Annotated in this window: 71 protein-coding genes and 1 pseudogene (2 of these 72 cut by a window edge); 14 read left to right on the top strand and 58 right to left on the bottom strand. The window is 41.9% G+C overall.

Annotated features, from left to right (window positions below; genetic code table 11):
* The 6 genes from DW173_RS01730 to DW173_RS01755 all read right to left on the bottom strand — a co-directional run.
* Positions 1-1,476, bottom strand: partial view of a carboxypeptidase regulatory-like domain-containing protein gene (locus DW173_RS01730; protein WP_008022313.1) — the 5' portion only. It extends 1,146 nt beyond the left edge of the window; only the first 1,476 of its 2,622 coding nucleotides appear in the window; its start codon is at positions 1,474-1,476; its stop codon lies off the left edge, out of view.
* Between the two features lie 124 nt (positions 1,477-1,600).
* The gene (locus DW173_RS01735; RefSeq protein WP_120143523.1) at positions 1,601-2,575 is read right to left on the bottom strand and encodes a FecR family protein; all 975 of its coding nucleotides are present in this window, start codon (positions 2,573-2,575) and stop codon (positions 1,601-1,603) included.
* Positions 2,576-2,673: 98 nt separating this feature from the next.
* On the bottom strand, positions 2,674-3,225 hold the full coding sequence (locus tag DW173_RS01740; RefSeq protein WP_008647509.1) for an RNA polymerase sigma-70 factor: 552 nt from the start codon (positions 3,223-3,225) through the stop codon (positions 2,674-2,676).
* Positions 3,226-3,325: 100 nt separating this feature from the next.
* Positions 3,326-3,571, bottom strand: coding sequence for a DUF3098 domain-containing protein (locus DW173_RS01745; RefSeq protein ID WP_120143525.1), 246 nt, complete (start codon positions 3,569-3,571; stop codon positions 3,326-3,328).
* Positions 3,572-3,582: 11 nt separating this feature from the next.
* Complete coding sequence (locus DW173_RS01750; protein ID WP_120143527.1) at positions 3,583-6,717, bottom strand: DUF2723 domain-containing protein; 3,135 nt, start codon at positions 6,715-6,717, stop codon at positions 3,583-3,585.
* Positions 6,718-7,596: 879 nt separating this feature from the next.
* On the bottom strand, positions 7,597-8,700 hold the full coding sequence (locus tag DW173_RS01755) for a tetratricopeptide repeat protein (protein WP_087319025.1): 1,104 nt from the start codon (positions 8,698-8,700) through the stop codon (positions 7,597-7,599).
* A 253-nt stretch (positions 8,701-8,953) separates the two neighbouring features.
* Between DW173_RS01755 and DW173_RS01760 the strand changes: the two genes are divergently transcribed.
* Entirely contained in the window at positions 8,954-9,577 is a 624-nt protein-coding gene (locus DW173_RS01760; RefSeq protein ID WP_087319026.1) for an HAD family hydrolase, read from the top strand.
* A gap of 34 nt (positions 9,578-9,611) precedes the next feature.
* Positions 9,612-10,421 carry an SDR family oxidoreductase gene (locus tag DW173_RS01765; RefSeq protein WP_087319027.1) on the top strand — a complete coding sequence of 270 codons (810 nt, stop codon included), beginning with the start codon at positions 9,612-9,614 and terminating at the stop codon, positions 10,419-10,421.
* A gap of 150 nt (positions 10,422-10,571) precedes the next feature.
* Here DW173_RS01765 and DW173_RS01770 read toward each other — a convergent pair whose 3' ends face one another.
* The 3 genes from DW173_RS01770 to DW173_RS01780 are packed head-to-tail and all read right to left on the bottom strand — an operon-like array spanning position 10,572 to position 12,566.
* Positions 10,572-11,300 carry a DUF6064 family protein gene (locus tag DW173_RS01770; protein ID WP_004296021.1) on the bottom strand — a complete coding sequence of 243 codons (729 nt, stop codon included), beginning with the start codon at positions 11,298-11,300 and terminating at the stop codon, positions 10,572-10,574.
* Positions 11,301-11,311: 11 nt separating this feature from the next.
* Complete coding sequence (locus DW173_RS01775) at positions 11,312-11,797, bottom strand: threonine/serine exporter family protein (RefSeq protein WP_004318282.1); 486 nt, start codon at positions 11,795-11,797, stop codon at positions 11,312-11,314.
* A gap of 1 nt (position 11,798) precedes the next feature.
* Entirely contained in the window at positions 11,799-12,566 is a 768-nt protein-coding gene (locus DW173_RS01780) for a threonine/serine exporter family protein (RefSeq protein ID WP_008775697.1), read from the bottom strand.
* A gap of 77 nt (positions 12,567-12,643) precedes the next feature.
* Between DW173_RS01780 and DW173_RS01785 the strand changes: the two genes are divergently transcribed.
* Positions 12,644-13,897, top strand: coding sequence for an MFS transporter (locus tag DW173_RS01785; protein ID WP_117808873.1), 1,254 nt, complete (start codon positions 12,644-12,646; stop codon positions 13,895-13,897).
* 118 nt (positions 13,898-14,015) lie between these two features.
* Here DW173_RS01785 and DW173_RS01790 read toward each other — a convergent pair whose 3' ends face one another.
* The 19 genes from DW173_RS01790 to DW173_RS01880 all read right to left on the bottom strand — a co-directional run bounded on the left by DW173_RS01790 (position 14,016) and on the right by DW173_RS01880 (position 48,137).
* A complete protein-coding gene (locus DW173_RS01790; RefSeq protein WP_004309749.1) occupies positions 14,016-14,267 on the bottom strand; it encodes a hypothetical protein in 252 nt (83 codons plus the stop codon).
* Positions 14,268-14,349: 82 nt separating this feature from the next.
* A complete protein-coding gene (locus DW173_RS01795) occupies positions 14,350-14,901 on the bottom strand; it encodes an RNA polymerase sigma factor (protein ID WP_165861914.1) in 552 nt (183 codons plus the stop codon).
* Positions 14,902-15,077: 176 nt separating this feature from the next.
* Positions 15,078-18,200 carry a DUF6298 domain-containing protein gene (locus tag DW173_RS01800; protein WP_120143528.1) on the bottom strand — a complete coding sequence of 1,041 codons (3,123 nt, stop codon included), beginning with the start codon at positions 18,198-18,200 and terminating at the stop codon, positions 15,078-15,080.
* Between the two features lie 30 nt (positions 18,201-18,230).
* Positions 18,231-19,913, bottom strand: coding sequence for a polysaccharide lyase (locus DW173_RS01805; protein WP_004314326.1), 1,683 nt, complete (start codon positions 19,911-19,913; stop codon positions 18,231-18,233).
* Between the two features lie 58 nt (positions 19,914-19,971).
* Positions 19,972-24,405 carry a two-component regulator propeller domain-containing protein gene (locus DW173_RS01810; RefSeq protein WP_080598056.1) on the bottom strand — a complete coding sequence of 1,478 codons (4,434 nt, stop codon included), beginning with the start codon at positions 24,403-24,405 and terminating at the stop codon, positions 19,972-19,974.
* A gap of 129 nt (positions 24,406-24,534) precedes the next feature.
* Positions 24,535-27,189: a glycoside hydrolase family 2 protein gene (locus tag DW173_RS01815; protein ID WP_049702852.1), complete on the bottom strand. Its 2,655-nt coding sequence runs from the start codon at positions 27,187-27,189 to the stop codon at positions 24,535-24,537.
* A 273-nt stretch (positions 27,190-27,462) separates the two neighbouring features.
* Positions 27,463-29,814: a DUF5703 domain-containing protein gene (locus tag DW173_RS01820; RefSeq protein ID WP_120143530.1), complete on the bottom strand. Its 2,352-nt coding sequence runs from the start codon at positions 29,812-29,814 to the stop codon at positions 27,463-27,465.
* A 33-nt stretch (positions 29,815-29,847) separates the two neighbouring features.
* On the bottom strand, positions 29,848-31,281 hold the full coding sequence (locus tag DW173_RS01825; protein ID WP_120143532.1) for a sialate O-acetylesterase: 1,434 nt from the start codon (positions 31,279-31,281) through the stop codon (positions 29,848-29,850).
* A 116-nt stretch (positions 31,282-31,397) separates the two neighbouring features.
* Positions 31,398-34,697 (bottom strand): glycosyl hydrolase, encoded by a 3,300-nt coding sequence (locus tag DW173_RS01830; RefSeq protein WP_120143534.1) that lies wholly within the window; start codon positions 34,695-34,697, stop codon positions 31,398-31,400.
* Between the two features lie 236 nt (positions 34,698-34,933).
* A complete protein-coding gene (locus DW173_RS01835) occupies positions 34,934-36,145 on the bottom strand; it encodes an AAA family ATPase (protein WP_120143536.1) in 1,212 nt (403 codons plus the stop codon).
* A 197-nt stretch (positions 36,146-36,342) separates the two neighbouring features.
* Entirely contained in the window at positions 36,343-37,236 is an 894-nt protein-coding gene (locus tag DW173_RS01840) for a helix-turn-helix domain-containing protein (protein ID WP_120143538.1), read from the bottom strand.
* A gap of 52 nt (positions 37,237-37,288) precedes the next feature.
* Positions 37,289-37,672, bottom strand: a complete 384-nt coding sequence (locus tag DW173_RS01845) for a DUF4469 domain-containing protein (RefSeq protein WP_120143539.1) — start codon at positions 37,670-37,672, stop codon at positions 37,289-37,291.
* Positions 37,673-37,727: 55 nt separating this feature from the next.
* Positions 37,728-38,492, bottom strand: coding sequence for a DUF1566 domain-containing protein (locus tag DW173_RS01850; protein ID WP_225449471.1), 765 nt, complete (start codon positions 38,490-38,492; stop codon positions 37,728-37,730).
* A gap of 59 nt (positions 38,493-38,551) precedes the next feature.
* Positions 38,552-40,843 (bottom strand): DUF4906 domain-containing protein, encoded by a 2,292-nt coding sequence (locus DW173_RS01855; RefSeq protein WP_120143642.1) that lies wholly within the window; start codon positions 40,841-40,843, stop codon positions 38,552-38,554.
* Between the two features lie 38 nt (positions 40,844-40,881).
* Entirely contained in the window at positions 40,882-43,359 is a 2,478-nt protein-coding gene (locus DW173_RS01860) for a fimbrial protein (protein ID WP_120143541.1), read from the bottom strand.
* A 21-nt stretch (positions 43,360-43,380) separates the two neighbouring features.
* Positions 43,381-44,352 carry a FimB/Mfa2 family fimbrial subunit gene (locus DW173_RS01865; protein ID WP_120143543.1) on the bottom strand — a complete coding sequence of 324 codons (972 nt, stop codon included), beginning with the start codon at positions 44,350-44,352 and terminating at the stop codon, positions 43,381-43,383.
* A gap of 3 nt (positions 44,353-44,355) precedes the next feature.
* A complete protein-coding gene (locus tag DW173_RS01870; protein WP_118299405.1) occupies positions 44,356-45,945 on the bottom strand; it encodes an Mfa1 family fimbria major subunit in 1,590 nt (529 codons plus the stop codon).
* Positions 45,946-46,000: 55 nt separating this feature from the next.
* The gene (locus DW173_RS01875) at positions 46,001-47,542 is read right to left on the bottom strand and encodes a DUF3868 domain-containing protein (RefSeq protein ID WP_074911213.1); all 1,542 of its coding nucleotides are present in this window, start codon (positions 47,540-47,542) and stop codon (positions 46,001-46,003) included.
* A gap of 7 nt (positions 47,543-47,549) precedes the next feature.
* On the bottom strand, positions 47,550-48,137 hold the full coding sequence (locus DW173_RS01880) for a DUF3575 domain-containing protein (RefSeq protein WP_004314797.1): 588 nt from the start codon (positions 48,135-48,137) through the stop codon (positions 47,550-47,552).
* Between the two features lie 620 nt (positions 48,138-48,757).
* On the opposite strand from DW173_RS01880, the gene DW173_RS01885 reads away from it, so the two are divergent.
* The 7 genes from DW173_RS01885 (at position 48,758) to DW173_RS01920 (ending at position 54,590) form a co-directional block, all read left to right on the top strand.
* Entirely contained in the window at positions 48,758-49,282 is a 525-nt protein-coding gene (locus tag DW173_RS01885) for a hypothetical protein (RefSeq protein ID WP_055235018.1), read from the top strand.
* A 209-nt stretch (positions 49,283-49,491) separates the two neighbouring features.
* Positions 49,492-50,712 carry an AAA family ATPase gene (locus DW173_RS01890; RefSeq protein WP_120143545.1) on the top strand — a complete coding sequence of 407 codons (1,221 nt, stop codon included), beginning with the start codon at positions 49,492-49,494 and terminating at the stop codon, positions 50,710-50,712.
* A 3-nt stretch (positions 50,713-50,715) separates the two neighbouring features.
* Complete coding sequence (locus tag DW173_RS01895; protein ID WP_049702860.1) at positions 50,716-51,351, top strand: RloB family protein; 636 nt, start codon at positions 50,716-50,718, stop codon at positions 51,349-51,351.
* Between the two features lie 230 nt (positions 51,352-51,581).
* Positions 51,582-51,863 carry a DUF3791 domain-containing protein gene (locus DW173_RS01900; protein WP_049702861.1) on the top strand — a complete coding sequence of 94 codons (282 nt, stop codon included), beginning with the start codon at positions 51,582-51,584 and terminating at the stop codon, positions 51,861-51,863.
* Positions 51,857-52,585, top strand: coding sequence for a DUF3990 domain-containing protein (locus DW173_RS01905; RefSeq protein WP_049702862.1), 729 nt, complete (start codon positions 51,857-51,859; stop codon positions 52,583-52,585). Before DW173_RS01900 ends, DW173_RS01905 begins: the two co-directional genes overlap by 7 nt.
* Before the next feature lie 285 nt (positions 52,586-52,870).
* Positions 52,871-54,082 (top strand): AAA family ATPase, encoded by a 1,212-nt coding sequence (locus DW173_RS01915; protein WP_004325967.1) that lies wholly within the window; start codon positions 52,871-52,873, stop codon positions 54,080-54,082.
* Positions 54,072-54,590 carry a hypothetical protein gene (locus DW173_RS01920; RefSeq protein WP_120143547.1) on the top strand — a complete coding sequence of 173 codons (519 nt, stop codon included), beginning with the start codon at positions 54,072-54,074 and terminating at the stop codon, positions 54,588-54,590. Before DW173_RS01915 ends, DW173_RS01920 begins: the two co-directional genes overlap by 11 nt.
* Here the strand turns inward: DW173_RS01920 and DW173_RS01925 are convergent.
* The 3 genes from DW173_RS01925 to DW173_RS01935 all read right to left on the bottom strand — a co-directional run bounded on the left by DW173_RS01925 (position 54,583) and on the right by DW173_RS01935 (position 62,472).
* A complete protein-coding gene (locus DW173_RS01925; RefSeq protein WP_120143549.1) occupies positions 54,583-56,097 on the bottom strand; it encodes a TlpA family protein disulfide reductase in 1,515 nt (504 codons plus the stop codon). The two genes, DW173_RS01920 and DW173_RS01925, sit on opposite strands and share 8 nt — an antisense overlap.
* A gap of 171 nt (positions 56,098-56,268) precedes the next feature.
* The gene (locus tag DW173_RS01930) at positions 56,269-59,118 is read right to left on the bottom strand and encodes a glycoside hydrolase family 2 TIM barrel-domain containing protein (RefSeq protein WP_008771018.1); all 2,850 of its coding nucleotides are present in this window, start codon (positions 59,116-59,118) and stop codon (positions 56,269-56,271) included.
* A gap of 36 nt (positions 59,119-59,154) precedes the next feature.
* Complete coding sequence (locus tag DW173_RS01935; protein ID WP_120143551.1) at positions 59,155-62,472, bottom strand: glycoside hydrolase family 2 TIM barrel-domain containing protein; 3,318 nt, start codon at positions 62,470-62,472, stop codon at positions 59,155-59,157.
* Between the two features lie 256 nt (positions 62,473-62,728).
* Between DW173_RS01935 and DW173_RS01940 the strand changes: the two genes are divergently transcribed.
* Positions 62,729-64,228 (top strand): sensor histidine kinase, encoded by a 1,500-nt coding sequence (locus DW173_RS01940; RefSeq protein ID WP_004314671.1) that lies wholly within the window; start codon positions 62,729-62,731, stop codon positions 64,226-64,228.
* Here the strand turns inward: DW173_RS01940 and DW173_RS01945 are convergent.
* From DW173_RS01945 to DW173_RS01955, 3 genes are all read right to left on the bottom strand, one after another.
* Positions 64,225-65,070 (bottom strand): AraC family transcriptional regulator, encoded by an 846-nt coding sequence (locus DW173_RS01945; protein WP_004314666.1) that lies wholly within the window; start codon positions 65,068-65,070, stop codon positions 64,225-64,227. The two genes, DW173_RS01940 and DW173_RS01945, sit on opposite strands and share 4 nt — an antisense overlap.
* Before the next feature lie 200 nt (positions 65,071-65,270).
* Positions 65,271-69,461 (bottom strand): malectin domain-containing carbohydrate-binding protein, encoded by a 4,191-nt coding sequence (locus DW173_RS01950; protein ID WP_120143553.1) that lies wholly within the window; start codon positions 69,459-69,461, stop codon positions 65,271-65,273.
* Between the two features lie 225 nt (positions 69,462-69,686).
* Entirely contained in the window at positions 69,687-72,386 is a 2,700-nt protein-coding gene (locus tag DW173_RS01955; protein ID WP_199722806.1) for a hypothetical protein, read from the bottom strand.
* Positions 72,387-72,605: 219 nt separating this feature from the next.
* On the opposite strand from DW173_RS01955, the gene DW173_RS01960 reads away from it, so the two are divergent.
* Entirely contained in the window at positions 72,606-75,038 is a 2,433-nt protein-coding gene (locus DW173_RS01960) for an ATP-binding protein (RefSeq protein ID WP_120143555.1), read from the top strand.
* A 146-nt stretch (positions 75,039-75,184) separates the two neighbouring features.
* On the opposite strand, the gene DW173_RS01965 is transcribed toward DW173_RS01960, so the two are convergent.
* The 6 genes from DW173_RS01965 to DW173_RS24300 all read right to left on the bottom strand — a co-directional run bounded on the left by DW173_RS01965 (position 75,185) and on the right by DW173_RS24300 (position 83,287).
* The gene (locus DW173_RS01965; protein ID WP_120143557.1) at positions 75,185-76,114 is read right to left on the bottom strand and encodes a hypothetical protein; all 930 of its coding nucleotides are present in this window, start codon (positions 76,112-76,114) and stop codon (positions 75,185-75,187) included.
* Positions 76,115-76,260: 146 nt separating this feature from the next.
* Entirely contained in the window at positions 76,261-78,534 is a 2,274-nt protein-coding gene (locus DW173_RS01970; RefSeq protein ID WP_120143559.1) for a fimbrillin family protein, read from the bottom strand.
* Positions 78,535-78,580: 46 nt separating this feature from the next.
* A complete protein-coding gene (locus tag DW173_RS01975; protein WP_120143561.1) occupies positions 78,581-80,680 on the bottom strand; it encodes a fimbrillin family protein in 2,100 nt (699 codons plus the stop codon).
* 34 nt (positions 80,681-80,714) lie between these two features.
* The gene (locus tag DW173_RS01980) at positions 80,715-81,338 is read right to left on the bottom strand and encodes a hypothetical protein (RefSeq protein WP_233562077.1); all 624 of its coding nucleotides are present in this window, start codon (positions 81,336-81,338) and stop codon (positions 80,715-80,717) included.
* A 254-nt stretch (positions 81,339-81,592) separates the two neighbouring features.
* Positions 81,593-82,705: a DUF3575 domain-containing protein gene (locus tag DW173_RS01985; RefSeq protein ID WP_199722807.1), complete on the bottom strand. Its 1,113-nt coding sequence runs from the start codon at positions 82,703-82,705 to the stop codon at positions 81,593-81,595.
* A 450-nt stretch (positions 82,706-83,155) separates the two neighbouring features.
* Positions 83,156-83,287, bottom strand: a complete 132-nt coding sequence (locus tag DW173_RS24300) for a hypothetical protein (protein ID WP_255421339.1) — start codon at positions 83,285-83,287, stop codon at positions 83,156-83,158.
* Here DW173_RS24300 and DW173_RS01990 point away from each other — a divergent pair.
* Positions 83,286-84,197, top strand: coding sequence for an AraC family transcriptional regulator (locus DW173_RS01990; RefSeq protein ID WP_233562079.1), 912 nt, complete (start codon positions 83,286-83,288; stop codon positions 84,195-84,197). The two genes, DW173_RS24300 and DW173_RS01990, sit on opposite strands and share 2 nt — an antisense overlap.
* On the top strand, positions 84,194-85,324 hold the full coding sequence (locus DW173_RS01995) for an AraC family transcriptional regulator (RefSeq protein WP_120143569.1): 1,131 nt from the start codon (positions 84,194-84,196) through the stop codon (positions 85,322-85,324). The genes DW173_RS01990 and DW173_RS01995 overlap by 4 nt, the downstream gene beginning before the upstream one ends.
* A 494-nt stretch (positions 85,325-85,818) precedes the next feature.
* Here the strand turns inward: DW173_RS01995 and DW173_RS02000 are convergent.
* The 18 genes and pseudogenes from DW173_RS02000 to DW173_RS02085 form a co-directional block, all read right to left on the bottom strand.
* Positions 85,819-86,091 (bottom strand): annotated as a pseudogene (locus DW173_RS02000) (1,4-beta-xylanase); the annotation flags it as partial.
* Positions 86,092-86,982: an endonuclease/exonuclease/phosphatase family protein gene (locus tag DW173_RS02005; protein WP_192920700.1), complete on the bottom strand. Its 891-nt coding sequence runs from the start codon at positions 86,980-86,982 to the stop codon at positions 86,092-86,094.
* An 11-nt stretch (positions 86,983-86,993) separates the two neighbouring features.
* Positions 86,994-89,156 carry a hypothetical protein gene (locus DW173_RS02010; RefSeq protein ID WP_120143647.1) on the bottom strand — a complete coding sequence of 721 codons (2,163 nt, stop codon included), beginning with the start codon at positions 89,154-89,156 and terminating at the stop codon, positions 86,994-86,996.
* Positions 89,157-89,173: 17 nt separating this feature from the next.
* Positions 89,174-90,067: an endonuclease/exonuclease/phosphatase family protein gene (locus tag DW173_RS02015; RefSeq protein WP_120143570.1), complete on the bottom strand. Its 894-nt coding sequence runs from the start codon at positions 90,065-90,067 to the stop codon at positions 89,174-89,176.
* A gap of 29 nt (positions 90,068-90,096) precedes the next feature.
* Positions 90,097-91,842: a RagB/SusD family nutrient uptake outer membrane protein gene (locus DW173_RS02020; protein ID WP_120143572.1), complete on the bottom strand. Its 1,746-nt coding sequence runs from the start codon at positions 91,840-91,842 to the stop codon at positions 90,097-90,099.
* Between the two features lie 26 nt (positions 91,843-91,868).
* A complete protein-coding gene (locus tag DW173_RS02025; RefSeq protein ID WP_120143574.1) occupies positions 91,869-95,369 on the bottom strand; it encodes a TonB-dependent receptor in 3,501 nt (1,166 codons plus the stop codon).
* 215 nt (positions 95,370-95,584) lie between these two features.
* Complete coding sequence (locus DW173_RS02030) at positions 95,585-96,577, bottom strand: FecR family protein (protein WP_120143576.1); 993 nt, start codon at positions 96,575-96,577, stop codon at positions 95,585-95,587.
* 7 nt (positions 96,578-96,584) lie between these two features.
* Positions 96,585-97,205 (bottom strand): RNA polymerase sigma factor, encoded by a 621-nt coding sequence (locus DW173_RS02035; RefSeq protein WP_004310318.1) that lies wholly within the window; start codon positions 97,203-97,205, stop codon positions 96,585-96,587.
* 195 nt (positions 97,206-97,400) lie between these two features.
* Positions 97,401-99,605, bottom strand: coding sequence for an alpha-L-rhamnosidase C-terminal domain-containing protein (locus DW173_RS02040; RefSeq protein ID WP_167509141.1), 2,205 nt, complete (start codon positions 99,603-99,605; stop codon positions 97,401-97,403).
* 162 nt (positions 99,606-99,767) lie between these two features.
* The gene (locus DW173_RS02045; protein WP_008640450.1) at positions 99,768-101,627 is read right to left on the bottom strand and encodes a right-handed parallel beta-helix repeat-containing protein; all 1,860 of its coding nucleotides are present in this window, start codon (positions 101,625-101,627) and stop codon (positions 99,768-99,770) included.
* Positions 101,628-101,662: 35 nt separating this feature from the next.
* Positions 101,663-103,759 (bottom strand): glycoside hydrolase family 127 protein, encoded by a 2,097-nt coding sequence (locus DW173_RS02050; protein ID WP_120143577.1) that lies wholly within the window; start codon positions 103,757-103,759, stop codon positions 101,663-101,665.
* A gap of 141 nt (positions 103,760-103,900) precedes the next feature.
* Entirely contained in the window at positions 103,901-104,635 is a 735-nt protein-coding gene (locus tag DW173_RS02055; RefSeq protein ID WP_008640452.1) for a DUF5131 family protein, read from the bottom strand.
* A 421-nt stretch (positions 104,636-105,056) separates the two neighbouring features.
* Complete coding sequence (locus DW173_RS02060) at positions 105,057-107,006, bottom strand: protein-disulfide reductase DsbD family protein (protein ID WP_060451193.1); 1,950 nt, start codon at positions 107,004-107,006, stop codon at positions 105,057-105,059.
* A gap of 58 nt (positions 107,007-107,064) precedes the next feature.
* Positions 107,065-107,556 carry a hypothetical protein gene (locus DW173_RS02065; RefSeq protein WP_008640454.1) on the bottom strand — a complete coding sequence of 164 codons (492 nt, stop codon included), beginning with the start codon at positions 107,554-107,556 and terminating at the stop codon, positions 107,065-107,067.
* A gap of 107 nt (positions 107,557-107,663) precedes the next feature.
* Positions 107,664-109,508: a S41 family peptidase gene (locus DW173_RS02070; RefSeq protein WP_049702884.1), complete on the bottom strand. Its 1,845-nt coding sequence runs from the start codon at positions 109,506-109,508 to the stop codon at positions 107,664-107,666.
* 35 nt (positions 109,509-109,543) lie between these two features.
* Positions 109,544-112,087: a PL29 family lyase N-terminal domain-containing protein gene (locus DW173_RS02075; RefSeq protein WP_120143579.1), complete on the bottom strand. Its 2,544-nt coding sequence runs from the start codon at positions 112,085-112,087 to the stop codon at positions 109,544-109,546.
* Positions 112,088-112,163: 76 nt separating this feature from the next.
* Positions 112,164-114,380 (bottom strand): hypothetical protein, encoded by a 2,217-nt coding sequence (locus DW173_RS02080; protein WP_008640459.1) that lies wholly within the window; start codon positions 114,378-114,380, stop codon positions 112,164-112,166.
* 21 nt (positions 114,381-114,401) lie between these two features.
* Positions 114,402-115,343, bottom strand: the 3' portion of a protein-coding gene (locus DW173_RS02085) for an Omp28-related outer membrane protein (protein WP_032841695.1). The gene runs 123 nt beyond the window's last position; only the last 942 of its 1,065 coding nucleotides appear in the window; its start codon lies off the right edge, out of view; its stop codon occupies positions 114,402-114,404.

Genomic DNA, 115,343 nt, shown 5'->3' on the forward strand with positions numbered 1-115,343 from the left:
TACATTAATAATAGCGTCGTCGGTATGTAAGTCCGCCAATGAACGGTCTTTGGAATAGGTAGCGGATAGAGAAGAACGGATATAAGTATTTTCATCCAGTACATATTTGTGCGCTAAGCCACCTGCCAGTTTTTCCAGTTTATTATATCCCGACGACCGGTCTCCCATCGTTTCCCATTCGGAACGTTCCAAAACATCTGCTTTATTTCTGTCTATCAATCCTAATCCCCAGATCGAAAAGGTTCCAGCTTTACGTGTGGGAAAATTTAGTTTGAAGGCTAAATCCTGATATTTCAGGTTGATGTCATTACCCGATGCCAGTGAAGTAGTAGAAAAGCGATAATTCACCAGATAGGAACTTCCCCGTTTTTTATTGATAGGACCTTCCGAAGCTAAATCTATGCCCATGAGTCCGACCTGAAAGGCGTGTTCGTACTTCTGATTGTTACCATTGCGCAAATGCATATCGAAAACACCTGATAGGGCATTACTGTATTCCGCCGGGAAAGCTCCGTTGTAGAAATCGGAGTTGCCGATGACTTGCGTACTCAAAGCGGACAGGAATCCTCCTCCCAAGCCTGATAAATCAGCAAAGTGAGTAGGATTAGGTATTTCAATTCCCTCCAGTCTCCATTGTGTAAATTGCGGGGCATTTCCCCGGATGGCAACCGCATTAGTACCGACATCTCCTGCTACACCTGCAAATGCAGAACTTAACCGTGCAGGATCGTCAAAACCATTGGCAAATCGGGACGCTTCTTCAATACTAATCATACGTCCTCCTGTGATAGCCATTGGGTTGACAGTCCGGTCTTTTTTTATTTCCGGCTTGATAAGTACTTCAGCCAAATCTTGTACATTCTCATCCATAGGAATCTCTACAAATACTTCTTTGGATGAAGTGACAGATACTTCGCTGATGATACTTGGGCGATACCCCATAAAAGATGCCTGAATATTATAACGACCCACCGGGACATTATTAATCCGGAAATTTCCCCGTCCGTCAGTCGAACCTCCCCGTGAGGGATCTTCTGCTATACAGACGGAGGCATATTCTATGGGCGTATTGGTTTTGGAGTCAACAACGATTCCTCTTATGGTTTGAGTCAGTTTTTGTGTATCATTGTTGGCGGGCTTTTGCTTGTTATCCTGCGAAGAAATAATAATATGATATCCTTTTATCTTATATACATATCCGGTTTCCTTCAATAGTTGAGCCATAGCTTTGTCAATGGTTACATTTTTGAATGATAAAGAGTGCTTCTTTTCGATATTCAGGTTCGATTGTTCATAAGCGATGCTATATCCGGTTTGTGTTTCAATTTGTGCAAAAGCCTCTTTTAATGAGATATTTTTATTTTGTATGGTAATCTTTTTATCTTTATTCTGTGCAATAGTTGTAAGAGATAGAAAAGTAAAAAATAAAAAAATGGCGAGCTTACCTGCCCGTTTATTTGTATTTATTCGATTCATTATTCTATATTTGTATGTTGATACTTCATTTTACGTCACTTGTTGAATGAGGGTAGACATTTCAGAACTGGGAAGAGGGTCTCAAGCTGCTTCCCGGTTCTTTTTATTCATAGGCTGTTTCTTTTTATTGTCGGGTTAATACTATTTTCTTTTCATATTGCTGATAATCAAAGCCGATGATATCTTTCAATATATTCAGTATTTCATTCAGACCTTCATCTTTCAGAAACTTAACCGTATATCGTTTGGATGCGGGGATAATTGCTGTATTATCAATAGTGGTGTTATAGTGCCTTTCCAAGGTTCGGAATATTTCTCCGGCGCTGGCATTGGTAAATACTAGTTTTCCCGCCATCCAACAATTTGTATCATTCGTATCTATCACTGATATGTGAATATCTGATGATTTTTTGTCGTATGTAAGCTGCTCATCGGGCTTTAGTATATGGGGAGGTTGAGACCGGACACTCACTTCCACCTTACCGCTAGTCAATGTAGTCGTTATTTTCTCATCATTAGGATAGGCTTTCACATTGAACCTGGTTCCAAGAACTTTCACAGAGAGTTGGGAGGTTTCTACAATAAAAGGACTTACAGTATCTTTTTTGACAGAGAAATAAGCTTCACCGTCAAGCATGACCAAGCGTTTATCTTTGGCAAAAGTTTCCGGGTATAAAATGCTACTTCCCGCGTTCAACCATACTTCCGAACTGTCTGGTAAGATCAGGCGTTTCTGTTCTCCGTAGGCAACGGATACTTCTATCATTTCGTTTTGGGGAGAAAGATAGTAGAACATTCCTCCTGCAAATAAAAACAAAGGAATAATAACGGCGGCAATACGGGCAAATTTCTGATAAGAAACTATGTTGGTCAGATGTTCCTTATTATATCCTGTTCTTAAATTTACCCGTTCCAATGAAGCATAAGTATTTGAATCGGCTTCTACGTCCAATTCATTCCAAAAATCCAGTGAAGCTTTAGCTTTCGCCTGCTGATTTTTATCTTTGATGATCCACTTCTGCACTTTTTCTTCCGTTTCGGATGGAAAACGGGCGGAGAGGAACATTTTGATGATTTTACTGATATTACTTTTCTTCATTTTTGCTGCACTTTACTATATATACAGTTTGGTGGCAAAAAGCTCAATAAGAAAATAGAAGTTTTTTTGAAAAAAACAGGATGAAGACGAAAATGATCCTATAACAATGATACCAAAAAACATGAAATCACCTTCCGTATTTCTTTCAAAGCAAGGCTTAACTGGCTTTCAACATTTCTTTTGGTAGTATTCAGGCGTTCGGCAATCTCGGCATTGGATAGTCCTTCGTTACGGCTCAATGTATAAATCATTCTCCGTTGTTCGGGCATTCCTCCGACAAGTTTGTCAATCAGCATTTCCAGTTCCTTGGCAATAAGGTCTTCTTCGGAAGTAGAGCTATATTCTGTATCTTGGTTGTTGTTCAGATAGGCATCACACACATATTTATGTTTCAGGAAGTTGATGGCTGCATTTCTGGCAATGGTGTGCAAATAAGAATTGAATGATTTGGATGTATCAATGGAATGACGATTGATCCAAAGATTAACAAATAAATCCTCTGTCAGCTCTTCTGCATCGGGCTCCGATTTTATATATCCGTCAATGAATGTTTTGGTTTTGTTGTAGTATGCTATAAAAATAGTCTCAAAGGCCTTGTGATTCCCATCCTGAAAGGCCTCCAGCGTTTTTATATCAATGTTATTACTCATACTATTTCCCAACTTTCATTTCATTAGGACAAAAGAAACAATAATTTATCTTATATGAATGCTCTTTTTTGAAATATTAATGATATTAGGAGGATTTATTTTATTTTAATGGCCGGTAAAGAATACCAAATACATTCAGCAGATAGCCTAACAAACAGACTAAAGGGGCAATACGTATGCGTGTTTCGCTAAATATATCGGGATGATAGGCGGCAAGGGTACTCCCCTCGCCGCTCATCAATATATATCCTGCGATAATCAATATCGAACCGCTTATTAAAATGATGTAATTCCTTCTGCTTAATACAGTTTTCTGTTCTTTCTCTTTTACTATTTTCGTTTTCATCTTTCTTGAGTTTAGTTTTGATAATTCATTAGTTGAGCGAGTCGCATGTATTTCTCTTCAAACTGCTGATTACTCTGTTTATACCTCTCTTTATCCATATCTTTTAGTAATTCATTACACTGATTCCACTGCCAGAACTTATACAGGCAATCCCGTTGAACCATCGCTATCCGGCTATCTCCCAACGAGAAAGCCCAGTCGATATAATCTCTCGATTCTGCTATCAGATCATTCAATAAAGTGATCGCTTTCCCGGTTTCTCCTATGGAGGCATAAGCTGTGGCTATCTCATACGAACCACTCTCGTATACTTGAGGTACATTATACGCCGGAATAGCTTGTTCGGCATACGCCAATACTTTTTGGGCACGGGCATTGTCTCCTTGTTTCACCAGTTCTTTAGCCAGTTGGGCAAAGAGTCTTCGGTGGGAGTAGCAGATGCGCATAGTCGTTTCGTCCAGATAAAGTCCGGGAGTATCTAATCCTCCATATTTATATCTGTTCATCACATTCTCGTAGAATTTCTCCGTATCTATTGCATATCCATTGTCCCCTTCCGCGTCTCCCCATTTTTTATAATTAAACGGGGTAAACCGGAATGCCAATCCTTCCTGGACAAAGTAATCATCAAACTTCAATTTAGTGGCATTTCCCACCGAGATAGCCATGTATAACGGACGTTCCCAGTTGCAGTTAGCCAATATTTCGAGTATGAGCAAATCTACTTTAGTCAGCAGACGTATATCTTTCAGAGAAATAGATAGTTTATCCGGTATCGCATTTTTCAATTCTTCTCCTTTTAAATGACGAATGGCTTTAGGTAGCATCATTCCCGAACGAAGCACTGCATCCTTATCGATGTGAATATTTATCGTATCGGTAGGTATCACATGAAATTCCTGCTTCTCTGCAAATACCCAATGTTTCAAGATGTTCTTTATCTCATACGGATCATCTCCAAAACTGTCACGGGCTTCTTCGGGATGCTTTTGATACAGTTCTTCTATTTGTTTTTTCAACTCCGGACGAACGGCTACATATTCGTTTTTTCCCTCTTGATATTGATTTTGTTTCCAGCTGATCGGTAGTCCGGGAGCATTGTATAGAGGACATTGTTGCTGATAAATATACCAGTCGGTTTGCGCATAACTTAAGTTGCAGATGCGTGCATCTCTGCGTACCTCTTCCGTGTCTTGATTATACCACAAAGGGAACGTATCATTGTCTCCATTACAGAATATGATCGGATTTCCTGTATCGGAAAGCGTCATTAGATAATTAGCCCCAAAGTCACGGCAGGTATATCGGTTGCTCCGGTCGTGATCGTCCCAAGTCTGGCTCGCCATTTGTGCGGGGATGAGCAGGCAAAGCAGCATGAGTAAGCTGACCGGGAGAACTTTAAAGTGCTTCCGACGAAGCATATCACAGCATCCGGCAGCTCCCATCCCGATCCAGATAGCGAAGGCATAGAACGAACCTGCATACGCATAATCCCGTTCGCGAGGTTGTCCGGGAGTCTGATTCAGATAGAGCACAATCGCCAATCCGGTCATAAAGAAAAGGAAAAACAAGACACTGAACTGTTGCTTGCCTTTCTTTCCACGTGCCCATTGCCAATAGATACCAAGTAGTCCTAATAATAACGGCAAACCATAGAAAACATTGTGCCCTTTATTCTGACGCAAAGATTCCGGTAAAAGCTTCTGATCCCCCAAGCGCAGGTTGTCAAGCCAGGAAATTCCTGTAATCCAGTTGCCGTGTTCCGGTTCACCGCTTCCTTGAATATCATTCTGCCGTCCGACAAAATTCCATAGGAAATAACGTACATACATGTAGTTGAGTTGGTATGTAATGAAATAAGTCAGGTTCTCTTTTTGTGTGGGTACATCATTCGTGCTTCCCGACCATCCTTTATAAGAAGCAGCCAAACGATCATTCCACATTCGCGGAAACAACATATTTTGAGTGTAGCACACATTTTCTTTATAGCCGATGATTTTATACTTGCCTTCTTTTCTATCCGGCCGATATATGGCACTGCCTTTTTCTGTTTTCACTTTGTAATAGTCTCCTTCGGGCACATACTCCGGTTCGGAAGCGTAGGTTCTTCCATAAAGTAAAGGGGCACTTTCATACTGTTCGCGATTCAGGTAGCTTTTGAGCGTGAAAATATTATCCGGTGCATTTTCATTAAGCGGTGTATTGGCATTGGCACGAATCAATATGACCGCATAAGTGGTATATCCTATGGTGAGCATGAGCAGGCACCATAAACCGGTATGTACTATGCGTTTTCTGAATCGGTAGATGGTTCCTATCAACAAAGACAGGACTAAAGTCAGAAAAATGATTAATCCTGTTTGGAAAGGAAATCCCAATACATTGACGAAGAATAGCTCGAACCATCCTCCCATATCAGCCATTCCGGGTATATAAACAAAGAGAATCAATACAATAAGAAGACCGGACAGCGCAATCGTTCCGATCACTCCCTTGAGTGATACAGCTTGGTATTTCCGGTAATAGAACACCAATACAATAGCAGGAATACAAAGCAGATTGAGCAGGTGTACTCCGATGGAAAGTCCTATAATATAGGCTATCAGGATAATCCAGCGGTCGCCGGATATTGAATCTGCTTCGTCCTGCCAGCGAAGAATCATCCAAAAAACCAAAGCTGTGAGGAAGGAAGAGAAGGCATATACTTCACCCTCTACCGCACTGAACCAGAATGTATCACTGAAGGTGTAAGCCAAAGCTCCTACAAATCCTGCTCCTAAAATGATAATTACGTCGGTTGTTGATAGCTTCCGTGCATCATCCGTAAGTATGCTTCGCACCAATCGAGTAATACTCCAAAAAAGAAACAAGATGCACCCTGCACTTAACAGTGCATTTAAAAAGTTGACCATGCGCGATACCTGCGAAGCATCGGACGCAAACTGGGTGAATAGATTCCCGACAAGCATATAGAAAGGTGCTCCCGGTGGATGACCAACTTGTAGCTTTTCGGCACATGAAATAAATTCGGGACAATCCCAAAAACTTGCGGTAGGTTCAATAGTCATTCCATACACAAAAGCTGCTATCAGAAAGACAATCCAACCTCCTAAATCGTTTCCTCTTTTAAATAATAAGTAACTCATTGTTCTGTCATTTTTTTGTTTGCAAAGTTACAGAACATGCATATATGATAAGTGTTTTTAGTCGGACAGATACGGACAGGATGATTTTGTAATTTATTGATATTCAGACTTAATAGGAGTCTAAATACAGACAAAAGCAGACAGCATATATATAGGGGAAAATTATTTATTCTGTAATTTCATTGTTTCTTCAATTTTAGCTTATTTCTGCACGGGTTTTCACCACAGAGGACACAGAGGGTACAGAGGTGAATTTTATTCATGACTTACAGTTTTGAGCATAATTGTGATGCGTAATCCTCTACTATAAAGTTGAAAAACGTAAAAACATCTGCCACCTGCAACGAAAAGCGTGTAATGCACTAGTTGATAAATAGTTGGAGCGTTGCAGATACCTGCGGCAGATAGGTTGCAGATACTTTATCTGCAACACAGTATAAACTTTACATAAGCTAATTCTCTAGGAGTGCAAAAGTTTATTTGAATACATAACTTCCTGTTTCCAGGCGGGGAATTGTCGTTTCCTGCATTAGAAACTACAGTTTCCACGGTAGGAAACGAGAGTTTCCAAGGCAGGAAACTACAGTTTCTACGTAAGGATACTGTCGTTTCTCCGTAGAGACACTACAAATTATCCATAGAGCCATCCCAATTATCCCATAGCTTTGCATAAAGGAATCAAGGCTTTTTCTTTGATTATATAACGTGTTGCAGATAAAGTATCTGCAACCTATCTGCCGCAGGTATCTGCAACGCTCCAACTATTTGTCAACTAGTATATTACACGCTTTTCGTTGCAGGTGGCAGATGTTTTATGTTTTTTCAACTTTATAGTAGACAAAACTTTCATTCATTTCTGCACTGAAATAAATTTCTCCGTTAAAGTGGTGAAGCCCCCAATGACTTAACAATATCTTCCAATGATTCTTTCGAGTTTACCAGCATCAGTTTCTCCGTTTTTATTCTGGAAATTCTTCGTGTCAGCGTTTCGGTAGTAAGTTTCATTAAATCAGCAAAATAAGCCGGTTGAACTCCTTCCCGTAGAAAAGCACATACCCTTAAATCTTCTTCTGTGAGTTTTGGACTTATCTCTTTCAATTTAGAGACAAGTCCATAGACATTCTCTTGAAGTCGCAGCAACTCTGTCCAGTCTTTCTCGGAGAAAGAAGGGATTTTAGAAGACAAAACATTCCGTTCCTTAAACTGCCGTACTTTTGAGACAACCGGAGAACTTTCATAGATATGTAACTGAAGAGACTGATACTTCTCTTCGAGATGATTACATTGCAACATCAGCTTATCCGACTCGACATCTTTCTTCAGTATTTCCTCTTTGAAAAGATCCAGTTGGGAAAGTGCGTGCCGGTTTTTCTTCCAGAGTAGTCCAAGCAACAAAGACATCACACCAAACATACCTAAAGCAGAAGACAGAATGACCGAAGAATCACTTTTGTTATCGTTTAACATCAACTGACTGGCGTATGCCTTTCTTTCCATTTCCAGTGCTTCATCAAAGTTACCGTATTTCTGATAATAAAGACTACATCGTTTGCATATTTTTGCCAGATGATCGTATTCCTCTGTTTCTTTGGCAAGTTTGATTGCCTCCTTAAAGTGGATTTCTGCATCCTCTTTCTGTTCCAAATCACTTTCTACACAGGCAAGATAATAATATACTTTAGATTTTTGATATTCATCACCGTGTTTCTCATAATAAGATGCCGCCTGCCTAATCTGCTTATCAGAGGAATGAGGAATGTTTTTATCCTCGTTGAGCTGGGTACACAATAAATTATACTCTGCCAGTTGAGCCTCATTCATTTGGCTTGACTGAATAGTCTCAAGAATAATGGATGCTGTATCAGGGTCCTGCTCCATCAGTTGCGCAGCCTTGTCCAGCCCTTGCTTCACGCTCGTCCCTTCCGGATGACAGGCAGCCAGTGAAAGGAGCATCATATACAATAAAATTCGAAGATTATTCATAACTCTATTTTTGTCTTTGCAAAGGATTGATTGGATTTGCAAATATAAAAAATAATCGGCATTTATGCTTCTATAAGTTACACAAAATATAGTGACGCTATTCTGTTCTTATAGTGACACTATCCTTGCTAAATGGCGTCACTATCCTGACAGGATAGCGTCACTATGTTTTTTTGACAAATATCAAGCCGTTGCGGGCTATTAATTAAGAAGATAAGCCGTATCTTTGTAGCAAACAAGAAAATTATATATCATGATTAAAAACATTGTATTTGATTTTGGAGGAGTGATTGTAGATATTGATCGTGACAAAGCGGTTCAGGCATTTATCAAACTGGGACTGGCAGATGCTGATACCCGGCTGGATAAATATCACCAGACCGGCATCTTTCAAGAACTGGAAGAAGGAAAGCTAAGCGCGGATGAGTTTCAGAAACAACTGGGGGATTTATGTGGTCGTCCATTGACGATGGAGGAAACCAAACAGGCATGGCTGGGCTTTTTCAATGAAGTGAATCTAAATAAACTCGATTATATATTGGAATTGAGAAAGTCTTATCATGTGTATATTCTAAGTAATACCAATCCTTTTGTTATGTCGTGGGCATGCAGCCCCGATTTCTCATCGAAGAAAAAGCCGTTGAATGATTATTGTGACAAACTATATTTGTCTTATCAGGTCGGTCACACGAAACCTGCACCCGAAATTTTCGAATTTATGGTGAATGATTGTAATATCATTCCTTCCGAAACATTATTTGTAGATGACGGCGCTTCAAATATCCATATAGGCAAGAAACTCGGATTTGAAACGTTCCAACCGAAGAATGGTGCGGATTGGCGGGAAGAAATGACTGCTATCTTGGAGAAACGATAATTGAGCAGTTAGTACCATACCGCAAATAAAAAATATGCAACCACAAGTCATACTTATCACCGGAGCATCTTCCGGATTCGGCAAGATTACCGCTCAAATGTTATCGGAACGTGGGCACATCGTTTATGGAACAAGCCGGAAACCTTCCGAAGACATGAATCAAGTAAAGATGCTTGTTGTCGATGTTACCAATTCCTTTTCCGTTTGTCAAGCCGTAGAGAGGATTCTATCGGAGCAGGGACGGATTGATGTATTGATTAATAATGCTGGAATAGGTATCGGCGGCGCATTGGAACTTGCCACTGAAGAAGAAGTGAATATACAAATGAATACAAACTTCTTCGGTGTAGTGAATATGTGTAAAGCTGTTTTGCCATCTATGCGAAAGGCGCGAAAAGGCAAGATTATCAATATCAGTTCTATCGGTGGTGTAATGGGAATCCCCTATCAGGGATTTTATTCTGCTTCGAAATTTGCAGTGGAGGGATATAGCGAAGCATTAGCTTTAGAGGTTCATCCGTTCCATATAAAGGTTTGTGTAGTAGAACCGGGAGATTTCAACACCGGATTTACTGATAACCGGAATATTTCTGAACAGACAAGACTGGATGCCGATTACGGAGAAAGTTTTCTGAAATCATTAGAGATTATAGAAAAAGAAGAACGTAATGGATGCCATCCGCAGAAGTTGGGTGCTGCCATCTGTAAGATAGTGGAACGTACCAATCCTCCTTTTCGGACGAAAGTAGGTCCCTGGATACAGGTATTGTTTGCGAAGAGCAAAAAATGGTTGCCTGATGCAGTGATGCAGTATGCCTTACGGATATTCTACGCAATTAAGTAAACGATACGATATATAAAAGAAACTGTTCCCAAAGTTCCTAAAAGAAAAATCGTCCTTACTACAACCTATCGTAGTAAGGACGATTTTATAAGATCAAGGCTTTTTTGAACGGCCTCTTTTTTTGATTTGAATATCTTCTATGTTTCCGGATTAACCTTTCGGAACCAATTCCAAAAACATAGTAGTAGTCAGCAACACGGCCAGTCCGACGCAAACGCTTATCAACAGCCAATTGATATATTTGGCTTTCGGCTTGGTATCTGCATGAAGATTATTCAGGAAATACTCCCTAAAGAAAAGATACAGGCCGGGGATTGTGGCACTTGCCAACAAGAAATCTTCCGGAATCTGAAAGAAATATGTTTTGGATAATCCGATCAGTGACCAATGGCAAAGGAACAATACCAAAAACATATTGACCTTTTGTGCAAACAGCAATAATAATCCGATAGTAAACACCACTACCGAACAAGGCATGACCGGAGAAGTCATTTCCGGGAATGAGAGACCGCGTGCCAATGAAACCAAAGGGTATATAAAAGGCATTGCCAACAGGACATAAGACAGCAAATCATATTTGTGGGTACGTTCGAAGGTAGTATATCCCGTAATCGCATCCCATATCCAAATGATAGCCATCACACCCCAAAACATAGCCATTACTCCATTATAACTACGCTCTTCACAGTAGATATAATAGTAGACCAGAGAAATCCACGTATACAGACCTATCATATAGAACTTCATCGCCATTTTCACCCACGGACGTGGTCGACCGATAAGCAATCCGGTCAATGCAATGCCAATCAGAATGATAACTATCTGTAACAGCCAGGTAGCTGAATTATAATATGCAATTGTTCTCCAAAAAATCTCCATAAAAGTTCGTTTTAGTGTCTTGTTAATGAAAAGGCTCTATGTGGGAACAGGAACATCGGGAACGTAGCTCCTACCGCCAACATGAAAATCACTGTGCTTGCTATCAGAGTATTAGAGAAGAACATCGACATAAACTTGTCCAGCTTATCCGGATCATTCACATTTTGCAGACACATGATAAGTGAAAATACCATGTTGTATGCAAACTTTCCCGGAATCATAGGAAGTAACGCCGGAATGTACAATACTGTCATCGGGCAATATACCTTTTTCCCTAACCACAAACTACCGAAGCCGATGACTAATCCGGCAAACAACGAACCTGTGGCAATATCCACGCCTAAATAGGTCATCAAACAAAAACGACAGGCGTGTCCCAATGCTGCCAGTATGGCAATCATCTTGAATGCACGCAAAGGAGGATCGGAAATCGCCCCAAATCCTATACCTGCTACTGCTGCAAAAAATCCATCCGTAAGAATGTCAAGTGCTATCATATCAAATTAAACTGTTTTTTACCATTAATAATGTGAAGGAAAGTCCGATAGCGATGCTGACAATCAACAAAGAAGCCTCTGTCAGACGGGCAAATCCTGTTAATACATATCCCTCCACTATATCAATCACGCCATTAATCAAGGGAACCCCAGGCACAAGATAAAGCACGCTGGTTGCCATGGCAATCTCCGAAGTTGTATCGAAAATCAGTGCGGTAGAAGCACACAGGGAAGCAACAAAAGCCGAAACAATAAATACAACATAATGATTGATCTTTTTCGCCTGCATTTGTTGTTTCAGGTAGAATCCTGTAATGGTAGCCGAGAACACGATTCCCATCGAAATTAAATCACCGCCGAATAATTTACAGAAAGAGGCATTGGCAAATCCTACTAATAATAATACGAAAAGAGAGTGTATCCGCGGAGCAGAAATGATCTTCTTGTATTTATCTTTCAATTCTTCCAATGACAAATGATTGTCTACTGCTTCCCAGCTCAATGCGCTTAACTCTGAATTATGTTCAAAACTGATCGGGTGTGCAGGAATGTCTATAACCTCGTTACAAGCTTCGTTTGTTTCTTTGTCTATAATGGTCAGAATGATGTTTCTATGAAATACGCTTAATTTGACATCTAGTCCGAAAGCCTCTCCAATACGCTTTGTGTTGCGTACCACCCGCGAGGTGTGTACTCCGGCCCCCATTAAATGGGCTGAATATTCTGCAATAAATTTACCTATGGATAATAAAGATTCGCCTGTCTTCATGAATATGATATTTTTAAATCGGGCGCAAAAGTACAAAAAAAATAGATACCTTTGCCGCGATTAAAAATAAAAAATGCATGAATAACCAATTTACGCATCCTAAAGAGAGAATACGTTTTGCCATATTGACTTTTTTCTTTGCCCAAGGACTTTGTATGGCAAGTTGGGCCAGCCGAATCCCTGATTTCAAAGACGTTTTTGCCGCAAATTATGCTTTCTACTGGGGACTGATTTTATTTATGATCCCTGTCGGAAAATTTGTCGCGATCCCCTTGGCTGGTTATCTTGTTTCGAAGTTAGGAAGCCGGAGCATGGTACAGGTCAGTATCCTGGGATACGCTTCATCTCTGCTTTGCATCGGGCTGGCTCATGAGGTCTATCTTTTAGGCTTTCTGCTCTTCTGCTTCGGGGTGTGCTGGAATTTGTGTGATATATCATTCAATACACAAGGCATTGAGGTGGAACGTATCTATGGTAAAACCATTATGGCCACTTTTCATGGAGGATGGAGTCTGGGGGCATGTGCAGGAGCACTTATCGGCTTCGTGATGATTTTGGCAGGAGTCTCCCCCATCTGGCATTATACACTGATATTTATTATCATCCTTATAATTGCACTTTCCGGGCGGAAATATTTGCAGGAGAGCACACCGCAGGAAGCGGAAGTTTCTGATACAAAGACGCAGGAAAGAAATACAGCCAAAGCTCCCAATGGTTTTCGCCTGTTATTTCAAAAACCGGAAATGTTGCTTTTGCAGTTAGGACTTGTCGGACTGTTTGCGCTGATTGTAGAAAGCGCAATGTTCGACTGGAGTGCCGTTTATTTCGAATCAGTGGTTCACGTACCTAAATCATTGCAAATCGGTTTTCTTGTATTTATGATTATGATGGCAACGGGCCGTTTCCTGACTAACTATGCTTATCAGCTTTGGGGAAAGAAGAAAGTCCTGCAACTGGCGGGCAGCTTTATCTGCATCGGCTTTTTTGTTTCTGCCCTGTTAGGAGGAGTTTTCGAATCTATGGCCATGAAAGTAATCATCAATTCTTTAGGTTTCATGCTGGTCGGCTTGGGAATATCCTGCATTGTGCCTACTTTGTACAGCTTCGTGGGAGCCAAATCAAAAACACCGGTCAGTATTGCACTTACCATTCTGTCAAGTATCAGTTTTATAGGTTCGTTGATTGCTCCCCTGCTTATCGGTGCCATCTCGCAGGCGTTCGATATCCGTATCGCTTATATGATCATCGGCATATTGGGCGGATGCATCGTATTAATTGTCAGTTTCAGTAGTGCTTTCGATATTCAGGAATCCGGCGATAAACCTGAATAGAACAAATAAAAAACGCAGCCTTTCACAGTGTTTAAAATTAAACCTCCTGTGAAAGGCCGCGTCAATCTTTTAATGCCTTAACTAACCTAACTACTTTATCTTAACTATACTAACCTATCTACAAAATACCCGAAAAATCTTTTATACTACTAATAATCCTATCTTTCAATTCGTTATTTTCAACTATTGAGAAGCCACAGTCTACATTTGCCGGAGCCAATAATACAGCTTTAGCTTCTTCTGCATCTGCCATCTCTTCCGGGTGCTCTCTGAAATAAGTTTCCCATTGGGAAGCTGATTGCGGAGTTACCCCCAGCACATAGTTGATAAAATCATCATCCGTCAAAAAATCCATTACCTTTGAGCACATATCGCATCCTTTTTAAGCGTTTACATAAGTAGGACGGCGTTATCCTGTCTATGTACTCAACCCATTTACCTTTTTACTAAAATTAACTTGCCAGACTACGCAACTTTGTCAATCCGCGATGCATCAAGTTGCGTACAGACTGATAATTCATATTCATAATCTCGCAGATATCTTCGTATTTCTTTTCTTCTATATAATATAATGTAAGCGCTTCACGTTGGCGGGGAGATAATTGATCCAGCAGACGTCTAACCAATGAAAATTCATTCTTGCGTTGCTCTTCTTCCATATAATCATCTTCTACATCTGTAGGAGTGGATATGCTAACTTCTTCTACTGCCGTATCAGTCATATACATACGTCTGCGAAGTTCATCACACAACTTATTCTTTAAGGAGATGAATAAATAAGATCTCAAATTATCGATTGTTCCTAATTCATCTTTCTTTGTATAGAGTTTCACGAAGATGTCATGAATACAATCTTTCAGTAACTCTTTATCAATGGTCAACTTCAATCCGTAATTAAAAAGGACGTTGATGTGCAAGTTATACAGCTGTGAAAAAGCTGCCATGTTTCCCGCTTGAAAAGAAGCGAGCAAAGTGTCGGTTGAATGATTAGTCTGTTCCATCATAGCATTAATTCGATTGATTTGATGTTGCAAAACTAAGCAGTATCGACCGCAACGTTAGGTAAAATCTGGTTTGTGGATTGAAAAAACAAGTATCATGTTTTATAACACTCTTTTACTAGAAATTACCAATAAAAAGCAAAAATCCCGCTGAATGGTCTTCAACGGGATTCTTTGCTTTATAACTTATGGAACCAATAAATGCCTTCTTTCTTATCTGGCATCTTTAGATTGTATAAGCCATTTATTTCCAGTGATTTATTTATCGTTTCAATCTTTCCGGAAGCAGGATGAATGTACTTTAATACATACTTTCCGGACGATAATTGAACAGGAATTTCTGTTCCAGACTTGGAATAAATGATACTTCCAATATCAGATTTTACCATTTTCTTGTACTCATCCGTATTTGTTTCTTCCACTTCCATGGCTGCTGCATCCTTCAGGAACGCTTTATCTGTGCACGGAATTACAGGACATGAACCTCCCGCCATGAATACAGCCCATCCCATAGCCGGATAATTCTGTGCGTAGAATGTCACTGCCTTTTGAGGAAATTTCTGACGATACTCATTGACAGCTTTATATGCTTCTGTGAAAGTCACCTTTCCTACTTTCATCTTACGCATGTGCTGACGTGGCGCCATATTCTTTCCACCTTCCGGCGCAAAGATTCCATCCGTCTTATAATGCCAGTATCGAATATCAATAATATCTACTACGGCAGCGCGTTTAGGATCTGCAAGGATTGCATCCTGTACGTCTTTCGTTGTACTCAATGCCACTTTTGCTTTCTTTCCGTTTTCAGTTTCCCATTCGGCTATCACGTCCAACCAAAATTGTACGAAGTGCAACGGGCCTGTAAATTCGGCGCTTGTCAACTGAATAACATTCGAATTGTCCGCGAAGTTATTCAGGCATTGGCGGATATATTGTCTGTGCAGTTCACGACGGACAGGATGACTGATATCATAGAACATATCCGCTACAAAGATTCGTTTGTCTCCGGCAAATGGAGCAGGTTCAGGAAATCCGGTCTGATTGATGTTATTGCTGCTTCTCCATGGAGAATCTACCCAATGCGCACCGGCTTCCAATATATTGTGCTGGAAATAGTTTTCATGGAACAACAGCAGTCCGTCCTTATTTCCTTTTTCCGCAAATTCTTTTAAGCGGCTCCAGTACCATGCATTAGGGCGTTTCAAATCATATTTGCTCAATCCTTCCCATGCTGTTCCCTGACCGCTACGACCGAATGGCTGTTCATAGAAAGGTCCCCATACATCGCCATCCCGACGGCGAACCCGTTCGTGGTCATCCCGGCGACGATCATACCAAAGACCGTAATTCTGATCGAAAACAAGAATGTTTTTCTGTTTCATAAAGTCGACTACAGAATCAATGCGGTCGGTTAATCCCAATCCTTCGCGTCCCGGCACAAAGCGGGTGATGGCCGGACTTGCCTTTTTCAGATAATTGGTTTTGAGCTTTCCGTTCCACCAAGGGGTGGTATGACTACCTCCAACCAATAGAGCTCCGTCCATCTGAATACGTCCATTGGTTACAGTTACTTCCGGTTGGGTTAATAATTTAGCAGCAGAAAAAGAAGAAGAATTTGAAAGTGCAGCGCTCTTTTTCTCTTTAATATCATCAATTGATTTTACTCCGGTTGATGCCACCGAAGGAGCAAACTTATTATCACCTATCCAATGTTCCAACGTCAACCGTGAATTATATGCTTCTTTAGCGAGTTCCATAGCTACTTCCACTGTAGGACTACTGGTTGCACTTGTATTTCTGGGCAGAATACGTGCACGTTCTGCACATTCTTTGTTTAACCGTTCTTCCAATTGAGCATAAAAAATACTGCGAGGTTGTACATGATTGTTGGATTGTGCCCATTCACCGTCACCGGAGAATTGTGCCCAACAACCGTATGCACGGTTCATCGCATCTTTTGCCGGGGCATAACATTCGATTTCCGCTGCGGTACATTGCCAAAACAAGCTGTTTGCCGTATTCCAACCGGCTCCGTTTTTATCTTGTCCCAAATTCTTGAAAGTCAGGTTATGACCGTCGATATTTACTACGTCAAACAACAGTCCGCACGCCCAGGCATCAATAGAACCACTGAATCCCAAAGATTCATACGAATCACATTGTACAAAAGCGTTGGGACCGGCTGCACAATATCCGGCAGCAAAGTCATGAATACCCTGTTCCGAATAGCAGCGTTGAAATAAAGTTTGTTGTCCCAGCGTATGGAAAGTGCAACGACGCATCCCTCCGATTTCTGAAACGGGTTCTTTCGAGATACAGTCTTCAACGGTAATTTTGGAACCTGTACGCTGAACAATTACAGCACTTCCTGCAAAATGCTTGAAATTAACCAGTCTCACCCAACAGTTTTCCGCATCTTCAATGGAGATACCTGTCCAGCAATGATCCTCGTCTTTAGGATAACGTTTGTCGTAATCAGAAATCAGTGTCATATTTTCTACGCCACAATCGTGAATACGTCCGTTCCATTGATAAGTCAACAGGGAAGAAGTTCCATAGTTAGCATCCAAAGCTACGGTCAGCGGAGCATCCAGTGTTACCTGGTTGCCGTTTACTTCGCAGACTGTTCTGTCCCAAGTCAGATCCATGTCACCTTCTTTCCATCCCAAAGCACTGATACCTCCTCCAAAGATATCACAACCCAAAGAGGCAATCCATTCTTTGCCGGAAGGACGGGTAACCATGACGCGGTCTCCTTTTTTCAGAGAAACACCCGAAGCGACTTCCAATGTTCTCGCGTTTACCGGAACATAGTGGGAAAGCACCTTCAATGTGTCTTGCACATTCAGGTCGTCCACTCCTTCCATGTAGATAAGCGCACCTCTGTCTACGCCCTTTTTCAGCAGTATTGTTTTTTCTTTATCCGTACCCCGCAATACAATTCCGGATGCGGAGATACGAATACTGCCGGACAGGGAAAACTCTCCCTGATCGAGTAATACGGCTCCCCGAAAACCGGAAGCGTCAGGGGCCAGCGAAGCTACATAATCAATGGCACGTTGAATACGCGCAGTATTATCTCCGGCTTTCCAGGGTACAAACACCACATTGCGGACAGAAGGAATATCCTGTTCGGAGGATTTATATCCGCATGTAGAGAAATCGAGAATCCGGTTTCCCCGATCATCATTCAGGTAAGTGATCTGGTCATTCTTAACCTGTAAAGCAAAGGTTTGCGCATAACTTTGCACAAACCCAATGCTCAATAATCCTAAAAGGATTGTTCTTACTTGTATATTCATTACAATAAACTTTAATCTCTTTTCATCCGGTTACAACAGACTTTTCCGTTTAGACAATGTATCGTAATTGTTCTTCAAGTCTGTCCAATCCACTTTCTTTCTGGTGTCTATACCATTGATGTATTTTTCAATATTGGTATATCCGTCACCGTTGCAGTCCATGTTTGCGTCAGCCGGGTCGTTCGGATTCAATCCGTTGGCAATTTCCCAAGCATCCGGCATACCGTCGCCGTCCGAGTCTACTACCGCTTCACCTTTATATTCGGGCAGTCCGCCTACCTGACGAATATCTGTGATGATACCTTGCTTGTAAGAATCAGCCGGTAACCGTCTCTTCACGTAAGGAGAGACAAACTCCGGTGCATCTTTCGCATAAATGGCCTTTCCTGTTTGTACGGTTTTAATGACACGTGCATCTACTGCGTCACGTTTCGGAAAATTAGCTCCTACATTATCTAATACAAAGGTATAAGCTTTTTTGGTATCCATTACAGTTACCGGTGGCATTTTAAAAGCCTCGTCCGATTTAATTAGCGGCAGAAACTTTGCGGCGTCCACCTCTTCTTTAAGTTGTACGCCTCCGTCCCAATTATCTTTTGTAACTTTGGCATTGCCATGGATAATATTTCCATTTACGTATGCTTTTCCGAATGAAAGCGGTCTGTTTTTGTCACGTCCCGCTTCCGGTTTGAGAATACGATAAGAAATCGGTTTACCTATCGGAGTGATCGGACCGGGCTTGAAGTAGTTGTTTATCATATTGTAGAAACTGTTGTGATCGCCTCCGTCTACGGAACGGTTCCACCAGTTGAAAACAACATTATTGACGAAGTTAAAGTCGCCGTCCATACCTACCGAACTATTCCGGCTGATGTTGGAAGCAAAAAGATTACGGCAGAACATACTGTTATGCCCACCGATGGTTGCACCGAAAGCATGATTGTAGGTATCCAATGCTTCAGAGAAAATAGAATTCTGGATGGTAATGTTTACCGTCGGAAGTTTCAGCCCGTGTCCATCTGCCCCTCTGTTGTATACATGACGGTAGATAGACATGTTTTCATCCAATCCCCAACTGGCGGAGCAATGGTCAATCATGATATTTCCAACCGCATTCCCTCCTACTGCATCATCACGGAAAGCTACGTCCTGCGCACCGCGACGGAAGCGCATGTGGCGAATCACGACATCGTGTGTATCGATCAGGAAAGATTGTCCGGTGACGCAGATACCATCTCCGGGAGCTGTTTGTCCGGCAATCGTTACATAAGGGGCACGTACGCTAATCGGGCTTTTCAAACGAATCACTCCCGCTACATTGAATACAATAATACGTGCACCTCCCGTTTCGCAGGCTTCGCGTAATGTTCCGGGACCGGAATCTTCCAGCGAAGTGACCACGATCACTTTACCTCCACGACCACCGGGAGTATACATACCTCCGCCTTCCGCGCCGGGGAAAGCCGGGATATTACTTTTTATCAAATCTTCGGGTTTGGAGGCCCAAGGCTTATAGGGACGACCTTTCTTTGCTTCTTCTAACACTGTCGGCAAAGCTTTTTCCCATGCCGCATCCGATTTCCGTTCAAACTCCGCTTCTTGTTTTGCTCCTCTTGCTTTTACCGAGTCCGGAATTACAGGATACTGGGCTGCCACAGGTAGTACACAGGCAACCAGCATCCACGCTGATAATACTTTCTTAATGTTGTTCATTCTTTCGAATCTTAATTAGGTTTCTAAAAGGACGATTAAGAAAGCATTTTGTAATCGGTTATCTCTCTCCTTTCCGCCATTCATTCATATATTCGCGAGGGGACTGATTATATTTTTTCCGGAAACACTTACTATAATATCCCGAATCCTTGAATCCGACAGCAAAAGCAATTTCGGAAACACTTAAATCCGTATTTTTAATCAGTTCGATAGATTTATTCAAACGAATCTCTTTTACCAGGTCGACGGGTGCCAGGCCGGTAAGACTCTTCAGTTTCTTGAAGAATGCCGAACGGCTCAATCCGATACCGGATGCTATGGTGTCAATGTTAAAGTCACTGTCGTCCATATTTTCTTCAATGACCTGATGTATCTTTTCGAGGAACTGTACGTCTTTCTTTACCAAAAATTGTTCGTAGCTGTCTTCTTCGGTCGTCGTCTGGTTTTCCATTTGCTGACGGATTCGTTCACGGAACAGTTTCCGTTCGGCAAGCAACTGGTCGATACGTGCCAACAGATATTCCTTACTGAAAGGTTTGGTGATGTAGGCGTTCGCCCCTAAAGTGATCGCTTTGGTCTTGGCGCCTTCATCATTCTTCGCAGTCAGGATAATGACAGGGATATGGCTGATTTGGAAATCTTTGCGGATGGATTGCAACATTTCAAGCCCATCCATTTCGGGCATCATCTGATCGGTCACCACAATATCCGGATGATACAGATGTACTTTCTTCAAACCTTCCACTCCGTTATTGGCAATATGGATATTAAACTTGTCTTCCAACTGAAGCTTTATCAACTGGCAAAGGTCTTTGTTATCTTCCACCAACAGAAGGGTCGGTAATGAAGCGTCGATTTCCGGTTCTTCTTCCTCCGTACCGTCTTCGGATATGGCATTTGCAACAGGATCTTGTTCTACCGCAATAGGGGCTGTCTCCGTATCTCCCACATAGAAGTCTACTTCTGACGGGCGGTAATGCTCCTTATCCATCAGGAGTTCTACAATAAACACCGCTCCTTGTCCTTCGGGACTTTCGGCACGAATCTGTCCGTGATGCAGATTGACGATCTCTTTTGAAAGTGCCAATCCGATACCCGTGCCCTGATAATAGGAGTTTTTCGCGTTCTCTCCTTGCGAGAAGCGTTCGAAAATCTCGGTCAGTTTATTTTGTGGAATACCTACTCCGTTATCTTCCACCCGTACGTAACAACGTTTACCGTCGTCTGTCAATCCGGTAGTTATATAAATACTTCCTCCGGAATGAGTGAATTTGAATGCGTTGGATATGATGTTGCGGATAACAATGCTCATTTTTTCCTTGTCCGCCCATACCATAATCGGTTCATCCGGCAACTGGAAAGTAAAACTGATCTCGTTTTCCTCGGAAAGTACCCGGAATTCTTTCTGGAAAGAAGCTATCATCTCATTAAAATCAATTAATGACACATGCAAACGCATCTTGCCGTTCTGAATCTTCCGGAAATCAAGGATCTGATTCACTAATTGCAGCATTTGATTGGTGTTCTTCTCCATCAGATCCACATATTGCAATCCTTTCGGAGAGAGCTTTTCGCGTTCTCTTAGTTCCTGTATCGGACCTTTTATCAATGTCAAAGGAGTGCGCAATTCATGGGAGATATTGGTAAAGAACTTGATTTTCATCTCCGATACCTTCTGCTCGATATAAATATCATTCTTCATTTTGAGCATGAAGAAAGCCAGGCGCAGGCTGAAATAGAGAGCTGCCAAACCTAGAATTACATATATAAGGGTTGCCCACCAGCTCAACCACCACGGTGGAAGGATAGTGATGGCCAGTGTACAGTTGGAAACCAGCTCCGGATTGGCTTCATCTACGGTTTCTACACGGAATGTATAGTCGCCGGGAGGTACGTTGGTGTAAGAAGCGATACGATTCTTTCCGTTATAATGCCATTCTTTTTCATATCCTTCAAGTATATATCGGTAAGATACCCGGTTCTGATTATAGAAATTCAATGCGGCAAATTCAATCGTGAACATGGATTGATTGTAGTTCAGTTCGATTGCTTTGGCGTATGTGATGGATTCTTTCAGGATCGGACATTCGCGAAAACTACGCAGATCGCGGTTGGAAACTTTAAAGTCAACAATACGTGTATCGTAGTTCGTATGCAATGTTTCCAGTTTGTCGGGAGAGAATGTCAGGATTCCCTGTCGGGTACCAATCCACAAATCTCCATTCAAGGTACGGAGGGCACTACCCTCTTCCAGTTCTACGTTCAGGAAACCGTCGTATTTGTCGTAGTTACGAAACTGTTCGGTAGCCTTATTGAAGCAGGACAAGCCAATTTCCGTTGTAAACCACAAGTTGCCGTTTTTATCTTCTACGATGGATTTGACTACATCGTTATTCATTCCTTCGCGTATGCCGTATGATTTGAAGATCGGTTCACGCTTTTCTTTATCATAGCGGACTAATTTATTCAAACCGCCTCCGAATACACTTACCCAGATTTGCGAATCAGTATCTTTGTAGAGTACATAAATATCATTATCCGCTACGTTTGAATTTTCGCTGACCTGGCGGTACGTTTCAAACTGGATCTGTTCGGGGGTAGTGAAATGTCCGTCGAAAGACATCAGGCCATCCATTGTTCCTACCCAAATACGTCCGTCTTCATCTTCCGTCATGGTACGCACCTCCATATAAAGACCGTATGCAGGATATTGTTTCAAGCCATTGTATTTATGGATAAAGGTAATTGCTCCGTTCTCTTCGGAAATTAGATTCAGACCTCCTCCCAGTAATCCTACCCAAATGCGTCCCTGACTGTCCTGATAAGTAAAGTACACATCGTTGTTACTGATAGAATTCGGATTCTTGGGGTCATTGATATAACGGGTAAAACGCAACCCGTGCGGTGAATTCATGTCCGGTTCGGCTTTAACAAGCCCGTTTCCCTTGGTGGAAAACCAAAGATTACCGTCTTTGTCTTCCATAATATGATATACGGCTCCTAACAGATAGTTCTTATCCGAGAAGATTTGTTTCACTTGTCCGTTACGATCCAGGCGATACAGAGCTTGCCAGCGGGTTCCTACCCAAATATCCCCATTTTGCGCCTGGAAGAGAGCACGTATTCCCTGGTTCCAGGAAGTCGATCTTTCGGGCACTACCGGAGATGGAGAAACTTCTGTCAGCAGTTGGAATTGCTTCTTGGGGAAATTAAGCCGGTATACTCCGCTGCTTGTAGATGCCAGCCAAAGGATGCCATCTTTATCCAGCAGAAGATGGAAGAAAAGCTGATTGGGAAGATCGTCGGAGAAAGGCTTCAATTGGTTGATACGGGTCATTTCCAGTTTCTCCCTGTCGAATAGAAGAATTTCTCCTCCCGGAGTCATAAAGAACATGCCCTGTTCGCCGGCATCCTGCATTTCAAAATTGCCGATTGCGTTCTGATTGGGGAATGTAAAGCGGTGATGGCTCCTGTTCAGGGGATCATAATAGGTCAATGCCTGGTTACCCTCCTGAAACCATACCTTATCATATTTATCATAGAATATAATTCCATTGTCCTTTTCGGGGATGGTAAAGGGGAGCTTGGTCAACTGCTTGTAGCCGATATTATACTCGTATGCTCCTTCGTTAGTGGTAATGTACATCAGACCGGATTCCGTTACCAGCAAATTAGAAACCGGCTGTTTAATTTCCGGTATCTCGTAACGGTTGACAACTCCGTTTTGCGGATCAATGCTATAAATATGCCCTTTCTTGTCTCCCAACCATAAGAATTTAGAATTATAGGAGGCACAAGTAAACTGATCCGGGTTAGCAGATACCTTTTTCTGTATAAAGTCGGCAGGTTTGTCTTTAAGCGCTTCCCCTTTCCGTAGGGACAGAATCTGATAATCCATACCGATCCAATTGATAAATTCGGCTGTTTCGCAGAATATGTTGTGTTTCAGACGCATGTCGTACACGTTCACGTTAGGACGCGAATCATGCAATTGTTTCATCGTTATTTTACCTTCCTTGTCGGTGTACGCACGCAAAAGGCTTTTATCTTTTGTCAGCAACAATACGTCGCCGTCTTCGGTCGTCTGAATCTTGATAATCTGAATGTTTTCGGAATATTCTTTCACATCGTCGTAGACGGCATGAAAGCTCTCATGCCGTTTATCGAACAGATAGAGTTTACGGTCGATAGTTTTAATCCACAGAAAACCATTCTTATCTTCTACGATACGCTGAATTTTACGCGGCGGAATATCTGTGGAATAAAAGCCGTCATGATTATCGTAGGAACGGAATTTACTTCCGTCAAAGCTGCATAGTCCATACCAGGTACCGAACCAGATAAATCCGTCTTGTCCTTTTAATGTACAGTTTACGATATTATTAGGCAAACCACGTTCAGCCGTGTAGTGTTCTACAATCATATTTGGATAGGCAAAAGCATACATGCCTATCATGGATAGTAATAGTATTAGAATATTCCGTTTTCTCATTGATGGCTATAATTGGAATTAAACGTACTCAAAGATAGTCTTTTTTTTTGAATAGTGCTTTAGTAACATATAAAAAACAAGTTGGCAGGTCACCCCGCTAATCACTAACCTGCTAATCACTTTATCGTACTATTTTTCAGTTCCAAATTCAGTCTGTTGACGTTCTACTTCATCCAACACCCGTTGGCGTTCTTCTTCTGTCAGTTGCACTTTTCCTTCAGATGATTCTTTGCCCGGGTTTGCATTGAGAGTGGACGGTGTTGTCCTTTGTATTTCATAAGTCTGTTCCTCATAGCAGAAAGGAAGTTCTGCAGGAACGCTTTCCAGTTCAATTTCAGTAGCTGTCGGAGCTTGAGTGCCCTCAAACTGTACGCGGGCTTTCACCTTTATTTTTCCGGCTTTCCGGGTAGAACGAATCAACACCGGAGCGGAGCCGAACTCCACCGTACGGGGATTAGCGCCAATAGTAGCATCTCCGATGATTTCTCCTTCACCTTCTACCGTGAAAACGATATTCTCTTTCGCCAGACGGCGCACATTTCCACTATCATCGGTTACTTCAGCAACTACGACGATAAAGTCGGAGCCATCAGCTATCAGGTTCACTTTTTGAGTATCTATATAAAGACGTAGTTTGGTGGAACGTCGGGAAGGCATTTTCTTTTGAGTGCATACCACTTTTCCGCCGATGATTCCTTCGGCAACCATGTTCACTTTTTGCCAGTTCTTTTGAGTATAGCTATATCCGCGTGCTTCCCAAAAGTCCCAGACATTCTCGAATATAACGGGAGCATTCGGCATGTGCCCTTTGGCATGAACCACCGGTTTCGTCCAGGTTTTCGTTCCATCATAAATAGAAAGGCGGACTGAATCACAGTTTGTGAATACAACTACGTCCTTATCGGAGAACTGTGACATTTCATGAGCAATGAATATCATCGGGCCACATTCTGCCAATGGGTGTTGGAGACTGGCCGGCGACTGGCTGCGAAATACTTCATACGCATATTTTTTCTGACGGAAAGCATCATAAATACCGCCCCAATAAGGGTCCGGATGGTAGCCACGCTGATGGTCGAACGGATGCCATTGGGCACCACCGATAAACAAACCGGTTGTGCGGTACATCTCGTCATAGCTCTTTGCCAAGGACATAGCCTGTACCAGTAACGGGCGTTCTCCCCAACTGCGGCTGGCACGGTTATTATTGTTGTGAGCATACCAGTCGTCTACATTCTCCCCGAATTCACGGGTAAAGATACATTGCTCCGGCTTGTCTTCCTTTTCATCATCACCCGGCCAGCCATAAACAACGTCATAATGCTCTTTCACTCCGGCAGAATGGACATCGGCAGCAGCTACCGGACGTCCCGGATAGGGATATTCTTCTTTGGTAATCTCAAGAGCCTTCAAGGCAAAATCGAGCGGATAGCGGGTTTCATTCAAGATGGGTTCCCACATCAGTACGGAAGGGTGATTACGGTCACGACGAATCATTTCGCGGGTATTCTGATGAACCAACTCCCCGAATTTCGGATCTTTGTTCCAGTACTGCCATCCCGGAGTAGCGACAATCACGAACAGGCCGAGCTCGTCACAGGCATCCATAAAGGCAGGATCTTGCGGATAATGGGCTACCCTAATAATGGTACATCCGGCATCACGCAGACGTTTGGCGTCACGCCATTGCTGTGAGTTCGGCAAAGCATTGCCTACGTATGCAAAATCCTGATGGCGATTGGCTCCTACCAGTTGTCCGAAAGGTTTGCCATTCAGCCAGAATCCGTCTTTACCACGGAATTCTGCCAGACGAATACCGACACGGGTAATGCCTCCGTCAATGGATTTATTTCCTTTTTTAATACGTGATTGTACCCTATATAAATAAGGTGTGTCCGGTGACCAAAGAGTAGGATTCTTTACTTCCATCTGTTGACGGATGGATTTTTTCTCTCCCGGCTTTAAAGAAAGTTTTCCTGAACTGCGTTTGATTACTTTTCCATCCGCATCTGTCAAAGTCGTTTCTACAGTGACTGACTCGGAACGGGCGTCGTCATTCTGAACTTCGGTGTTTACATATACCTGCGCACTCTTTTCACTGATCTTATCAAAATGAACGAAGACACCTCCACCGCCAACGATTTGTGAATCAATAGCGTCAGTAATAGCTACCGGAGATTTGGCAATCATCCATACATCACGGTAAATGCCACCATGATAAGCAAAGTCTAATGTATATTGACGTTTTCCGGGAGGATAGGATTTGTCATCACTGTTGTCCGTGAAAACAGCGAGCAGACAGGAGTCTCCGGCTTGTACGCCATTGGCGGTCAAGTCTAAAGTAAAAGGCAGATAACCTCCCAGATGTTCCTGGATGCGTTTACCATTCAGATAAAGAATCTGTTTGCCCATAGCTGCTTCAAAATGAAGCACTACCCGTTTCCCTTTTGTTTCGGCGGGGAGGACAAAGTGCTTACGGTACCAAGCCGGTCCTTGATAATTGCGGCATCCACTTCCTTCGGCCGGCATCAACTCTACGGTATGAGGGGTGGAAACGACATTCCAGGAACGGTCATCGAAGTTTACCGCTTCTGCTCCCCGGACATCGCCTCTGAAAAAGCGCCATCCCGGATTGAAATTATAGACTTGTCGCCCGCTACCGGGAAGCTGGATGAATCCGGCAACCGATGTCTCGGGACGGTAAGTTTCTGTAGCCTGCCCTTTTTCTATCAAGGAAAATAGCAACAGAAAAGCTGATAAGATGATAAATGGTCTTTTATTCATAATTCTTTATTTATATATTTCATTCGTTAAATGGGAATTTAGCAGTTAGGCTGAAAGCCTTACAATTATATATTTATTGGGGTGCCCTGAAAGGGCTTAATTATATAGCGTAGGGCAACGCCCTACGAAAAAGACACACCAGCCACAAGCCCTGAAAGGGCGGAACTGTATACAATTATGCCCTTTCAGGGCGCAAATTCAGATTGTCGTTTTTACGTAGGGCGTTGCCCTACGCTATATAATTAAGCCCTTTCAGGGCACTCCGCAAAATTATCATTTTTCCTTTTCAATCATTATAACAATATCCTTTTTTCTACTTTCCGGTAAAACTTTCAAGTCCGTCACTTTTCCGTTTTTGAGAGTGGCTTCTACTGTTGTTTCGCCCGGAGCATGAAGTTTGAAATGTACGTTCCATTCTTTCGGCCATGCCGGGAAAAGGAGTATTTGTTCTCCATTGGTTTGCAATAGCATTTCCTGAAGTCCTATCATGCCGCTACCTCCCCAGTTGTGATCGGGTGTCCAATCATATCCCGGTCCCCAAAATGCGGGGAAACGATGCGGTCCATTCGATAATTTGGCTAAAGATAGTTTCTTTGCTTCTTCGGTCAGGCCTAAACAGGCAGCCCATATATTATCTTGTTTCCATCCGGTATGCGAACGGAACTTGATGGCATCCGGGTCATAAAAGTAGGTATTACGGGCTATATCCAGATCCTCCTTTCCTACTCCATAAATACGCCATGGAAACACTGGATAAAGTTGTGGCATTTCAACATTATTAATTCGTTCCCAACTTACGGCGGGCGAAATTGTTTGCTTCAAGACCGGAGCAATAGTCGGATTCAACGTATCTTTTATTTCTATGTATCGCAATGGAATCGGAGGTATTGCTTTTAGCATCTCCTCTTTCTCTCCGTATGTTTCTAATACCACTTTCAGGGCGGCGATGGTGCTGCTTGCGTTATTGGTCATTTTATATGTTTCACAAGCAGAACCCGGGAAAAGAATCAGATGTCCGTTGCCATCCAACGCTTTCCGTCCTCGGCGGGAAGCTAGTTGCTGGTAATGTTCGTCGAAGAATGTCAGCGAACTTTCGATCAGAGGTAAATAAGGGGTAATATCAGCATTTGCATAGTTCTTTGTTTCCAATATCATTTGGCAGAATTCAAGAACCGTATCCCATTCATATTCCAGCCAGGCATTATATTCCAATCCTTTGTCGAACCAGTCCGGTCGTTTGAAACCATATTCTGCGGGGTTCGGCAAACCGAAATTTTCGATCTGCTCGCTAAAGCAAGCTCCATCATGTTGCCAATATATACGGCTTCGCAGTTCTGCATTTTTCAACATGCGGTTATAAAAATCAAACTGGGAAGGCATCATATCAAAGTCTCCGCTTTTCAGCATCGGCCAGTATACTAAACGTTGATTCTGTGCAGTCATTGTGCCACCTCCCCATTTCCGGTAGTCGGGAGTGAAAGATTGTTTTTCATCGACATGGCAAGGATCAAAGGTAAATAGTCCGCCATTGAATTTAGTCGGTACGCTGCCATAAGCATTACATCCTAGCATATAGCGGAAAAGGGTGTAGTTTCTAGTTATTTCTTTTGCTTCCCCTTCTGCTTCGATAAAACTGCGTTGCCAAAAGGAATTCCACCACGAACGGGTCTGTTTTTTATCCTGTATGATAATCTTCGATGAAACTTTACCTTTGGGGGCTATTCTTTGCAAAGCAGTTTGTAGTCCCTGCTCCCATTCTTCTATTGTTTCTGTCTGGTCTGTATGTAACACAATACAGATATGTTCTTTCCGGGCTGCTTTGGAAGAACGAAACTTCCAGGCACGATAGTCTGTGCCGGCATATACATCATCCGCAGTGCCTGCAAATTCTAAGTTTTTGCCAAAAAGAGTTCCTCCGAAAGTCAAGTTTTTCAAAGGATTCATCATTTGAGATTTGACTTCGTTCATTCCTTGTTGAGCTACAACTACATCAAAAACGGTCTGTTCGGGATTGCGATGATAAAACAGAAGTTGGTTCCTCTTTATTGAAGTCCTATTTGTTTCAGCCTTTCCTGTTGAATCAGTAATTTTGTCTAAAGAAATAAAGTCGGCCTCCGTCACAGTACCTTTCGGGGGAGCCCATTTGTAGGAACACTGTTGCCCCTCTCCTTTTCTGACAGGTCGTTCCTGATAGCGCCAATTTTCATAAAAGACTTCAGTCTGCAACGGTTGTGCATTTGTTACCTCTACATGTATAATCGGATGAAAAACATCTACCCAAAATTGTATCTGTGTGTTTCCTGCCGTGATTTCTACATATCCGTCTTTCAGCTTCAACTCCTGACGAAAATCTTTAGCGTCTTTGAAAGGATTGGGTGATAGGCGGAGACGTACACGCCCTTGCTTTAACTGGCAGTTGTTTTCGTCGAATGTACCGCTACGGCTCACATAGAACATAACATCACCGTCTTCTACCCATATATTCATCCCAATATCTCCACCACCGCAAGGCATAGATTCAGAAGAATTACGACTGGGAGTATTCCAAATGACATTGGCATGCTGACTCCAAAGAGCCGACACGCCAACAAACAGTATGGTTATAATCAGATAAAATCTCTTCATATATTTTTCATATTTTACCTTGTCTATTTGCGATTACCAATCATCCGAACGAAAAGACCCTAAAGGCAATCCGTCGCAATATACATCTCCTTCCACATAGTTTTCAAAACAATATCGTACAGCTACCGGGTGCGGCACTTTATCGCTTTTCACTAGCATCTTACTACGTTCTATCCATGCTTTGGCCGGGTAAAAAACTTTATCTTCGCCGGCTACCTGAAAGTTTTTCGATTCGAAACAGTTCTTGCCGCTAATCCACATATTGGCACGTTCGAAGCTGACAACTACGGTGTCGTTCTTTATTTCAATGCTTTTATAATAAGGACTTTCGCCATTCACGCCTTCCACTCCATACGTTTTAGTTAAAGCCAGAAGAGCCAGGCGTTCGCCTGCAACCTGTTTCTTTGCGGGATGAATACCTTTTTCCATTCCTGCATCCAGTAATACAGCCATACCGCTGTTAGCTACACGATGTTCTACTTTTGCCTGTGCCTCCCGGAGATATGCCGAATTTATCACTTCCTTTCCTTTTTCGGTAATAATCCCGTAATCATACGGAGCTATCTGGCAATAATAGAAAGGAAAATCTCCCTGTTTCCATTCGGCACGCCAACCGTTAATCAATCGGGTAAACATATCAGCATACGTATGGGCACGATTCCAGTTATCTTCACCCTGATACCAAATCACTCCTTTCATGGTCATACCGATTAACGGATGTAACATACCGTTATAAAGCACGGTCGGAGTACGGTTTTTAGATTTTATGTCGGCTTCCGTTTGAGGAATCTTCGCTTCCGGAAAGGCTTTCAGCCAGTCTGCCGTCATCCATGCTTCACAGGCGGAACCACCCCAGGCTGCTACAACTAATCCGACCGGAACATCTAATATTTCATTTACCAGTCTCCCGAAATAATAGGCTGTTGCACTGAAATCACGGACACTAACCGGATTGGCTTCTTTCCAGGAACCGATAACGTCATTCTGCGGAGTGAATGTAGAAGTACGTTTCACCGTAAACAGACGGATTTGTGGATTCTTGCTGTGAAGAATGTCCATATTGGCATTTTTTACCGGTTGGTTTTTGAATCCTTTCATCGGCATTTCCATATTACTTTGTCCGGAACAAAGCCAAAGTTCGCCTATCAGAATATTATTCAGTGTCTTTTTGGTTCCATCATCAAAGGTCACAGTATAAGGACCTCCCGCTTCGGGAGTAGCTACTGTCAGTTTCCATGCCCCATTTTTATCTGCTGTTGCTGCATATTGTTTTCCATTCCAACTAGTGGTCACTGTTACTTTTTTATAAGGAGTCGCCGTCCCCCAAAGGTTTGCATTGGTCTGTTGCTGCATCACCATGCCATCAGAAAAAATAGCCGGTAGCTTTACTTCTGCGTGTGTTGACAGGCAGGCAGCAAGCAGAAAACCTGCCAACATTGTACCTGTTTTAATAATTGAACTTTTCATACTTTAGCTATATTATAATGAATTGGGCACGGATTACATGGATTGCGCTGTTACTTTATGTAATACGATTCTCATAAACCGTGTAATCCGCGTAATCCGTGCCTTAAAAATCTATTTTATTCTGTGGTAGAAAAACTCAAAGGTCCGAGTAATCCTGCCGGAAGCAGCGTTTTCTCTGCCCTGCGATATTTTGCATTAGTCCAAATGCCATCAAACGGCGCTTTTCCTTCATCAGCTCCTGCCAGTGCATTCGCCCATGTATTTGTAACCTCTATTTCAAGCTCATTAATTCCTTTTTTCAAGGCACCTGTAATATCTGCACGATAAGGAGCTGTCCAGATTGTGCCACAATCTACGCCATTCACACGAACAGTTGCCAAATTATAAACTGTTCCCAGATTCAGATAAATCTGTTGGTCTTTATTCGGTTTATTTTTCCAGCGAAAAGTGGTTTTATAGGTCGCTGTCCCCGAATAATAACGTATCTGTTCGTCCGATTCTTGGCTCCAGTCGAAAAGTTCTTTTCGTGTGAGCGTTTTTTTGTTAGCTGCAAAAGTTATAGTATATTCCTTTGCCTCCAAAGCTATGTTTAAAGGGGCTTTGGCGGTGTCTTTTTTCTCCTTTTGCAGTTGGAGAGAGGACTCTCCATAGCCTTCATCTACTCCCTCCGCAGGATATACGATGAATACGGACTCGTTAGGAGCCAATGTGAGAGTAACTTCCGTCCGGTTTCCGTTGATACGATAGGAAGGATGAATATTCATCTCACCCGTCACCGGATTCCAACATTCCGGTTTCTTACCGTTGATACGCATACTTGCAGTAAACGTGCGTGTTTCGTCCTTTTGGTTGGCTACGAAATAGAGTTCGCCAAGTTCGCCACGACGATGCGTCCAGGCAATATCTTCCGGCACGATCATGTCACGTTCCAAGCCATACACGGAAAAATCTTCTTCTGTATAAGGTAAAGAAGGTACCAAAATGCCAGCTTCTTTTAGTTCATTGATTTTTTTCTGCACTTCCGATGACAATACAGGTTCGGGATTCATTGGACGCGAAAGAGGCAGTACTAACACTTTATAACTTGCTCCACCCGGCAACGTTATTCGTCCGTTTTCTGCTTTCGCCAAACGAAGGATTGCATCTTTATTAAAACTATCGTATGCATATCCACGAAGCGGATTCACCCATTTCTCCGGATCAGCCATGTTAGCTGAATGGGTAACACCTACCGGGCGTACACGTAAAGGCTGTCCCTCATTGGCCAGACGGATGCGTTCACTTTCCACTCGTTCTGCACCGAAGATTCCCGGCAGAGAAGGAACCAATCGTTCCGGTAATATCGAACGCCTCGGCACTTCTTCACCTGTAAAGACTGCGATGTCTGTTACCGGATGCCCATATTGCAATAACGACTGGCAACGGGTAGCATATTCGGAAAAGGCTTTTGCGCCTTTATCCCACCAGGTCTGATCCCGTTGGAAGAAAAGTCCGATGCCATCCAATGTCATGCCGGGCTTGCGGTCCAGCCAGGGATTATGTACATATACATGGTAGAAAAGGCGATTGATTCCTAATGCGTAATTACGATCCAACAAGGCTTTCAACATTCCGGGGTATTCATCCCACGTGCCACGCACTTCGGTGAATCCTTCAGCCTGAATAATATTCTTTCCGTAGATATGCGCTCCGCTAATAGCGTCGAGCATATCATTCGGTTTGTCATGTGTAGGACTGTTCAACCAAAATTCGCCCATCGGAAGATCTACTTTTTGATAATGTAGTAGACCATCGCTTACCATCGTCGGAGCTACACATTCTGCCGAGAACTGGCAATCATATTCTTTCGCACAGTCCGCCAATACCTGATAGAACACATCTACGATGAGTTCTGCTATGGTAGTACGTACGTCTCGCAGAATCTTTTCACTTTGTTCGACACTTTCCATCGGAATACCTGCCAATAGAGGTAGATAAGGCATCAAATCGTAGCCACGACGTTTCTGAAATTCAATAGCGAAACGTTTATTCCAGTTTTGGCTGCCACATTCCCAACTGTCGACATGCATATATTTCAGTACACGACGAGCTATTTCGGGATTGGTCTTTACAAATGCCTGTGCATACCAGTTATCGAATTGCTTCCGTACCGTTTTCGGGTTAAACTTATCACATTCCAATCCTTTTCCACCTCCCGCTGTCGCATTGGTATGCCCGGTAGCTGTATGTCCCATGCGAAGTAATTTCCATTTTCCTTTGGGGAGAGTGGCGGTCAATGTTTTTCCATTCGAATGACCGGTATATTGCTTTGTTAGATTGATGACTTGTGAAAGTGAATAGCAATCCTGTTTCCCGACTTCCTCTTCTTTAGTCGCTTGAGCAACACGCCATACCAGTCCGGCTTTTCCTTCCCATTGGTTCAGACGGGCTTCCCGGTGCAGGCGTAATTCTTTTATTTTCAGATTGGGCTTCCATTTGGCAGCATCCATATCTTCACTTCCCGGTTCGCTCCCTTCAGGAGTCCAGTAGAAACGGAAGAAACGGGCAGTAGTCGGAGGAATACTATGAGTTGAATTCTCATCCGTATTCTGCCATCCCTGACGGGCAGGGACCAACTGCTTAACCAAACGATAATTCACTCCGTCGTCACTAGCCATTACTTTCAAGCGATGTGCCTGATAATTATTACCATTTAAAACGATTTCGATGTTCCGGCAAGTAAAAGGTTGCCCGTATTCATACTGGATATAGCAGGGATATGATGAACGGATCACTCCTGCCGCATCCATATTTACCGTTTGAGCGGCTTTTACATTTCCTGTCGTAGCTAGGTTGACACAGGTGATTTTTGCCTGCATCTCGTCCGCTGCGTCTTCTACTGGCAAAGCGAATAATGCAATATCTTCATAATAATTTTCATAGGCTTCCGGTTGTGGCAAGCGAATAGCCATCAGCTTTCCTCCGTTTACAATCGTATCGCTCCAAACCACTTTCTGCATAGATTCTTCGGGAGTAATCCAGGGGCCTCCCGCCAATGCGAAACCATCACAAATGTGCATCCCCAATTTCAGCCCCAAACGATCTGCTTCTTCCATGCTGAAACGTACCATCTCCCACCATTCGGGAGTTAGCTGCTGCGCCTTGCCATCGTATTGGGCACCTTCATGAATACCTTTAATCGGCATCAGATAAGTACCTCCTAATCCGGCATGTTTCATTGCCTCCAAGTCGGCTGTAATCCCTTCTTTAGACACGGCACCATACATCCAATACCAAAAGGTCCAGGGTTTTGCTTCGTCAGAAGGGTTTAAGAATTGATCGCGAAGTGAGCGTGTTTGCTGTGCATCGGCAGGGCATACGGCTGTCCATGCTAATAGAGAAAGTGCAAATATTCGTTGTTTCAGTCGGCTTTTCATTCCAGTCTATATTTTTACTTATAGATAAGACGAAAAACATTCTGTTTTGTACTCACTATATTTTCCTGATTCAAATTAAATTAAGCTACTTAATTTGTCAGATAGAATTGAAACGATAGTTTATCTATCTCTTCTGTAATAGTTCTTCAAACACTTCAAATACCCTTGAATATGAAGTGTGCGGATTGTTTATATCAATGGAGATGTTTCTTTTATTCTTTTTTCGCGTGCCATACTTATCGTTTTTTAGGAATAAAAATACCGCCCAGCGTTGGTTTGGCGCCAAATTTCCCTGCATTATATGCATTGAGAAACGAAACGCCATTGCGGATATTGAAGTCATCAAGTGAAAACAGGTCTGTTGAACCATCATCCTTTTTTTCTGTAAACCAGACTACATCTTTACGTAAATCCTCGGTGTCTAATGATTGGAGATTATGCGTACTGAAAATCAGCTGCGAATAAGTCGAATTAACCAAAAATAAGTTGATGAAATGGGCAAATAAATCCGGATGCAGCGAATTCTCAAGTTCATCAACAGGTATGATAGCATTTCTTTCAAGTAATATATTCAGAATAGTTCCCAAACCATAATAGCGCATTGTTCCTGCTGATTCAAGTATATCAGGCAGGTAATGAACAGAAGATGTTCCATTGGCTACAATCGTATGTTCAAATATCAAATCCGTATCTTTTTTATTTTTCTCATTTTGTTGAACATCAAAACCGGATATATTAAAATCTGCACGGTGCAGTAAATCTAATAAAAAGGATTTATTCTCCTTCTCTGCTTCCATTTCTCCTGTTGTCCATGTTTTCAAATCCGTTTGGGGCAAGAGTATAGGCAACCACTGCTTCAGGAAATAGTTATAGACACGTTCTAATTCAGGAAACATAAAGTTAGCTGTAGCATAAGCTGAAACAACACTCATATTACTAAGTGTATTTACCTGCAACTTTTCCTGCTCGGCCACATTGAGTTTGACTTTGCTTCCTAATCGGATATGAGTGATTCCATTAATGGTCTCTCGGGAGAATATTTCGGCTGGTTGCTTACCGGGATAATATTTAAGTGTTTCTTTTAGAACAGCACTATTATCTACTTCAAGATAATAGATATGCTTCATATTGTTTACAAAAAAAGTCAATTCAAATACTCCACATTCTTTCTTTGTCGTATCATCCAAGAGAAACGGAGTAAACCCGATAGGCTGCATTTTGTTTATCTTAGGAGAAATGGCTATTTTTCGTATGAAGTCAAGTGCCAGCAATACGTTAGTCTTTCCTGAAGCATTAGCTCCATAGAGGATACCGAGTTTTAATACTTTCGTATCGTTGATAGTGGTACAGTAATATTCTTCTGAAACCTTATCTGCAGAGGCTTCAAAACTTAATATCTGCCAATCCTTAGCTGATCTGAAATTTTTAAATTTAAATTCTAAAATCATACTTCAATATATTAAAAATGCGACTATTTTGCAAATATAGCATTTTAAACTGTTTATTCCACATTTTAATCTATTCTTTTTTAGCTATAAAAAAGGTGCACCTCCTTTCCTACTCTTGGAAGAAGGTGCACCACACAAACAAAACAAACAATAGACGACCTTCACAGGCAGTATTTCATATATAACTCAACTAATTATTAATCAATTTTATTTTTAACGTAAATTCTCTCCCTGTATTCAGACGGAGTCATACCGGTATGTTCACGAAAGAATCTTGTCATAACAGAGTTCGACTGGAAGTTCGTGCGTGAGGCCACTTCTTTTATTTCAAGGTCAGAATCCCGTAAAAGTGCCTTTATTTCAAGAATGGAATATTCTATAATCCAGTCTTTTGCCGAACGGCCGCTCATATCGGTAATTACCATTGTAAGATGCTTGGCGGACACACACATCTTTTTCGCATAAAACGCAACATCCCGGCTTGCGGTATGAAATTCGATCACCAAACAAAAAAAGTCGAATAAAAGTTTTTCTTTGCGGGTATATTTTACTAATTCGGCCGCCTTCGGATTTCTTTTATAAGCTACATATATATCCCAATAGAAAACGCGCAACAGTTGCATGATAGATTCCCGTCTGAATAAGTTGCAGGGCAAATTGATACGGTAAATCAGTATATGGCAAAAATGAATGAAGCGTTGACATTCTTCATCGTATAGCGGAATACTGAAGTTCTTTCGCATATAGAAAAAGAAATCAAGGGTCGGTGTGCATACTCCGCTTATCGTATCCATAAACAGGCTTTTGGACACTTTTAGAAATGTCATTGAAAAGTCATCACTAACCTCCGTGACAGAAGCCAGCTGAAAAGGAAAAATGACTACCAAATCATTGGGAACAATCCGTTGCTTATTTCCAAAAACATTAAAAAGCGCACTTCCTCCCGTACATATCCCATTTATCCCTTCTTCAAGATATGTAGGATTTTCATCAAGAGGTAAATCGTCTATTTTAGTATAGACATTGAACTCTTCTGTTTCCAATATATTATCGAATACTTTATCCTGCTTATATGGCTGGTTCTTTTCCATGGACTGCTATTTATCAATTATGTTGTTTGTCGTTATTTTTATCATACGAACGTCAGTCGTGCCATTTCGATTGAGCAAACTGTACAACCAAAGATATGGGAAAGATGTATAAAAAACTTTCTTTATCTTTCATCAAAATCATCAGTGCCAGGAAATATTCACCTTCATTAATATCAGGAACTGTCATATAGACCTTATCGTCCGAATATTTATGGATATCTTCACATTCTATCAACATTCTGTCATTTACGGAAGAGACAAGATATAGATTGGTACTTTCCCATGTCAGCATATCCAGATTGTGACCGGTAATAACAATGGGAGCTTCCGGTGTAATGATCCCATTACATCTTTCATTTGAAGGATCATATATTTCTTTGATGACAGGAAACGGCGCTCCTTCAATCATTAATATTTCTGCTTTTATCGTTTTCATTTTGTATGATAATAAGTTTGTATATAAACTAATGATAAATTTTGTTCGTAACTCATTATTGGGGAATATCCCGGATACAGCGGAGATAATAGGACTTCTGCGTTTTATCGTTATAACCTGCATATATCCAATATCCTGTTATATGATCATCAGGATAGAATCGCATTGACCATACACCTTTAGAATATCCTCCTTGCTCGGTTGCAGACCAGTAATAAGTAGGGTCTTTTGGTAAAAAAGCGAATGGTTGAAAATCGGTTATTTCTAGAGTCTCTTCCATTTTTTTATAAAAAAGCAAAATCAATGCACATTCCCCACGCGTAGGTACCCGCCAGGTTCCAGGTTCATCCAGACCATCTTTCCCGCGATATGCGGCACATCCCTTGGTAACTGCAAAACTGGGAGTCGAATAAACGTTGGTGTTGGCACTAGTAAGATATCCGTTTGCCGTAGCCCAATCCATCGTTTGTGCTTTTGCTGCTCCTTCTTTATTTACAATATCAGGCGAAACGAGAAAATAACCTGACACCTTCCAGTCACCTCCTCCTTCTTTTTGCCTCTCTGTATGCCGTGTCGTTCGGTATACAAAGACATTATTACCGCTTTCATCTTTTTCCTCTTGGGGCTTATTATCTGAATCGTATTTATATAACTGAATATAACTGCGGAAGTTTGTATTTTTGCTCCGGTCCTCCACCTTGTATTTCACCATTCCTTTATAATTGATTGCCGCATATTTATTCCCTCTTAAATCTGTATATATTTCTGTCGATTGAGAATGTACTCTTAGTGGAATAAAAAACAAGATACAAAATTTCATGACTGTTAATCTAAATATATTCATTCTTCTTTTCAATTTATACTGTTAAATTCTTATGGTCAATATGGAGCATCAAAAGGAGAAGTCACATCCCTGACACATCTATCTGAACCGGAGTCTCTGTCTGGACTCCAAAAATTACCGCTGGAAGCTGCTATGAAATAACAATAGGGTGGTGATATAAACTCCGTCGTTGAGGTCCCACCTCCAAGTCCCGGTAAAGCAGCCACGCAAATTCCTAACAACTGGTTTGACGCGGGAAGATACCATTTGAACTCTTTCTCATCAATTATCCCGTCCCCGTTCTCATCTCTGTTTCTGTCATAACACGCCCTTGCGCTAAAAGTACTGGCAGGGTATTGATATTGATATAATAACACATGTCCGGATGCATCTTTCTGTGGAATCGGGACATACTTGTCAATCCAATTTTGATTGTAAGTATTTTCCGCTAAATGCCGGGTCGCCGTTTTACCATTATCCATATTGTCTGTTCCATAGGATAATTCTGCCGTTTTGATGCGTGCATAGCCAGTTCTGGTAGTTCCCGGCTTCACATCTGCCAATAACCAGGATGTAGATCGCAAAGACATTCTAGTGTATACTAACCCCATAGTGTAATTTCCATCCCCGTTTCTCTCTCCTCCTAAACGTCCAAGGTAAATTGCCGCCCGCTGGTCTAAACGAAATATATGTGAAGTTTGAAGTGCTTCCCCCGCATCGCCATTGGTTGTGGTAGTTATTTTAATATACAAGGATCGTTTTCCCTCCGTAGCATCTGCACCGGGATCAAGAAAGTTCCCCTCTCCGTCATCAATATATTCATCATTATATAGATAAAACTTCAATTGGGTAGGGAGTATAGTGCTAGCCTTGATATATGTACCCAAAGGTTCTTTAGCATTGTTATACGCATCTGTGTAATTGGAAGAAGAAGACAGGCGGAGCCAACTCGGTGTGGGATGTTGGGTACAGCTTTCATCTGTATATACACCCACTTCCACCATCCGTCCTTGAGTTTGGACAACTATCGGCCGGACCTCATAAGCTGCATCCAGATCATATTTCTCACTAGAAGTATTGTATTTATTATCGAATTTGCCTCCGCTGACACTCACGTTCTTACTGGCGTGAAACTCCACATACTGGCTGACAGTGTATGCCCTGATTCGTTCATCGTTTTTTGCCGAGTTTATGTCCGCATTAATGGTGGTACGCAAATTATAAAAATGGTTGGGTTTCACATCGAAGTTATTTGTATTATTATTTCCGATATACATTTGGTAAATTGCATACTCACCCGTTGCCGATGTTGAGGTAGAATATGCCCATGCCTCTATCTGCATACCCAATATGGGGGCACTGCCCGATGAAACTCCATTGACCACTTTGTAGTAGCGTTGGCTTTCACTTGCTATGCTTGCTACTGTCCCTTGACAATTCTGCGCAACATACCACGTTGCGGAATAGAAACCATTGGGATCGGGTTCATCAAATTCATCTATCTCAAACGTGACATAAGTATCCTTATCGGTATTCTTTTCGGGATTGGTGAGCCGCACTTTGCTGTTGACATTCAGTAATTTAAGACCCTGCAATTTGTAATTTTCCACTTCGAGTTTATAACGGAACGTAATGCGTGCCATCAACTTCTTTATTGCAATACCTCCCACAAAGCCGGCCGGTTTGTTATATTCTACCAAACCATGGTCACCTCCGTCGATGTCCATAACAGTGATACCCGACACTTCTCCGGCAAGCGGCACTTCATCATCTGCGGTGATAAGTGATTGGGTATGCCCTTCTACATTAATTAGATAATCAAAGCTCCATTTTTTGAGTTCATCAAGAGTTCTCACTCCACTCATGTCATAGTCAAGTTTGGGGCCTAAGACTAACAGGTATAAGGTTTGATTCTCTGCTACTACAAGGGGGACATCTATTGTCAACATATCATTTATAGCAGTCGCCGTATCACTCAACTTATGGGGATTACCATTCATGGAACCATCCTCATTAAACTGGAAAAGCCAGAGATTGTGTAATTTTGTCGTGCCATCGGAAACTCTGGTAGTTGCCGCACGTTGTTCTCGCTCCAATACGACTGTGAAGGATGAATCAGAGCTGTTTTCATTTCTCAAGAATGGCTTAACAGTAGTATATTCACTTGTCGATGTTGGTTCTTCGATAGGCGGAAGACTGACATTCAAACTAACCATAACCACTTTTCCTGTAGCATTTCCCGGACCGAACTCATTCAGGCCGTCTTTTGTACACCCTGTAAATGCCAGTGAAAACAAAACAATGCAAACTGCCCGAAAATACGTCTTATCATTGTTTTTTATTCTCATATTATATCTGCTTATCATCATATTTTTCATCCTTTTTCTTATTTGGTACCTTTCTGATCAATAGACAGACTGCTAATGGCAATACCTACTCCGGTCTCTCTCTCTAAAACGATATAAACCGTAATGCCGATAAGACTCGGATTTTTGTTTGCCGGGATTGTTATTGAGACAGGATAGCTATATGTATTCGATGCAGTCTCTACTTTATCACTGACACTTATTTGTTCGCCACTGTAAACAACTTGTACATACAAATTTCCCGCAGGTATGGGGACATCTGTAGGAGTAAGCTTGATATTTAGATTATAAGTGCCTCCCTCTTGAGGTAAAACGTCCAAAGTGCTTAATTCGGAACTGGCACGTAACTGATACCCGGCTTGTGAAATTGTGAGTAGTGTACTCTTTGTCTGTCCGTCCAATCCGATACCTTCCACCCTTACCCTAAACGAACGGGATGAAGTACTTTCTTTGCGTTTGACATATATAGGGATATTTTGGGTATTGCTGCCGTGTGTCGTATGTACGGCATCATTTCCGGATTCAAACGAGAAATCATCGGTAGTTGCCGTTCCCACATTCGTTCCTGAAGTGACAAGTGTAGCCGTCCAGTAAGGAATATTCGAATCAATACCAAAATAAGCTGTTTTACCGCTTTCCGTTCCCTGATAATCAGGGCTGATGATAATGCCTACTCGCATATAGCTTTCCGGTATTTCGTTGCGGACGCAACGAACCATATATCCGTTTCGTCTGTCCTTATCGGCTCGAAGGTTTGCAGTCACCGTCGGAGTACCTGAAAAATCAAAGAAAGAGGCGTTGTTGCTCCAGTAACATCCGGTAGTACCGTCTCCACGTGACGCACCGGATTCATCCCTGTATCGGTTGTGAGGGAATAACAGCCAATGGTACGAAAGGTATCCGTACGAACTTACTTCATTATTTGATGCCGCTATAATATGATTATATTCTTCAGGTGTAGCCATATGCCACTGCCCATTGTCTACGATTCCCATATCCCTGATTTGGGTTTCGGAAAGACCGGCGAGTTTGCATGGATCTCCCAAGCCCTGTTTGACTTGTTCAGGGGTGTTGCCTGCGGAGATTTCACCGCCAGCCAGGTAAGGGACATTACTCCATCCTGTAATAGTTAAGGGATCGTATGAACTGGGATACCAAAGTACATCGTTCAATGCTTCGGCAGTGGTAGGTGGAACGAAATTTGTACCATCTTCAGTATCAGGGTCACTGTACACGGCTATCAGGCTGCCGTATTTGAACAAGACATCCTTATATCCTGTCTCCGAATGGTATGCTTTCAGTATACCCGAATAAACACTAAAATCATTCCAAATATTCACATTTCTGGATGTATCAGCTACCGCGTCATAGTCTGCCGCCTTATCACTTACAATGACCAGCCCGTCGATAGGTTTCCAGTTGATGGTAATATCATGTTCCTCCATTGCCACTATTTCCGCATATAGCCCCATTGCACCCATACCGGTAATGGTGGCGTATATCTGATAATGGTTGTTTCGTGTCAGATTATGGTTCTTAGGGGGATTCTGACCGATATTCAGCAGATAGATACAGTTCAATACCTGCGTACTTCCGTTTTTAAGCACGCATTGCGCGTCGATTTTAAGATAAGTTGCGTGTGATGCATTTTGAGGGTCGGACAATATATGTTCGGGAATATAAGTAGCGGGAGTTGTTATAAAATCCACCCCGTCTTGTATGGTGTAGTTATCTCCATTTATTGTATATGTACCATTATTATCGAGTTCGCCTGTCCCCGGGATAGTAAGGTCATCCGACCAAATATCTTTCGTATATACCTGCCCTTCTCCTATAGGAGTGGCGACCGGCATACGACATACTTTAACATTCAGTTTGGTTACTTTAAAATCCTCATCCTCATTAGCGATATTTTTAATTGCCGTAAAGCTGATGCGGGATACCATACGGTTTACCTTAACCGGCAGTTCCGTCATTTTAATATCATTAATTGTTACTGTGGCGTTTTTTCCGTCGCTGCGGGATTCCACATAGGCACGTGCCACATTTCCATACATGGGCGGAGGAGCAACGATACCTATGGCAGAGAATGTCACTTTTTCTATTTCATTTTCCAATGTAATGGTAGCGAGCTTTTCGGTAAGCTCCGGTGTTTCATTGCAGATGATGTAAATGTTGTTATATCCCCGTGCTGCCCTTATAGAAGCGGTGTATATGCCATCGATTATGGAAGCATCAGAAACGTCGTTGTATACCAGTTCGTTCTTGTCATTAAACACAATTGCACGTACAGATTTTATGACTTCATCTTCGTCGGTGGTAGTATTGCGCGTCCCCATTTTAATACTCATCGGTATCTTTTCTCCTTCGTAAATACGTGCGCCTGTTACTTCGTTCTCTTTTGTACAAGAGTAAGCAAACAGGGTAAACATTGTCAAAAGCAGGACATTTGCCGAAAGTTTTATGTTGATAGTTATATTCATCCTTAATCGTGCCATAATTCCGTTTAAAAAAACAACTTACATATCTGTTGGTTGGAACCAGTAGGTCCAATTATTGATGGTTATACTCAATGCAATGTAGCCATTCTCTTCCTTATCTCCGATGCGAATGTTGATATCCCATTCGTATCTGCGGTCGAGGTATTCTTGTTCGCCCATCATTTCCGGTTTACTCATCAACAGGTAGTCAATAAGGTTTATGGTTGTTTTTCCTCCGATGTCTATTGTTTTTCCTGACGCTTTTTCGGTGATAGAAAAAGTCATATCAGCATCCTTAATAAATCTAAGAGTATGAAGGCGAGTTTGTAGGGCGGTCTTACTGTCTTCCTCTTCAACTGAACAAGGATGGTAAATTATATTTTTGCTACTCTCACCTACATTATTTTTATAGTCATAAAAATTGTTTGCAGTTATTAGTTGTATATCATATTTTGAAGCATCCACCGGATTATTTCCTCGCGTAATGCCTATCGTTATATCATTAGTATTGCGCACCAAGCTGACGTTTTCCGTATTGCTGATATTTTCCGAAGAAAACATTAATAGAGGACCGCTATGCCATAATGCATCAAGATGGTTGTTGCTTATGTTGTTTTCCGGCTCATATTTCAGCGTTAATTTATTTATCGGATCACCTGCGGTCATTGCCGGAAGTAGATAGAATTTATCCGTTTTTCCAGCCCATACAACAGCTGTACAGCCTTTCAAGCGATAGGGTATCAGCATACGATAGTCCGGGCTTTTTAGCGAATGACCATTATCAGTAAGTGTCTGTATATATTTTCCTTGCGTATCGAACACGAAAACCTTTACTTCTTCCACCTGTTCGGCGAACCAGTCTTTATTTGCCATGTTATAGTCATATCGGAATTTTAGAAAGAGGTCACATTGATCGAGGTCGTCATGAAAGACATCGCAACCGTTAATCCCTGCCACTATAAAAGCGGCAAGGATTATTTTGTATTTCTTTATGTGTCTTTTAATTCCCATTTATCAATGCAAATCAACACCTTGTGTCCAGTAAGTCCATGGATTGATAGTGATTTTTACAGAAAGGTAAGCATCTGCTTCGTCATCATCAGTATCCGGAGGCGTAGGATTGTCGGGATCAGGATCAGACGGATCGGGAATCCACGGTGTTCCGGGGCCGCTCACGCTCTGAAGGTCCAGGTGATACCAGTTGTTGCGCACTACTCCGTATCGGCCTAAAGCCATCTTTTCGATTACACTCTGGTCGTGACGGATCAGGACATCGTAATAGCAAACAGATTCATGATAGTAACGCACGGCACAAAAACGTCCGATGATACCAGTTTTCGCAGTAAGTCCGCTCGCTTGAAGGTTTGTAATAAAATTGTCTATAGTGCTTTGATCGGCATCTCCAGCCACGAGCTTTGCTTTCTTTAAGAATATAGGCAAGTCTGTTTTTAGTCCGCCACTACCAGTTTTTGTGTATTCTTCTTTAAGCTGGTCTAATGTATAATAGTTTCCTTTCCAAGAGAAATAACTACTATTTGGGGTCAAACCATTAGGAGTGTACGTAGCCTTTACTACCACCTTGGTAGTGAATCCTAATTGCTGTGCATTAGCGTCCATGGTGTTTTCAAGACAGTAGCAGCTCGTTCCTTTATCTCGTTTAATTTCAGGTATAGGGTCAGTATCACTGTCTATATTTTTTAGATAATTGAAAGCTGCATCCATATTAGTTTCCATAGTACTATTATCACTAATATCAGGTTGTTCGCTCTTTAAATAGTTCTTATCCCGACGATAAACCGCTCCAGTCGTGGCATTATCGTAAGTGATAAGTTCACTATACAGTTTCACACTCTTATTGGTAACGCTTAATTCCCAACCGCCGAAAGTAAATGTAGCACCATCAGGTTTGGTAGTAAAAATGTCCTTAACTGCAAGCTCTACTTTTGCACTCAATCGGTCTACAGAGATTTCTGTAGGGCTGTTCTGTGCGTCTGTTTTTGCTTGGTCGATGGCCTCACTGGTATATGCAGTCGGCTTATGTACCGTTACTTTCGTTAATGCCCCTTCTATGCCAGTGCCTTTACCTGCGCTCGCCATCATAAAATTCTCATCGGTAGCGATGTTGGCAATAACTGCCTCAATAGCAGTGTTAATTACAGACCAAGGTTTGCCTTTTACAGCATCTGCAGTTAAATTCCATCCCTTGTTCCCGTCGGCGTAAGGATTGATAACCACAAATACTTTTTTTGTTTTCTCTGGTACTAATTTTGCCTCACTAACCGCAGCTTCCGGGGTCCCTGCCCCGCCTGCATCTGCTCCTCCGCTATTCCCCACGGTCAAACCATCAAAACCAACCACATCAAGGCACACATCATCCTCGTCAAATAATAAAACTTTGACGGTCCCTGCTTTACTTTCCCCAGAACTTCCCGGTTTGGTATCTACTGCTCTTGAAGTAGCTGTGTGACTTTGCAGCGAAAGCGACAGATACGCTTTGCCATCCAGTTCACCACCCGGAATATTCCCTTCCCGGGCATCTTCACTACTACAGCCGGCAAATATAAAAACTGCCAATGTAGATAATAGAAAACTTCTTGTTTTCATCATTGTTAAATGTTTAAATGTTGTAAATAAAAAGATAATTATAATATATAAAAAATCAATAATCCAGTTTACTCATCAATTCGATATTCTCTTCTTTTTTGGTTAATTCCTCCAGATTGAGATTTGCTTGTTTCAATCCGGATTCAGCAGCTTTATTTAAATGTAGCTTTGCTTGTTCATAGTCACCTCTTAGCAGATGTAATACTCCCACGGCATTTTCGTATTCCGGTGTGGAAGTCTCTGCTCTCTTTAAGTATTTTTCTGCCAAAAGAGTGTCTTTACGTGAAAGTGCAGCCGAAGCGGCATTCAGATTGGCAATCTTATCATCAGGAAAGACGCTAACGGCTGTTTCAAATAATTCGATAAACTCTGGTGAACCATTTTTGTAAGTTAGAGCAACCAAATAAATTTCATTCAGACTCAAATTTTGTGGCCGACTATGAATCAGCACTTTTGCTTGTTCTATATTAAAATTCTGAACATCGTACTCTATTTTACAGATTGCTTTACGCAGATGTGGGTAATACTCACGCAACATAAACCGATAAGGATTGCCATGTTTATATAACATCAACGATTTCTTGCGACTGGTATTCGTTCGGTAGTTTATTTCAACTGGTATGTGATCTATAATATGGAGAATTCCATCCTTTTCTGCCATGTCAGACCTTGCAACCATTTTACGTAGTCCTTCCCAGTTTTCGCCACCATATTCCACCTTGTATAATTCTTTAGAGAAAGGGAAACGAGGGAGAAGGTAATTAACAAGTGCCTTTGCACGTCCTTCGGAAAGCTGTTTGTTAAAAAGGACAGAACCCTCCGGTGAAGCATAACCAATGACTGATATTCCACGAATGGTAATGGCTGTATCATTTTTCACTTCGGCAAGCATGGAGGATATCTTTTTTAGTTCAATCGGATTATTCATATAGTCCGGTTTAATGTCGGTTTTTGATACGACAAAGTCCAGAAATGCTTCACATGACATCTCACGACTTTTGACTGGTTCAACTTTTGGCTGTACGTAACTAATATGTGGAGTGATTTGATAAGGGACGGGAAGTTTCTCCAAAGTAACAGCACCAAAAAGAGGAATAGCTGATAGTAACCTGCCTGGCCTGCAACAGCCCATCACTTCTTTCCTTACATTCAAATATGCATCCTTCATCCATGGCTCGAATGGAATTATCAACGAGTACCGAATCTGTTCTTTTCCAGTCATTCCATACCCTTTTAATATGGAGTATGGAGCTTCTGACTGGTAAAAAGCACGTTCCTGCGTATTCATCAAAGCAAGTTTACGTTTCAGATTCTGATAGTTCTTACGACCTTTAATGGATATTTCCGGCAATTCCATCTGATGGTTTGCAGCAATCAATACTGGTATCAGTTCTATAGAATGATTGGAGCTGACTTGTATATTATCAAAGTTGTAAAGTATTTGAATATGTAATGAATCTCCCGCTTGCTGTAGTTCAAGAGCTGTTGGCTGTATAATTCCTGTATACCATTTCTTGGGATTTTCTTCTCCGTATGATAAAGAAGAAATGGTCAGGAATATGATTAACAGGTATAGGAATGATCTTAATTTTGTCATGGTTGTATTATTTTATAAGAAATATAAGTGAGATTGCAGCTTTAGTTGGTCCAAAATAATTGCGGTTTTCTGTTCCGACCTTTTCACCACAAGTCTTACACCGGAACTTGTCATAATGTAGCCGCACATATCCTGCACCTATATTTGCTTCAAGGCTCCAACGATTACTAAGAAGGAAGTGATAACCATACGAGATGCCTCCTCCTGCTCCCCATCCTTCATATCGGTAATGGCTGGAATTATCCCCGAATAAAAGTGGCAAGTGATGACCGGCTATGTTATATTGTGTTCCTATTATGTGTATCCCCCAAAAATGTCCGCTAAATCTTTCACATGTCCAATAACGATATTCCATTGTACCGAGCCAGTGCACCAGTTTTTTATTTGAAGATGCTTTATTGGGTGTAAACCAGTTAAGTCCGGCGCCAAGTTCTATTGTAGTGCGTGGAGAAAGTCCCCACTCTACTCCCAAGTTAGGAGTACCTGAATATGCACCGTAGAACAGGTTTGTTTTTACTGCTACCTTTTGGGCCGAACATTTTAAAATGCTTCCCCAACATATCAAAAGTAGAATTGCTATATATTGTATTTTCATCAGATGCGTATATTGAATATTTTGCTTTTGCTTGCGTTAATAAATGATTATCGGATGCGAAATTACAAAATAAATATATATTAAAGTAAAACGTTCTGAAATTGCACATGGATTCCGAAGTTTCGTCCAAAATAGTTCTATAAATCACTAAAATGAGGGTTAGATAACTATAAAAAGGACTTATCGGATAAACATTGTTAAATTATTATCCAACTTATTCAATTATCTTTTGTGACATACTAAACGTTTATACACGCGCAAAACAAACGATGTGTAAGGGTGGTTATTTATATTTACATATTACTTATGGTACCTCAACTATGCGTTTTGAAAGATCAGAATATTACAGCTAGTTTTGTTCCCGGATTTTAAGGAACCATCCGTTGCTTTAAAAGGAACAAGGCGTTCCTCGGTGAGAAACAGGTCGTTCCTTTAAAAGGAACGGCTCCTTGGTTTTAAACCAAAAAACAGTATCTATAATACACTGTATATCAATTTATTATAAAAAGAAGAATTCCGTCCCGATAACCATGGGAATATTCTCAATAAACCAAACGGAATTCACAGTCCAAGGGGCTGTATATACATATTTTTTTATTACAAACTTAAAAAAAAATCCCATGGTTACAGTTACAATTAATATCAAGCCATATTTGGCTGGATATATGTATGTCCGATATCGACAAAGTTTAGAACCCGATCCAGAAAACCAGTCTCATTCTTCCTCTCCTTCTTCTTCCAAACGACTTATCCCTATCCATCTCTCCCACATTACTCCAGTTTATCACTTCCTTCATCAACTATCTGTCCCTCATCCGCAAAATACTTCATGGAAAGAAATTGGAAATATTTGCTTTGTACTGCCCAAACCGCGTAATGGGAAGAATCCGGAAGTCTATAACTATATCGGAAACGATAGTGCATTGATTATAGAAAAGGAAATAGAAACGGAGATGAAAGCGGAATTATATTCCTTTCTATTGGATAATAAGTTTAATAAAGGAGTGATGTTTAAAAAGTCAATAGAACAATTCGTAGAGCACTACGAAATGGTAGGACTGGTACAGGAAGAAACGCTGATGAGGGCATTTCAAAGATGGAGGAAATTGGTGAAAGAAGAAAAAGCTATAATGAAAGTATATTGATTTTGATTTAATATTCTATAAGGAAATGCGATATACTATACCAATTACATCTCTTACTATCGTGCTGATATAGGATGGGATATTTTTTTCTTTAAAAGCGGGAATGTATGTTATTAGACATAAAATAATATAATTTGCCTAATACATATCCTTATATCATAAAATAAACAGTATATTTGTGATAAAATCTCGAATAAAGCAATTAAGATATGATTATTCAATTCACAATAGGAAATTTTCTATCTTTCAAAGAACAGTCTACATTGTCATTAGTAGCATCAGCTTTGAAAGAAATACAGGTTCCGGCTGAAGATATAATCTTTAATGTAGGGACTTCCGGATTATCATTAATGAAGAGCGCGGTAGTCTATGGTGCTAATGCATCAGGTAAATCTAATTTTATAAAGGCACTGGAGTTCTTTAAGTGGTATGTGATAAATTCATCGAAGGATATTCAAGCAGGCGAACGTGTTAATATAGAAAGTTTCCGGTTAAACTCACTTACTGCGAACGAACCAAGTTATTTTGAAGCAATATTCTGTGATGAAGATAACCAATATCGTTATGGATTTGAAGCTGATAATTCATTGGTACATTCGGAATGGCTTTATCAAAAAGCCAATAAAAAGAGAGCTAAGGAAATTGAATTATTCTATCGGGAAAAAGATAATTTTGATATTCATACTAAGTTTGTCGTTGGTAAAGAACTTGCAGGTAAACGAATGGTAAGGGCAAATGCATTATTGCTTTCTGTTGCGGCACAATTCAATGATCCGACAGCAGTAGAGATAATGAAATGGTTGAATGATACCACTATTATTTCAGGTTCTAACGATGAAAAAATATGGAATACAGTAACTATCCAACTGGATGATATCAAAATGAAACAGAGAATTGTAGAGTTTTCCCGTTATGCTGATTTAGGTATTGAAAATATTGAAAAAATTGATAATGCTATTGTGAGTACACATACGCAATATGACGAGGAAGGTCATGAAGTCAAAACTATAACTTTCCCATTCAGGAAAAATGAATCGGAAGGTACAATAAAGTATTTTTCTCTGGCATACCCTATCATTGATGCTTTGGATAATGGAAAGCGTCTTATAATAGATGAATTTGACTCTAAAATGCATCCTCTTCTTACATGTAGAATTATTGCCTTGTTTAATTCAAAAGAAACAAATCCCCAAAATGCTCAATTAATTTTCACTACTCACGATACAAATTTGTTGAGTGCTAATATATTCCGGCGGGATCAGGTTTGGTTTACACAAAAAGACCGCTATGGTGCAACCGAACTTTATTCATTGGCAGAGTATAAAGTACGTAATGATGCTTCGTTTGAAAAAGATTATTTATCAGGAAAGTATGGAGCAATCCCAATTGTTGGAGATTTAACCCGTTTGTTTAATACCCAAGAAAATTAAACCATGACGGCTACAAAAAGGAAAAATATAAATCCGCGTATCGAAAGAAAGATAACCCGTATCAGTAGTGTACGTGAGGTGAAACAAACATTTCTGATTATTTGCGAAGGAGTTAATACCGAACCTGATTATTTCAACGCTTTTCGTTTGACTTCTGCCAATGTGAAGGCACTTGGTCAAGGTATGGGAACATTGGCATTAGTACACAAGGCTATCCATATAAAAGAGCAGGAAAAGCTAAAGGGACGAACATATAATCAGAATTGGGTGGTCTTTGATAAAGATGATTTTCCTGAAAATGATTTTAACTCTGCAATCCTATTGGCGCAACAAAATGGTTTTGAAGTGGCTTATAGTAACCAAGCTTTTGAATTTTGGTTTTTACTGCATTTTAATCTATACCAAGGGGCGTTGCATCGTTCCAGATATGAAAAAATGTTGGGCGCTTTGCTCGGATTTGCTTATACAAAGAAATCGGGTGTAAGTTCTAAAATGTTTAATACTTTGTTTTCTAAACAAGAACAAGCCATTAATCACGCTAAAACTATCATGAGACAATTTAATGGGAATAATCCGGCACAACAAGAATCTTCTACTACTGTTCATTTGTTGGTAAAAGAGTTGAATAAGTTCCTATAATATAAAACTTTTCATTGTTATCGAATTAAAATCAGTATTTTACATATAAACCTTTGTGGCTCTATAAAATCTGTTAGACAGAAAAATAAAAATGTGGAATGCGACTTTAATATTCCATAAGGAAACGTGATATACTATACCAATTAATTGGAAGAAAGAAGGAACTTTTCTATCTTTGCTAATATTAATCTTTTTCGCTAATGGATTAAGATAAGAAAGGAGAAAATAATATGACCCTTAAAGAAAAACAATTAGAGTTTATTATCTATTGTATAGAGAATACAGCCGAACGGTTAGGACGTTATAGTGCGGATGTATATAATAAACTAAAAGAATTAGGTGCTATAGACGGCTATATAAATACTTTTTATGATACTTTGCATACCCAAGGCAAAGCCTACATAGTAGATTCTTTATTAGAATATATCTATCATCGTGATCCACAATGGTTACCGAAAGATTATCGTCCTTTTCAAGTTTCGACACAGCAAAAAGGAGATAAGTCATGTTAACTGTTTATCATGGTTCTACTTACCGTGTAGAACAACCATTAGCTGGAGTATGCCGACCAAATCTTGATTTCGGAGTGGGCTTTTATCTTACTGATTTAAAGGATCAGGCTATTCGTTGGGCTCTTCGCACAGCTGATATTCGCCATGAAAATAGTGTATGGCTCAATATTTATTCATTGGATATAGATGCCTGCCGTAACTCTTCTTTTCATTATTTGCACTTTACCACTTACGATGCACATTGGCTGGATTTTGTTGTAGCATGTCGACAAGGGAATGTTATATGGCAGGATTATGACATAATAGAAGGCGGTATAGCAGATGACCGTGTGATACGTACTATTGACCTTTATATGCGTGGTGATTACACTCGTGAAGAAGCATTGTCACGTTTGATTCATCAAGAGCCTAATAATCAAATTTGTATTACGAACCAAAAAGTAGTTGACGAACACTTACATTTTGTGGATGCTATACTTTTACCTATCCCATCTCTCTCAAAAGAAATCCCCAATGCAGATATTGTAATGCAAGGCAAATATTACAGCATTGTAGAACTTCTTGCTACCCGTCTGCATATTTCCAGTCTACAGGCACTTGATATATTTTATAATAGCGAAAGCTACCAGCGCATTGTCCACCGACTTGGAGATCTATATCTCATGAGCGATGCATATATTGTAGATGAATTGATGAGGGAGCTACAAAAAAGACAAGGTTGATATTAGCCTTGTCTTTTATCCCTATTACTAAGCTGTTCGAGAAGTCTTCTTCCGATGAAGTAGTCAGGCCATCCATCCGGATCGGTGACAGTACTCATATTGTGAATGGCAAAGAAGACATTAAGAAGTTAGCGAAAATTTATAATATGAGTGAACATCTACTAACTTTTTCTTGTTTTTTTCTATAAAAAAGAACTACTTTAGGTATTATACCAGTATTAATGACTACATTTGCCAATAGTTATTCTTTTATATGAGGGATATAACTTTAATTTTTTAATGAGCATGGCACATTTAATTGTAACAGATTTTGGGGCTATAAAATCCGCAAATATAGAAATAAAGAAATATAATTTCTTTATTGGACATACTTCTAGTGGAAAAAGTACTATTGCAAAACTTCTTGCAATATTTAACAATTCGATTTTTTGGACTATTAAAGAAGGAGATTTCAATAGTTTCTTAAGGTTATTGGATAAATATAATATTAATTTTGAATTTACGTCTACAACCATTATTCGTTATAGCAATGAAAAATACTATTGGGAAATAGGCTTAAATAAATTTCACAGTAACTACGAGGATGCTGATTTGATGGAAATGGCTAATACTTCAAAGTCATATGATTTTATTTTAAAATTTATAGAACGAAAAGAAAATAACTTTGCATACAAAGAATTTATCAAAAGTCTTAAAAACCTCTTAGATTTAAAAGACAGCGCAATGGTAGAGTTAATAAAACCTGCCTTAGTTGGACTCCTTTATGAAGAATGTATACCAGTATATATTCCAGCTGAAAGATTGTTGATTTCAACATTTTCTAATAGCATATTTTCTTTACTTCAAGCAGGAGCTAGTATTCCCGATTGCATAAAGGATTTTGGTAGCTTATACGAAAAAGCAAGAATTCAGTATAAAAATATTGATATAAACATTCTTGACATTAAAGTGTCATTCAATAACAATGGTGACACAGTATATCTAATGAATGAAAACAAAGAAGTAAAACTATCTCAAACTTCTAGTGGAATTCAATCAATTATTCCGTTGTGGATTGTATTTAACCAATATGTTGAAAGCAAGAAAAAACAGATATTAGTAATAGAAGAACCTGAATTAAATTTATTTCCTTCTACTCAACACTTCCTTATTGATTGGATCATGAGAAAGATGAGAAAATCAAATGGAAGTATTGTAATTACGACACATAGTCCATATGTGTTATCAGTAGTAGATAATTTAATTTTAGCACAAGAAATATTAAAGAAAAGCAATAAAAAGAAGTTGGTGCTATCTAAAATTAAAGAACTCATTCCATCAATGGCGCTAATTGATTTTGATGATGTATCATCCTACTTTTTTCATTCAGATGGAACTGTTAAAGATATAAGAGATACTGACATAAAATCTTTGGGAGCTGAATACATAGATACGGCTTCTGACAAATTAGGATATATTTTTGACGAACTATGCAATATTGAAAGAAATGAGTTGTAAATGTTTTAATAGAAGATTCGTATTCAAGAATACAGATTCTTTTGATCATAAATATGTTAATTCAAAGTGTAAATGCACTTCTCGTTTTACGATTTGTGAAAATAAAAGTAAGTTCACTATTGCATCTAAAGATATTTCCGAAGTTGATAAAATAAAAATTGACGGTTATTTTGATAGTTCATCAGAGCATAGAAAGTGTGATTACTTATTTGTATACACATCACCCCCTAGTTGTGTTTATATTTTTGTAGAACTAAAAGGAACGGATATTGCACACGCTGTAACACAAATCGGCAATACAGTGAACTTATTCTACAATCAAGGATATCTAAAAGATAAAAAAGTTATAGGAGCTATTGTTAGTTCACGACATCCATCCAATGACGGTACGTATCGTAAAGCAAAACAAACCCTAGAAAAATCACTTTCATCAAAAATAAAAAGCTTTCGTATAGAAAAGAAGAATAAAGAAATGACATACGATCCTATTAATGATAAAGTTATTTAAGGGCATCTTCAATTCGAGATACAAATTGTGGATTGCTGGGGCGTGCTGTAGTTCCGAAATCTACAATTTGCCCTTTTCTATTAATCAACAGATAATAGGGCATTCTATCTATTTTCCATTGTTTGCGAATTTTCTGTAAGTTATCTTTTCCAAAATAATCAGATGCATAAATACATTCAATTCCCCGGTTTTTCAATGAATATTCATTCAGACATTCTTCCCATTCTTCCTTGGGTTCACTTACACATATGGAATATATGACCAGGTCTTTGGTGGAATACTTACTCCGCAATTGTTTCAAAGGTTCCATTTCTGCCAGGCATGGTGGACACCACCTAGCCCAAAAATCGAAATAGATCACTTTTCCGTGATACTTCTCAAGTATATTATAGATGGGTTCCATGTAAGGCATAGATGTTTTTAGCTTTGAGTTTTCGTGAAACTCACCATATAATAAATTGTTGGAAACTGGTTGCGGATTTTCCAGGTAAGATTTAGTCTGATTATATATCTGCATCACTTGTGCACGCAAATGTGGCATTTTTACGATTGAATCAAACTGTGTATGCCTCGTTGTTAAAGCAAGTGTATCATTTGTATTCAAAGAGCCAACTGCCATTTTGGTATATATATACTGGTTCAGTTCATTCTCTCCTACTGCCGACATAATCTCTTCTACAGATGGATTTTTCCTATCTTTGTAAGTTATTCCATAAGCTATATAGCGCTCTACCTCATCGGCAATATCATATAAACGTGCCGAAAGAATCCCTTTATTATAAAGTTTATTGATTGCAGGCAGAAGTTTATGATACCGATCCATTTCTTTTCTTGTTTTAAACTGGCATTGGTTACCATAGGATAACAAAGCGTAATAATAGTCCTGTTTCAGTAACTCTTCAGTAAATAACGTAACATCTTCCATTGGTTTATACTTCGTCAGATACTCGTTTCTCCGCTCCAAACGAAAGTCATATTCCTTCTTTAATTCAGCCTCAAAATCCTTAATATTCAAATTCGGGTTTATACTATAATTCTGTATGTAATAGTAGGCGCTTTCTGTGAATGCAAGTATTTCTTGATTCAGTTTTTCTGCATCACCTGTTACTTTGGGATGAAAAAGATCTTTGAAGTCTATTTCCACATGTATGCTATCTCCCGGGTGGATATACAAATGTTCTGCATAATTGCGAATGGAAACTTCTCTTAATTTTGCATAAACCGGAAAGCGGAATGAAAATGAGCCATCTTCTTGTATGGGGGTACGATATTGATTTTCCATTTTCCAAAAAAATGGAATAATGAGAGTTAATTCCTTTTCTTGAGGATAAAAGTCCCGGTTCAACACTTTTCCTGTGATAACAGCTTCTTTAATATATTCTTTTGCTAACGGATAACTTTCTTCTGTCTGTACAGATGATTCGAATTGAGATTTTGCCCGGTCTTTTTGCCCGCATCCGGCTAATAACAAAGAGGTTATTATCAGAAAGGAATAATAGTGTTTCATCGTGCCTGAATATTAGAAAGTTCGCAAATCTAAATAAATAAGAGTTCTTGCCTCCAAATATAGAAAATTTATTTTACGGAAAAAAATTTGTAGCCATTTTCATTCTCAAACTTCAGAAGATTAAATAAAAAAAGGTACCCAACGCAATGTGGATACCTTTATATGATTCATTTACATAAACCGGAAAATGACTCGTCCGGTTTGTGGACCATTTACCCATTTCGGTTGTGAAGAGGGACCACACAAATCGGTGGAGTTTACTTTATTACGTACCGGAGGAATCACGTTCAGGACAGAGATTCCGCTTTCGGGAAGAGTATAAAGCAAACGGTCGCGGCCATCACGAGGCTGATATACTCCGATATATGCGTCGGGAGTTTCGTTTGTCAGGCTGATAGTGCCTTCTTTCGTTTGGATATTCATCCAGGAAACATCACCAAAGTATCCTTTGAATTCGGGATATGTGAAAGTCTCACCCGGAATAGGATCGTTATAGTCGTTTTCCCAAACATCGTATTGTGTTCCGTGAATACGGTTTTGCCATACACGGTAAGGTCCGGCACCCAGCCAGCGTTTGCTGATTACCTGATCTTCAGGATAGTCGAAACGAATACCCATCAAGTCTACGACACCGGAGAAATTATAGGTGTAATCCAAAGCCAGTTCCCCACTCGGGTTAATTGTCCATTGGGTCTTATCCAGGTTGCCCAGTTTATAATTGGCGGTAACAACCAGATTACCTCCGTCTTCTTTCACATCCAGTTTCGTAAATACGGCAGCATCGGGGAATTCGCTGTATGTGCGGTCTTTTTCTTTTGCTTTCTCATCATCATGGTTATAGAACTGATCCAATGAGCGGTCTGCACGACGGGCTCCGATGAAACGGGGGCCATTGGCGAAACTAATCTTACGGTTATCTACAGATACTCCTTTTAGTTGTCCGTCTTTCTTTGAGAAGATAAACGTACGCTTATTCGCTTTCACAGTAAGCTCATTTTCTGTCTCTGTATAAGCAGGACGACTGGACAAGGGAGAAAGCTGTTCTGTCTGCTGATTCAGTTGGTTGACCGGGAAAGTCCAGCGCCAAAGTTCATGGCCATATGGATCGATTGCTGTCAGGAAGAGGGCGTCTGCATTGGGGAGGATATTTGTTTTTATATCCAAAATGCCTGCCGAATGAGCAACCACGTCACTGCCTTGCACTTCACCCTCTTTCAACACTTGAATAGCAGCATTGGAAGCATCTGTTGCCAGCGGGAATTTTACTTGCTTCCAAAGGAAACGGCAAGTATTCAGATTCAGATAATCGTAACGGTTTTCTACGGAGAATTTGCCATCAAATTGCTTGTTGATAGAAGTATTCATGATTTGCACCGGACTCCATAACTGCTTGATAGTGTAGTAGCTACCTTCCTTTTCGTGATGTGGTCCTACAATACCGTCTGCTCCAAAGTTTCCTTGGTTATCAATGAATCCGTCCATATCCACACGCTTCACACCTTCGTCTGCCAATACCCAAAGGAATCCACCGATACAACGGGGATGCTTGCGCATCATTTCCCAATAATCATATAATCCGGCACCATGGCCGCCATCGTATAAACCATGCAAGAATTCCGTAGGCATAAAGATTTCCGGTAAGCGCATGTAGTTCTGGCTTTCTCCGTAAGAGCGGTAATGCATGGTTTCAAAACCGGAGAAATTGCCTTGCGGGTGAATAACCGGACGTTTCTGCGGATCGTATTTATGAAACTCTCCATCCAGTTCGGTATTCCATCCTTTTTCATTACCATTACTCCACCAAATAATAGACGGATGATTCACGTCACGTTCTATCATTCCTTCAATCAGACGTACTCCGGTGGGGGTATCATACTTGCCATGCCAGCCTCCCAATTCATCCATCACATAAAGTCCGAGAGAATCACAGGCTTCCAAAAATTCCGGGTCAGCCGGATAGTGGCTCAAACGGACAGAATTCATGTTCATGCCTTTCATCAAAAGAACGTCTTCGATATTCTTCTCTTTACTCAACGTACGACCACTTTCAGGACGGAAACTATGGCGATTGACACCACGTACATTGATACGTACTCCGTTTATATAAAGTCCGTCGCTTTCGCGTACTTCAATCGTGCGGAAACCAAAATTTTCTGTTTCACTATGCAAAACCTTACCGGCCTTATCCAATAGAGAGAATTGCGCTTTATAAAGATTCGGAGTTTCCGCTGTCCATAATGCGGGGTTAGATACATTCAGTTGCAGGGAAGTCCAGTCGCCTCCTGCTTTTACGGGTACGGTGGTTTCCGTTATCTTTTTCCCTTTTTTATCTAAAATCTGTGTACGGATGCTCATTCCGTCATTAGAGATATTTGTGTAGCAGTTGGCACGGAAAGTTCCATCCATCTTTGCGTCAATGGCAATGTGCCGCAGGTTTACGGCTGGTTTCACCTCCAGGAACACCGGACGGAAGATACCGCCAAAATTCCAATAATCAGCACGACGTTCGGCAAGGTTCACACTGGCATTTTCACTTTCTTTGGCAACAGTGACTTCCAGTAAATTCTTTTTGCCATATTTCAGGAAATCCGTGACGTTGTATGAAAAACGATAGAAGGCTCCCTGATGTTTGGAACCAACTTTGCGTCCGTTCACTTTTACTTCCGTGTCTGTCATCGAAGCTTCGAATACAAGATTGACCTGTTTGCCGCGAAACTTTTCCGGAACTTCAAATTCGTACTTATACATACCTTTTTCATCGGCAACACCTTTAGGAAATGGCTTTCCATAGAAAGTGATTCCATACTGATAAGTGCCGAAGCCTTGCAATTCCCAACAGGAAGGTACGCCGATTTTCGTCCATTTGCCGGAATTGCGTCCGTCGGTACAAAAGAAGTCCCATTCAACCATATCGTCGCATCCGTGACCGGAGAGATATTGCCTTTCCGTTTGTGGAAGGTTTTGAGCAGCCAGGGTAGTTGCCAACGCTAAGGTCGATAATAAAGTGGTTACTTTTTTCATTGTTACTTTTATTATTGTGTTAGTTATTTATTGCTATTATTGTTTACTACTGATACGGAGATGCAACGTATGTTCTTTTTTCTCTATGGCATATTTCTTCAATACACCCGGTCCGCAACTACTGTTTCCTAATCCAAGTACGGCAGCATCCATACTAAGAATAACTTCTGCACGTGGTTTTAAATCGCAATCGTGAGTTTCTTCATAGATGTCTTGTACGGTGTAATGCAGGGCAGATGCAGAAAATGCGTTTTCTACCGCGTCAACACGAATGCCTTTATTCTGTTTGTCGGTCAAGGTAAGATAATGCACTTCCTCTTTGTTTCCACTGTCCTGCGGACGTGGATAATGTACGTATTGGTCTGCAACGCTTCCTTTCCAAAGCCCTATCATAGCAGATGTTTTGCGGTCAGGATAGTTATCCTGTGGTCCTCTGCCATACCAGGTAAATGTATCATAAGCAGGCGCCAGACAGAATGCGATTCCTAAACGGGGAATTTCAGGAAGAACTCCTTGTGGCAAGAAAGTTGTTTTCAGATCAATCGTTCCATCTGAAAAGACCGTATAGACAGAAGTCGTCACCACTTTTCCTTCTTTATATAAATTACTTGTTTGAATCCGGACAATGACCGCCCCGTCTGCACGTTTTTCATGGCGGAAAGATTCCAGATTTATCTGCGGATGATCCATTCCATGCAATTTCCAGTCTTTAGCCAACCAGTTTCCGAAGCTCTTGTCATTATCTGTCGGAGCACGGAAAACTTGAGTGACAGGCTGAACCGGAAAATCATCGGAGTGAGCCAGCATTTCCTTGCCCTTATATATAAGGGAAGTCATACTTCCGTTCACTTTCTTTTCCCACTGAACAGAAAAACTGCGCCCACTAATCAATAAAGATTTATCATCCTCTTTCACCTGAAGTGCTCCTTTATTAATCAGATCGGTAGAGGCTAAATCTCCTTTCTGCAAGCAGAATTGTTCCCAGGCCACTTCATGTCCTGCCTTTGCCCAAAGAGCATCCGATTTCAAAACAATGCTTACTTTCAGCTGGTAATCGGAAAGAGTTTTCTCCGTTTTTTTATTGGTCTTACTAACTTTCTCATTTTTATTACTCAAAGAATAAATATCTTTTAATGATCGGAAAGCCGGCAAATCAATCGTTTTACTTTCGCCTGGAGTTATTTCCGGCAATGTTATTTCTCCCCGTTCTTTCTCCTTACCATCCACTGATAATGTCCACAGGCAACGATAAAGTGATAAATCAATATGATGATTCCGGTTGGTTACTCTCAACTCTCCATTCTCAACTCTCAACTCAACCGGTGCATATACCTTCTTTACCTCCCAATATTTAGGCGTAGTTTCACGGTCACTCATCAGCAATCCATTAAAGCAGAAAGCTTTTAAATTCGGCTTATCGCCAAAATCACCGCCGTAAGCCACCATGGTACGGCCATCGGGTAATGTCTTGTAGATTCCCTGATCTACCCAATCCCATATAAAACCACCTAGCATACGGGGATTGCTATATATCTCATCCCAATATTCCTTGAAATTTCCTAATGCATTCCCCATGGAATGTGCATATTCACTCGTCATCACCGGACGGTCGTCATTGGTACGTTCCGCAATTTCCAGCAACCGTTCCCAACGTGCATTTTCAGCGCGTTCCTTGTCTTCTCCCTCTGCAATGCCGGGATTTAAGTATTCCTGTTTCACCCGGGTATAAAAGCGGCTGATAACATCGACCGTCTTCGGGTCAGGATTTCCGTCCACTCCCTGCGCCCCCTCATAGTGTACAGGACGAGTGGGATCGAAATCATGCAGCCATGCCGAAATAGCAGCGAAGTTCGGTCCGTAACCGCTTTCGTTTCCCATGCTCCACATTACAATACATGGATAATTCTTATCACGTTCCGCCATACGGACCGCACGGTCCATAAATGCTGCATGCCAGTCGGGGGTACTTGCGAGTGTTCCACGCAATCCGTGTTCTTCTAGATCCGCTTCGTCCATCACGTACAATCCCAAGCTGTCGCATAGCTCGTACCAACGGCTTACATTCGGGTAATGACTGGTGCGCACAGCATTTATATTTGCCTGCTTCATTAAAAGAATATCCTGAAGCATTCGTTCTTCGCTCATGACACGTGCCGTCCGTGGATCATGTTCGTGGCGGTTCACTCCACGAAAACGAACCGGATTACCGTTCACTAACAGTTGTCCTTTTTTGATTTCTACAGAGCGGAAACCTACGGCCTGTTCTATCTGTTCTACGACTTTTCCTTCTCCATTTTGGAGAGTTAAGTGTAATTTATAAAGATAGGGTGTTTCTGCCGTCCATCTTTCCGGCGATTTTATAATGGCTGACAAACGTCCCATCTTACGCGGGCCACGCTGCGGATACCATTCATTCATCCGGCTTGCTTTATGCTCCAAATCAAGCATATCTTCCACATCACCTTTCAATGTGGCAACTTCTTTGCCTGAAGCATCCTTTAATACTCCCTGTAAGACATACCCTTTTCCGGTCATCCCTCGATATACACTGAATTGCGGATCAATCTGCAAAATAAAGTCTTCATGATCACCAGCAGACGCAGGAAGAGTGCGTACCGCATAATCACGGACATGAATATCCGGCGTATGTATCAGATGAATACTACGATGAATACCACCAAAACGCCAGAAATCCTGATCTTCCAGATAAGAACCGTCACTATATCGGTAGACTTCCAGTGAAATTTGATTTTCTCCGGATTTCAGATACTTCGTGACATTAAATTCACTCGGTTCCATACTGCCTTGGCTATACCCTACCCGTTTGCCATTGATCCAAACATAAAAGGCGCTCATTACGCCCTCAAACCGTAGAAAAGTCTGTCCATTCGCTTCCCATCCGGCCGGCAAGACAAAGGTACGACGATATTGCCCTACCGGGTTTCGTTCTTTATACGTGGTATAGTCAGTTTTCGGTTCTCCCATCACCCGTGGAGGATCTATTTTAAACGGATAGCCTGCTGAAACATAGATAGGCGTGCCATATCCGTTCACTTCCCAATTGGCGGGAACAGGAAAATCCGTCCAATCTTTATCATTAAAATTTGTCTGATAGAAATTCATGACTCTTTCATTGGGAACGGGAGTCCAACGGAATTTCCAGGTTCCGTCTAAAGAGATTGAACCGTCTCCTTTCTGTACAGAGAAAGGGGTAAAAGCGGCTCTTGCCGGTTCACGATTGATCTGGAGAACATGATGATTCTCCCAATCATGCATTGTTTGTGCCTGTGTAGGACTTACAAACAATGCGCCAAGCAGTAAAGTATATATTTTCATTCGTTCTTTTTTCTTCATATCAAGTAGACGGACGAAAGGGCATTTTGTACCCCTTTCTTTTATTGGAAAAGATGAAAGTTTCATTCTATTAATATTTGAATATCGAATATTAAAATAAGAATATTGTATTAACATTAAATATCTTGCAATTTAAAATAACCGTATAAGTCGCTCAAAAAGAGCTGTAAATATGTTATAATCTTCACAGAAATGGTTTTCTTTGTTATAAGATATGTCTCATATATCTTATATTCAGTACAAAACAATAAAAGAAATGGAAGATTACAAACAGACACTCTATAACGATGAATTATTAAACATTTTACCCGACGGAGTGATTATATTTGATACAAATGGAGAAGTTATACAACTCAATCAGCAGGCTTTTGCAGAACTGCATGTTCATCCGTCGGTCAATGATATGCTTCCCTTTCCTACCAATCGTTTATTTAAACTGCTAAATAAAAAGGAAGATATACTTTCGACTATTCTGGAAAAGATTCGTCAGGGAGAAAATACGTATTCATTACCTGAACATACCTTCATGCAAGAACAGGTTGATTACACACAATTTCCCATAAGAGGAGAATTTGCAACGATCAGGGATAGAACTAATTTAAACAAGATCTTATTCTTTTTCCGCAATATTACAGTAGAGCTTACACAGGAATATATTCTGAATACTGCTTTGCAAAGAACCAGAATCTATCCATGGTATTATGATATAAGTCGGAGTGAATTTACTCTTGACGATCGTTATTTTGAACATTTAGGTATTCCGGCAGGAGAAAATAATACTTTGACAATGGAGGAATATGTGAATATGATTCATCCGGACGATCGGCAACCTATGGCTGATGCCTTTGTTGTACAACTTAGTGGTAATACAACTTTTGACAAAACAGTTCCATTCCGTTTGCGCCGGGGGGATGGTACTTGGGAATGGTTTGAAGGGCAGTCAACTTATATTGCAAACATATCCGGCCATCCCTATCGGTTAGTGGGAATCTGCTTGAGTATTCAGGAATATAAAGACATAGAAAACACCTTAATCGAGGCACGTAAAAAAGCAGAAGAAAGCGATCGTCTTAAAATGGCGTTTTTAGCCAATATGAGTCATGAAATCCGTACGCCGCTGAATGCAATCGTCGGCTTTTCTGATGTTATAGGTTCCACTTATGATGAGTTAAGTGAAGAGGAACGTGCCGATTTCGTGCGACTAATCAGCATCAATAGCGAACATTTAGTACGATTGATTGACGACATACTTGATTTGTCCAAGATTGAATCAAATACGATTAAATTTACTTTCTCCAACTGTTCCCTTAACTCTTTAATGATGGACATAGAGAAAGAACAGGCAATGAAACCTATTTCCGAAATTGAAATAAAGTCATTATTACCGGATGAAGATGTTTATATCAACACAGATATTACACGCCTGAAACAAGTAATATGCAATTTCATTAATAATGCCCGGAAATTCACCCAAAAAGGATATATTCATTTTGGGTATACGCTTGATAACAGAAATGCGGATTCAGTACAAATATTTGTAGAAGATACCGGTTCGGGAATTCCGCAAGAATGTTTGAATGAAATCTTTGATCGTTTTTACAAAGTAGATACTTTTAAACAGGGAACCGGTTTAGGACTTTCTATCTGTAAAACGATTGTAGAACACCTGCAAGGAGATATCTCCGTTAAATCAGAGATTGGGAAAGGTAGTTGTTTTACCGTTACATTACCATTTGATAGAAAAACAGAAGATTAGCGTCCTCTATATTCTTGAGGGGTAATACCAGTATGCTGCTTAAAAAACTTATTAAAGAAGGAGATATTATTAAACCCTAAAGATAGAGCTATATTTTTTACAGGTTCATCGGTCGACTTTAAACGGGATTTAGCTTCCATCAAAATGACAGAAGCAATCACCTCTAATGGAGTATTTCCTGCCGCCTTTTTAATTGTAGAACAGAAATGGGGCAGGCTAAGTCCTAACTCATCAGCATAGAAAGATGTTCCGTGATGGATTGTATAATGTTTCATGACTAATTTTAAAAACTCCTGATAAATCTCATACTTTCTTGATTGAGAAGACAAATACCAATTATTCTGTAACTTATATATTTCTGTAGCCCCTTGGATAAACATGGTAAGAACAGCTTTTACTATCTCCTTATTTTCGCGCGTCCTAAGTGAAGCGTATGAAAGAATAGATGATTCATAAAACATTTTATAACTACAGGCCTGAAGTGGAGATAAAGCAACTATCGGATTCTCCATAATTACCGGAAGAAGGTGCTGGGTAGCTTTCATCAAATTTATACTTTCTATAAAATGAGATGAAAAGCCTGCATAATAAATCTGGATATCGGATGAGAATGTGTGCACCTCTAATATGCAATTAGGCGGCAAAGTTATTAAATCATTTTCACTAATATGATGGGTATTGGTATTGATCGTCACCTCCATAGTGCCTTTTATACAAAGAATAAATAAGCCGGATTCAATCTTACATGGAAAATTCTTATAGCTCTTCAGTAAATCTTTTGCGAATCCCTCTCCTACAATATAATCAACCGGCAAATCATACTTTGGTATATTACTTTCCATTATTGCTCTTTTTGTTTGTCCTCAAAGATAGAGATTATTTAATTCCTATCTTTTAAATAATTAAAATCGGAACATTGAATCATAAAAAAATAACATCTTTATTCTATTTCTAAGAAAATGATCCGAATATAAAGAAACGGGATGCGGAAAGTTTACCTTCTCCGTATCCCGTTTCTATTGAAATCAATTGATAGAAAGATTTATTGAATATCCAGTGCGTCAAAAGCAATTCCGTCCATATTTTCTGCCGAAAGTAATACTTTGTAATGTCCGGCATTGATAAAGGTTCCCGTAGTAGTGCTCATCATCTTCCATTTATCCGGTGTCTCCGGGAAGTTCAATACGTCCTCTTTCAATACTACTCCTTTTGAATCAATGAATTTCATCAAGACAGGTATTGGCTTTCCGGTAGTGTTCATATATTTAAAGCGAAGGGCGTACACTTGCGCCAATCCGGTAGAAACATTCCATTCAATGCTGTTGCCTTTTCCTTTACCAAAAAACACTCCCATCTGTTTGCGATGTTCTTTCTTTTGGTATTTGCCTTTCAGTACAGCGGTTTCCGCTTCGTATGATATACTGACACGAGCATTTTTGTCTTCCGGAAGTAGCTCTTTCGGAGTCTTTTCCATCACTTCTTTATCCGCCTTTTCCCAACTCCAGCCGGACGCAGGGAATACCGTCGGTTTCAGTTCCTGATCTGTGCTGGCAATAGCAATGCCCGAAATCAACGCTTGTCCTGCTTTCACTTCCGGGAAATGAATTTTCAACATTCCACCTTTCACTGTGGCATATACTATCTTCTTACAAACTCCGTCGTGACCGCTTTCAGCCCAAATATCCAAGTCGTCTAGTACAACAGAATCATTCACGGCAACATCGAATATGCGCAGTCCTTCACAGTCGGTAGAAGCGCTTCCACCTGTACCATGCCAAGGCTCTGTGAAATACAGTTCAATACGATATGTTCCGTCTGCTACAGGGAAACGATATTCCAGCTGATGACGTCCGAAGCGGAAATGTTGGAATAACGTCCAGTCACGAGTGCCACGAATCGGATCATTGGTGGTACGTTGACTGGCAAGATAAGGATTCAGATCCTTGAAATTCTCTGCCCATGAACGGGAATAATTCGTATTGTCCTGCAACCAGAGCTGTCCGAAGCTATCTGTATAATCATCCCCTCCACAGTTGAGACGATACAGATAATTATATCCTGCTTCTCCTTTCAAGATCTTTTTATCATCCTGATAAAGAAGTTCGAAGTTAGGGGCTTGCTCCAAGCCATTCAATAGGATCAGGTCTTCTGCTACCGGTTTACCTTTATAATATCCTACTGCACGAAGCACGTTATAACGAATATCCCGGTTTTCCCACATAAAATGAGTGCCTGTTCCGTTGTTCTTTTTACGTCCGAGGGAGGTTGCCTTTTCATTTGTCAGATCGTTGTATAGCAATACAGAATCACAATTGCTGTAAGCCTCGATAGTGGCACGGCGACGTCCCTTTTCAAAGCGGTTGGCCCATGTATGTGATACCAGGTAAACCATCGGGTCTTTTGCAGCCGGAACATAGTTGGCGCGATACATATAATATACGTCCAACGGTTCTTCCCACGGAGTAACCAATCCTTTATAATTGAACGGACCTACTTTATCTATCTTGCGATACGCTTCATCCGGTTGGCGGCGTCCGGGATTGTCATGACTGCTGTATATCCATTGGAATTGTCCGCAAACACTATCTTTAGCCTGTTCTGCCAAACGGATTTTAGTTTCCATCAACTGACACATACGGTCTTCACTCCACACTCCGTTCACCTGGAAATCTCCCGGCTCCGTATGTAGGTCGATGCTTCTCCACGCTCCATATTCTCCGTTCAACAATTGGTTTGCTTGAGAGAGCTCACGACCGTATTTCGTCACATCTCCTCCATACGTACCACTCCAATTTTGAATCACATTCCAGTCTGTACCCTCACCGCCATTACAGGTTGTTATGACACGCATTGTCTTTGCAGTCGGATCCATCTCCCGAATAATATCACTGCACTCCTGTGCAAACTCACGAGGCAAAGTGCTTTCATTCTGCAATCCCCACATCACCACTGACGGAGAATTACGACGTTCTTTCACCCATTGACGAAGCAACTTTTTAAAGTTCTCACGAAACTCCGGAGTGTCATACCACACGTGGGCGGAAAATTGTGTCCAAAACAAGATTCCCTCTTCATCCCAGTATTTTTGATAATCGAGATGATGGGGCTGATGAGCATCCCGGAACGCATTGAAACCGGCTGCACGTATCTGTTTTACCCTTGCGGCAACCTGTTCATTACTGAACGCATGGCTTTGTCCGAACTGATGCTCATACTCACATACTCCATTGATAAACACCGGCTTTCCATTCAGGTAAAAACGTCCGTCTCCATCGTTTCGTTTTACCGGCCAGCTAATGGTACGAATACCGAAGGGTGTCGAAATTTCATCCGTTGTCTTCGTATCGCGCTTAATCATGCTAGCCAATTTATAGAGATATGGATTTTCTGTATTCCACAAGACAGGATTCTCAACAGGAGCCTGCTGGCGAATCACTTTCATTTCTCCCGGAGCTAAAGTTACTTTTTCAACCAAACGGAAAACTTGTTTTCCATCGGCATTGCTTAGTTTATTGACTAACTCTACCGTTTCTGTTGTTTTACTATAATTCTTAACCTCTGTTTCTACAAATACGTTAGCAGCCTTTTCGTCATTCCAAATATGTACACCGAAAGGTTCTATGCGAATCTCATCCGTTACTTCCAATACCACAGGACGGAAGATACCTAACGGTTGGGAACCCTCACTGAATCCCCATTCCGATGAACATCCTCCACATACCCAAGGCATATCGGCAATCATTTCAGGATGCTCGGCTTTCACTTCCAGGCGATTTACTCCCTGTTTCAATTCATCTGTGACATCCAAAGTCAACGTAGTGCGCCCTATGGGATGACGACCGAAGTCCTTTCCGTTCACTGTAATGGTGGCGTATGTACCCACTCCTTCAAAGCGAAGGAAATATTTTTTAAGTTGAGAGTTGTTGAGGATGAAGTCTTTTTTGTAAAGAACGGTTCCGTGAAGATTGCCGTGAGTCAATTGACGATACCCATAATAATCATCCCAGTTATGAGGTATATTCACAGTCTTTTCACTCTCAACTCTCAACTTTCCATTCTCAACTCTCCAAGTTTTCCAGCCTTCATTTAATTCAATAATTTGCCGGCGGTTCTTGATTTCCGGTTTCGGGAAACGGACAGCCGAACGTCCCATCGGCTTACTGGTAGCAATGGCAATGCCACGTTGCTCTGCGTTGTTTACCGCACAATAGAAATGATAAACCACTCCGTCATGTTTCACCACATAGCTCTTATGAGCAAACAGTTCATCGTAGTTCTTGGAGGGGATAATCAGGTCGGCCCCTTTCCAGTCGGTCCAGTTCACTAAATCATAGCTGGCGGCAAATGTATTGAATGCTTTATATTTACGCGAAGGTTCAAAAGCAGAGAAATAAAACATCACATACACATCTCCCATCTTTTGGATATGCGCATCTCCTGTAATGGTTCCATCAGCTTCATGCGCAAAGACCGGATTTCCGGAGTAGCGTTTCCATGTTTTCATATCTTTGGAAAGCGCAATGCCGACACGTTCGCCCTTTAAATTCGTTTCCGGATGATGCCCGCCCGCGTTGTAATACATCACAAACGGAGCTCCCAATGTTTTATCTTTATCCCAATAAACGGTACTCTTATATTGAGTCAGTTTTTCCCACCATTGGGCATCTTTATCATGGATGCTCAAAATCGGTTTGTCCAGAGATTCCCATTCATGTGCCGTAGAAATATCTCCTTTCGTCCATGCCAGTCCGACATAAAGCGGAGCTTTTACAGCTTCGTAGCCCGTTCCTTCACCACCGATATAAGTCATCCAATGGCGACCTTTATAAGTCTGAAGCTCATAGCTTCCACCCCATTCCATATCCGGCAATGCAGGAAATCCGCCACGCTGATTGCAGTCCCATTTTCCATCCCGATAAGAAAGAACCCGTCCCAAAGTGCGCCATTCGAGCAAATTATCACTTTCTGCTATCCAGGTTTCATAACCACGACCATCGGTTCCACCTTTACCGTTGTAAACCACATAAGTCATCAGCCACTTGTCTCCCTGGCGAAAAACGGTAGGACAATCAATCTTATGATAATTGTCTGCCGGGGCAACTGCGAGCCCGTACTTGTATGGTGTCTTTACTTCCTCGTAAATCTGCTCCATTCGTTCCTGCGGAACTTCCCTTTGCGCATACAGAGAGAAAGTGGTGGCTATACTAAAAACTGCCAGCAATAACTTCTTCATGATACTTTTTCTAATCGTTTAATACTTAAATAGTGCATAACCACTAAATGATAATTTTGCGGAGTGCCCTGAAAGGGCTTAATTATATAGCGTAGGGCGTTGCCCTACGCTATATAATTAAGCCCTTTCAGGGCACCCCAATAAATATATAATTGTAAGGCTTTCAGCCTAACTGCAAAATTCTCATTTAACTGCAAAATTCCCATTTTAACCGATAAATTCCCATTAATAAAACAACCAATCCATTGTCTCTTCATCCCCGGCAAGCCCGGCATTACGAACTTTCGTTTCCGCAGCCGTGAATCCTAACACTTGCAGATAACCTTTGGGTAACATCAATGTATGCTTTCCAGCCGGAAAACTATATGCATGCACATTTGCCAAAGGCATTCCGTTGATACGGACAGCATTCGTCAACACGGGTTCCGCCTGACCGTAATCATTGGCTGATGCATCAATTTCCAGTTTCGGAGCTTTTGCATACTTTTTCTGGTCGTCTTTGAAATAAGCGACTAACAATTTCACCGGAGCATCCGTTTCGAAAGTGATGCTTGTGCCTTTCTCTCTCTGCTCATTTCCATTGAAACGGAGCGCCTTCATTCCTTTCAATTCCGGAGCTACTGCTTCTATCTTACCTGGGACATCCACAAATAAAGAAATACCCTCATCCACTTTCACTGTCGGATAATTAGAGATCAGTTTCACGTTTGCAGGAGTCCAGGCAGCAATCTCGATAGTTTCAGTCACCGCATTTCCATTCTGTTTTTCTTTCAACAAAGCGAGGTTGGCTTTGAAATTTTCCAATTCCTTCTCATAGTGTACCAGCAATTCTTTCCAAGTCTTATTCTTTCCATCATCTCCACCAATAGGAATACGACGTTGGGCAGTCTGCATACTGTTGGCATACAAGTAATGTTCGTTCGTCAGTTCCACCAATTTGCGATAGTGTTCCAAGCTTTGTTCCATCAAAGGAATAGCTTCTTCAAGATTCTTAATCTCTTTTCCCCATTGATAATCCAATACCAGTTTGGCAGCTTTCACTTTCAGGTTGAACGCATACGCAAATTCACGATAACAATGCATATCATTCTGCAAACGTGCAAATTCATCCTTATTTGAAGAGACGGAACCTGCTGCTTTATCAATAGCCGCTACTGCTTTATCTCCATGTTCTATTACTTGAGCAACAATATCCAAAGGCATTTCACCTACATGAGGTTGCTTTTTCCATTCTTTTTCTACATACTCTATCAGCTTCTCTCCTTCCGGTCCGCAACTTTCATAGAATCCCGGATAGATCGTATATTTGTACGGATTGACAAGCTGACTCATAAACATACCCAGCAATAACGTTTGGCGATTTCCTTCTGTGATACCGAAACGACGCAATAACTTCGGAGCAATCTCACCGCTTTCTTCATAAGCTACACGGATATTGCTTGCATTTTCGTCAGATGTTCCGTAGAATTTGCCTAACTGATGGTTCCAGTAACCCATTTCATCTGTACGGTCGCGATGGCAGTTCCACGCATAGCGTCCCCAGGTCTGATACCAGATCCAATCACGATCCAACTGGAATTCACGTTCATTGTTCGGTAGTTTGTCAGCCGTATAAGGCCAGTCCCAATATGAAGCCTGCGGATAAAGGTGCAACGCATTGGCACCGTGTACATTGTGCATGGCAGTGACCGCCTTTTGTACGAAATCCGGAGACCCCCAGCGGAACGGTTCCAAATTTGCCAGGATATGTACGTTACTGATATGAATGGAACCCAACGAACTCAAATCCGTATGAATTTTCGACCAGGGGCCACGAGGTTCGTAGGTAGTCAACGATTCACCATTATACTTATGCATCGTATAAAGATTCTTATAGAGCGGCAAGGCAGCGTCCATCACCAGTTTGCAGTCCGTGTCGTGTGCACGCAACAAAAGAGGCGGTTCATCCGTACGTCCCAATGCCTGTAATCCGTCTTTCACTCCCGGAATAATTGTTTTAGTAAACCATTCCACATCGTCCTCCACTGTACACATCGCTTCACCCAGACAAACAAGTAATCCTACATTGGGATATTTTTCAATGAAAGCGGCAATACTCTTGCGTGTATAATCGGCAATCAGAGGAGTAATAGGACGGTTACGATCCTGTGTTTTCAGTCCGTAATGTTCAGCAAAAGGTTTGGAAAGAATGATATTATAAAACATCTGTATGACAAAGATACCGCGTTTGTCCGCTTCTTCCGTGAGGAAAGAGAACATTTCTTCGTTCATTTTGAAAGTTTCTTCATCTACTTCCAGCGCAAACGGATAATCTTCCAGTTTCACCAATGACGCAAACGGATGGCCATTCCAAAGGTACAGTGAATTCATGCGGTTGGCAACCAGCATATCCAAGTATTTAATCCACTGTTCCTTATCATAAAACCAGGGGAAACTTTCCGGCGTATACGGATATTCGTATACACCATGCCCCGGCAGGTAGGTCATTTTCTGTAATCCTACACATGCACCACGCAATACCATTTCAGGACCGTCTTTCAGTTCCTCCGGGAAGTTCAACTTACCATCCGAATCATTCACACGGTCAATCAGTTCACGGCATCCGTAAATGACACCACTCCCATCCCTGCCGGACACTCTGGTCAGATTGCCCGTCGTCGAAATATGAAAACCTTCTTTCTTGAGCGTCGTGTCATTTACTTCCGTCAAGAGAATCGTTTTGATTTCGGGATCGGAGAATGTCGTGTCTCCCTGTTGCATCATTACCTGATAACCGGCTTTATCCAAGGTAGTCTGTAACTGCTCCGCACCAAACAAAACACGATTTGACGCATCCGGCGGAGTCATAATCTTCACGGTTTGCCTGCCACACGCTGCCAAAAAAAGTGTGCATGCCGCAAACATGAATAATCTGGTATTTTTCATTCTTCTGATATATATTATAGATTATATAATTCATTTCTTCACTAAGAGAAAGACGAAATAATCCCCTGTTTGTACTCATTCGTCTCTTTTTCCACTTTTCAGCACCAAATTTCCACTTTCATTCTGCTGTGATATGCAAATGCCTCATTATTTAAAAGTTATGCTTATCTTTGCAGGCTAGTGTCTTATAATATAAAACAGAAAACAAGAGCAAACAATATGAAAGAACAAACAAATTATGACTATGAAAAATACGTTCAGATAGCACAGATGGCCAAAATGGGATGGTGGGAGTCAGATTTGAAGAATAAAGAATATATCTGCTCTGACTTTATTGTTGACTTACTCGGCCTTGAAAGTAACCGCATCAGTTTCACCGAATTCCACCAAAGAATACGTGAAGACCACCGGCTGCGTCTTAAAAATGAATATATGTCTCTTTCTTATCTGGAGACATACGAACAAATGTTTCCAATCCGGGCAAAAGACGGGGAAATATGGGTGTACTCCAAGATTAATTTCCAAAAGCCCGATGAAGAGGGATATAGGAATATGACGGGCTTTCTGCAATATATTGACAGACCGATCGATACTACGAATGGAAACATTGATTTCTTTCAAGTAAGCAATTTGCTTTACCAACAAACTAATATTTCATATTCATTGCTTGCTTTTCTGCAATGTGATGATGTTACTCAAGTGGTTAACAAGACGTTAGGAGATCTCCTTCACCAATTTTTGGGCGATCGTATCTATATCTTCGAAATAAACAGAAAAGAACAACGCCAGGATTGCACTTATGAGGTTACCGCCGAAGGAATATCCAAGGAACAGGAGTTCTTGAGCAATATTCTCTGGGACCCTTCTACCTGGTGGAATCATCAGATAGCTGAAAGAAGGGCTATCATACTGAACACGCTGGACGACATGCCCGAAGAAGCTGCGGAATATCGTCAGACGTTGGAGATGCAGGATATCAAGTCGCTGATGGTAGTTCCGCTAATCTCTAAAGAAGAGGTATGGGGCTATATGGGAATTGATATGGTAAGAACGCAGCGTAGCTGGAGCAATGTGGATTATCAATGTTTCTCCTCTCTCGCTAATATTATCAGTATTTGCATCGAATTGCGAAAGTCGGAGTTACAAGCCAAAGAAGATCGTCTTGCTTTGGACAACAGCGAGAAGATATTGAGAAACATCTATAAGAATCTTCCGGCTGGCGTCGAACTTTACGACAAAGACGGTTATCTGGTAGATATTAATGATAAAGAGCTTGAAATATTCGGCTTGTCTGACAAGCATGAGGCACTAGGAGTTAATCTGTTCGACAATCCCAATATTCCTTTAGAGGTTAAAGAGAGATTGAGAGCGAAAGAAGATGTAAACTTCTCCATCAATTATGACTTCTCAAAAATAAATCAATATGTAGATAGCCGGAGAAATGGGATTATTAATCTTACCACTAAGGTTACTGCTCTCTATGATTCTCAAAATCGATTTATCAACTATCTGTTTATCAATATAGATACGACGGAAACGACCAATGCATACACCAAGATACAGGAGTTTGAGAATCTGTTTCTTCTAATCGGTGATTATGCCAAGGTAGGATTTGCTCATTTCAATGTATTGACAAGAGACGGATATGCCCAAGATACATGGTACAGGAATTTGGGTGAAAAAGAAGGTACTCCCATGCCGCAGGTTATCGGAGTGTATACACATGTGGTTCCTGAAGATCAGGCTGTTCTGAAAAACTTTGTACGCGAAGTGAAAGAAGGGAAAGCAACCAGTTTGCGTAAAGAAGTTCGTGTATGCAGGGAGAATGGTAAATATACATGGACCAGCATTAACGTAATGGTTAGAGATTATCGTCCGCAGGACGGTATTATTGAGATGTTGTGTATCAATTATGACATCACGCCTTTGAAAGAGACTGAACAGAAATTGATTATTGCCCGTGATAAAGCGGAAGAACTGGATCGTCTGAAGTCGGCTTTCCTGGCTAACATGAGCCATGAGATCCGTACTCCTCTCAATGCTATTGTCGGCTTTTCCAGCCTTCTGGCAGAAACGGACAGCAGAAGCGAACGGCAGGAATATATCAAGATTGTGCAAGAGAATAATGAACTTCTCTTGCAACTGATATCGGACATCCTCGATCTTTCGAAAATTGAAGCGGGTACATTCAATTTTGTATATACCAATGTGGATGTAAACGAGACTTGTTCTGAAATTATCAAATCAATGGGTATGAAAGTGGGTAAAGGCGTTGAACTGATTTTAGAGGAACCATTCCCGGAATGTTATATCTATACGGATAAAAACAGATTCACCCAAGTAATCAGTAACTTTATAAATAACGCGTTAAAGTTCACCCAACATGGCAGTATCACCCTGGGATATGAACAAGTATCCCATCAGAAAATAAAATTCTATGTGCGCGACACCGGAATGGGAATACCGGAAGAAAAGCAAAAGAGCGTATTTGAACGTTTTGTGAAGCTGAATACTTTTGTTCAGGGTACAGGACTGGGACTTTCTATCTGTAAGAGCATTGTTTCCCAAATGGGAGGAGAAATTGGCGTGGATTCGACCGAAGGAGTAGGCTCCTGCTTCTGGTTTACACATCCGTACCACGCTGCTGACTAGACTGACTATATGTGAAAGGGGGTATTCAATGAATGATGGTTAGTACTTATAATTATGAATAGCCTCCAACAAGGACCGGCTGCAGAATTCTGCAGCCGGTTCTCTCTTTATACCACTATCTTTTACCATTTTCCTTTTTCTTTTTCTTACATTCCTCCGGGCGTCACGTTGCCGTTTCCGAGGTCGGGAAGGGTGTAGGCCTGTCCGTAGTAGTCTGTGGCACTGGTGGTGGTGGCGGTACCGGGCCGGGGCGTGAAAGTCCACGTGGCGCCGCCGCTCCGGGTGAGGGTGATGGTGGCGGGGGGGCCCTGGACATCCGCAACCGGGAGGAGGAAGATGTCTCTGGGGGCGTCGGCGGCAGGGAGGTCGAGAGGGATGGCGTCGGTTTTAATATTCAGGATACCACCAGCCAGGTTACAGATCGCATAGTATCTGTAATTTTTCATCTGCACGCTGTAGTCGGCGGGGATGCGCATGCGGGAGCAACGGTAGGTGAAGTTGAGCGTGAGGGGCTGGCTCAAGTCTGCGACACCAGAACCGGCCTCCATCACCGGGACGGAGGAACCGCTATAGGGAGCCGGGATAGTGATTAACCCGTTCGCGTCCGGTTTGCTGTTGCCCGCGTAGAAGGCGCGGATGCGTGCCTCCACATATTGGGTGCTTCCGTCGGCTTGGTCGTAGATAAGGGTACGGTTGAAGGTGGCTCCGTTAAGGTTAGGATTCAACTCTAAACTGTTGGCTTCGTCCCCGGTGAGGTGGCGCCACGTGGTGCCGGCGTATTTCAGGGCGGAATAGTGGATAGTAGTCTCGTTGGTGTCATTGGTGAACTCCACATACAGCCACACCAAGTCCCCCTCTTCCCACTTCATCCCCTCATCCGTCTGCACGGCGCGGGTTTCGGGCAGAGTGGTTCCGTCGGCGCGGGTCAGGGTGCCGTCGGTGAAGGCGGGCTTCGGGCCCACGGTGATGTTGAGCGAGTGGCGGTCATCGGTAGGCGCTTCGTCGCCGGGGAGATTGTCGGTGCAGCTCCACGCGCATAGGGCGGAGAGCATTAGTAAAAAGATGTTGCGTATCATATCGATCTATCGTTTTTTCAGGTTTGTCATTTTCTTAGTCTTTAAGTTTATAGCTGGCGTCGGAGAATCCGGACCTTATTCCTTTCCGGGATCTCCCGAAAGCAGGAATTTCATCATTGCCAGGCTTTCGGGTTTCCCACGACGAGCTACTTATTCTCGCCGTTCCACTCCATATTGGGAGCGGGCCAGAGGTCTTCGCCGTTGTTCCAGACAGAGCGGTCAAACACCCTTTCAACTACGCTGATGCCGTAGGCGGGCGTGGCGGAAGCATCGTAGATGGTGGTGGAGAAATCATAGCCCCACCAACTATCAGCTACTGTCTCTTTTATCTCCCCCTTTAACGGTGCCATGTTATAGGCGATATTATGCTCCTTTGCCTCCAGCCCCGATGTCCCTTTGCCTCCGGCTCCCGCACCGAAACATTTCCTTACGGTGCTCGTTCCGCTGCTATAGCCGACAATGGCACCGGCAGACCCGGGTATGTTGCCTCCCGTCGTAGCCGTAGCAGTGCCCCGGGCGTAGCTATATTCGAGGTCTCCCAAAACGCTGTTATACCCCACCAGTCCGCCAGCATAGGCGTTCACGGCCTTCGTGCCCGTATGGGTGACCGTGACGTCGCCCGTTGCCTGGCACGCATAGATATCGATTCTGTATGATCTGTCGTTATCGTTGCTTCCGTTGTATCCGGCTATCCCTCCGGCGCAGAGGGGCACCGAGAAGGTCGTCGCCCCCGTCCCGGTTAGGCTTACGTCGCCATCTGCCCGGCAGGCAAAGAGGATGTTATTACCATAGCTGCAGATGCACCATCCTGCGATTCCTCCCACATGGACGAGGTTTGTCAGCGTCACATCCACCTTGATGTTTACCGTCGTATGGCAACGGTTGATGGAACAGCTATTAACATAGCCCACCAGCCCACCGACCAAAGCGGCACCGCCGGAATCGGTGGAGCCGGTGACTTCTATTGCCCCCTCCGCCGAGCAAAGGGTCACCGCTGCGCTTCTGACCAGGCCGGCGAGCCCGCCAGTGTATCTGCCGATCGTGCCCGTTATCTGCACATCCCGCAGGTGGATACCCGTCAGCAGGGCAGGCGAGTTGACAGAGCCGAAGAGACCGTTATTGCCTGCCCCGTGATTGGATTTGATACGCAGCCCCGAGATGGTATAGCCGTTGCCGCAATAGATGCCTGTGTAGCTGTCGTTGCCTATCGGCTCCCAATCTGCCGCCAGCGCCCGCAGCGCGGCATCTTTAGACCCGGCCAGTTCCTGCAAGTCGATGTTCGCCACCTGCAGGGCGTTGAGGTCAGTCTTTCCCGAGCCCGCCGTCACTCCGTCGCCATTCACATCGCGGGCAAAGCGTGCGAGGTCTTCCGCCGTGCGTATCAGGCGGAACTCCTTACCGTCGATCTTCGTGGTCAGGATGCCGTCCTGCCAGGGCACGTCGCTGTCGGTCACCGTCACTACCAGGCGGTTTTTCTCGACGGTCACGTTGTAGATGTATTCGTGTCCGCCTTCCAGCATGCTGCCGCTCTCCGCCGCATACCCCAGTTCAGTGCCATCGGAGAGCCGGGCACTGATGAAGAGTTTGCCGCTCACGTCCTGCGGGGGCAGCAGGGCTTCGTAGGCCACAGCGTAGCCCGCGGGGGTGGCGGCACAACGGTGAGGGGTGACGGTTTGCGGTTGCAACTGATTCCCTCCGGTAGGGACATGGGCTGTCAATGTCCCGGTCTGGGGGTCGATGTCCGCTACTAGGAAGATATTCTTGTCGCCCAGCAGCACGGAGGCACCTGCCACTTCCTCGCTGGTGAGGGAGCCACCGGGGCGGAGGCGGACGACGACGCGCGTCATGCCGTGGCGGAAAGTGAGTGCGGGGTTGCCGCGGTCGAGCGACTGTGCGGCATAGACGTAGTCACGTTCTTCATAATCTTTATCTTTACTCTGGTCTTTGGCGACAGCACATTGAAAAACATATCCTTCATTGACATCATACATGATAACTCCTGTGGGCCCGTAAGCAAGGACATCTTTTCCGGTTTCCCCGCTTTTCCACTCAGGAGGTGTGGGGTCGACGTTCAAGGCGGAGATCGTGGGGTCGTGCACGAAGCCGCCGGCTGTGCGGTAAACGAAGACTTTCCGCTCGCCGTCTATGTGGACGAGAATCCAGTCGCCTTCCTCGAAGGTTCCGTCGGGGATGGCACGTGAAGTGGGAGCATTGCCGTTGTCGTGCCCTTCGCGTGTGGCGATGGTGGCGCCGAAGGTGACGGAGGTGCCGTCGCCGCCGGTAGGGTTTTCCGGCTCGTTGTCCGCGCTGCACCCGGTGAGGGCTGCCAGCGTTGCCGTCACCGTTATCGCCGTGGCAAGCCACAGGCGGATGCTGTGCCGCCGGATGGCCTTCGGGATGATATGGTTGTGTATCTTCATATTCTCTTATTCTTTTATTTCTTATTTGGATGAATGGTGGGCGCGGCTACTTGCGGTGGAGCACGGGCAGGTTGCCGTCGGTGACTTCCCAGATGGTGGCGAAATCCCAGGGGGTGAAGGTGTCGGTGTAGCCATCGGGACGTTGGTAGCTCTCCGCCCATCTTCCCTGTCCCATCCACCATGAGGCGGCAGGCTTGGCATCGCAGTCCGCACCGTCCAGTTTATCGGATCCTTTTTCTCCGGAAGCGGTCAGCGCTGCCGAGGCATAGTTGTTGACTATGTAACCGCCGCTGCTTCCTGTTATGCGGTGGATCTTGGTATTCAACTGCCCATTCTTGCCTGATATGCTGCTGTTGAGTGCGGCAGAGTTGGCAATATAGTTGTTGTTAACTCCTGCAATGCCTCCCAAATACACGTACTGGGTAGTAGCCGTGCTTTTTATCTCTCCGGTGGCATAACAATTGTAGATATTCCCTTTATTATCTCCCGCGATGCCTCCGACTTCAAGGGCGTTCATCTTTCCCGTTGCAGTCACCGTGACATTGGAGATGCAATCGGTGATGGTGCCGCTGTAGCTGTACCCGCAGATTCCTCCCGCGTAGTAATATGTGCTTTCATCGGTGCCGTCTGCCGTTATCTGCCCGTCCACCCGCAGGCGGCGCACTTCTCCCCCATCAATATTGGCAAAGAGAGAAAAATAGTAATTGCTGGCGTTGCTGATGTTACCGAATACTGCCCGTATCCCCTTCACCCCATTGAGGGTAAGGGTATGCCCTCCGCCATCGAATGTTCCCAAGAAAGGTTCACTACTGCTGCCTCCACTATAGTAATGGATAGCCTCCCAGTTATCAAGCACCAAATCGTTACAGAGGCGGTAATGCTTCCTTATATTCTCGTAATTCGCCCCTATCTCCTTCATCCCCTGCGCATCCGTGATGAGAACAGGCTTTTCTTTCGTAGAGCCATCGCCCGACCATAGGGCATAGAGGGTGAGGTTTCCGGCAGGCATCGTCAGCTTGCTGTTTTTGGCATAAAACTCGCCGCCGCCTTCGGGCAGGGTGTTCCATCCAGCGAAGGTTTTGCCGGTTGGAGGCGTCAGGGTGGTGCCGTCGTTCAGGGTTGTCGTGGCGCCTTCAAGAACTTTGGAGTTGTTCACCATGCCCGTGCCGCCGTTGGCGTCGTAGGTCAGGGTGCGGGCTTCCTGCAGGGTGATGTCCTTGCTGCCGCCGTCCGTCCAGTCTTTAATATCGGCTTTGCTGATTTCGATGCCGGTGCGCTCCACGTTTACATTAAAGGTATAGGAGGTGGAGGGGGCAAGGGCTTCGCCCGCCGTGCCGGATGGGAAAGTGAGCGCGGCGCCGAAGGTGGTGCCGTTCAGCGTCAGTTGCAGGCGCACGGAGTTTGCGGGTTGCGGCCAGAGGATGGCGGTGCCTGTGGGCTGTCCCGCGGTGGTTATGGTGGGCAGTTTTTCGAGGGTGGACGCCGTGCCCGTGGCTTGGGCTTCACCGGTGAGGGTGTTGAAAGTTCCTTCCGTTGCCAGTCCGGTGAGGGTGTAGGTCAGCCCGTCCGTTGGGAGTACTGTTCCGGCACCCGCCTTGAAGTTCAGGATGATGCGGCTCATGCGGTGTGAGAACTGAAAATCGACCTTCGGGTTGCTGCTTTGGGCTGTTTGCTGCGCCCAGAGATAGTCGATGGCGGGCAGGTTTGCCGTGCTCTGGTCGGCAACGGTGAGGGTTCTTGTGATGACGCCGTTGCTGCCGGGCTTGGTGCCGTTCACACCCTCGTAGGGGTAATAAGCGGTGAACTCTGTCGGGGACGTATCCTGAAAGTAAATGGTGTTGTCTTCGCCCGCCGCACCGGATACGGGTTTGAAAACACTGCCGTCGGTTTTGTATTGGATATTGATATAGTTTGTTTTTCCCTTCGCGGAAGAGGTGGAAATGCCGATACAGTCGTCGGCATCCCATACCATATTTGAGGCGCGGGTGGATGTCACGTTGTCTGCCTTACCGATAGAGGCGGTGACAATGGCAGCGTTCGAGGCGTTGCCGACGGGTTCATTGTTCTCCTCGCTGCATCCTGCGGCGAGCATGGCTGCTACCACGGACGTGACAGCGAAAAGCCGGGTTGATGTGAATTGTTTCATCTGCTATTTGTTTTTAGTTTATGATTATACTTGATTATTCCATTCCGGCATTTACGTCACTGCCGCTTGTCTCCGTCCAGCCGATAATCGTACCGCCCGTTTCGGAATTTACCGGTGCATATACATCACCGGTAAGACGCATGGGATGGAGTTTGTCGGCATTGAAATCCTTCAACATTTCGCTAAGGTCGGTTTCCACCGTCTCTGTCCTGCCATCGCTGAAGGTAAGTGTCATGGCCATACGCTGTGCCGTTCCCGGAATTATTCCCGGCACCCACACGGCACCGACCAGTTTTCCTTCCAACCGGACAAAAGGAAACGGCACGATAGCCGCAACGCCCGTCACTTCGCCCGTGCGCAAGTCGATGGACGCCGCCACTCCTAACAACCGGGCTTCGATACCGGTAATACGCCTGGGATCTCCTTCGGTAACAACCACTTCGGATTCTATCTTTCGGAAGAGTTGCCGCATGGGTAACACGACGCTCGTCGTATCGTCCGCCACGACATCGGCTACCGTCGTGCCTGCTAACAATACGCCCGGTTCAGGGTGTTGCATCCCGGCGTTGTCCGGGTCATTGTCCACTGTCGCTATGCCGTCTTTTACCGTAACATGTGCCGCCGGGTTGTAGCCGAGCAGTTCCGTCGATCCCGGCACGAATAGTCCGGTAAGTGCGGCAACCGGTTCATGCAGGGTGAAGGATGTTCCCGCTGCTTCCGTGATGTATTCCGCGGGAGCGGCTATGCCTTCGCCCCGCCGGGTCCAGTCGGCGGTTATCACGATGGCCCCTTTGTCGGGGTGCGGCGTGTTGTAAATCGGGTCTTTTACATCGCAACCCGCAAGGAACAGGGTCGCCCAGATGCAAAGTAATGTCATTGTAATTTTCATATATCACGTTTTTATAGTTCTACTTATTTGCTGCCGATAGTCCACACGAGGCTGATTCCTGCCTGCGTGGGTCCCCAGAAGTGCTTATTATTGTTCCGTTCCTTATAGACACGCACGCCGTCGGTCACGCCGTAACTGTCGTATTCAGACCGGGTATATCCCAAACCGAGATTGAAGTCAATGGAGAAACTGCGGGACAGATAGAGCTGGTAGCCTAAAGTTAGTCCTACATTCCAGCACTTCCCCTGATAACCGGTATCTTTGGATAGGACACCGCCCAGCATATACTTATATACATTGTATTCGCCATAGTTGCCTGATACCCCTGCATAAAAGCGTTTGTCGCGCAGCAGGTACCATCGCACTTCGGGCGAGAGCATCCATATCTTCTGTACCTTGCCGTGCTCACCGCCCCACCACGAAAGGCTGCCGTCCAGCTTCACGCCCAGATCACGGTTCACCCGCCATTCCACGCCGAGCGTGGGAAGCAGCATGGCATCATACAACACGTTCGTGCGCACGGCAAAACGGTAGAGTTGCTCCGGTTCTGACGGCAATCGCTCCGCGACGGGTGCGGGCTGTCGTTCCACGTTGGCTTCAGGTTGCTTCTCCGCTACGGGTTCTTCCTTTTTCTTCACGGTTACCTCTTGCGGTGCGGGGTCTTTCCGCTTTACTTCTTCTTTAGCCGGTTGCGGTTCCACGACGTTTTTGGCCGGAACACGGAGCTTCACTACCACTACATCTTTATTATTATAGTGCGCACGCGCGTAATTGGCCGTGACGAAATCCGTTTCTTTCAGTCCTTTCCGGGTGATAAGTTCCGATTTTACTCTGTTGGCACGAATAAATGCCGTGTGCAGATTCTCTTTGGCGGTTAGCAGCGAAGCGCAGTAGCCATCCACCTGCACGGGTATTTTGCCTTCTGCAATCTCTGCTTTGTGACAGTCAATCAACCCATAGAGCCGTTCCAGTTCCGCTTCGTTACCCGCACGGGTAAACATGTTCTCACCCGGAAGAAAACGGAAGGTGACAACCGTATCCGCCGCAGTAGTTTCAGATGCCCGTGCAGGGGAAATTCCGGTGAGCGAAACTCCCCAAAGCAAGAGAACTGATAGAATTTTGTGTAAATGTTTCATAAGTATGTATATTAAATTTTATGTTTTCATAGAATTATTATCACATTCAAACACTCTTAGTGAACTTTGTTTCTTATCATTATTACATAAAGGTATGTAAATACCAAATAAGGCAGGTGACAATTCAACAAAATCTGCTTTTTACAATTTGTCCTAATGGCATTTCTGGTTAGGACAAATCGTAAAAGGCGTGCAAAAAGGTATATTTTTACGTTTTTTGTCTTGAAAATGAGGATTTAGAGTAAAAAGGTCATATATTTGTGGAATGGATATTTCAGCGACATATATAACTGCGATAATACCTCTTATTCCATTTTTTTCGGCTATTGCCAGCGGAATATTGGTTACTTTCTCGCTGCAAGACTGTCTGAAACGGGAAGAAAGAAGATTAAAAAGAATTGTTCTCTTTTATTTTTCCATATCGGGCATCGGGTGGTTTGTAACACTTTGTTACGCATTCAGCCCGGCGCTGTTCACTTGGTTGAATGTTGTATGTCTCTTGTCTTTTATTTTACCTGCCATCTTCTTTTTTCGGATTATCCGCTTTCTTACCCGGCTCGGAAAGCCGGAAAACTTTTCCATGCTCCATTACTTATTGCCCGGCATACTGGTAATAGTTACGTTGGTATGGTCATTCTTTGTACCTTTCAGCGTACAGCTTGAAATCGTTACGGGGAAAGCTGAAATTTATCCTGCCGGATATGAGGCCTTTACCCGCTTTTATACACTAAAGCCCTTGTTCCGGGTCATCTTCGGGCTTACATATTATCTGCTTGCCATCGGGGTGTTAGCCGGGTATTATAAAAGGGCCACAGGAAATAAGGCGATTGTACACAAACCTGCAAACTGGGTTTTGTTTCTTGTCGGAATATCTCTGGCATCGCTGTTTTCGTCTGTATTGCCCACCTTCCTTATGAAACGCGTAGAGTTTTATTCTTCTATATGGACGCTGATAGTGGCATTAAGCATTGCCATGCAGCATGTCTTGCTCGCGTACCACATCATGCGCCGGGATTATGTACCTTATATTATTACTGAAAAAGCACCCAAACAACCCAAAGTAACAAAGGAACATACGCAACAAATAGAAGAGCAGGCGGTAGAAATCAAAGAGAAGGCTCCGCGTAAGCAACATTCCGGCAAACTCAATCGCCGTATGTTTGAGAGCTTCATCCGGAATGAGAAGCCCTATTTGAACCCGGATTACAAGATAACTAATTTGGTGGAAGATATGGATATTAACCGCACCGCACTTTCGGCATTTATAAACCGGACATACGGCATGAACTTCAACCGGTATCTGAACTGCTTGCGGCTGAAAGAACTTGAAAAACTCCGTTCACAACCCGCCGGGAAGGGGAAAAGTATCAGTTCCTTGCTTGACAAGGTAGGATTTAAGGACTTCCGCAATTATTCGCGTGCTGTCGCTGCTGAAAAGAAAGCCGCCGAACAAAAGGGCGGAGCAGGCAAAAAGAAAGGAGATACGGAATGATAAACATAGACCAGATAGATGCTTTCGCTTTTTCAGCTCCTATTATATGTGCTTTGACTTGCATGATTATGATGCTGATGGATGCAGTTGCACGTAGGCGTAACGTGCAGGAGAAGAGGCTGCGCCTCTTCTTGGCATTAACCTATCTTATTACCTCTCTCGGATGGCTGGGTATGGTATTCTATTCTGTCAGTCCCTGTATTTTCGCATCCTACTATACTGTATTCCTGTTCACGCTTATGCTCGACCAGGTAATGATATACAGGTTTGTTTCCATTATAACAAGTACCGGTGAGCGTCGCAAACTCAACCGCCTGCATCTGATAGTACCGCTTCTCTTCACCCTCGTTTCGGCAATTAGCGACATGATTGTTCCGGTGGAACAGCAGAGGGCGGTGATATTTTCAGAAGTAAACGGTGGTGAATCCAATTTTTGGTTCAGGATAATGTACGTATTGACAACCGCCGTTTTTATTGTTTACAATACGCTCTATCCATTTCTGAATCTGCGGAACATACGCCGTTACAGGAAGTTCATAGTGAACTATTCTTCGGATGCCTATAACGCATCTCTCACCTGGCTGGCGGTCATACAAGTGCTTATTTTGATAACCGTTCCGGTTCCGTTGGCGGGATTGTTGTTCCATGTCCCCACTATTTCGTTCAGCTATTTTGCATGGGTAGGAACGCTACCGTATTTTATAAACTACCTGATTCTTTGCTACAACCTGCTCAACGACAATTATCTCATCATCCAACCGGAAGATGTAAAAGAGGATACGGCTGCCAAAACGACCACTATTGACCGTAAACTGTTCGAGCACTACTTGCGTGAAAAGAAGCCTTATCTCAATCCCCACCTGCGGATTACAGAACTTGCCACCGGGTTACATACCAACCGGAGCTACATTTCGGGCTTTATCAATAAAGAATATGACATGAATTTCTGCCGTTTGATTAACCGTTGCAGGCTGCATCATCTCGACCGGCTCCGCTTGTCGCCCTCAAACGCAGAGAAAGACAATATAGATTTGGTGTTGATGGCGGGATTCAGCAGTTACAGGAGCTATCTTAGGGTAAAAAATGAAGAGGATAGATTGTCGTTGCTGAAAGTATTTGAAAAGTAATTTCCTACTGTATTTATTTTTATCTAACATCCATTTTTTTAAAGCTATTGACTTTGCCCTTTTTATTTCGTATATTTGCAGTAACCAATTAGCTGACAACAGATATGATATATACAAAAATAAAGACATAAATAGATTTTTCAGACAGATAAATATATGTCTGAAAGAATAGAAATGGGGTGGAATCTTTGCAGATTCCACCCCATTTTGTTTAATATATTCGCGTTTGATTAGTGAATGACCCAGAATATCGTTTATTATAAATGTAAGACCCGTTTATAATAAACTGTTTCACTTTTTATTAAAAACGTTTCATGGGTTTATTAATATCTTGTATAAGAAAAAGAAAATAGCGTAAAGGTAGTAACGGTATCAACGAGACAAACACAAATATATCTACACATTTATAGCAATGAACTACCTTTACAACTTGATTCTTTTTTATAGTTTATTCCTTTGAACATCGGGCGTAAAAGGACCGATCTCAATGGGAATTATTTAGTTAATGAACGAATACATTCCACTTCTTCTGTCGAATAAGGAGTTCCATCAATACGGAATATATCATGGAACCACAATAGAGGTTCAGAATCATCAAGTAATGGAGTGTCCCATGCATAGATCGTATTTGTTTTTCCGGCTACAAGTCCCCAATTGATTGCACCGATATTTTCTTTCTTCAGCATTGGCATAATATCCTGGAAAGTGCTATTTTGGGTACGCGCCATATATTCCGTACAAATCATCAGACGACCGTATTGCTTCAATTATTTCAATAATCCTTCCACCATTACAGGAAAATGATCTGAAGAGTACTTATTATACTTTATATCATCATCAATGGTGTGATAAGAAAGTATTTTTATTTTTGGAGTCACAAAAATAAAATCTATGCGCTTAGCTGTTTTTCCAGTTTTGTCATAGGCATAAAAACTACCGGACGGTCCTTTAGGAGGCGTCAGAGTACATTTATATGAATCCAGTAATAAACTATCTTTCAGTAGAAGTTGTATCGGTTCTTCGTCCGGAGTGGCATTAAAATCACCGGTGCAAAAGGTCGGTTTACCTTTAGCGATTTTCCTTACCTGTTCCAACAACATGAACGAAGATTGTCGTCTTGCTTCTGTTGCTTCATGATCCGTATGCGAATTAAACACATAGAATTTTTTCCCAGTCCGGAGGTCTTTAAAATATCCCCAAGTGCAAATCCGGCGACAACGTGCTCCCCAACCATAAGAAGGTATATCCGGAGTTTCCGAATACCAGAAATCACCATGTTTCAACACCTTAAAGCGATCTTTTTTATAGTAAATGGCACAATGTTCTCCTTTATTATCCCCGTCACGATCACGACCGATATAAGAATATTCGTTCAGAATCATCATATCCTTTAATTGAGAGGTACGCCCTTCCTGTATGGCAAACATATCGAACTTATTCCGTCGCACAACATCTACCAACGCGTTCAGACGGACTTCCCAAGCCTTATCCCCCTTGTCTCCTTTGGTACGAATGTTATAAGATGCAAGGCGAATAATATCTTCCGGTTTCGTTTTGTCTAAATTGGAAGATTTTGCCGGAAGACCTCCGGCAAAAAGTAAAATCAAAAGTAGAAAATAATATTTCTTATTTATAGAACACTTCATATTACAAATCATTAAATATCAATTTATTTACTCCATTTAAATACCGGATAGCCGTTGCCTCCTTCTTTCCAAAGAGAAGAATCCCAGTTTATGACAGTGTTTTTCAGCTCGTTAGCAGATTTAGCTACTCCCTGGAAACTACTACCGGACGGTGATGTCTCATCTGAAACGGTAAATGTAGCCTCTCCTGCTTTCAAAATCATACCGTCATAAGCATAGCAGTTTTCATAAGTAGCATTGGCAGTACCTCCGACTATACGTCCCACCTTTGCTTTATCGGTACTAGCCAACATACTATTCCAAGCAATACAATTTTTTATGACTAGTTTACCGCCATCCACTTTGCCGACTATACCTCCGGCATTTCCTCCACCTATGGCATTGATATCACCACTAGTATAACAGTTTTCAATACTGCTTCCACTGGCATTGCCATTCACCCTTCCGATGATTCCACCGGCTTTACCTGTATTGTTAGCAATTTGATCAATAACAGTAGCACTGGAATAGCAATTTTTGATATATCCCGAACCACCAAGTACACCACCAATTCCACCTGCTGCTCCCGACCCCTTCAGTACTCCGGTAGTATAGCAGTTTGTTATCTTTCCAGTATAATTCTCTGCACCGGCAGCCAATCCTACATAACCGGCTATGATGCCAATACCAGTATTCGGAGATGAGATATTTGCATCCACAAATCCCACATTTCTACATTCTCCACACAATACCCCGAAGAAGCTTCTATATGTGCCTGACTCACAAGTAAGGTTTTTAATTACATGATTGCGTCCATCAAAATCAATCCATTTATGGTAACCATTAGCATCATTTAGAGGCGCCCACTTGATCCCCTGCATATCAATATCCGCACTCAAGACAAAATAAGTCGTTTGTTTTTCAATGAGGGCTTTGCTCATATTCTGAATATGGACAGCATTAGCAATCACATAAGGATTATTTTGAGTTCCGTCTCCATTGGCAAAATCTCCTTCCGGTTCGTTGTCATGTCCTCCATAACTAGCATAATCTCCTCTATCCAATTGCCACTCTAAAATAGGGAATCCCATATCTATATTCCCAATATTATGCCATGGAGTCCCCCAATTGGCAATTCTATTCTGCAAAGTCAGGACACTTTCGCCCACTCCATCATATTTTCCTGTCGAAACGGAGCCTACATTATCCTCCGGAGAAAATCCTGTACAAACCATATCCTCCCATGCATAACATTCAGATGCGACAGGATCTGCCTGATGTCCATTTTCACCTTGAGACAAAACTCCACAGATACGTCCAGATCTAGCAGCAGGTCCTGTCATTTTCCAGTTCCAAGCAACACAGGAAGTAATTTTAGCTCCTTCGGAAGGAAGGGCAGCAATACCTCCCACTGAATTGGCACCAATTAATACACCTGTAGAATAGCAATATGACACCTCGCTGTTTTCATACATAGAACCTACAATACCTCCACATTCATCTCCTGTAGATATAACCTCTGCTGTGGAATAACAGTTTTTGATATAACAAATCTGTCCTCCATACGGTCTACCCATACGGGAAGCTATTCCACCAGCATACTTTCCTTTCACTTTTCCGGAGACGTAACAGTTTTCCACCTGCCCTGTCTTCTCTACAGCGTTCGGAGCTTTCACTCCGATATAACCGCCGATAACCCCTGCCCCACTATTAGTAGCTGCTTCTACATGGGCATTATAGAAACCGACATTTTTACAAGTCCCGGCCAAAATACCGAAAAAACTGGCATACGCTTTGTCTGTACAGGTGAAATTCTTTATAATATGGTTATTTCCATCAAAATAGATATAATAGTCACCGTTTGAGTTCAATGGTTCCCAATTAGATACAGACTTCATATCAATATCAGCCCCCAACTGGAAATAAATCATCTTTCCTTTCACCAAGGCTTCACTCATATTCTGAATCTGTATCACATCCATAACGAGATAGGGTTTGCTCACTGTTCCGTAACCTTTTTCAAAAAGACCGCCTGCTCCGTCACCCTCGTCTCCGTCATCTATGTCTGTGTTCCTATCCGGCGGAATACGGCTATAGGAATCCATCGGATTAAAATCAGAGCATGAGAAAGCTAAAACAGCCATCCATAAAATGGTCCAATATCTCATTACCGAATATGTACTTATATGATAAAATTTGTTTTTCATAATCTTCATTTTTTATTTTAGATTTCTACTACAATCACCATAGGATAATGATCGGATAAAGAACTGACAATAGTGCGGGTAGAAAGCACCGTAGCATGTTTCACAAAAATAAAATCAATTCTGGTCTTTTTAGAAGGAAATGTAAAGAGAGCTCCGTGTTGAACGGCCGCTTCCCGATACGCATCTTTTAATATACCACTTTGGCAAATCGTAGTGGCTATTTCGGGAGCATCAGGAGTCGCATTAAAGTCGCCGGTACAAAATGCGGGAGTATTGTCTTTTGCTTTATCGGAAACTGCATCCACCAGCATTTGACATGCCTGTTTTCTGGCATTATCAGCCAAAGGCATGTGAGTTTCAAAAAGATAAAATTCTTTTTGAGTCTTGCTATCCTTGAATTTTCCCCATACACAGAAACGTTTGAAATTTGTTTCATCCCATCCGTTGGAAGGAATGTCCGGAGTTTCGGAAAACCAGAAACGTCCGGCATCCAGTAATGTGTAGCGGCTCTTCTTATATAAAATGCCACTCATCTCTCCTGCCTTGTTATCGTCATTTCCAGTGTCACGACCATAAGCGAGAATCTGATAATCACTCGCAAGTTGAGTTCCTAAGTAGGAACGTTGTTCCCAACTGGCTTCTTCGAATCCACAAATCTCAAAATCGTAGTCTTTGATTAATTGTGCCACACGTTCCCGGCGGTTAGTCCATCCTGTACCAGTCTCCACCTGTAAGTTATAAGTTGCTACACGCATGGACGTTTCAGTCACGGGGTCTTCGTCTTCCTCTCCATCTCCTGTATCCCACGTGAAATCAGGATAGTACAATGAATTGTCTTTATTATCTTCACAACTGCTGGCAAAAACAGAGAATATGAAGGAAATCAATGTATATATTACTATCTTTTTCATAAATCTATTGTTTATATCTTTTATACTTGTTATTCATTCCATCCCGGATTTTGGGTTACGACACCGTCAGATAGTGTTATTTCCTGTCTTGGTACCGGATACAGATAATCACGGTTCTCATTCCAGGTACGGTCGATCCAGCTATAGCACAACAAATTGCCATAATTACCTTCTGACAATGAGGTGCCGCTTCCATCGGAAGCCAATTTTACATACGTCACACTTCCAACATTGGGTTGCGAAGATGTGGTGTAGAAACAGACATCATTTGTTCCGTCTCCATCAATATCATACGCTTTATTGATAGCTGTAGCAGGAAGATAAAATCCTTTAAAAGATTGGGCCATACATTGCCCCTCTTTCCAGCGCATCAAATCATAATAACGGAAGCCTTCCATGACTAGCTCTATCGCACGTTCCCGGCGGATTTCCAGAATCACCCCTTTGTTATCTCCTGTGACATTCACATAACCGGTTTCCGGAGCACACATATAAGGGTCCGGAGCAAGGTTTGCTGCGTTCATATTCAGTTTTCCCGTAACTCCTGCACGCGTCCGTAATTTGTTTACCGTATTGTCGATATCAGTTTGCGTCAGTGTGCCTAATTCTGCCTTTGCTTCGGCATAGTTCAAATAAACTTCTGCCAATCTGAACAGAGGAAGGTCATTGCTTGAATCACCTGTATAGCTCATATTATCATTTGCATATTTCAGCAGGTGGTATCCGGTCATCGTGACATTCATATTTATATTTGAAGTACGGATTGTTTGCGCTAAACGCGGATCACGATTGACTATTTCATCCTTGAACTCCATTGTTGCATAATTGGGTTGGTCGGTGAAACGGTTGCCGTTCTTCATTAAATAATAATTGACCAATTTTTTCGAAAGTCCGGGACGGCCTAATGTCGGAGAATTCTCAAAAGCCTGTACTTTATGAACCAGACTCAAATCATTATTATAATCCCTAGCCAATATGATTTCCGCATCAATCGCATTCTCGGATTTAAAGAGATTACGATAGGACTGTGAGCCGGATTGATACAATGAATATCCTCCGGAAGCAGTCATAATTTCATTAGAGGCACTTACACAGTCATTCAAGTATTTCTCATAATCACCCAATCCATGGTATTTACGATAAGTACCTTCAAATAATCCTACACGTGATTTCAATGCCTGGGCAGTCCACCAGGTTACACGATAAAGTTCTTTTGTCCGGTTGGTTTCTTTAAAAACCTCTATGGCAAAATTAAGATCTTCCATTATCTTTCCCATCACAAATTCGCGTGAATCCCTGGCTTTGTATAAATCAGCATCATCCGAGCCGAGTACTTTATCGTACCAAGGTACATCTCCAAAACGTTTCACCTTTTCGAAATAGAAATAAGCACGGAAGAAGCGTGCCAAGGCTTCATATTTGTCGCGCACTTTCTGGTCTTTACAGTTTCCCAGATTATCCAATAAAAAATTAATTGATCGCAGTGCACTCCAACTCCATCCTCCACCTGTTTCCGGAATGACACGTTGTCCACTCACTTCATCGTCCAAAGGTGATACGATCAACACATCAGCATTATCCTTGTAAATATCGCCATCACCCGGGAAGTTATTCGAATAGAATTGATTACTGTATAATTGTAATTGCTCTTCATTCGTGAAATAATCCTTAGTCGTCAAACGATCTTTCGGATTTATATCCAATATGCTTTCACAAGAAGCAAATAACAACGACAGCCCAACAGTCGCCCACAATGTATATTTCATTATTTTCATACTATATTCCTTTATATTCGTTATTATCAGAATGTTATATCTACACCAAAAGAGTATGTCTTTGCCCAGGGATAAATATTCGCGTCACTTTTACTTGTTTTCCAGCTGTTACTTGCCGATGCTTGTTCCGGATCAATATAATCGGAATGTAGCTTAGTGAATGTCAGCAAGTTCTCACCACTAAAGTAAACACGTATTTTCTCGAAACCTATTTTAGAAAGCCATTTATCCGGCAATGTGTAACCAATAGAAAGATTCTTCAACCGACAATAAGCGAGGTTCTGCAAATACTTAGTATTAACCACTGCCAATTCACGATTACTACCGAGAGCCACATATCCTCTGGGACGTGGGAAATAAGCATCTGTATTTTCTTCACTCCATACCTGGCTCATGAAATCGGAAGGAATAAAACTAGCGTATGGTCGGGAATAAGGTCCCCAAAACATGGACGTTTCAGCACCAGGATACCAATTTTGTTTGCCAATGCCCTGAAAAAGAACTGAAAAATCAATTCCATACCAATCTGCAGAGATTCCGAAATTATAATTATAGCGCGGCAATGAGTTACCGATCACTTTCATGTCTTTCCGGTCATTAGCTGATGTTGTCTGCTCAATCTTGTTGTTACCATCCAAATCGACAAATTTGAGGTCACCGGCATGAAGTCCATTATCCAAAGCGCTTGCATTAATCATTTGGTTAACGAACGATTGGTCCACTTTATAATTCCTTGCTTCTTCATCCGTTTTAAAATAACCGTCTACTACGTATCCCCATATTTCGCCTAACTGCTGTCCTTCGTAAGGATCAGTCAGCGTCCGGTTGGGATTATCATATTTTGTCACTTTGGAGGTGTTATCTCCGATACCAGCCATTATCCGGTAGTTGAAAGGCTTGCTTGCCAAAGTAAAACTATCTCCCCAAGTAATAGATGCTTCCCACCCTTTCGTACGCAAGTCTGCCACATTCATTCTGGGAGAAGAGGCACCATATACGCCAGGCAAAGTCTTTCCTGCCATCAACATATCTTTGGTATCACGAATATATGCATCAAAAGATACATTCAAACGGTTATTAAGAAAACCCAAGTCCAAACCTATATTTTTTGTGATTACAGTTTCCCAGGTCAAATCGGTAGAGTTCGGAGCTGACTCATAGGCATAATCGCCTTTCGTAGTATCTCCGAAAGCATAGTTCATTACCGCTCCGGTATTAATCAGTTGCAGATAGTCATAATAACCTACTGTTTTCTGATTTCCCAATGATCCGTAAGACAGTCTTAGTTTCAGATTGCTTACATAGTTTTTGGCTTGTGTAAAGAAGGCTTCTTCACTGACACGCCATCCGGCAGAGAATGACGGGAAGAAACCGAAACGATGTCCTCGACGGAAACGGGAACTACCGTCATAACGTCCGCTGGCTTCAAATAGATAGCGGTCTTTATATCCGTAATTCAAACGATAGAAAAAACCAAGAATAGCATATTCCTCTTGTCCTCCGGTTATGGATATATCATCACCTTTTGCCAGGTTAAAATCATCGAGAGATTCAGAGAGTAACCCGTTACGTTTCATTCCCAGTTTCTTGAAATACTTATAATCATAGTTACCTCCCACAATGACCTTTACAGAATGTGCATTTGCGAAGGTATTGTCATACGTCCCGTATAAGTTGAAAGTTTGGCGTATCTGGTTATTTTGTGCTTCCGACAAATAATTTCCTCTGGTACGTCCGTTATCCATTGTGATTGTTTCTCCCGGATTTCTGGAGTATAACACATCTACGGAACGATTCAAATTCTGCTGGTTGTAATGCGCCCAGCTGTAATTTGCACGAACCTCAAAATGTTTGATGGGTTTCAATACGGCCTCGAACGTAGTTACAAACTCATATTCACGATCCCGGTTATGGTGGCCGCCATTCAATAATACGGCACTAACACCATCTGCCACTTCTCCTGTGTCTGTCAGACCTGTTCTGTAAACCAGGGTTCCATCCGGATGCATCGGCACAATACTTGCCAAAGCATGCCGCCCGGCTCTGCTGAAAACATCATTTACTCCCGATAGCCCCGGATAAGTATATTCAGAATGATAATAAGAGGTATTGTTACTTAATTCAAACCAGGAAGTGATATTAGCGATGATTTTTGAACGAAAAGTATATTTCTTAAAGCGGTCTGAATCTATTCTGATAATTCCTTTCTGATTGTAGTAGTTACCTGATAGCATGTACTTTACTTTTTCGGTTCCTCCCGAAACCGTCAAGTTATGTTCCCAAGTGGGGCGGGTATTATCAAACAAACAATTATACCAGTCAAAGTTGCCGTAATATTTATATTCTCCATTTTTTTCTACCACCCATGGACGGGAAGGATCTTCCACTTTATCATTACGGCGAATCCATAATTCATGGTAATCTTCTTGGGTATAATGTGTATAAGGGACGCCCTGGTATGTTTTGTAGAACATATCATTAATACCGGCCGAATAATAACCACGCGTCTCAAAATCCGTAGAAGTTGTCGTTTCACCAAAACTAAAACGACCGTTATAGCTGACATTGGTCTTGCCTACCTTTCCATTCTTGGTTGTAACCAAAATAACTCCATAAGCAGCACGGGCACCATATACGGCAGCAGCCGAAGCATCCTTTAAAACACTGATGGATTCTACGTCATTGGGGTTTACCTTATTTATATCTCCCTCGATTCCATCAATAATAGTCAGAGGTGCTGCATCCGCACTAATGGAGTTGACTCCACGGATATTGAAGCTTCCCCCTTGTCCGGGACGTCCCGAACTAAAGTTTACGTTCATATTCGGTACAGAACCTTGCAGAAGCTGTGATAAGTTAGCAGCAGAACGGGTCGTCAGTTCATCACCCGAAACGATAGCAACGGCACCAGTCAGGTTTACTTTCTTTTGCGTACCATATCCCACCACTACCACTTCTTCCAGTGTCTTACTATCTTCGCGGAGAACTACTTGGGACAGATTTCTGCTGGTAGCAGCGTAATTAACCGTAATATATCCGATGTATGAGACTGTAATCGTACTGTTTTCGGGAACATTAGCCAAAGTATAACGTCCGTCTACATTCGTTATTGTACCCAAAGAGCTGCCTTGCACCATCACACTGGCGCCAATAATCGGCTCCCCTTTTTCATCGACTACCCGACCGGATATATTTCTTTTGTTCGCATTACTGGTCTGTTGTTCAGAATCCGTAACTTTCTCCTTCAAATAAATTTTTGTTTTTCCGATCTCATAGTTTACGTTAGTACCAAGAAACAAATCATTCAGAACTTTAGATAGCTCCTGATTCTTTGCTTCTACCGTCACTATTCGATCCGGATTGACGATCGTACGGCTATAAGCCACCGTAAGACCTGTTTGCTGTGTAATAGCAGAGAATACTTTCTCCAGCTTTACTTGTTTAAGATTCATTGTCACCTTTTGGGCAGAAGCGGAAACGCTTATGATTATCCCCAGCAACAATACGAGCAGAACTTTGTGTTTCATACTACTTGCTTTGATTAAAGTTAAACTTAGATTTAAAATCTCATTTATGCTTAGTAGACACACAAGTCAAAAAAGCGGGTGAGAGAAAAAAGAGTTTTTTTGCATAAACCTAATTTATTTCATAACATTCTTATCCTAAAACAGTAAAGGCTGCGTATATACACAGCCTGTCCTCATTCTATTATCCTATCCAGTATATTTTACTTCTTTCCGTCCTATTTCATTCGGACTGTCACTTCTTTCCGGACTTCATCATATTCAAATTTTACCGGCGCAATCTTTTCCAAATCCTGAAGCACCTTCTCCAGTATCGTATTATCCGAGGTCAACGTATATACATATTTCGATGCCTGCTCATCCTCTATCTTAAAGTTTACATTATACCAGCGGTTCAGAACCTTGACCACTTCTGCCAGAGGAGTATCTTTAAAAGAAATCACATTGTCTTTCCACATTGAGACTTGCTTTGAATGATCGTTTTTGATTATCCGGCACTGGTCACTTTCTTTATTATATATCAGTTTCTCGCCCGGCAGTAACGGGTATTCTTTTGCAGAGGAGAGAGTCAGGTTTACATGTCCTTCATCCAGACAGATCACAATGTCTTTATTCTCCGGGTAGGCTTGTACATCAAAAGAAGTACCCAGTACATGAACGGAAGGTCCGTTCAGATTAACAATAAACGGACGTTTTTTATTCTTGGCTACCACGAAATAGGCTTCTCCCACCAGGAAAACTTCCCGCTTACTCAATCCGAACTTTTTAGGATACTTCAACCAGGAATCCGAATTGATATAAACTCGCGTCCCGTCTTGAAACATCATCTGTATCCGCTCTCCTTTGGCAACACGAATTTCCTCATACTCCGTAGTGCCGAATAAATCCACCCGGGAATTGATCTGTAAATAAAGACCTATCAGGAAAATAACGGGAATCAAGATTGCAGCCACACGGAAGCAGATACGTTTGATCTGTTTGCGTGATATGTTCTTTTGGATCTGATGGTACATCTTTTCTGAAGGTATAGTATGGTCCACATATATTTCTGCCGTTTCGGCTTTTAAATATTCTGCCTCCCGAGTCATCACAGCATCCAGGTAAGTGTTCCCTTCTTCTGTGGCAAACCATTCCGCCACAAATTTTGCATCCTCCGGTGTAGCAACTCCGGCAAGCACTTCTTCTATTTGTTTATCAGTGGGTCGATTCATTCTCTTTTTATCTTAAATAGTGGACACTTAAATATGTCATTAGTGTGACAAAAGTAACAATTATTAGCATTTTACTTAAATGAATACGTAGCATTTTCAATGCTTCCGTATAATGCGTTTTGACTGTATTAACAGACAGATTCATCCGTTCGGCTATTTCCTGATTCGTTAGTTCCTCTTTCACTTTCATCAAACAAATACTGCGTTTCTGCGGTGGAAGCATATCTACCGCTTTATAAAAAGAGGCCATCAATTCTTTCTTCTCCAGATTTTCTATCAGATTATCTTCGTAGACAGGCGTCGATTGGGCTATCTCATAGTTCTTGCTGATTGCACTATTCTCATTACGAATCAGATTTAAGACATGATTTTTCGTCATAGTGAACAGATAGTTCTTAAGGCTGATTCCTACATGTAGTTCCGACCTAAATTCCCATAAACGGGCAAAGACATGTTGCACTACATCTTCTGCCATGTCTGCATTCATTAAATAACGGTAAGCTAATACATATAGCAGCTTATGATATCTGTCATAAGCCTGTGTAAAAGCTCCTTTATCTCCTTTTTCTATGAAGGAAAAGAGCTTCTCGTCATCCGTATTAGTGTATTGAGCTGATTTATCTAACATTCCTTGGACTTTGTTTAATCGTTTTTCCAAAAGAACAAAAGACATATTACAATTATGTGTCTTTCACAAAACAAAAGTAGTAAAATTTAGAAAAGGCAATGCATATTCCTATAAAAAAAGTCCCTGATTAACAATCTCCACTATAAAAGAGGATCGTTAATCAAGGACTACTCCACTAACTAATTAACAAATGAATTATAAATGATAGGTAACAATTCTTTCTTCGGGTGAATCGATCCAGAGCCGCCATACTCCTTCCGACACTTTCTCCGGTGTTCCGATATTTGCTTTGGGGGAACGACGGCTTTTGATTGTCAGATAGCCTTTCCCTTCTGTTGCTTTCACTTTCATCGTTTTGCTGTTCATATAGACATGGATATTGCCATTCGGTGTGGGTACAGTGCCTTCCATCCATTTCAATCCTCCCAATACAGGAGCAATAGCAAACTCTTTATATCCTTCTTTTACAGGTTTCACTCCCAGATAATATTTGCCCAACAGGTAGATAGGACTCGCTCCCCAGGCATGGCACAAACTCTTTCCGTATGGACGGCCATACATGGCAAGATGTTGCGTTCCGGTTTCTTCCGGGTTATATTTTTCCCAGAAGGAGGTAGCTCCTTCCTTCAACATTCCTCCCCAATAGGCTTTCATTTCTTTCATTACAGCATCTTGTTCGCCAAGAGCACAAAGGGCTTCCAGTTCGTAAAAACGCATATAGGGAGTTGTTATTTTCAGAATACTGTCATTCAGAAGAACAGAGTTCTTGATGGCTTGCTGCTTGTCTGCATTCAAATATTGAAAGAATACAGAAAACATATTTGCATAGCGGGTGACTGCATCACTTTGCTGACCGTTGACGCAGTTATGTACAAATGCCTGTTTCTCGTTATTCCAGAAGGCAGGTTCTAACTTTGCTTTCAAAGCAGCAGCCAGTTTCTCGTATTTCTGTTTGCCATTGGCATCTCCAACTAATTCCGCACACAAAGCCATTGTTTCCAGACTCCTGCAAAACAAAATTTGTTCAAAAGAGAGTTCACCTTTCTTATCCAGATAACCGTCTGCCCAGTCCACAAATACCCAGTCGCCGGTCATGCCTTCTACCATGCCATTCTTATTGGTACGTCCCAACACATAATCCATCATTGTTTGCATACGTGGATACAGTTGGTTGACAAAATGGCGGTCGCCACTATACATATAATAGTCATATACGCTAAGGAACCAGTAGAAAGTATAGTCCATGATTGTATTACTGTGGCTGGTCACAGGATCCTTGCCACGAAGTAACCAAATTGTACGTTTGACGGATTCGTTATCAAAGAAAAGATAATAATTCATCAAATAACTTTGGATGGCATCGCCACTCCATACCCAACGGTCGCGTTTGATACCGTCAATGAAAAATTCGCGGGTAGTGAGATGCATGGTGTATGCACCAACTTCCCAAATACGATTCAGTTCTTCATCATTGCAACGAAAATTTCCGCGGTATTCTTCAGGAAGATATTCATATTGCATGGAGACTTCTCCAATTTGTACACCCGGCTCGTGAGTTACATAGACATAACGAAAGGCTTTGCTGTTCTCCAATGTATATTCGTTTTCAGAATTACTCAAAGGAGAAGTGCTGCGGATAGCAAGGTCGGTCACTTGTCCCGGTTCGAGCAAAAGTTTGTCCAATGTTTCGCAATATGCTTTATCTTTTGCTTCTTCCGGGCTTTCACCATAATAAATTTCTATTTTTCCTTTTCCGGAAAGATTCTTCAATGTGATAAATCCGAATGTTTCTTTTCCAAAATCATAAAGGATACCTCCTTCGGGCTGTTCTGACTTCGTAACAGGTTGCTGCGGTTCACGCATCAGACTGAATTGGGAAGGACGTTGGGTAGCTCCGTCAAAGTTCCAGCATCCGGCATCCATATAGATAGTGGCAGATGTGTCACTCGCTTTTCCGCTCTCGTCAATCCATTCTTTATCTTCGTAAGTCACACGCCAGGAAGAGTCTGAATTCACTGTTTTTCCCTTCACATAAATAGTGGGAGGAGTAGCCTGATTCCAGACTTTAATGTTCAGATTATGTTTTCCGGCCGGAAGCAACATGGTTTCCGGCATACCGAACTGGAGCTTTCCATCCAGTTTGACGTTGTACTTTCCTTCGGCAGCAATAAAAATTTCTTCCGGCTCGGAAAGATTCAGTTGCTTGCTGAATTCTACGACAACATAATGACTGTCCGTTTTCCAAAAAGGAGGGAAAAATGCACCTCGTTCCGTACGACGGTTATTCATTTGATTTCCCAGCCAGATTTCGTAGTCTCCCGGATACCATATCCAGGTCTGGGCAAACGTGCTGCTTGCCAAAGACAAGGCACTAAGTAATATCATATATTTCTTTTTCATTTTTCTTTCTATTACTAACAAACTGAATCGTAAGAAATAATTCGTTCCACAGTGGTTGACGTTTAGTTCCACATCTGTTTCCCTTTAGTTCTACAATTGTTTTCCTTTAGTTCCATATCTGTGGAACGAATCACGTATTACAGTTAAATGACTTGTCAATACCTACTGGATATTCAGCAGATCCTTATACGCTGCTTCCACTCCCGCACGTTCACGAATAACACTATCCACCTTCGGACCATTGTTTTCCCATACATTTCCCGGACCATTGGCATTTTGCAGATACTTCTCTCCTTCTGTCCAATTATCACGTACAGTAATAAAGGAAGAACCTTCATCCGTATAAAGATAGAACCAGTGATTAGGGTCGTGTACATACCCCGGCTTATAAATACTATGCACGCAATTCTCCGTTACATAACTTTTCGGCTGCGAACCGAGTGTGTAAATACCTGCCACATCATACATGTGTTTCGCATAATGATGAATCAGATTGGCATGTACTCTGTTATTACGCATACAATTCACAGTTTGCGTCCATCCCCAACCAAGACTGATGCCACTATAAGGCACTTCACTGATTTCATTATGCTCGATATTGACGTCCCCTACATATCCCGCAGCAATGGCAAGGCATCCCCAATCTTCATTGCCTATTTCCGTGAAATAGCAATTATTGATTTGTTGCTGTGTGCATACTTCCCGACGATCAGCAGGGTCGTATGGCAAATGCGTTTCATGGGCAGCCGGAGAAAAACTGCCGACTAACAGACCATTTCCGGCAATATCGCGGAAGAGACAGCCACGAACAACACCGCCTTGCACCGCTTCTTCATAATCCAATCCGGTTGAGCCTAAATGCTCGAATCGGCAACGCTCGAAATCAATCTGCCTTGCAGCAACCACACGAACAGCAGCTGCGGGACGTCCCAACCATCCTTGGTTATCCAACGGATGATTCAAGTAATCCCGTTGCATTTTCGGATCAATCCGGTAACCATCTGTCAGATACATACCTGCCTGAAGAGGTACATGTCCTTTTTCTGACGGACGCATCCACGTAGTATAGGAAAAAGTAATTTTCTCAAAACGAATATGACACACAGGACGATCCAAAGTTCCTTCCACCCGTACTAATGTCTCAACGGCAGGCACGATCACTTCCGCCTCCTGCATCTTCTCTCCTTCCCGTGGATAATAATATACTTTACGGGCATCTATATCATGATACCATTCTCCGGGTACATCCTGCAATTCGCGGGCATTTGTCAGATAGAAAGCAGAATTATGTCCGTCCGTCGTCACCATCGGACGCGGCCAGGGATGCTCAAACTGAATCCGGCTTTCCGGTTGATGAAAACGTATTGCCGCGCTGTCTCCCTGCACTTCAACTGAACGAATCCGAAGATTGGCAACACACCACATCTGATGTAATACCATCTCGGCATATTTAGCTTTCAAATTTCCTTTATTATCAATAAGTCTGCGAATGGAAACTGCAGGTACATAAAGAATTTCATTCTTCTCATCTACACTGCAAATGCGATTCATCTTTTCGAAATCCTCCACATCACGGGCACGAACTGCCTTTTTTCCATTCACCCACAACTGGCGGAAATCCAATGGACGTCCATTAAATGCCGGGACATCTGCTACCCAAACTTTCCCTTGCTTCTTCCAACCTTTTATGCTGATTCCTCCACTCAATATCACCTTTTCATCGCCTACCGAACGAATAATTGTGGGCGATTCCTTGGTTCCGCTATCTTCCGGACGGATAAAAACCGGTTCATGGAAGGCATACGTTCCACCTTCCATATAGATTGTGATTCCACCTTGGATACGGTTATCCTCTGTCCTGCGCCATTCTCGTGCTTGTCGCAAGGCAGAAGTCAGCGTGGCTTTAGGAGATTGACGAGTTCCGTCGTTGAAGTCACTGCCCTTGGGAGAAATCCATATCTCACCGGCCAATAGCCAGTGGCTGCACAAGATACATATAGCCGTTACAAATAACTTTTTCATGATTTTTTTCATTTCTGTATACTAAACAATCCGGACTATCTGGCAAGAGGCATCCATACAGTCATTTCTCCCTTTCCTCTGTTTCCCCAGGCATAATAAGGAATCAAGCGGATATTTACTGTCTTTTCAGCCTGAACAACCGGCCGGTAAAGCACTCCTTCCCACGAAGTTGCAGATGCCAGACGTGCCATTCCTTCAAGTGCAACAATCGGACTGCCTTCAATTGTGATTTTCTTCGGAGTTAGTTTTATATCAGCGGGAATCAATACGTTATCAATCTTTTCCCCGTTTGCAATATCCATACTTTCCAGACAGTAAACCAACGGCCCGCGCTTCACGACCACCTGATTACGAATCTCCTCTGCTAACGGATGGGCTTCGAGCAAACGGACAGGCATATCCATCACCAGCTCCACTACATCCCCCTTCTTCCATGTACGATTTACTTCCGCATACGAATTTGCCTTTGCATTGGTTTGCAGCGGCTGTCCATTCACCGTGAGCGTAGCCTTTTCGCACCATTCAGGAATACGCAAGAAGAGCGAGAAAGCACCCGCCTTACGAGGAACTCTATCCAACGTTACGCGTACCTTTCCTTCCCAGGGATAATCCGTCTCTTGTGTTAATGCCAGCTCTCCTTTGTCTTTCCAAGTCGTAGTCAGCGTATTTGCACCATACAAGTTACAGTAAATGCCTTCCGGACTCAATGTGTAGGCGTAATTCTGTGCCTGACACAATGTACGCAATGTATTCGGCGGGCAGCAGAAACAACTGATATATTCCGTCCGTTCCTTCGGCCAACGAAGCGTGTAAGGAAGATCCGCACTGATACGAAGCGGATTGGTATAGAAATATTTCTTTCCGTCCAGACTGATACCGCTCAATACACTATTATAAAGACAAGTCTCTACAAGGTCAGCATATTTCGCATCCCCTGTCACTTCCAGCATACGCCAGTTGAAAAGCATATTTCCGATATTGGCACATGTTTCATTGTGCGCTGTACTATTCGGCAACTGATAAGGACGTCCGTAGCTCTGATGTACCTTCTGAATACTATCCGGCTCATAGCAAGTCCCGTCCGGTGACGTTCCATCATAAAGAGCACCGCAAGCTCCGGTCACGTACATCTTCCGGGTGACAATATCATTCCAGATACTAGTCAGATTTTTCATCAATTGTTGTTCGCCTGTCTCGGCATATACATCCGCTACTCCTGCATACAGATAATTTGCACGTACGGCATGCCCCATTGCACGATATTGGTCGCGGAAAGGAATACGATCCTGATTATCATCCGTTCCGTTTTCCACCATACCGCGAATATCAATCAGGTTCTTCGAAAGTTCCAGATAACGGGGATTTCCTGTGGCACGATACATTTCGACCACTCCCATATAATGTGAAGGGCAAATGGCATTACGAGCCAGTTCGGCAGAAGCCGTTTCGTAAAAGTGGCACAGAAAATCCGTTGCTTTTACGGCAGCATCAAAAAGAGTAGTCTTTCCGGTGGCACGACGATGCACAATACCCGCCATCATCAGGTGTCCCAGGTTATATGTCTCAAAGTTCAGCCGATTGGCAAAAGCTCCTTTTTCATTCTCGTCACCTACTTTCGTTCCGATGACCGTTTGTTTATGCTGATCCCCTAATGCATGAGAGTCAATACCTTTATTCAGTTCTTCGATAACAACAGGCGTATGTATATAACCGTCTGCACGTTGGGCTTTTACGACACAAGTAATAAAGTTATCCATTAACTTATCCAGTTCCGGATCTTTGTTGACAGCATAGACAGAAGCCACTCCTTCCATCCATTTATACATATCTCCGTCATGGAACGGAGGTCCCCAATGTTCACCCTTGCACACACCGGCAGCAATCTCAAAATTACGGAAACCGTGAGAGATCTCCGGCGTGTTCCAAGTGTTCCACATACTTTGCAGGGAAGTCCGGCTAAATACCTGAAAGCGATCTCCCCAGAATCCATCTGTCCAATGTACGGCACTGATTCCGGTATTCGCCATCTTCGCAAAACGGCTCTGACTCATATCCGTCAATCCATTGCTTTGCGCAAGTGCTCCCGTAACGGAGGTGGAAGCTAAAAGAAGTAACAGTTTTATCTGCTTCATTAATATGGATAATTTAAAATTTACACAATATCTTTATAAAAAGACGTGATTATCCGTATTTTGTACTCAATAAAACGAAAGCGAAGATTGCTAAGCAACCCTCGCTTTCAGTAAAAAAAGATCTGTATTAATCTTTATTTCTTATTTATCAGGTGTATAATTCAACTCCGCCTTTCTCGCCTGCGAATGTTGAAATTGTCGTGCAACCTTATACTCATGTCCGTCTTTTAATAAATAACTCCCTGTCTGCTTAAACCAAAAACCGACATTCGCATCTATACATTGCTGCCGGATATCCAATACCCACTCGTAGTCACATACTCGGACTTCTTTGCCTGACTCTCCTCCTGCAACTACCTGTTCCACCCACTCTCCCAGCTCACCTCTGAAATCAATCCGACTAAGAAGCGGCTCGCAGATAATGATTTTATGTTTAATAGAGATTTCTTTATAAATAGGTAAACGATAATCCACTCTATCTTGGTTCTCCATCGTGCAGCAGATGGTCACATTGTCATAGCCATCTCCCCAATCGGGAGGCAGACACTGTTGCAACCGGTCTATCCTCTTAGTGATAAAGAGGAAACGAAGATCCTGCCGTATCCGCATCATCTCCCACGCTTCGGCACGCCATTCATCCGCATCTTCAATGAGAAAATCTGAAGTAAAACAGGTATATACCAAATTCCCCGAAGGTATCTTATACGTACCATTCTTTTTACGCTGCAAGGGTAAATCGAATTTTTCTGTCTTTGTCACCACCGAACTGTCTTTTCCATATTTACCATCCGTCCGATATACATAGCAATGACGGCAGCCCTCACTCAATTTGTGACAGCCGTGCCAAAGATTCCACATTGAAGCTTTTTCACCCATCTCCTTTTTTCTTCAAAAATATATTTAATATTACATATACATAATTATAAAAAGAGTGCACCTTATTCTTTATCAGAAAAAAGGTGCACCAAAACACAAACAAAACAAACAATAGAGCGACCTTCACAGGCAGCCGATCCACGAGGGATCTTTATCTTAATCTGCCCATCTTGACAAGGGCAACATTCACATTTTCAGATCATGTAATTCAGAGCATCACAGCAGAAATTTTCGCCCTCATGCTGCTTATATGTCATATACAAATATTATTATACAATTTGCTCTATTAAACCCGATGTCACTTTACAAAGATAACACTATTCTATGTATTTCTATGAAAATGCCCAAAAAGAATTATTCTTTTTCTCATTCCAAACTTTAGCTATAAGCCAAAACATACAAGCTGAATGTCTAATATCCATCATTTCACATATCGCTCCAGCCCTTCCTGCAGGAACTCCATATATTTTGGAATATCTTCATTATATGCATACGACTTATTCAACGGATTACCATCATTATCCAGCAATACATAAAAAGGTTGGGCATTTGCTCCAAACTTCACCCGTTGCAGATAGCTCCATTTATCGCCTACTGTTCGTAAAGTGCGTTCCGTTCCATTCTCCACAACATTTATAGGCTCATTCAATGGAGTTTTATCATCCACATACAAAGAGATAAGTACATACTCATCATTGATGATACCACCCACTTTACTATCTGTCCATACAGCCGTCTCCATCTTACGACAATTCACACAACCATATCCGGTAAAATCGATCATCACAGGCATTCCCTGTTGTCGTGCATACTCCATACCTATTTCATAATCCTTGAATTTGGGGTGGACCTCATTCGAATATAAATTAAAGTCCTGTGTCATCACAGGAGGAGCAAATGCACTGACAGCTTTCAAAGGTGCCCCCCAAAGTCCGGGAATCATATATACAGCAAATGCTAAAGAAACAAGCGCAAGAAAGAAGCGCCCCACGCCTACCCTGTTTTCATCACCGTCATGCGGAAACTTGATCTTTTCCAACAGATATAACCCCATTAGTCCGAAAATCACAATCCATAACGCAAGGAAGGTTTCCCTATCCAAGATTCTCCAACCATAGGCTAAGTCCGCAACCGACAAAAATTTCAAAGCAAAAGCCAGTTCCAGAAAGCCCAATGTCACTTTAATTACATTCATCCACCCTCCTGACTTAGGCATTGATTTCAGCCACGAAGGAAAAAGAGCAAACAGTGTGAATGGTAAAGCCAAAGCGATGGCAAAGCCTAACATTCCGATAGCAGGAGCAATCACGCTACCTGTCGTAGAAACCTGTACGAGCAGAAAGCCGATAATCGGCCCTGTGCAAGAGAAAGACACCAGAGATAACGTAAACGCCATCAAAAAAATACTTAATAGGCCACTCGTCGCTTCCGCTTTGCTGTCCACTGCATTGCTCCATTTAGAAGGTAAAGTAAGTTCAAATGCCCCAAAGAAAGAAGCTGCAAAAACAACCAACATCAGGAAGAAAAGGATGTTGAATACGGCATTTGTTGATAAAGCGTTCAATGCACTGGCACCAAATATTAAAGTAATTGCTAATCCCAGTGTTACATAAATCACGACAATTGAAGCACCATAAGTCCATGCATCCCGAATCCCTTTCTTCTTATCCTTGTTTCTTTTCAGGAAAAAACTCACAGTCATAGGAATAATCGGCCATACGCAGGGAGTGAACAAAGCCAATAATCCGCCAAGAAATCCAGTGACAAAGACATACAACCAAGATTTATCCTCTTGAGAATGTTCTTCACCTAACACTTGCAATTCATTGATTACCGGTTTCCAAAGATCACTTTCCGATTGCTTCTCTACCACATTTACCGGAGCCTCTTCTTTCCCTTTTGCAACTATTAAATCTGCTTCTGCTTTTTTCCCATATTTAAAAGGAATTTGAGTCGGAGGTAAACAGCTCTCATCGTTACAAGCTCCAAACTCCAGAAACCCATCCATAAAGTAATCATTTCCTGTAAATTTCACTTTTTGGATAAACTGTACCGTATCTTCAAAATAGCGCACATTCATCTCGAACATCTTATCATAGATGCTGATTTCTTTTCCAACAGGTTGCAATTTACCCATTGTTTCTACATGATTACTCGCATTGATGTTGAAAGTAGCGGAAATAGGCCCATCATCCCCTAGCCCGGTCGAATACACATGCCATCCTTTCTCTATCGAAGCAGTAAACACGATTTCCGCTTCCGTTTCAGATGTCATTTTCAACTCATTTTTGAACTTTACAGGCTCTTTGATTTGTGCTTGTATATTCCCGATTGTGTACCAACTCAATAATAAAAATAAAATAATTCTCATTTTTCTAAGTTCTAAATTATAATCTATTATACAACAAATTTATTTCACTGTTCATATTCTATTGTGGTCGTTGGTCCCTTATATCTTTCAGCATCTCTATATATTCTGGAGAAGGATTCTTATTAGAAGTATCTGCATTTGATGGCGGGGGTATCACTTTGATGAATAAGAAGATACAGAATATTACCCAAATAAGATTTATTGCTAAAAAAATCCAAACTTGTTTCATACGTTGTCGTTGTTTTTCTTTAGTTTCATTACGATATTTATCAGCAATAGACAAATATCGTCCATCGCTAACAAATAATCTATGAGCAGCAAAAGTGAATATAACAGCCAAAAGTATACCTAACTCTTCATTGTTTTGTACTTCCAATGAATGTAATACTCCAACTATTGGGCCAACAAAAACAAAAGTAAACAATGAGGTCGGTAGTAATAACCCTGCTACTTCTGGCGACCGCTTTTCTCCCCACAATCTAAGCTGCCATATATATGTTCGATAAAACAGATATTCATATATCTCATATATTTGTTTAAGTATATTCATTCTCAATACATTTATGAAGCAAAATGGGGATGCTCTCACTAACACCTTATCGAGAAGCATCCCCTTTAACTTAAGAGAAAATTTATTTCACAAGAGATTTAGTCTTACTAATATAAGTTTTCTACTTCCGGCTTGTTGTAAATGAGCGAGCCAAAAGTTCCCGCAGGGCGTTTCAAAGGTACAGATGGTACTCTGATGATTTCATCTTTTGAAGAACGTGTCAAACCAGCTCTTCCACTACGTTTCACAGGTTCTCCTGTAGTCGGATCCACCCCTTGAACATCGCATAGTGCCCAATATAATGGATAATTGAAATCAAAATTGTCCCAATCTCCGAAAGCATAAGGGAATACATTATCAATATCATCTTCATAGCTTGAGTTTTGATTATTCAACATGACATCCGGGTCAATACCGTCAGCATAATCTCCCCAGTCTTTTGCATTGAAAGAACGGAAAGTAATTGGAGCAAATTCATAATATTTATTTCCATATTTATATTCTTGCACTTCCATTCCTACGTTCTTTCCTTCCGTGCGGCTACCAAATAATTTCACAGGAAAATCTATGCCTCTTAATCCACTAATTATCAATTCACTGGCGGAAGCCGTTTCTTCCGAACAGATGATTCTTACAGATTTAAGATTTAGATCATCACCATCTCCAAAACGGATATATTCATCTGCACCGGAATTACGTTGCATTCTCATAAATACATCCGAACGATGTGATGTACCAGCGATAGAAGCGGCTAAATAACGAGCTAATTCAACAGAACCTCCATTGTTAAAACGTAAATCCAAAATCAAATCTGTGATGCCCTCTGTCTTGAACTGTTGAATTACATATTTCAAATCTTCCTCAAAATTCAAATCAAAACCTAGATAAACTAAATAACCGATATTGAATTTATTCTCTTTTTTGTCTTTGATAAACATTGAATTCAAGATAGGACTATTATTGTAACTACCAGTGGTTAATGTAGTAGTTCCATCCACCAAATCATAGCCGCCCCGGTTTTCATCAAAGATTTTACGCCTGTAGCCGATCTTAAAAGTTTCACCTCCACCTGCATAAAACAAAGTGCTCATATATTGCTGGTAATTACTCTTATTCAAAGTCGTACCATTCACAGCAACAATTACATCCCCCCGTCTCAATCCGGCTTTTTCAGCAGGAGATTCTAGATATACATATCCAATGGCTAATCCAATAGTTGTTTTATCCGGCATGTAAGAAGAGAAAAACGTTCCAAGTCCCGATCCTACAACACTTGTTGCACGAGTATTTGCACGAGTTCTACTGGAACCAGTTTCCATAATATAAGAATAGATATAACGCTTGCCTGCATTGACTGAAAATGCACGATAAGTTCCGCCATCCTCAATATTAGTTTTCATTGGTAAAAGATAAGTTGACAGAAAATTATCATAAGAAACCGATGCATAATCTACATCTAGTGTATTATATTCTTCTTTAAAGAGATAATGTTCCTTCAAATATTTATCCATATACTCATTAAGAGCTAGATCTTCTGCTGCTCCGGATCCTCCTCCTTGTGTGATAGTACATACTGTAACAGGAGTTTTATATCCCTCCACTTGCACAACCACAGTCAATACTCGCTCTTTTCCGGATTCGTTTTTATTAATTTTCACCTTTAATCCCCCTTTACCGGCAGCAGAGTTACCACTGGTATTAGTTATAGCAGCCCAATCTGCTCCTGTAGAATATTGCAAAGAAGGAGTCCATTTTCCAGAAGCCGTAAACGAAATCTCAACAGTCTCTCCATAAATAGAAGCCGTCTTTTCCGTTTCAGTACCAATCGCAGTGATTCCATTATCAGTATCACCGACATCTCCCCCGTCGTCGCTATCCGAACAATTACTGAAAGCAATCAGACACAAGGCAAGCAATACTATACTATAAAAGCTATTAAATAAGTTTTTCATCTATCATTATTATTAAATTAGAAAAATTAAAAAGATTATTGTGCCGGAGCTTCTACTACGGTTTTAGAAACCTCATAAAAACGTCCTTCTTCGTCCATCCAGGTTACATTGATATTAGTAGGTAATGTTCCATAAACACTTCCTGAATAAGTAGTTGTTTGTTTTACTCCGTTTTTCATTACATACCTGATTTGTTCATCATACATACCAGTCAGATAATCTGCCGGTCCGGCAAATACATAAAATACTTTGCAGGCAGCCTTAGGTTTCACAGTGTAAGAAACGGTATAGAACTTATCCTTTTCTATCTTGTCAATCGTCACTTCCGGCACACTGGCATTCCATAAATCCGGGTCTCTGTCTTTTCGCACGTAAGTAGGCTTCGCACTGGTGTATTCCTTCTTTGTTATGGTTGAAGAAGGGTTACCATCAGTATCAACTGCTATCATGAACAATACATATTCCGAATTAAATGCTATGTCCTCGATCACCAGTTGATGATTTTTCAGTTCAGCAGCAACAATTTCAGTAACATTATCATTCATAATTAATGCTTGTTTTACCATTTCTTCATTTCCCCAATACGGATAGCTTTTGAAATCACTCAATTTCATGTGAACATAACGGAACTTTTCCGGATTTCCAGTCGGGGTCAACGTTAAAGTCGTAGACACAGTTCCTGCCTCTATTGACACATCTACCGAAATTGATGAATTATAAGATATTTCTTTGGAATCAGCCTGTACTTTGACTAATGACCCGAGCTGCCCTTTCTCATTTAATGCTACTGCAATAAAAAAGCCTTTTGTTCCCGGTTCTAAAGAGGCTCTTTCAAAGTTTTCTACCTCTTTGGAAGAATCTCCATTTTTAATAAGATAGGAAATAACTTCCTTGTCGGTACCATAATTTGCCAGAGTTTGCTCCTTCATATAAGAATAATAGAACTTATAACAGTCAGTTCCGGGAGTAATAGTCGCACTTACACTTGAAACCGTAGTAACAACACTATTAATATTTATCGTCGCTGTCCCATCATACGTCAACGCAGGCACAGGAATCTCCACAGCTACCAGTTCTTCTGTTTTATACCCTTTTTCTTCTTTATAAGGAATAGCCCAAAGTACATACGTTGTTCCAGGTATTACCTTTGGAAGAAAATCTAACACCTTACCTTCCAACGGTCCGTTATAATCCGAATATTGTTTGGTTCCTCCCCCATAAGCCAGATCTTCAATCACTCTTTCAGGTGAATAATTCGGCTTATCTAAAATCCCTGTATAATAAACGTCGCAACCCTTTCTGATTGCAAAAACCGTTGCACCTTCAAACGTTATATCCGAAACCTTCAGTTCTACTGTTGCAGCAGTCTTAATCACGCTGGCAATCACGTCATCAGGCAAATATTCACTACCAGCTTCAGATGGAGGTACTGCCCAAATCATATATGTCTTTCCGGCTTCAGGATCCTTACCTATCAGTTCTGCCAATGGAACTTTATCAAGAGCTGCTGTCTTCATGTACATACGGGCAGCATATCCGTTCACTAATTCAGCTACGGCCTCTGCACTATATTCATTAATTTCCAGCACTCCCAAATAATACATTTCTACACCATTCGTCAAAGTAGTAGAAATCGTTTGACCTTCAACAGATATAGTAACAGGAGCCTCACCTATTATCACCGGAATCTCCGAGATTATGCTTTGCCCATTAGACGCAACAGCCATTATTGCCACTTTGCCCCCCGTTTCTGCATACTGATTCTCTGCAACAGGAGCAATAATAGTCAATCCCTTTCCTGTCAATGAAGCTTTCCAACCGTCAGGCTTTGTTACGGTATACTTAGAAATACCACTCATTTCAACCGAAATCAGTTTCTCCTCACCGTTTGCAAAATATTGTTTTCCCGATAATATTTCACATTTCAATTCCTTAGATTTCGACAACTTTAATATTGTGCCATCTTTCAGAGTGAAATATGCATAATCATCATCCTGACTTACTCCACTGAAAAGAGAGGTATCCCCCGTCCCTTCGCCGGATGCATACACACCCGTAGGTTCCCAAGTCTTTCCACCGTCTGTCGAAATCTCCCACTCTTTTGTATTCGTATTAATGCGAATTTTAGGAGCAGCAGCCGTCACGGGCATCATATTCCCTTCTCCATCTTTCAGGAATGTCTTCTTGCCGTCTGTACTGGTTATTCCCCAATAATAAACGCCATCTTCTTCGTTTTTTATCACAGTTATTTGCGGAGCATCTTCTCCGTTTTCACCATTACGAATAGTTACTTCCGTCTTATCTGAAAACTTAATTGTATAACTTCCGTCTTCATTCTCCAACACAGAAGCAATTGATTTATTTTGAGATAAAGCATCAGTCAGCGTCTTCAATGTGGAAATATCAGTTTGTACACTTTGCAAAGAAGCTTCTAACTTATCCATGCGATCTTCCAAACCGGAAATCGAATTCTTCAAATCATCGTCATTATAACATGACGAAAATGTCATAACACATACAGCCAGGAAACACATACATTTTCCTATGCCACCTAAAAATTGATTTCTTCTCATACCCATAAAAAGTTTAATGATTAGAGAAAAACCGCACGATAGATTTACACACTATCGTGCGGTAAATTAGTTTTGCCGATGTTTATTTGGAGTGAGGATGTTTACCTAATTTCTTCAAATCAAGATAAATAACACTTTCACTTCTCATGACTCCCGGAGTATTCACTTTCACTTGTTCATTAACAATCAATTTTGCAGGAACCCGGTTATCTTTCTTCACTACTTGAGGTTTCGCTATTCCCTTTATTCCTTTTTTCAATTTCGGAGCATCGGGGAATAATACGGAAGGATCAGTAATAATACCTTTTTCTTTATCATAGAATACTGTATAAAGGTCGCCAATTACTTCATTTCCATCAGCATCGGCACCAATAGGCACACATAAAGCAACCAGTCGTTTGGCTTCACTTGTCTTATCATACGATTGAGTAGTTGAGTTGACACCTGATAAACCATAATCCAGACAATGCTCTTTCCATACATCCATACATTCCTGATAAGTATAATCACCACTTGCGGAATAGTTATCTTCTGTAATGGTATAATATAGTTTGGCAACATCCTTCACAATAGAATACTGAACTGTAAAGTTATTCAAATCACTCATATAGGCATTCAGTTGCATCGTTGGATTCGGCCCTGCTATAATAGCTTCAGTCGTCGCTTTCACAATCTTCACATCTGTCAATACGCCATCCCAGTCTTCTGCCATATAAGCGAATGTGTATTCCGTTCCAGGATCCAAACCGGTCCATTTAAAATTTTCTACTCCTCCATTCGCATTCGCAGCCCATATATTTGAATTTTCTGACATCAGATATTTAATCAGTTCAGCCTTATTACCTTCTTCAAGTAAATCCGGTGTCATAATGTATTGGTGATAATATACTGCCGCTTCCTGATTATAAGTATAAGTTAATTTCAGGCTTGTCCGTCCCGGATCGGAAATGGTAATATCTATCGTAGCTTTAGATGCTCCCGGATTATCCATTACTCGTGCTTTGGTAGAAAAAGTTTCCGTCTTCACTTCTGATAATTGTCCATATCCATTACGCCCCACATAAGCAACAACATAAGAACCATTCGGATCAAGAGCATGTTGGTAATCTGTAGTTGCATACGAGCCTTCCTGACTGAAATTTATATTCTTAATCCCCCATCCTTCTTGATCTAAAGCTTGTGCAAGTGCCGTCATTGTTGCTTCATCGGCATTTTCATAAGGTGCCCAGTCAGCAGCACTGAATATACGATAAAACATGGCATAACAAGTTTTCTCCATTTTTACATCCATGTTAACAATAGAGGCCCCCGTCTTTGTGATCTTCAGATCGCATTTCGCTTCTTTGGCACCATCAGGAATTTCTTTCAATTGGAAATCCTGTCGTACATAATCTCCTTTATTCTTATTCTCATCCAGTCCGATAGTAGTAGCTGTAAATTTTCTTTCCGAATCGGCATTATACCCAAAATCAACTATATATAATAATTCTTCTTCAGGTACCTGTGCATCTTCTGATGTCTGTGTCCAGTGTCTCATAAAATCGATATACATATTCTGTCCATAAGCTTCAATAAACGCATCGATAGGTTCGGAATCCGCACAGAACTGATAGAAATACTTGCAATCCTCATTGGGGACATATTGAATGGCAGCTGCCTGATAACTTGCTTTAACATCAATTTCAACACGAGGATGGCCTGCTACATCTCCTGAAGGAGTTTTCAAATAACAGATTTTCATATCAGCCGGATTTTGTCCGCCTTCATCATTACACCCTACCGTTATAATCAAATATTCTGCTCCCGGCACAATCTCCGATTGAGCATATTTGGAATTTGTCCAGTCAAACTCTGTATTCGGGTAACTATCTCCTAATGTTTTCCTGTTGAAAGTATAAGCACCGGCACCCTCCGAATTATAGAGAGCTTTCAGAATCAAATCTTCGATTTCTTCTTCACTTGCACCTGAACCGCCACTTTCAAATAAGTAGTTATACATACGACATAAAGGATAAACATCCAAACGATAAGATTGCACCTTATCTCCCGGGGTACATTCAAACACAAAGTTGTTGGTAGTTTTGCTAGTCACTTTGATGCCTACCCCACGTTCACCACCATCCACTTCGTTTTCTACCCATCTGATTGGAGTTGGTACAGGAGGAAGTGGTACATCCGGGGTCACCGGCACGTCAGGTTCCACAGCAGGTTCATCCTTATCCGAACACGATAGCACCATAGGGCTTATAACTAACACCAGCCCTAATAAAAATAATAAGCTAATTAATTTCTTCTTCATAATTCTAAGTGATAAATGTGATTAATCATTTACATATTCATAATCGGCATTGCCGTTTATTGCTTCGCAAACAGCCAAATTGTTTACATAGCCGTTTTCATCCATTACTAATGCATAAAAAGAAAGATTCTCTGCTTTCCATGTATCGTCTAATGCCACAGTATACTCCTTTACTTCTTCCTTATCTTCTGCAATTTGTCCCAGTTTGTCACCTTCTACAGAAGCAGAAAGTAATTTGCGGACTACATGATTATGTGTATAGTCCCGATAGTTGCCTCCGTCATTCTGCTGATACTTCAATCCATTTTCAACAACATACAATACCAGGCGGTAATCAGCCGTTTTCTCCGAAGTCACTTTCACAGTAACTTTAGCTTCGGAATCAACCTCATTATAAACAGAACTGATAGCTACTCCGCAATGAGCAGGGTATTTCTCCAAAGACTCATTAAATATAGCCCGCATGACACTATAGTTTTCAGATAGCCCCATTGTCCCACGCATATCAACCACACATGAAGGATAACCGGAGATAGCAAACTTTCTGGAAAGAATCGATGACTGTTCAATTGTCATTGGATCGGCACTTGTCCCATCAACATGAAATGACATCAGATAAACAATTCCCTCGTAACTCGAACTTATCAAATAATTCAGACGGGTCATTCCTGCCGGACACATGGCGCACCATGTTCCGGTGAACTCCATTGCGCAGATGCGTCTCACAAAATTGGATACTGTACCTGATGTACTTTTTGCAACTACTGTTATCAATTTGGATACATAGTTGCCATAAGATGCCTCAAAAGCGTAGGTTCCGGCTTTAGAAGTAGAAAAGGTATTTCCATCCAAAGTTTGTCCGTCCATCACGGAACGGATGATTGCATCAGCAGTTACATCTATTCCCGCATGTATTACCGTAAAGGTTATAATATCCTTTCCGTCCGCAGTCAACGTATTTTT

Source organism: Bacteroides sp. AM16-13, from assembly GCF_003602705.1.
GTDB classification, from domain to species: domain Bacteria; phylum Bacteroidota; class Bacteroidia; order Bacteroidales; family Bacteroidaceae; genus Bacteroides; species Bacteroides xylanisolvens.

Excerpts from the sequence above, each read along its gene's own strand:
- DW173_RS01735 (WP_120143523.1), bottom strand. The coding sequence starts at position 2,575 with ATGAAGAAAAGTAATATCAGTAAAATCATCAAAATGTTCCTCTCCGCC.
- DW173_RS01740 (WP_008647509.1), bottom strand. The coding sequence starts at position 3,225 with ATGAGTAATAACATTGATATAAAAACGCTGGAGGCCTTTCAGGATGGG.
- DW173_RS01745 (WP_120143525.1), bottom strand. The coding sequence starts at position 3,571 with ATGAAAACGAAAATAGTAAAAGAGAAAGAACAGAAAACTGTATTAAGC.
- DW173_RS01750 (WP_120143527.1), bottom strand. The coding sequence starts at position 6,717 with ATGAGTTACTTATTATTTAAAAGAGGAAACGATTTAGGAGGTTGGATT.
- DW173_RS01755 (WP_087319025.1), bottom strand. The coding sequence starts at position 8,700 with ATGAATAATCTTCGAATTTTATTGTATATGATGCTCCTTTCACTGGCT.
- DW173_RS01760 (WP_087319026.1), top strand. The coding sequence starts at position 8,954 with ATGATTAAAAACATTGTATTTGATTTTGGAGGAGTGATTGTAGATATT.
- DW173_RS01765 (WP_087319027.1), top strand. The coding sequence starts at position 9,612 with ATGCAACCACAAGTCATACTTATCACCGGAGCATCTTCCGGATTCGGC.
- DW173_RS01770 (WP_004296021.1), bottom strand. The coding sequence starts at position 11,300 with ATGGAGATTTTTTGGAGAACAATTGCATATTATAATTCAGCTACCTGG.
- DW173_RS01775 (WP_004318282.1), bottom strand. The coding sequence starts at position 11,797 with ATGATAGCACTTGACATTCTTACGGATGGATTTTTTGCAGCAGTAGCA.
- DW173_RS01780 (WP_008775697.1), bottom strand. The coding sequence starts at position 12,566 with ATGAAGACAGGCGAATCTTTATTATCCATAGGTAAATTTATTGCAGAA.
- DW173_RS01785 (WP_117808873.1), top strand. The coding sequence starts at position 12,644 with ATGAATAACCAATTTACGCATCCTAAAGAGAGAATACGTTTTGCCATA.
- DW173_RS01790 (WP_004309749.1), bottom strand. The coding sequence starts at position 14,267 with ATGTGCTCAAAGGTAATGGATTTTTTGACGGATGATGATTTTATCAAC.
- DW173_RS01795 (WP_165861914.1), bottom strand. The coding sequence starts at position 14,901 with ATGATGGAACAGACTAATCATTCAACCGACACTTTGCTCGCTTCTTTT.
- DW173_RS01800 (WP_120143528.1), bottom strand. The coding sequence starts at position 18,200 with ATGAATATACAAGTAAGAACAATCCTTTTAGGATTATTGAGCATTGGG.
- DW173_RS01805 (WP_004314326.1), bottom strand. The coding sequence starts at position 19,913 with ATGAACAACATTAAGAAAGTATTATCAGCGTGGATGCTGGTTGCCTGT.
- DW173_RS01810 (WP_080598056.1), bottom strand. The coding sequence starts at position 24,405 with ATGAGAAAACGGAATATTCTAATACTATTACTATCCATGATAGGCATG.
- DW173_RS01815 (WP_049702852.1), bottom strand. The coding sequence starts at position 27,189 with ATGAATAAAAGACCATTTATCATCTTATCAGCTTTTCTGTTGCTATTT.
- DW173_RS01820 (WP_120143530.1), bottom strand. The coding sequence starts at position 29,814 with ATGAAGAGATTTTATCTGATTATAACCATACTGTTTGTTGGCGTGTCG.
- DW173_RS01825 (WP_120143532.1), bottom strand. The coding sequence starts at position 31,281 with ATGAAAAGTTCAATTATTAAAACAGGTACAATGTTGGCAGGTTTTCTG.
- DW173_RS01830 (WP_120143534.1), bottom strand. The coding sequence starts at position 34,697 with ATGAAAAGCCGACTGAAACAACGAATATTTGCACTTTCTCTATTAGCA.
- DW173_RS01835 (WP_120143536.1), bottom strand. The coding sequence starts at position 36,145 with ATGATTTTAGAATTTAAATTTAAAAATTTCAGATCAGCTAAGGATTGG.
- DW173_RS01840 (WP_120143538.1), bottom strand. The coding sequence starts at position 37,236 with ATGGAAAAGAACCAGCCATATAAGCAGGATAAAGTATTCGATAATATA.
- DW173_RS01845 (WP_120143539.1), bottom strand. The coding sequence starts at position 37,672 with ATGAAAACGATAAAAGCAGAAATATTAATGATTGAAGGAGCGCCGTTT.
- DW173_RS01850 (WP_225449471.1), bottom strand. The coding sequence starts at position 38,492 with ATGAAATTTTGTATCTTGTTTTTTATTCCACTAAGAGTACATTCTCAA.
- DW173_RS01855 (WP_120143642.1), bottom strand. The coding sequence starts at position 40,843 with ATGAGAATAAAAAACAATGATAAGACGTATTTTCGGGCAGTTTGCATT.
- DW173_RS01860 (WP_120143541.1), bottom strand. The coding sequence starts at position 43,359 with ATGGCACGATTAAGGATGAATATAACTATCAACATAAAACTTTCGGCA.
- DW173_RS01865 (WP_120143543.1), bottom strand. The coding sequence starts at position 44,352 with ATGGGAATTAAAAGACACATAAAGAAATACAAAATAATCCTTGCCGCT.
- DW173_RS01870 (WP_118299405.1), bottom strand. The coding sequence starts at position 45,945 with ATGAAAACAAGAAGTTTTCTATTATCTACATTGGCAGTTTTTATATTT.
- DW173_RS01875 (WP_074911213.1), bottom strand. The coding sequence starts at position 47,542 with ATGACAAAATTAAGATCATTCCTATACCTGTTAATCATATTCCTGACC.
- DW173_RS01880 (WP_004314797.1), bottom strand. The coding sequence starts at position 48,137 with ATGAAAATACAATATATAGCAATTCTACTTTTGATATGTTGGGGAAGC.
- DW173_RS01885 (WP_055235018.1), top strand. The coding sequence starts at position 48,758 with ATGGTTACAGTTACAATTAATATCAAGCCATATTTGGCTGGATATATG.
- DW173_RS01890 (WP_120143545.1), top strand. The coding sequence starts at position 49,492 with ATGATTATTCAATTCACAATAGGAAATTTTCTATCTTTCAAAGAACAG.
- DW173_RS01895 (WP_049702860.1), top strand. The coding sequence starts at position 50,716 with ATGACGGCTACAAAAAGGAAAAATATAAATCCGCGTATCGAAAGAAAG.
- DW173_RS01900 (WP_049702861.1), top strand. The coding sequence starts at position 51,582 with ATGACCCTTAAAGAAAAACAATTAGAGTTTATTATCTATTGTATAGAG.
- DW173_RS01905 (WP_049702862.1), top strand. The coding sequence starts at position 51,857 with ATGTTAACTGTTTATCATGGTTCTACTTACCGTGTAGAACAACCATTA.
- DW173_RS01915 (WP_004325967.1), top strand. The coding sequence starts at position 52,871 with ATGGCACATTTAATTGTAACAGATTTTGGGGCTATAAAATCCGCAAAT.
- DW173_RS01920 (WP_120143547.1), top strand. The coding sequence starts at position 54,072 with ATGAGTTGTAAATGTTTTAATAGAAGATTCGTATTCAAGAATACAGAT.
- DW173_RS01925 (WP_120143549.1), bottom strand. The coding sequence starts at position 56,097 with ATGAAACACTATTATTCCTTTCTGATAATAACCTCTTTGTTATTAGCC.
- DW173_RS01930 (WP_008771018.1), bottom strand. The coding sequence starts at position 59,118 with ATGAAAAAAGTAACCACTTTATTATCGACCTTAGCGTTGGCAACTACC.
- DW173_RS01935 (WP_120143551.1), bottom strand. The coding sequence starts at position 62,472 with ATGAAGAAAAAAGAACGAATGAAAATATATACTTTACTGCTTGGCGCA.
- DW173_RS01940 (WP_004314671.1), top strand. The coding sequence starts at position 62,729 with ATGGAAGATTACAAACAGACACTCTATAACGATGAATTATTAAACATT.
- DW173_RS01945 (WP_004314666.1), bottom strand. The coding sequence starts at position 65,070 with ATGGAAAGTAATATACCAAAGTATGATTTGCCGGTTGATTATATTGTA.
- DW173_RS01950 (WP_120143553.1), bottom strand. The coding sequence starts at position 69,461 with ATGAAGAAGTTATTGCTGGCAGTTTTTAGTATAGCCACCACTTTCTCT.
- DW173_RS01955 (WP_199722806.1), bottom strand. The coding sequence starts at position 72,386 with ATGAAAAATACCAGATTATTCATGTTTGCGGCATGCACACTTTTTTTG.
- DW173_RS01960 (WP_120143555.1), top strand. The coding sequence starts at position 72,606 with ATGAAAGAACAAACAAATTATGACTATGAAAAATACGTTCAGATAGCA.
- DW173_RS01965 (WP_120143557.1), bottom strand. The coding sequence starts at position 76,114 with ATGATACGCAACATCTTTTTACTAATGCTCTCCGCCCTATGCGCGTGG.
- DW173_RS01970 (WP_120143559.1), bottom strand. The coding sequence starts at position 78,534 with ATGAAGATACACAACCATATCATCCCGAAGGCCATCCGGCGGCACAGC.
- DW173_RS01975 (WP_120143561.1), bottom strand. The coding sequence starts at position 80,680 with ATGAAACAATTCACATCAACCCGGCTTTTCGCTGTCACGTCCGTGGTA.
- DW173_RS01985 (WP_199722807.1), bottom strand. The coding sequence starts at position 82,705 with ATGAAACATTTACACAAAATTCTATCAGTTCTCTTGCTTTGGGGAGTT.
- DW173_RS01990 (WP_233562079.1), top strand. The coding sequence starts at position 83,286 with ATGCTCCATTACTTATTGCCCGGCATACTGGTAATAGTTACGTTGGTA.
- DW173_RS24300 (WP_255421339.1), bottom strand. The coding sequence starts at position 83,287 with ATGGAAAAGTTTTCCGGCTTTCCGAGCCGGGTAAGAAAGCGGATAATC.
- DW173_RS01995 (WP_120143569.1), top strand. The coding sequence starts at position 84,194 with ATGATAAACATAGACCAGATAGATGCTTTCGCTTTTTCAGCTCCTATT.
- DW173_RS02005 (WP_192920700.1), bottom strand. The coding sequence starts at position 86,982 with ATGATTTGTAATATGAAGTGTTCTATAAATAAGAAATATTATTTTCTA.
- DW173_RS02010 (WP_120143647.1), bottom strand. The coding sequence starts at position 89,156 with ATGAAAAACAAATTTTATCATATAAGTACATATTCGGTAATGAGATAT.
- DW173_RS02015 (WP_120143570.1), bottom strand. The coding sequence starts at position 90,067 with ATGAAAAAGATAGTAATATATACATTGATTTCCTTCATATTCTCTGTT.
- DW173_RS02020 (WP_120143572.1), bottom strand. The coding sequence starts at position 91,842 with ATGAAAATAATGAAATATACATTGTGGGCGACTGTTGGGCTGTCGTTG.
- DW173_RS02025 (WP_120143574.1), bottom strand. The coding sequence starts at position 95,369 with ATGAAACACAAAGTTCTGCTCGTATTGTTGCTGGGGATAATCATAAGC.
- DW173_RS02030 (WP_120143576.1), bottom strand. The coding sequence starts at position 96,577 with ATGAATCGACCCACTGATAAACAAATAGAAGAAGTGCTTGCCGGAGTT.
- DW173_RS02035 (WP_004310318.1), bottom strand. The coding sequence starts at position 97,205 with ATGTTAGATAAATCAGCTCAATACACTAATACGGATGACGAGAAGCTC.
- DW173_RS02040 (WP_167509141.1), bottom strand. The coding sequence starts at position 99,605 with ATGAAAAAGAAATATATGATATTACTTAGTGCCTTGTCTTTGGCAAGC.
- DW173_RS02045 (WP_008640450.1), bottom strand. The coding sequence starts at position 101,627 with ATGAAAAAGTTATTTGTAACGGCTATATGTATCTTGTGCAGCCACTGG.
- DW173_RS02050 (WP_120143577.1), bottom strand. The coding sequence starts at position 103,759 with ATGAAGCAGATAAAACTGTTACTTCTTTTAGCTTCCACCTCCGTTACG.
- DW173_RS02055 (WP_008640452.1), bottom strand. The coding sequence starts at position 104,635 with ATGGGTGAAAAAGCTTCAATGTGGAATCTTTGGCACGGCTGTCACAAA.
- DW173_RS02060 (WP_060451193.1), bottom strand. The coding sequence starts at position 107,006 with ATGAGAATTATTTTATTTTTATTATTGAGTTGGTACACAATCGGGAAT.
- DW173_RS02065 (WP_008640454.1), bottom strand. The coding sequence starts at position 107,556 with ATGAATATACTTAAACAAATATATGAGATATATGAATATCTGTTTTAT.
- DW173_RS02070 (WP_049702884.1), bottom strand. The coding sequence starts at position 109,508 with ATGAAAAACTTATTTAATAGCTTTTATAGTATAGTATTGCTTGCCTTG.
- DW173_RS02075 (WP_120143579.1), bottom strand. The coding sequence starts at position 112,087 with ATGGGTATGAGAAGAAATCAATTTTTAGGTGGCATAGGAAAATGTATG.
- DW173_RS02080 (WP_008640459.1), bottom strand. The coding sequence starts at position 114,380 with ATGAAGAAGAAATTAATTAGCTTATTATTTTTATTAGGGCTGGTGTTA.